Origin of the sequence: Chryseobacterium phosphatilyticum (assembly GCF_002899825.2) — a bacterium.
Taxonomy (GTDB): domain Bacteria; phylum Bacteroidota; class Bacteroidia; order Flavobacteriales; family Weeksellaceae; genus Chryseobacterium; species Chryseobacterium phosphatilyticum.
In genome coordinates this window covers 230,686-317,459 of record NZ_PPED02000005.1, presented here as the reverse complement: position 1 = coordinate 317,459, position 86,774 = coordinate 230,686, and the positions used below count along the sequence as shown (strand labels likewise).

The following is an 86,774-nucleotide window of genomic DNA, read 5'->3' as shown; positions in this document are numbered from 1 at the left end:
GAAGTATTTAATGTTTTTGCTTATCTAAAAGCTCTCCTGCGCTACTGATCTACTCTCGTTTTCAGTGGGGCAAAGATAGAAACTTCTCTATTACCCCGCAACTTTATTTAACATAAATTTCATCTTTGCTTTATATTTAATCTTAAAACACTGGTAAGCAGAGGAAAAAATTTTAAACAAATGTTTGGGGAAGGAGTTTCAAAGTGGGGAGCCCCCGGGAAGGCGAGAGAAAATGGACCTGGGAAAGGGAAAAATTGAAAATTGAAAGTGGAAAATGAATGCATGTTGAAAAGGTCTCCCGCGGATCAAACAAATTGTTATAAGGGGATCATCTATTCTATTAGTGTATGATATATTATAAATGGGGATTAATGGGTGGAGGGCATTCTGAAAGGGTTTTTGATTGGTTATTTTCATCAGTTTTTCTAATATCATTTAATATGGCATCCCCAAAGGGATCTCGACAGCGGAAAAGGTGTATGCATATATATTAGGATAAATATGGAATAACTGAGTAGAGATCTCTACGGGATGATAAGCTACGTGATAGGCGTGTGGAAGGATTTTTAAGTTTCGGCTAAAGCCGGATGAGGGGTAATTATTTATTGAGCGGGCTAAAGCCCGCTCCTATTGAAGTAGATTTTTCCCAATGATTGCATGGATTAACATAGAACAGTACATTATTTTCTGTTGAGCGCCAACCCATTTTCAACTTTCAATTTTCAACTTTCCATTTTCAACTTTCAATTCTCCTAGCCCCGATAGTAACGGATACCCCGCAGCAGGGATTGGAGAGCCGGAGGGTTTTGGCTGTGGAGCGCACTGGCGCGAGGAGTAGGAGTGGATAGCGGGAAATAGCTCCTGAATATGCTTGAGAGTTGGAGAATGAGAGCGAAAGAATTTAAATGTTAGACTAGATTCCCTTTATAACATTACCAAAGTGTATCAAAAATACCCGGTATCATTACAACCGGGTATTAATTATTTATATAAAATTATTTTTTACGTCTTACTTTTTATCTTCTTTATAGATTGCACTTAAAAACTCGGCATAAGACTTTTCCAGTCCTATAATATCACCTGATTTAAGGTTTAAACCACCTACACCTGAGTTATCAGGCTTCACTTTTAAGGATGAAACCTGGAAATATAAATTATCATCTCCGGTTTTAGGCTGAACTTTGATAGTGGAGCCTAAAAGCTTTTTGGTGGAAATTGTATAGATTTCTCCGGGAACTATTTTTAGTTTTAAAAATGATCTTGGAGCCAGGATATAGTCTTGTCTGTTAATATTTATTTTCTGATCTTTTTCTGAAGAGGCAAATATGTACATATCTCCTTTCCGGGCAGTCAATTTTTCTTTAGGAATATAATACAAAGCTATTTTATAGTTTGCCGGATTAAATACCTGAGGTGTCCCATCAACATTTTCAAAGGGCATTAACGTAAAAGTATTAGCCCCAATTTCTTTTGCTTTCTTATATACCTGTGAAAATATAGACGCATCATCTTTTGAGAATCCCTGAACTTCGATTACCCCCAAATAAATAGCATCATTTATTGATTCGTCTTTTTTATAGAAGAATTTATCCTGGTTATCATTTGTTTTTTCTACTTTACTGAGATAAACATTTTGTGCACTCAGCAACTGGGCACTCATCACAGAGAAGATAATTGCTAGATTTTTCATGTCGATTATTGTTGTGAAAGCAGATCTACACATTCTTCAAGGCTATTTTCCCAATGTTTGGGTTCTATTTTATAAGCCTCTTCTATTTTATCCAGAGACATGGTACTTCTCATAGGTCTCTTTGCCGGTGTCGGGTATTGTTCTGTAGTGAGTGCATTTAGTTTTATAGATGATTCTGAAAATTCAGCAATTTTTTTTGCAAATTCAAACCATGTAGTTTCGGGATAGTTTGAGAAATGAAAGATTCCGAAAGTTTTATGAGGGGCTTCAATGATATCCATAATTGCTTCGGCAAGATCATTGGCATTGGTTGGTTGCCCAAACTGATCAGCAACAATTCCTAATTCCTCTTTCTGAGTAAATAAATTCAACATTGTTTTTACAAAGTTCTTATTAAACTCTGAATACAGCCATGATGTTCTAAGAATAATAGTGTTAGGATTGATCTCCGATGCCAGTTCTTCTCCTTTTCTTTTTGAAGCTCCATACACTCCTACGGGATTTGTAAAATCGTCTTCTGAATATGAAAGGTTGGTTTCACCATCAAAAACATAGTCTGTTGACACGTGGATAAGAATACTTTTGGAGTCTGCACAGGCTTGCGCAAGATGTGCCACTCCATATGCATTTACGGAAAATGCTTTTTCTTCTTCCTTCTCAGCAAGATCTACAGCGGTATATGCGGAAGCGTTGATGCAATAATCCGGTTTATTATCATAAAAAAAATCGTTGACCTGTTCTTCGTTTGTAATATCTAAAGTTGTTGAGTCTGTAAATAAAAACTCGTACTGATTTTCGAAGTTAGAAGCTATCTTTCTGATGCAATTTCCTAACTGGCCGTTACTCCCTGTTACTAATATTTTTTTCATTTAATTTTATTAGTTTAAATGTATAAAATTTATTCTTATGAATTCTTTGCATTTTGAGATCTTAAAAACTTCACCCTTGACTGGAAGTCTTTTTGTATCAAGTCGACGTAAAATTTATAAAATGTATCTTTAATATCTTCCGGATGAATTTCAGATTTTCTTGTTTTCACATTGAAATAAATTACGGTAACCCAAAGTACAGCGTGAATAGTTTTTTCATCCAAACTTTTCATTAAGATTTCTACTTTTGCAGTTCTATCCTGTATATCGATGGTTTTACTACTGATCACCACCTGAGTGTTATATCTTACTTCTTTTAAATAAGCGATTTCGTTTTGAATCGCAATCCAGGTACAACCGGTTTGTTTAGTATATTCTTCATAAGTAAAACCATAAAATGTTTCAACATGGTCTTCTCTGGCATTGAACATATAATCAAGATATTTTACATTATTCAAATGTCCGATCGGATCGCAATCACTAAACCTAACTTTTACCGTAGTTGATACTTCTTTTTCCATTCCGCAAAAATAAAAAAACCACCTCTAAAAGAGGTGGTTAGTTTTATAAATCTTTGTTAATTTGCTGAAATTATTGAATTCCTAATTCTTTCTTTACAGCTGCAGTAGCATCAGCACCTGCTTTATAAAGGAATGCTGGTGAATTAGCATCCATTACGTACTCATATCCGTTAGCTTTAGACACTTTCTCAACGGCATCATTTAGCTTTTTCTCAATAGGTCCGAAAGCTACATCTTGCTTAGCCTGCATGTCTTTTTGCGCTTTGTCTTGCATTTGAGCAATTTCTTCCTGAATTTTTTGCAATTCTCCTTCTCTTGCTTTGTTTTCCTCAGCAGTTTTCTTAGGAGCTTCTTCGCTGTATTGCTTTAATTTAGCTTGTCCAGCGTCAGCTTTTTTCTTGATCTCAGCTTGTTTTGTATCTAAGAAAGCTTTAAGATCAGCATCTGCTTTTTTCTTTTCCGGCATTGCATTAAGAACTCCCATTACATCTAAAGTAGCAATTTTTTGAGCTTTTGCCATACCTACAGACACTACCATCATCACTGCTGCAAATAATACACTTAATTTTTTCATAATTGGTAAATAAATAATTTAATTTGTTTTTAGATTTTAAATTTTAGCAAAAGTTAATTTAAAATTATTTTTTGCTTTTATTATTAGTTTTTTCTTTCTTATCTGTTCCTTTGAGTAAAATAGTCAATACTTTCTCCGTATAATCATATTTTCCCTGAAGAAAAATAACACTAATGTTATTGCTTTTATCAAGAACTATGCCCAATCCATTTTTTTCAGACATTGTTTTGATGGCTTCCCAGATCTGATCCTGAAAGGGAAGTACAAGATTTGATCTCAATTTAGTAATCTCACCATTGGCTCCAAAACGTAAGCTGGTAGTGGTCTTAACATTCTTATCGAGATCCATTACTTCTTTTTCTCTGAGTTTTAGCTGATCACCTATCAATAACACTTTTTCACTTTCAAAAGCTGCTTTTTTTCTTTCGTATTCTGACTGTAGATTCTGAAGTTCAGACTGCCAGGTATCGATTTGAGAATTTAGTCTCGCTTCGGCTTCTTTATACTGAGGTAATTTATTTAAAATCTCATTAGTATCTACTACTCCGATTTTCTGAGCATTATTGAATCCGAAAACCAGGAGCAATATGAATGTGAAAGTTATTCTAAAGTTCTTCATATTTATAATTATAGTGATTGGTTCATCAAGAAGTGGTTTTGCCATCCGGATGGATTTCCTGAAAGTGTCTTATCAAATCCATATGCAAAGTCAAATCCGATCAATCCAAACGCACCCATATACACTCTAACTCCGACCCCTACAGATCTCTTTAACTGGAATGGGTTATAATTCCCCCAAGAGTTCCATACGTTACCTCCTTCAGCAAAAGTCAAAGCATAAATTTTAGCTGTCTGGTTCATTGATATCGGATATCTAAGTTCTAAAGTAAATCTGTTATAGATTGTTCCACCTCCTCTCTGAGTAATATCATTTCCTTCTCCACCATATGTACTGGCATTATCATACCCTCTTAAAGGGATCAATTCTCTACCGTCATATCTACCTCCGAATAAACCGGTACCTCCTACATAAAATCTTTCAAACGGTGGTGCTCCAAGGTTTTTGTTGTATCCATCCATGAAGCCCATTTCAGCAGAAGATCTCAACACCAATTTTCCAACGATTTCATTATATACATCAGCCTTAAACTTGATTTTATAAAATTCCATCCATTTGTATTTGTCAATTTGTGACATGGTAGAGTAGTCTTTGTTGCTAAACAAGGAGTATGGCGGAGTTAATTTTGCAGAAAGCTCAATATTTGAGCCTGTTGTTGGGAATATCGGGTCGATACCCGCAGAGTTTCTGCTTAAACCAACATTAACACTGAAGTTATTAGCTGTTCCGTTATATTCTGTTGTATCACCGAATTGGAATGGATAATTATTGAAATCATACTTCTGGAATTGCAGACCTGTATAGAGTGAAAAATAATCATCCGGCCAGTTTAATAGTCTGTTCAGACCTACTGATGCCGAGAAAATATTAAGTTTCTGAGCACTTCCATACTGATCTCTATATTTTACTCTTGAGTTGTTCAAACTTACAGAAAGCGCAGTTGGTCTAGTCCCGAACAACCAAGGCTCCGTGAATGAAACCCCATAATTCTGGAAGTACTGACCCGCCTGAACCTGAATTGAGAAGACTTGTCCATCTCCTTGTGGTACAGGTTTAAAGTCTTTAAATTTAAGAAAGTTTTTTAGTGAGAAGTTATTAAAAGTTAATCCCAAGGTTCCGATAAAGCTGTTACCTCCGTAACCTGCCTGTAGCTGAACCTGAGAAGATCCTTTCTCAACTAATTTCCAATTAATATCTACCGTATTATCTTGTTGATTTGGTTGGATATCCTGACCAACTTGTTGTGGATCAAAGAACTGCATCCCCGCTAAATCAAAATAGGTTCTTTTAATTTCTGTTTTCTTGAAAAGCTCTCCCGGTTTTGTTCTTAACGCTCTTAAGATAACGTGGTCATGGGTAGTGGTATTCCCTTGCCATGTTACTTTGTTCCAAGTAGCTTGTTCTCCTTCATTAATTCTCACTTCAAGGTTTACTGCATCCCCATTGACTGATTTTTCAACAGGTGTTACATTAGAGAAAAGGTAACCGTTGTTCATATAGACTGATTTGATATCAGAATCATCTTCTTTACCACCGTCTTCACCTACCTTTTTGTTGAACCCTACTGCATCGTAAATATCTCCTTTCTTATATCCTAATAATCTTTGTAAATATTCAGTAGGATATACCGTATTCCCAGTGAATGTTACATCACCGATATAATACTTTTTCCCTTCGTTCAATTTTACATTGATCTCATAGTTATTCTTTTTATTTCTCCATACAGAATCTGAAACAATCTTAGCATCTCTGTATCCTAAAGAGTTATAGTAGCTGATAAGACTTTGCTTGTCCTCCTGGTATTTTTCCTCAATGAATTTAGACGATTTTAGAATTCCACCGATTCCGAAACGTCTTTGTTTTGTTTCTTTAAAGGCTTTTTTTCTAAGTTTACTGTCCGAAACACTCTGATTACCTTCAAACTCAATATGGTCAATTTTAATTCTTTTACCCTTTTCCACATTAATTGTCCAGTCTACTAAAGCAGGATCTCCTGCATTTACTTTATCCTGGATGGTAATTTTAGCATCTGCAAAACCTTTTTTAATGTAATCTTTCGGTACATTTGTTTTAAGACTTGAAACTAAATTTTGAGTAATCTTTGTTCCCGGCTTAAGGTTATTGTCTTTAGCAAGCTTTTCGCTTTTAGACTTACCAATCCCTTTTCCAGAGAATTTAACTTCCCCAAGTTCTTTCAAATCCTGCAGATAAAATCTCAGGATGACAGTCTGGCCATCAATACTTTGAACATAAACTTCCACTTCAGAAAAGGATTGGGTATCCCAAAGCTTTTTAACAGCATTACTGATTTTCTGTCCCGGAATATCTACGCTTTCGCCTTTAGCCAGGCCTGTAAATCGTAAGATTTGAGCTGGTGTGTACTTTTTTACCCCATCTACAACGATGTCTTTAAGTGTATAAGTGCCTACCTCATTTTCTGTGTGTACAGCATTACTTACTTTTGTGCTGTCCTGTGGAGTTACTTGTCCATAAAAATGTGCAGAAGCAGCAAACATAATGATGGGTAATAGTCTAAACTTCATTTTATCGAGTCTTTCTTTTCTTAAAAATTATTGGTCTTGTACCTGCTCTCCGGTTAATCCGTATCTTCTTTCTTTATTTTGATAATCAACAATACATTGGAAGAAGATCTCTTTGGTGAAATCTGGCCACAAGACATTTAAAAACTGTAATTCGGCGTAAGCAATCTGCCAAAGGAGGAAATTGCTTATTCTTATTTCACCGCTCGTTCTGATTAATAAATCTACAGCAGGAAAATCTTTGGTATAGAGATAATTTTCGAATAATTTTTCGTCAATATTCTCAACATCTACTTTTCCTTCTTTGACATCAGAACTTATATTTTTTACAGCATTTAATATTTCGTTTTGTGAACCATAGCTAATTGCTAATACAAGGTTACCTTTTGTGTTTTCTTTTGTAAGGTCTACCACACGCTGTAACTGATCTTTTACTAAAGGAGGTAATTTTTCCAAATTTCCTATTACATGCATCCTCAATCCTTTGCTAAAAATCTCTTCTGCTTCCAGAAGTAATGTTTCTACAAGCAAATTCATCAGCGTGTTGACTTCTTCAGTTGGACGACTCCAATTTTCTGAAGAGAATGTATATAATGTTAAATAAGGGATATTGACCTCATTACAAGCATTAATGGCATTTCTTACTGCATTAATGGCATTTTTGTGACCGAAAGTTCTTTCTTCGCCACGAGATTTTGCCCATCTTCCATTGCCATCCATAATGATAGCTACGTGTTTTGGTAAATTCTCAGAATCTATTTTATCTTTAATCAACGACATATTCATTAATCACAATAACACGGAGGTCTTCCAAACGAGTAGGTTAACCCTAAGCTAAAGGTATTCATCCAATCTTTAGACTTAGTATCTCCGATATTTCTCTTGTTTACAAACTCATTTTCTCTTTCTTTAGCAACCGCATAATAATTACCTGATTGCAACAATGAGCCACCGGTAGCCGGATCTAAAATATCTGCATTAAACGAAGATTTTACATCGCTAGATAAGATTTGACTATGATCCAACTGATCAGTCAATGTATATCTAAAGGTAGCTTCTGCAAATATAGCCCAAGTATGGTTAAATTTGTATTTTAAACCTACACCAAAAGGAATATGCATTGTAACTTTCTTACCTAATGAATATTCTGTTGTAGTTTTAAAATCCATTTCATTGATTGGAGCTTGTGCTACCCCGTCAGCATCTCTTCGGAAGTCATTCACAAGATTGGCCTTAGGTGCGTCAAACATGAGGGCACCGATTCCACCAAAAATATATGGACTTACCATACTTATCTGCTCATTATTTATGGGGAAAAAGTTATATTCAAACATTAAACTTGCTTCATATACATTGTTTTTCCCGTATGAGTTTCTATTTCTTCTATATTCTTCTTTCGCAGCTTTATCGCTAAACTGAATCTGATTATATCCTAAATCCAATCTAACGGTTTGATGCGGGTTAAAATTAAATCTGTATAACAACCCTCCATAAAATGGGATGCCCCAATCTGACACTCTGTTTAAATCCAACGGCTTTTGTAAAATATAATTTGTCCTTCCTACATCTCCCACTAGGTTACTCATACCCAGACGAACTCCCAATTCGTTTCTTTGTGCTTTAACACTTACCACTCCGAGGAAGGCAAGGAAGCTAAACAATAATTTTTTATTCATAAAAGAATATGGATTTATGGTTATTTTAAAATTTAATTTTTGCAAATATAAAACATTTTTATATTAATGATAATCTTAATGTTTAGTTAAAAATAAACAAAAAAACATAATTTGTTATAAAGTAAACGGCAAAGTGGCAAAAATATTCTTTTTTCCATAGATTGAAAATACACAAAGTATGAAAAAACCCCCATCAGATGAGGGTTTAAAGCTCTATTTTTTATTAAATATTGTCTGTACCTTATTCCTGATCCTGATCAATAACGGCTCTTTGTAATTTTTATCTTCATCAAAATAGCCATAACCGTAGCCATACCCATAACCGTACCCATATCCATACCCTTGTTTTACATTATAGTCATTATAAATAAGGCCAAGGTGTTCAATTTCATTATTATGATACTTTTCAGTAATCATTTTAAGCATATACTTTTCAGTATATTCATGACGAACCACATAAATATTGGCATCAGAATATTTCATTAATTCATAAGAATCTGCAACCAGACCAACCGGCGGAGAATCAATAATGATAAAATCATATTTTTCCTTCAATTCTTCTATAAATTTAATATTTCTCTGACTCATCAAAAGTTCAGAAGGATTCGGAGGAATCGGGCCTGAAGTTGCTACGTCAAGATTAGGAATTTTTGTTTTATTAATAATCTCGTCAATTCCTACTTCTCCTGTCAGGTAGTTTGAGATGCCATATTTATTATCAATCTTAAAATCACCAAAAATCTTAGGTTTTCTAAGGTCCATTCCTAACAGGATGGTTTTCTTATCACTTAATCCTAAAACCGATGCTAAATTGATGGAAATATAGGTTTTTCCTTCCCCACCAATAGAAGATGTTATCAATATTACTTTACCTTTTTCATCGTCGTTATTCATTAAGAACCTTACGCTAGCCCTTATTCCTCTAAAGGCCTCCGAAACTGAAGACTTAGGCTGCTCCAAAACAGTAAGCATATTTTCATTATTGTTGTTTCCAATAACACCAAGAAGCGGAATTTTGGTAGCTCCCAGTAATTCTTTAATATTCCTGATCTTATTATCAAGGAGTTCACCAATCAGGATAAATAATAATGGAAGCAACAGCATTCCTGAAATAATCCCGATTTTTGCCAACTTCACATTAGGTCCTATTGGTCTTTGTCCTAAATTCTTAGCCGGGTCAATGACTGTAATATCAGATTGATTGGTTGCCATTCTCATTTGGGTATCGTTCTGTCTTCCTAAAAGGCTGTTATAAGTAGCCTCAATCATATTATACCCTCTTTCAGCATCCATATATCTTCTTTCTTTTTCAGGATAAGAAGTTAAGTCGGAATTGGCACCGGCAATTTCACGGTCTATTTTATTAATCTCTTCATAATACCTGTTATAATATCCTCTCAAACTATTGGATGAGCCCATTTTTGCTTCATCAATAAGCCTATTGATCTCTCTCATAGGTTCTGATGAAGGCTTATAGATGGTTGCCATTTCTGATCTTTTGGCATATAAAGCTTTAAGTTCAGAAACTGTTGCTGTAAAAGTGCCGTCTTCAAAACCAGCAGCATTTGTTCCAATCATTTTATCAAAATTCTGAGACTGAAGCGTATTTTTGATGTTGTTGAGAGAATTGATTTTGCTTATAAAATCAGCTTTTTTAGCTTCAAGTTCTTTTATTTTATCCAGAGATTTTTCATCTCTGTCTTTAATATTATAAAGTTTTTCTGAGGTTTTTAAGTAGTTCAGTACCGTTGCACTTGAATCAAGTTTTCTACGGATCTTATTCAGATTATCTTTTAAAAATACATCTGTATTCTTATTAACAACATTTTTATCCGCGAGTCTCTTTTTCTGCAGCTCTGCAACAGATTTATTAAGAAAATTCACGGTACTGTTAAGGTTATATCCTTTTTTACTAATGATCATAATAGACTTTATTTCTTTATCAAAGTCTACTCCTGTTGTAGAAACGATTTCATCCACACTCTGGTTGATCGAATTCAGGCTAATGATGATATTATCCAGTTTAATTTTAGAAGTAACCGGATTCTTAAGCAATCTGAACCTCAGGTTAGGAGAATTATACCATTCATTAATTCTAATAATTTTATTCGCTGGTCTATTGTATGGGTTGATGCTCTGAAATCCTTCTATTTCATAGTTGTATAAGTTTGTAGACTCTCCTTCTTCAGGTAAAACCACTTCATAAGCCCCCTCTCCTTTTGGGTTCAGCGTAATAGGATAATTAATCTGCTGCAGATGTTTTTTATCAATCTGAAGAAAGACAGGTGAATCATCTTTATCAAGATATGTTGATTTTATAAGTCCTTTGGTAGAATAGTTTACAAAAAGATCCAATTCTTTCACCAAAAATTCATTGTGTGATCTGGACAAAAGCATTTTCTTCAGATAAAGCCCGTCCTGATTTCCAGTATCTCCCCAAATGAAGTTAATAGACTGGTTAGACTGAGTTGGTAAAAATTCAGAAGCTTTACTGGATGTACTTAAAGATAAATCCGAAGCATATACATTTTGTGCATAGTATTTACTGTACATCCAAGAAATGGTATACCCAATAAATAACATCAAAACAAACCAATACCAGTTTTTAAGGATTCTTCTTAAAAAATGTTCAATATCAAACAATGCGAATACCCCATACTTTTCTTTCTGGGTTTCGTTTTTTCCTACTTGTGTATCTTTTCCTGGAATCATAGGGATTAAAGTCTTTGTAGGATTGTATATAAAGTTAACGCTGTTGTAATCGCTGTTACACTGGTAAGCAATGTCTGAATCGGATCTTTTCCGAATCCGTTCAAGCTTTTTTTCCTGGTATTAAGATAAATCTCATCTCCATTCTGTAAATAGTAATAAGGTGAGTTCATGAGATCTTCACGGGTAAGATCTATTTTAGCGATCTTGATTCCTTCCGGCAATTTTCTATGGATCACCACTTCCTTTCTGTCAATGGTTCTGTTTAAACCTCCATTAATAGCCAATGCTTCAGTAATCGTAAGAGTATTTTTATGTGCTACTTTTTCTCCTGATAAACCGGTAGTTTCGACGTCTCCCAGGATATAATAGGTAATTCCATCCGTATTTAATCTTACTTCAGTCTTCCCTTCCTGGAAATTTTCATTTACTTTATTCTGAATCTCTTTTGTAATGTCATCCAATGTTCTTCCTTCGGCCTTTACATAGCCTATTCCAAATACATTAATATCCCCATTGGAATCAACTTTTAATCCGTTAAAATAGAAATTAACATTTCCTCCAAAATTTGATCCTGTACCACCTCCTAATCTTCCTCCTGCCACTGCCGCACTCGTAGAGCCTCCACCTACCCCTCCGGAGGTGTTATAGGAAGAATAAAATTGTGCCGCATCACCCTTTGGGGTTGTTACAATATTAAGGTTAAGGATATCATTTTTGGTAATCCTGTAAATGGGAATGTTGTAGGGAACAAGACCTTCTTCATTAATTACAAGACTTTCATTTGGCTGCAAATATCTTACATCCTTTGTAGTAATGCATGAGATAACTAAAAAAGGTAATATTAAAAATAAATACTTAAAGTTCTTCATCATATTTGAATAGTATTGTTTACAAAAGTAATATTTAATTGTTAATTTTTGTCATTTCTTAATCGGTACAGTAAATCTGGTAAGTAAGCTCCGAAAAAGCCTAATAAAATAATAACCAGCAACAGAAGGTTAACATTGATATGTCTTAAATAATAAGCAACCCCAACAATCATTAAATAATAAAGAATAATATAAAATGAGGATCTTCTGTGGGTAAGATCAAGTTTTAAAAGTTTGTGATGGATATGATTCTTGTCTGCATCAAATGGCGATTTTTTGTTATAAAGTCTTACAAAAATGACATTCAGGGTATCTACAATTGGTAAAATCAAAATAGCTACTGCGATAACAGGTGCAGACTGCAGGTGATATCTTGGAATCCCCGCTATTTTTTTATCAATAAAAATATCAATAAAACAAATAGAGGTGAAAGCCAGTAAAAAACCCAACAACATAGAGCCTGTGTCCCCCATAAATATTTTATTGGTTCGGTAATGAGACAAATTATAGTATAAAAAAGCCAATACAGTTCCAATAATGACTACTGAAAGCACAACAAGCGGATAATTATATTCTCCTAGTCTGTAATAGCTGATTCCAAATAAGGTGCTGCAAATAATAGAATACCCACCAGCCAGGCCATCAATACCATCAATAAGGTTGAATGCATTGATCAAAATAATAAAGGTAATGATGCTAAACAGTATACTCACAAAATACCCCAGCTCATATACCCCGAATATCCCGAATAAACTTCTGATTCTGATATCTGAGCCAATAACGACCAGGGAAGACACAACAATCTGTGCAACAAGCTTCTTATAGGCTCTCATTACCACAATATCATCCATCACTCCTACATACAGGAGAATAATTAATGAAGCAAATAAAAACTTATAGAGATCAAACAGCTCATATGCAAAAATCGAAGCGCATATTCCTATAGAATAAAATATGGCGATCCCCCCAAGATTGGGAATTTTCCTGAGATGAGAACTTCTTATTCCCGGCTCATCCATAAGATTCTTTCTTCTTGAAATCTTTACGATGGTAGGAATGGAGAAAAAAGTGATTAAAAAGGAGAACAGGAAGCCAAACCCTATTTTCACATAGAAAATAGAAATTCCCGATTCGCTTAAGAACAATTCTAAATTTTTCATTCTTTTTCTTATCCAGTACACCTGTATGTTTCATAAAAACCTGCAATACAATCCTGTAGAACATGAGTATGCTTGTTGGTCGAAACAATAGTACTTACATTTGTGTTTACATCAATTTTCTTATCAGTTTTTTCTGCCCAGCAAAAAACAATAGATAAAAAATTTTTTTTTTCAGTGGCAAATATAAAAGATAATTTTTACCAAAACGACTATAAGTCAATATATCTTGAATTTTTATTTGTCTGTCCCTCATAAAAATGCTCAACTGATCAGCCATTTTAAAAAAAATTGTTTCATTTTTTACGAATGCCATATAGGCTAAAAATGAATAAATACCCTCAAAAATCTGAAAGTTCTTCAGCTCTTTTACCTTATGAGCATACCTGGATTCACCAAATACCTTTTCTACATCAGCAACTGCTTTCAGAATGTCAAGACCTTTTTCAGTATGTGTTTTTGAGATTGAGTCACTCCGTTCAAAATACTGATAGTGGAAATTCTGAGTCTGAGCAATTCTTTCACATTTTAATAAAAGCTGGGGAATAAGCTGAATGTCTTCAAAATGGACTCCTTTCTTAAATCTTTTCTGCTTAAAAAGCTCTCTTTTGAATAATTTATTACAAGCAAAATAGCTTAGGTCAGAAAAAACCGAAAAATGATCATTCAGTTCTATTATTTCAGGCATATCAGGAATCTGGGTAAGTTTTTGAGTGACCTTCCCATGTTCATCCACTTTCTGAATATTAGCGATAACCATTTTCGTCTGATATTTTTCTGCCAGAAGAAACATTTCTTCAAACATCTTTTCTGTAACATAATCATCACTATCAACGAAGCCAATATAATCACCTGTTGCCCGGTCAATACCAAAATTCCTTGCATCACTCAAGCCTCCGTTTTCTTTTGTGAAAGCTTTTATTTTTGCTGGATATTTCTGTTCATAATATTCAATAATATCTTGAGAGCGGTCTTTACTACCATCATTAATTACCAAAATTTCAATATCCTGGAGAGTTTGATTAACAAGGGAGTCAAGACATTTTGCCAAATAATTTTCGACATTATAAACGGGAACGATAATGGAAACTTTTGAGGGAGCTCTTGTCATACATTAAATTTTCGTCAACCTTGCACTTAACCACCCTTTTTTAGCATCATCAAAATCTCTTCTTGAACAAGGAATGCAGTTTTCTATATTTTCATCATCTCCAAAATACCACAAATTACTAAAAGTATCTCGTTTAAAGGCATATTGTCTGTCATCAATCAATACATAAAATAACTCAAAATGTCTTTCTTTCGGATGTGACCTTTGGATATTAATACCTTCAATCAGATACCATAGCATTTGTGCCAGTAGCTGATGATTCAGTTGATTTTCCGAGTAAATATTATAATTAAAAATACCCACTGTTTTAAGGTTTTCACTCAAACCTATTTCTTTCATATATGCACAAACCTCTCTTCTATTCAGGCCATTGACCTGCGGATTCATTGAAAAAGGCTCGCTAAAACTTTCAATAGCATCACAATTGACAGTAACCAAGTCTGCTTTTCTGAAGAAGGGTTCCGTTTTTTCAGTGGAATTCATCATTTCAGCGAGGCGGATAATATCAAATTCCACTTCTTTAATCAGCCTTACGGAATCCATTTCATTCAAATGTTTCTGATATCCCAAATGATGATAATTTTTAATGGAAAAATTCTTAGCACCAAAAATTTTGCTTAAAAAGGTATATTCATTAATTTGCTCACCTTGTTTAAGGGAAATAATGTTACTGATCTGGGTATAATTGATATTCTTTTGATGGAAATTCAGGGTCGAAAATAAAGAAAAAGCAAAATCATTGGATCCTCCGATGATAACCGGAAGAGCTCTTTTGTAATGACATGCTGATAAAACTTCCTGTAAAATATAATGAGTATCCTGTACGGTTTTCCCGGAAACCAGATCTCCAAGATCCACTACAGGAATTTCGAAATCAAGTTGTGAGAGCTTATAAAATTCTTTTCTGACAGCAGTAAAATCCTGCACTTCAGCCTCTCCGTTTGCCCCTCTGTAGTCCGATACAAACAAAAGAACGATGCTATCCTCTTTTATATCTTTCGTAATCCGACTTCCAATCTGCCAGCTTTCCGCTTTGAAATTTCTTGGTGAAATGATAAAGTCTTCAAAATCCATATTTTACTTAAATGTGCTAATTTATTATTTTCTTACTGTAACAAACATACAAAAAACCGTAGCAACTTTGCAGATGTAGTTGATTTTTATTCATAAAAAAAGCCGCCAACACTATTTGTTAACGGCTTTGTATTATTATTTTAATATTATTTTTTTTTGGCAGCAGGTTTCTTGGCTGTGGTGGTCTTTTTGGTGGTTGCTGTTTTTTTTGCTGCAGGTTTTTTCTTCTCTGCAAAAGCATTTTTATCCTGATCAATAATCCACTTTTTTACTTCATCCAAAGAAATTTCTTTCAACTCATCTGCATCGTACTTGGTATCATCCTGCTTCTTTGGAATTTTAAACATTGCTTTTCCAAATTTAACGAATGGCCCCCATCTCCCGTTTTCAATAGAGATTTTTTCTTTTTCCCATTGCTGGATATATCTGTTTGCCTCTTTTTCAAGCTTAGCATCAATCAGTTCATTGATATCGCTTTGAGAAAGGTTATCGAAATTATATTTTTTCGGGACATTCACGAAAATACTTTTGTATTTAATGAACGGGCCAAACCTCCCTGAGCCTTTAGTTACAGGTTCACCTTTATATGTAGCAATCGGAGCATCTGCTTTTTTCTTTTCATGAATAATCTCCTCAGCACGCTTCTGATCAACAGAAAGCGGATCTTCACCTTTCGGAATACTGATGAATGCATCCCCCCACTTCACATAAGGTCCGAATCGTCCAACTCCGACAGAAACTGTCTGTCCTTCAAATTCATTAAGATCAAAAGGCAATTTGAATAATTCCATAGCCTCTTCAAAAGTAATAGTCGCAATATTCTGGCCACTCATCAAAGAAGCAAAAATCGGTTTTTCCTCATCATCAGTCTCACCAATCTGGATCATTGCTCCAAATCTTCCGATTCTGGCGTGAACGTTTTTACCGGTTTTAGGATCAACCCCCAACAATCGGTCTCCTGTTGCACGGTCAGCATTTTCTTCAACATCTTCAATTCTTGGATGGAATTTGGAGTAGAAATCAGTCATCATTTCTTTCCATTTCTGATCACCATTGGCAATCTCATCGAAACTTTCTTCTACTCTTGCAGTAAAACCATAATCCAGAACCTCCCTAAAGTTATCAGTCAGGAAATCATTAACTACTTCACCAATATCTGTAGGAACGAATTTATTTTTATCTCCTCCAAATTTCTCATCAAGAACTACTTTTTTGATTTTATCTTTTACTAAAGACATTTTGATCACTTCACGGGTTTGTGGTTCGATCTCACGTTTATCCACATACTCTCTGTTTTGGATGGTCTGAATTGTCGGAGCGTAGGTAGAGGGTCTACCAATTCCTAACTCTTCCAGTTTTTTTACCAAACCAGCTTCGGTATATCTTGCACTGGGTCTTGTAAACTTTTCAGTTGCAGTGATGGTTTTATAATTTAATATTTCTCCTACAGCTACTTTTGGCAACAATTTCTCATTGTTTTCATCATCCTCTTCTTCTGTTTTAACAATACCATACGCTTTCAGGAAACCATCAAAAATAATGACTTCACCCTGAGCTTCAAAATGATGAGGCAATGAAACATTTCCAATTTCTATCACCGTTTTTTCAATTTTAGCGTTAGCCATCTGTGAAGCAAGAGTTCTCCTGTATATCAGTTGATATAACTTATTCAACTGAGCATCACCGATACTTTTCACTCCAAAGTCTGTAGGACGAATCGCCTCGTGGGCTTCCTGTGCAGAAGCAGATTTTGTTGTATAGTTTCTTGGAGAAGAATATTCTGCTCCGTATTCTGATATAATTTGTTTTTTAGCTCCTTCAATAGCTTCCTGAGAAAGGTTTACTGAGTCTGTTCTCATATAGGTAATAAACCCTTCCTCGTAAAGTCTTTGTGCCAGACGCATCGTATTGGTCACATTATATCCTAATCTTGATGAAGCTTCCTGTTGCAATGTAGAAGTGGTAAAAGGTGCAGATGCAGAACGAGTACCAGGTCTTGTTTCAACATTCAGAACCTTAAACTCTGTTGTTTTTGCCTGCTCAAGGAATTTTTCTGCGTCTTCTTCTTTTTCGAAGTCTTTTTTTAGTTTAGCAGCAATTTCCTGCTCAGTCTTATTTAAAAAGATTCCATCCAATTTAAAGCTCGCCTTTGGAGCAAACTCACGGATCTCTTTTTCTCTTTCAACGATTAATCGTACTGCTACAGACTGTACTCTTCCGGCAGATAGTCCCGGTTTTACTTTTTTCCATAGTACCGGAGACATTTCGAATCCTACAATTCTATCCAGAACTCTTCTTGCCTGCTGGGCATTTACTAAATTCTGATCAATATCTCTCGGATTATCAATAGCTTTTAGAATGGCATTTTTAGTAATTTCATGGAAAACAATTCTCTTCCTGTTTTCAGGCTTCAGCTTCAATTCATCAGCTAAGTGCCATGCAATAGCTTCCCCCTCCCGGTCCTCATCGGAAGCAAGCCAAACCATATCAGCTTTTTTAACTGCGGCCTTTAATTCTGTCACCAATTTCTTCTTGTCCGCTGAAACTTCGTAATCAGGACTAAAGGTGGCAAGATCTATTCCCATCCCTTTTTTAGGTAGATCCCGGATATGACCGAAACTGGATTTCACTTCAAAATCCTTACCTAAATATTTCTGAATAGTTTTTGCCTTTGCCGGGGACTCTACGATTACTAAATTTTTCGACATTCTAAAAAAAATTTTTTGCAAAAGTAAAGCTTTTTTATTATATACTTTTTGAAATCACATTTTATTTAACAATTCCAGAGGAGCAACAAATAGTCTGTAGAGTATTCCTTCGAAGGTAAAACCCTTGCCGGACATTTCCACTCTATACAGTAGGGATAGGAGTATAATAGCCATTATTATAAAGAATCTCCTGTCGATTACTATTGGTTCATAGACATATATTGAGTTGCCGTTTTTGAGCATCATTGCGAAAAGCACAATAATCAACATCATGTGGATGTACATCCACCTCCCCCAATCTATTGCCAGATAAAACAAGGGTAGAGAGAAGATAAAGGCTCCAATCAATAAAATACATAAAATCTTTCGGTCATTTAGATATTTTAAATAATAGCCGATATGAAAAACACTGATCCCTAAACTTATAAAATACAGTAAATACTCGTTAAGATGTTCTTTGATATACTGTCTCTCATCAATATTCCAATAGAAGATTCCATATGTAGGATGAACCCCTCGTCTGCTCAGGATTTCCAGCGACATCCCTTCGTTTACATTTTTACCAAATAAAATAACAGCAGCAGCGGGAATGGCTACCGCCAGAAAGAACTTGATATATCTTTTAATCTCAAGTTTTCCGTTTTTTACATATAGGGCAATCGCAAAATAAGGAACATAGAATAAGGTAACCTCATGCAGGAGTGTACTTACAAAAAGTAGGACACAAAGTACATATTCTTTATACTTTGAAAGCTTATCGTGATCTAAAAGGTACACAAAGTAAGTAAACAGCAGAAATACAATAAATTCTTTCTTTCCTACGTAGGTTACTGTATTCAGAAGACCTACAAAACCGATTGATGAGAGCAAAAGGGACAAATAAAGCAAATCCGTCACTTTATACCTGATCAGCTTTGTGTAATACCAAAAAAACAGGGAAATAATAAGGAACTGAAAAAAGTAAACAATATAGTTAAGACTGAATCCCGTGAAGTCCTGAAGAATAAAAAAGAAACTTCCTGACAGTCCTCTTCTTTTAAAACCCCCGTCTTCATAGTTAATGAGCCAGTCGGCAAGAATATACCCGTCATCTTTAAGGTTAAATGCCAGAGTAAATGCGAGAGTATAAATGGCTGTAACAGCTGTAAGAAAATAAATAAAGATCTTAATATTAAAATGTTGTACAAATTTTTCTAGCCTCATAGTGTATTTTTAAAATTTGCAAAAAAGGAATAAACAGAAAACTTATTCCACAATTTTTACAAGTGCTAAAATTATGAATTTACAGCTATTGGCAAATATATATTTCATTTTTTAACAAGATTATTCTATTCTCTGAAGGTAATATCCTGTTTTTGAATCAGGAATTGAAAAAAAACCGGTTCTGGCGTGAACCGGCTTGCTTATAAAATTTATTTTACTTTTTTTCCACAGCAGGTTCTTCAATTATTGTAATCAATTCTCTTGAAATTGTTTGTGTTGTTGAAGATAAAGTCGTGATCTGATCTTTGGGAATGGGACCAGATTCGTTTCCGCTTGCGTCAAGCTTCACTTTTACACACCTGCAATTCATTCCGAAATAAGGATCATTGTTATCATGAAAAGCAATCAGTCGATTAGCTGAAGAAGCAGCATCCCAAAGAATATTAACAGGTCTTCCTATATAATTGGAAAGCAAAGCCCCGGTCCAGATTCCCGGATACTGAAAATTAATTGTATTATAAGTTCCTGCAGCATTTTGATTTGTAATCACGCTTCTGAACCCTCTTGAGCCTGAGTTGGGATAATTTCCCACTTTGTATGATGGGTCGTTAAAAGTATACCCAATGGTAGAAGTTGTGCTGGGGTTTCTTGCTCTCGCTCCCAAATAATCGTTAGTCACACTAAATATTGTTGCTACATTTTTATCTTTTTTATACCATGGTGAGATACCGAAATCCTGATTCGCCGTAATGGAAGTTCCCGTAAGATCCGGAATTCGCCATCCTTCCGGACAAGGATCAAAAGGAGATTTTTTTGTTGCTCTTCCCCATCTGTCGGGTGCCAGATTAGGTTCATCCGCCAGCCAATCTGTTCCATTGGTGTAATTGGGCGATGCGCTGCTATACGTCGCAAAGGTACTCGGAATCATATAAATGAGTGGATTTCTTACTGAATAAGTTAAGACTTTTGATATTTTATCTGCTATTTTATCCGTCGCCAAAACATTGGCATTCCCAGCATTTGTATACGTATTGAATGGTACAATATAGCTTCCTGCCATGTTATTGTATGTGGCAGAGGTTAAAGTGGTATATGCTACAGTACCACCTGTCCCTGTTGTTCCTAAAAATATAGTAAAAGCCCCTCTGTTATCTGCATACTGAAAAGTAGGAATAGGGTCCTTCCTCCCCCATTGATAGTGAAGCCCCGTGGAAGCCCTGATCTTTGCCAACTCAGCTGCAGTAGGTGTTAATGGGTTTACAACTGTCGGAAAAGCATCTGTTGCCCCCAAATTCCTATCCATAAATTCTGTCTGCAATGGAGCCGAACCTTTGTCTATGTAATTTACATAATTGGTAACTGCTGTATTTGGTAATTCTGTTGTGTAAGAATTGGAAGTGACAGGGGTATCCGTAACCCATATATGCCAGCTCCAGTATACAGGATTAGCAATATTACCATTATGTAAAGTAACTACAGCGTTTCCACTTTGGTTAGGACTAACGGTAATTATAATTTTAGTATTTGAAATTTCCGTTAATGAGCCCGGTGACTCATTAGACATTCTCACTTTATTGATCAAGCCTGTATTGGTACTCCAGAGAACGTTAGCTTTTAAATTATTAAAATTGGATGAGGACAAGATATCTCTATTATTCAAAATCTCACTCTGAACAGAAAATGCTTTACTTACCGGTATTTCAAGGGTAACTCCTGAAGTGCTTTTTACAATCTGATAGGTATTGGGGTTATTAATTCCTTCTCTATATTCCATAATTGCCGGCAAATACTCTGTGGGGAAATCGTAGTTATTAACCATATACAAAGGATCTTTTATACACCTGCATGCATTGGCGCCTGAAGTCTCACCTGCCGCTAATGGCATATACCAATATCGCCCTTTTACACCGGGAAAAGCAGCATCAGGAATATCCGGCTGATCCTTATCGGGGACCATAAATAATGCGCGGGCTCCAACAACGGGTGTATTATCAAACTGTTTTGCCATAGTAGCCGTCCACAAACCGATATGATGCTGATCTGTATATTGTCCCTGGTGAACTACGAGTCCTATTTGTCCCGTTCCCGGAAAAATCCCCATATTAAAACCATTTACATTGGATAGATCAAATCCTGTATTGGCATATAGCTTAAAGCCTTTCATATAATCGGGGGTATTGGAATCCGTGGGTTTTATCACATGATATTTATTAGCCTCGAAGGTATTTTTACCCATAGTCGTTCTTACTCCAAATGGAGAAAAGTCTATCCTCACATCATCTATATAGGATTGAGATGCCAGATTTGCCACCAACATGGAAGGAATTCTCCACCCGTTAGGACATGGATCATAGGAAGATTTATCTCTGTAGGGTTTTGCATTGCTGTCCTCATTATAATTTGCATTTATTTTTCCTTGTGAATTATCAGACCACAGATTTAACTCGGAAAGTTGAGAATCGGGAATGGATGAGGATTTTCCAAACCAGTTGACCATTAAAGTGGCATTGTTATTATAGTAAGCAGGCCCCGAGTTATCATCTTTATTAACATAAATAAGGCTTAACGGATTCCTGACTGAAACCTTAATATTATTACTTACCTCAGCACTGGCCAGCGGAACAAATTTTCTAAGATCATCAATTTTCACCGATCCGACCAGGTTTTTAGCTCCTCTGTGTCTGACTCTTCCGATGGATCCTGAAACTTCATAAAAATCATCTCCTTTTAAAACCAAAGGAGGAATAGGATCTTTTCTCCCCCACTGATACAACAGCCCTCCATTTTTATTCCATTCTGTTCCTGTGATGGTATTTCCGACTGCTCCCAGGTTACGATCCATCCACCTCCAATCAGAATCGGGAATCAGCTCTACTGCTCCATTATTCCTTTGCCTCGACACTCTACTAAAACTTTTATAGGCTGACCCATTTTCAGGGGTATCGGTTACCCAAATATGCCATGACCAAAAAATTTCACCATTAATCCTTAGGGCAACGACAGCATTTCCTTCTTTTGATTTATTAATGGGAATCTTTATTTTAGCATTTTCTCCGGAATCTGTAATTTGTAATGCATATCCAACGCCTGATTTTATTAAGCCCGGGGTATCTTCCCAAAGAACATCTGCCGTGACCTGCCCCGCAGGAATTCCGGAAGAACCAAGAATTTTATCCCGCTGCCACATGGCATAAGCCTTTCTTACAGGAACATACAAACCTTCATTATTCTGGCTTGGATCAAAAAGATAACTGTTCGGTGCTTTTGTCCAGTCTTTCCCGTCATCATCATTCTGACTTTTGCTTATCTCCTGGGACCTTCCTTTTACTGCCTTCACTTTTTCCGAAGTTACAGCGATTGTATCCCCGTTATTCTTTGAAAATTTCCTGGTAAAAGTTGGTTTCTTTTTTAACTCCATACCATTGACAGAGCTGATCCATATCAATACCAGGCAAATGAGTGCCACTAACTTTTTCAATACTGTTTTTTCCATGTTGCTGATTTTTATATAAACTAAAATACACCCCTATATTTTTGATATAAAAAAGCTACATTTAAAACAAATTACAATCACATAAATTAAATTACAAACACAAAATTCATCATAATTACTTTACAAATAAGAATTACACAATAAACCAATTCAAAAAATACACCAAAAGGATCAAGAAATATGATTCTTATTATTCAGCTCATTGAGAATGAAACCGTCTAATGAATTTGCATTTATACCGTAGACTATAGTTCACAACAAAAAAACCGGAAGAAAATATCTCCCGGTTATAGTTTATGAAATGGTTTAATTATTCCTTAATGATCTTAACTATATTTTCAGAATTATTAATTCTTATCAGGTAAGCACCCGTAGTTAAAGCAGAAAGGTCTGTTTGTTCATTTTCAAATTTTCCTGATTTCACCAATTGTCCTGACATATTATAAATCTGATAATAATATTCTTTTACCTTATCATTTCCTTTGATATGCAATATACTCTTTATCGGATTCGGAAATACTTCAAATTTAGTCTGAACAATCTTTTCTTCTACGACTGCTTTCGCCAAAACATCAGTTGCTTTGGCAGTTGAAGCTGCTGTCACCTGTAATCTAGGTATCGGGCCCGCTTCGTCTGCTCCGTCAGTTTTTATTTTCACACAACGACAGCTTGCTCCAAAGTAAGGATCGTTATTATCATGAAATGCCTGAATAAAATTTTGAGGCACACCACTGTCATACTTTTTGAGGAGGAGGTTAATGGGTCTGCCATTAAAATTTGAACTAAGTCCAGCTGTCCAGAAACCAGTATACAAGCTACCATTAGCATCACCTTCAGAGGAAGCAAAATTAGGAACCGTATTCGTTGTAACACTTCTGTATCCTCTCATACCGGTAAAAATGGCATAATTACCAATGGTATACCCATTATTCGGGAACATGAATCCTGCAATTCTTCTTTTTCCAACTCTCACCTGGATTCCAAAATTATCTGTTATAATTCTATAGGCACTTGCAGCCCTGTATCCTTTTCTATACCAGGGACTAAGGCCAAAATCTTCCTGTGCAACAGGATTTGACGGAACGATAATTACTGAGACAGTAGTCAAATCGGGGATTCTCCAACCTTGAGGACAAGGATCAAAAGGAGATTTCTTATCCCCTCTTCCCCAGCGGTCTGCGGCTAGATTCGGCTCTGCCGCCAACCAGTCTGAACCTTTTCCTGTAGCATCCAGGGTGCTTGGCACCATAAAAGCCAACGGGTTTTTAACAGAATACGATAATACTTTTGATACTTTTTCCGAAGGTTTATCTGTTGCTAATACATTAGCGTTGGAAGCATTGCTATAGGTAGCATAGGGTTTAATATAATTGGTATTGTAACTCGATTCAATTAAAGGGGTGTAGGTAATGGTCCCGTTTGGAGCCGTAGTCCCTGTCCAGTATTTTACAGCATCAGTTTTATAACGATACTGTCCATAATCAATATCCGAAGCCGTTCTATATGTTGGGATAGGATCTTTTCTTCCCCATTGATAATGGAGCCCACCGGAAAGCATAATCTGTTCCGGAGAGCCAGGCAATGCTGTTTCAGGGTTTAAGTTATCTCCGTAAATAGTAGGAAAAACTTCTACCGCTCCTAAATTTCTATCCATGATTTCAGTGTCAAGAACTTCACTTCTTTTTGCAAAATTCACATAGTTTGTTGCATTAGCATCCGGCTGGTCTGTTATATGACGATTTGATCCGATAGCAGTATTGGTCACCCAAATGTGCCAGCTCCAATAGACCGGATTTGTAATGCTTCCGTTATGTAATGTAACGACAGCATTTCCACTTTTATTTGGGTTAATGACCACTTTTATCTTTGAATTACTGATTGCAGATAAAGCTCCCGGTTGATCTACCGAAACCTGCTTAATCAAACCTGTATCCGTTGTCCATAGAACATTGGTTTTTAAATTATCAAAATTTGAAGCATTTAAAATATCCGGATTGTTCAGCAATTGACTTTGAGCTGAAAAAGCTTTACTAATTGGAATTTCAATAGTAGATTCTGCAGTAGATTTTACGATGGTATACGTATTTGGATTGTCTAAACCTTCCGTATACTGTCCTTCTGTAAAGAAATCTGTAGGGAAGTTGTAATCATTCACCACATAGAGAGGATCTTTGATACATCTGCAACCATTAGCACCTGAAGTCTCTCCCATAGATAATGGCTGGTAGAAGTATCTTCCGTTAATATTCGGATAGTTTGGATCCGGAATGTCAGGTTGTTCTTTATCAGGAACCATAAATAGCGCTCTTGCTACTATTGATGGAGAGGCATCAAAATGTCTGGTCATAGTTGCTGTCCATAAGGCTGTATGATGTTGATCTGTATATTGTCCTTCATGTCTGTTGATGAGCAATTGTCCGGTACCCGGAAATTTTCCCATATTAAATCCTCCAACATTAGAAAGATCATATCCTACATTCGTGTAAAGTCTAAAACCTTTCATAAAATCAGGTGCCCCAGCATCTGTAGGTTTGATTATCTGATAGGTATTGGCTTCAAAAGCATTTTTACCCATATTGGTTTTTACCCCCAAAGGAGAGAAATCAATTCGAATATCATCAATATACGTCTTTGATCCTCCATTAGCCACTAATACAGAAGGAACTCTCCAGCCATTAGGACAAGGATCATATGAGGATTTATTTCTGTAAGGCTGCGCATCGTTATCATTCAGATAGTTATCTTTATATTTTCCTTCTGAATTATCAGACCATAAATTAAGCTCAGAAAGACGATTGCTTGTAAGATCAGGTGATTTCCCAAACCAGTTTAACATCAATGTCTTTGCGGTGTCATAATAAGCAATATCTGCACTGTTATTACCAACATAGATAAGGCTTAAAGGATTTTTAACAGCAAGAGAAAGGTTGTTTTTTACATTAGCACTGGCCAATGGAACAAATTTTCTAAGGGCATCAATTTTAACTGAGTTTGCAGTATACTGTGCATTTCTGTGTCGGACCCGCCCTATAGAGCCTGAGACTTCGTAAGAATCATTTCCTTTAGCCGTCAATGGAGGAATGGGATCTTTTCTTCCCCACTGATAAAGCAATCCCCCATTTTTATTCCAGTTACCTGAAGTTAAAGAGCTACTCATTGCTCCAAGATTTCTATCCATCCAACCCCAATCCGAATCCGGGATCAGTTCAACGGTTCCGTCTTTCGTTTGTCTTTTTAGCCCCGCAAAACTTTTATAAGCAGAACCTTTGGTGGGATCATCCGTAACCCAGACATGCCAGGACCAATAAATCTCACCATTTACTTTCAATGCAATCACCGCATTTCCTTTTTTGGATCTGTTAACGGGAACTTTAATCTTTGTATCTTCCCCGGAACCTATCAGTTCCAGACTATAATTAGTTCCGGATTTAATCAGACCATGCATATCTTCCCATAATACATCTGCAGTTATTGTTCCTGCCGGAATATTAGACCCACCAATATATTTATCCTTTTGCCACATCGCAAAAGCTTTTTTAATCGGTATATAAAGGCCATCTACCGTATTTTCGTTCTTGTCTTTCCCTGTAAAGATATAGCTGTTGGGAGCCTTGGTCCAATCTGCAACACTATAATCAGAAATCGCACCCTGATTTACTGTAAAACAGCCGTTTGAACACTCTGAAGTGTCATTATAAGCATTTGTGGAACCAAAGACTCCGGTGTATTTGATAAATTTGAAGATCTCCTTCTCAATATCCTGCATCGATCTTTTAGTCTGATAAGAGGTCGTGACATCATTTCTTAACGCACCCACACCATATAAAGTCATCTCTGAAGTATTGGAAATAATAAGATTTTCCGATCCAGGGCCTCTTCTCGCTTCATAATTACCATATCCAAATAAAGGAGCTCCATAATTACTAGTACTGTTTGGGGTAAGGTCTATGTACGTACCATCGCTTTTATAAATCCTTAATCCCGTTGATACACTTGAAACAATAACAACGGGCTGTTGATCCGGTATAAACTCTGATAAATTTTTCCATGTTTTGTTATACAGATTAAAATATCTGCTTTCTATAAACGCCGGGTTTTTCCAGTTAAAATATCCGGGGCCATTAGGTTCTTCCGGCCATTGGCTAAATTTTATAAAGAATCCATTTGCAGAAAATTTACCTGCAAACATGTATATGGGATCATCATAGCTGTACAGGTAAGGAATCGGATGCCCGGCTGCTGCATTATAAATAAATTCAGGAGTAGAACCTAATGTATCACTGATAATTCCTGTATTAACTAATTTGACAGATTGAACACCATTTGCCTCTGTTATCAGGTCTGATGGACGAGTTGGAGAGAATACAACATTGTCCTTTTTATTATCCATCAATACATTGCTTAATTTATTCCAGAAATGTGCAGATGTTACCCTGTCTTTTACTCCAATCACCTTCCCATTGCTGTTGGTCACCAGAGATCCTTCTTTTTTAGGAGTTAAAAGCATGGTATATTCATTTTCATCCAGATCACAGCTTGTCGCTATATAATCATTAAGCTTATAATGATGAATGCTTTTGTCCCAGACAACACTGTTGAAATTACTGAGATTTGTATCTGAGCTTAGCTCTACTTTTACGTTATAGGAGCTCTGAACGGAAGCAGGTAACTCAAAGCGGGCGGTAAGAATTTCATTATATTGGTTATACGAATATAAAACCTTACACCATACGCTTATCCAGTTACCCTGCACATCCTGATACTTGATCGAGAGTTTTACATGATCATTTGTAAATGGTTTTGTAAGCTTTCCGCTCATCACGACCAATCCTTTTTCATTGATATTCTGATTAATAACAATGAGAGGATCCAGATCATAAGTAAATGGAGCGAGAGAAGAATGGAGCACTGAAACTCCTGCTTTTTCATAAAGTTCCGGAGGAGAAAATCCCCGTGAAAAAGCATGACTTGACACCATACAGAATGTTGTTGCCAAAATCCTGGAAATAATTTTTGCTTTCATAGTTGTTTGAATAAATGTGTTTAAACTTGATTATTTTCTCCCGAAAAAAGAATATCGGGTATCATAAGAAAGATAGGGGTGAATGATTTCACTAATTTTTTTGGTCATCATGGTTTAGTTGTGTTTATATTTTAATCCCTGTTTAGTTAGGGAATGAGTTTTTGCAAATATATAAAAAAACAGATTCAAGTTACTATTTTCAATAAAATTCTAATAAACAACACATTATGATTTAAAACACAACAATTTTAAGGTTATAAATCCTACATATTGGGGAGATTTTAGAAAAAAAGACATACAAAGCCACCTATCTTTCAAACAACAGGGCAAAAAGATACAGGTAGTTTCAAACAAAAAAAAATACCTTTTAGAATCAGGCAAAAAAGAATAAAAAATGGAAATACTCCCCTTTTCTATTTTACATTTTTAAGAATTGATTTTAATTTTTTCTGAATCGGAGGCTCAAGATATTCAGCAACAATATATGCCACAGGAATTACAAGCGAAAAAGAAATAATGGGTAAAAGCCAGTAAGGAACCTGAATATGCTTATCAATTTTCACCATCCATGAAATCATCATATTTTCGTGCAATAGATATATAGGGTAACTTACAAAACCAACAAAAGTAAATAGTCTCATTGAAAAAAAACGTTCCATTCTTTTCCAGAATAAAGCTCCTACAAAAATAAGAATCAGGATGATAAGATATAGATTTCTAATCATATCCTGAAGTTTATACATGTAGAACATTGCACATATTGTTGCAATAACAAAAGCATACAGATACCTCCTGTCTCTCTCCTTATAGTAAATATAAATCAATGCACCGGAAACAAACCATCCGAAATAGACAAAGTTTCCGATGTAGGCCTTAAATTTTAATAATCCCATAGGAAGTAAATGATGGAACTCTAAAATCTGAAACGACACCGCCACCAAATAAATAATAAAAATACCTAACAGCGCAAGATTCCTTTTAAACAGATAATAAAGAGCGCCGAAAATCAGGTAAAATTTCACTTCAATATATAAAGACCAGAATGATGATTCCAGAACCGGAAAATCTGTTTTAAAAATACGTTCCAACAACCCCTCATCAACAAATAAAATGCCGGGGATCAGAGATTTCAAGCCAGGAATCCCTAAAGGTCTTTCATAAAAAAAAACTGCAGTACTGTAGATAATTAGGGAACAAATAAGCATACTTGGAAAAAGCCTTACCCATCTGTTTTTAATAAATTGAATAAAACCGGATGTTTTTTCCATCGACATCAAAATGACAAATCCTGATATCAGAAAAAAAAGTTGAACACCTAAATCTCCATATTTCACAAGGATATTATCTTTAAATGAATCTCCGAAAGGATAGTTTTTACTCCAGATATAATATCCATGAAAAAGGAAAACCAACAAAATAGCTAGTCCTCTTAAACCATCTAAAACTAAAATTCTATTTTTCTGATCAGACATAAATAATAAAATATGAAAATACCCTACGGAAGAATATGATTCTTATAAAGATCTATGGTAAATCTACCTGCTTTTATATTTCTGAAACTAGAGAATACTACAAAATTGAAAATCACCAGAGCCATAATAAACGCATGTATGGCTCTTCTCATCCCTTCTGAAACCACAAACATTGTATTTGGAATTAAAATATAGGCAAATGCAAGGAAGGTCCCTGTTAATCTGGACGAAAAAATCGGATTATTTCTAAAAATAAAATAGAAACAGATTCCTATCACGGTATAATTTCGGTGATATTCATAATAAGGGTATTTTTCCTTCATTTTGGTATCAAATGCAAAAAGGAAAAAGGTAGAAATTGCCAACATGGCTTCCGGAATCCCAAACCCTCCGTTTAATCTCTCCACGGTTTCATCAACATAACCGTTGAAACCTTCCACTAAAGTACTTCCTGACATCATACTTCCTAATAAGCTTCCGAAATACCTATACACCTCAAACGGAGATAAGAAAATTGAGACTAAAATCAAAAGAAGCATCCATATTTTATTCAATGGAACCCGGACTATCCAGTACATCGGAAGCATTAAATAACAAACATTATGGATTCCCGCCGCGAGATAAATCCACAAAAGATACATCCATAGCTTCCTTTCTTTTATATATCGTATTGCATAATAGGCTATGAAACATCCTAAATTCTGTCTGATTTGTCCACTCTCCCCAATAAAAAATCCGGGGATAAAAATAAAGAGTAAAAAGGTAAAAGGATAGTGCGTATTTTCTTCAACAAATTTTGTTTTGAAAAACGTTACAAGTGCTGCAACTACAAAGGTCAGGATATAAAAGGGAGCATCAAAAACATTGATTATAATCTTATTAATCAAAACATAAAGCCATTCCAGCTCCACAATTTGTGGACCTTTTATTGAAAGTGCTGCAAGAAAAATACTTATATAATCCTTCGTATCAGAATACACATAAATACCTACATAACTACCATAATCCGGCCCTACATTATCCCGAAAACCCGCAAGAATGACAAGATATACCGCCAAAATATAAAGCGCCCTTTTATTTGTCTTCCCGGAATAAACTTCCTGAAAACTAAAGATCATCATATAGATAATCGCAATTATAAAATAAGGATGCAATAAACTCATTGGATGGGTAGGGTATTTTTAAATTGATAGGAAGTAAATATAAATCCTGTAAGAATTAAAGGAATAAATAATCTGACCTCCCAGAAAAGCCCTACCATAGCAATCATTACCAGATAAGGGGTGGAAAAAAACAGGTATTTTCTTATCAACATTCTTCCCTCCTCATTACACAACAGATAACTGAAATATAAACTTATCGTCCCAAATAAAAGACCACTCAGGTTAAAAGGGCTGCTGAAATTATCACGAAAATAAACTCCTTCAACAAAAGACACCTCCTGATGGATCATCATCCTAAGTCCTGCATAGGGAACGATAAAGACGATTACAAGAAATATAAGTTCCTTAATGAAAGTAAAATCTCTGTTCTTCAATTTTTTAAAATCAATACAAACCGCTGCAAAAAAAGAAATGTTCAGGCATGAGGTTTCTCTTACCAGTGTAGAAATGAATACAATTATACACAAAAGGATAAAATGGGTAAATTTCCGATCCTGCAGGTATTTCAATGTGAGTAATGCTCCCGAAAGATAAAAGAAAATTGCAATAGAATCACAATTGGTAGGAACATACTGTACAATAACGATAAAAAATATGGCTAGAAGGTGGATCATCTTTCTAATATTTGCATTTAAAAGGATGTCTGCCGATTTTAATTTAAAAATAAAATGTAAAATAATTGAAGACAGTACAAAAAAGAAACTGTTGATCAGAAAAATACTGTGGTAAAATAATGTTCCTTGTTTTAGAAGAAAATTTTTAAGAAATGAAAGGTAATTATTTACAATGAAGGTTACGACTTCCGTAACATGTACACTCAGATAATTAGGAATCACCCTGTAAGCATATACTGAAGAGAACATAAAGTCAGGAGCCTTCTCCATGGTTTTCAATCTTACATAAGAAGATTCAAACCCATAGTAAGACATCGCAAACAGCAAAAACGGGAGTATTATTACAAATAGGAATCCGTTTATTTTTTCATCATTTTTTGTCAACATATCAAAAACAGATTCTTATTTTTTTAATAATAATTGTGGTTTAAAATACATTTCGTCAAAAGGGAACATTTGCAAAAATAGAATAATTTTTCATTCTGCCTAGAATATTTTATTGATTTTCAGCCAAAACTTATTGTTTAAGTATTTTGAACTTACTCTTAAAAAATTAAATTTGCAGACTTGATTTACATGCAATGCATCGCTTTTTTATATTTTTATATTATCTGATTTCCAAAAACAAAATAATCTCTGTGCTTACCGCAGTTGGGATTGCTGTTTTGTGTATTTTCTTCGCTTCAAAAATCAACTTTGAAGAAGATATTAATCAGATTATTCCTAAGAATGAAAAATCTGATCTTACGGCCAAAGTTCTTCGACAGCTTAACTTTTCAGACAAAATCATCGTTATCATAGAAAATAAATCCCGGGAAGACAGCTTTCAGCTTTCTGAGACAGCAGATACTTTTTTACAAAAGATTGAGCCCTTGCAAAAATATATAGGTTCAGTTCAGGGAAAGGTAAATGATAATGAAATTTCAGAAACGTTTGATTTTGTCAATCAAAATTTACCTCTTTTTCTCAATGAAAACGATTATAAAGAGATTGATCAGAAACTTCAAAAGGACAGTATTGCCCTACAGGTAGAGAACAATTACCGGTCATTGGTTTCTCCTACCAGTCTGGTCACAAAAGAATTTATCAAAAAAGATCCTTTAGGGCTTACGTTTTTAGGAATTAAAAAATTAAATGCACTCAATATCAGCAAAGACTTCAAACTCGAAGACAGCTATATTGTTACCAAAGATGGGAAAAATCTGTTGCTTTTCATTGATCCGAAAAATAAAAGCAATGATACCAAGGCAAACGAAGTATTTATTGATCAGCTGAATATGATAAAAGATCATATCAATACACAGTTTAAGGGTAAAACAGAAATCAGCTATTTTGGCTCTCCTGTAATTGCAGTTGCCAATGCAAAGCAAATTAAAAAGGATATTCAGAATACAGTAATGATTTCTATGACAGTATTACTGGTTCTTTTGATTTATTATTTCAGGAATTTCCTTACTCCGGTTATTGTTTTTCTCCCAACTGTTTTTTCAGTATTACTGGCTTTATTGGTTTTATATTTTATTAAAGATAAGATTTCAGCGATCTCCTTAAGTGTAGGAGCTATTCTCATTGGAATCACCATAGACTATGCCCTGCATATTCTTACTCATTATAAACACAACAATAATATTGAGGAGCTTTACAAAGAAATTACCCAACCTATCATTCTAAGCAGTGCAACAACCGCCGTTTCATTTCTTTGTCTGGTATTTGTTCGTTCTGAAGCGCTAAAAGATCTGGGACTTTTCGCAGCCATCACCGTTATCTTATCTTCCATCAGTGCATTGATCATTGTTCCTCAGCTTTATAGGCCTAAAAAAACAACGGAAAAGCACCATACAAATTTTATAGATAGAATTGGTTCATATCCCTATGAAAAAAATAAACCTTTAATTATTGGATGTTCTGTCATTATCATTGCCTGCCTGTTTGGATTCAGACATGTCGGTTTCAATGAAGATATTGGCGAATTGAATTATATCCCAAAAGAGCTGAAAATCAGTGAAGCCAAGCTTCAAAAACTTTCAGACATTACCTCAAAATCTATTTATACCATCTCTTATGGAAATTCTGAGGAGGAAGCCCTGGCCAGAAATTCACAACTGAGTAGCTTCCTTGAAAAAGAAAAGAAAGAAGGTAAAATACTAAGTTATAATTCCATAGGAAACGTTGTTCTTTCTGAAAAGGATCAACAAAATAAAATTAAAGAATGGAAAGCTTTTTGGAGTCAAAATAAAAAGAGTCAAACCCTATCAGAGTTGGTCAGTAATGGAACCCGATTTGGGTTTAATAGCTCTGCATTTGATAACTTCAATGAGACACTAAACAAAAACTATTCTACACTACAGCTCAAAGAGTATCAAAAAGTAAAAGCATTACAGATTTCTGAATTTCTGAATAATGAAAAGGGATTTTATACCGTTTCCAATGTTGTGAAGGTTAGTGAAAACAAAAGAGATTCTTTCATAAAGGATGTTGAAAAAAAACACGATGCCATTGCTATTGACCGTCAGCAAATGAATGAAAATTTCTTAGGCTTGTTAAAAAGAGATTTCAGCACCCTGATCAATTATTCGCTATTGGCCATTATCTTAACCATTATCATATTTTTCAGAAATTTTGAGTTAACGGTTCTCACCATGTTTCCCATTGTTTTGACCGGAGTGGTCACTGCCGGAATTCTTTATTTTCTGGGATTGGAATTAAATATTTTCAGCACTGTTGTATGTACTCTGGTTTTTGGTGTGGGAGATGACTTCAGTATTTTCCTCACTCAGGCTATGCAAAAGGAACATACCAAAGGGAAAAATGAATTGCCTACGTACAGAACCTCAATCATTCTTGCAGTCTTCACAACAATCCTTTCCATTGGCTCGTTGATTTTTGCCAAACATCCGGCTTTACATTCTTTGGCACTGGTTGCTTTGATCGGAATGTTTTCTGTAATTATCATTACCTCTACCTTATATCCTTTCTGGTTCAGGTTACTGATTACCAACAGAGCAAAAAAGGGGCTTTCCCCTATTACTTTCAGATTGTTTTTAAATTCTATCATTTCATTTTTTTACTACGGACTCGGAGGTTTTATATTTTCAGTACTCGGAAGTTTCTTTGTCAAAAATTCTAAGGGAAAAACATTAGACGTGATTAAACTGCTCATGGCTCATTTTTTAACCTCTGTATTATACTCCAATCCATTTGTAAAGAAGAGAGTTATTAATAACCCCTCTGAAGATTTCAGCAAACCCGCAGTGATTATTGCCAATCACACCTCTTTTCTGGATACATTAGCCATCGCAATGGCCACTCACAAAATCATCTACCTGGTCAACGATTGGGTATACCAGTCGCCTGTTTTTGGAAAACTGGTTCGTGCATTGGGCTTTTTCCCCGTTTCTCAAGGCATAGAAAATGGAATGGAAAAACTCAAAGAAAAAATTGAACAAGGATACTCCCTTGTCGTTTTTCCTGAAGCAGAGCGTTCCTACACTAATGATGTAAAACGCTTTCATAAAGGAGCATTTTATTTGGCCGAACAGTTTGGTCTGGATATCCTTCCCATTTATATCCATGGAAATTCCGAAGTACTCCCCAAAGGTGATTTTATTATCTATGACGGAAGTATTACTGTAAAAGTGGGTGACCGAATCAGTAAGGAAGACCTTAGTTTTGGAAAAAATTATTCGGAAAGAACCAAAAAGATCAATGCTTACTTCAGAGAAAAGTTTGCAGAACTGAGATCTGAAATTGAAGATGAAAATTATTTCAAAAAGAAACTGTTCCTGAGCTATTTATATAAAGACACCGAAGTCGTTCAGGAAGTTAAAAATGACTTTAAAATCAATAAGTCTGTTTATTTTGAACTCAACAAACACATTCCCAATGATGTCAATATTTTGCATATTGGAGATGACTTTGGCCAGAAAGATGCTTTATTAACTTTATATCAGGCAAGCCGGAAAATTTTCTCATGGATCAGAGATGATAATAAAAGAGAAATAGCAGCTCAAAGTTACCTGGTAAAAAAAAGAAAAATACATTATATAAAAGAGAGGTCCGAAGTGAATAAAAATATTGATGTACTCCTGATTTCAGATGATCATTTTAAGATGGATAGTCTTCAGACTTTTCCTCAAACTATTATTTTTGTCAACACAAGGAATCTCTCATTTGAAAATGAAGATTATATACTTGAATATAGCTCTGACTCACTAAAAGTATTTAAAGCTAAATAATAAATATGAAAAACATATTTTTGTAAACACTAAAGAAATCACATGAAAAAGAACATACTTGTAATATATTATTCTCAAACCGGCCAATTGGAGGATATTGTGAAGAATATAGCCAAGCCTTTTGAAGCAAAAAAAGAGGAATATGATATTACCTTTTATAATATCAAATTAAAAGAAGATTTTCCTTTTCCATGGCCAGGTGATGTTTTTTTCAATACTTTCCCAGAGTCTTATTTACAGATTCCTAAAGAAATATATCCTCCTTCGGAAGAAATTTTAAATAAAAAATATGACCTCATCCTGTTTGGGTATCAGGTATGGTATCTCACACCATCTATTCCCATTATTTCATTTCTGAAGAGTGGTTATGCTGAGCGTATTCTTAAGGATACTCCGGTAGTAACCATTTCCGGAACCCGAAATATGTGGATGTTATCCCAGGAAAAGCTCAAAGTATATTTAAGAGACTTACAAGCACAACTGGTCGGAAATATAGCACTGGTAGACAGGCACGATAACTACACCAGCGTACTGACCATTCTTCGCTGGCTGACAACTGGTCAGAAAGAAAAATCAGGAATACTTCCTGCAGCAGGAATCTCACATGCTGAAATTACAGGCTCTGTAAAATATGGTGAGATTATAGAAAGACACATCAAAAACAATGATCTGAACAGCTTGCAGCCGGAACTTGTTAAAAATGGAGCCATTGAAATCAGAGCATTTTTGGTACGTGTAGAAAAGGTAGGGAATAAAATTTTCACCGTTTGGTCTAATCTGATTATAAAGAAAAAAGAGAAACGCCCATTGCTGATAAAATTCTTTAAGGTATATTTGATGGCAGCGATATGGATCATCTCACCTGTCGTGCTAGTCTTACACCTTCTCACAACCCCTATATTTTGGTTTAAAAGACAAAAGCAGAAAAAATATTTACAAGGAATTAATTTAAAATAGAATGTACGACGTATTTATAACAAAAGCATCAAAATACTTACCCAATGAGCCGGTAGCGAATGATGAAATGGAGACTTATCTTGGGCTTATCAATGATGCGCCCTCTAAAGCAAGATCGCTTATTTTAAGAAACAACAAAATTACCACAAGATATTACGCTTTAGATAAGGAGGGAAATCCTACGCATACTAATGCGCAACTTACAGCAAAAGCAATAGAAGGACTTTTTGACGAAAATTTCAAAAAGGCGGACATGAAATTATTATCAGTAGGAACAACTTCCCCGGATCAGATTCAGCCTTCACATGCTTCTATGGTACATGGTGAACTGAATATCGGAAAATCTATTGAAATTAATACCTCAACAGGACTTTGCAATTCAGGAATGAATGCCTTAAACTATGGATTCCTTTCCGTAAAAGCCGGTGTACAGGAGAATGCAGTTTGTGCAGGCTCCGAAAGAATGTCTTCATGGATGACTGCAGATAAATTCAACCACGAAGCTGAAAATTTAAAATTATTAGAAGAAAGACCCATCATTGCCTTCAAAAGAGAATTCCTGAGATGGATGCTTTCTGACGGAGCGGGATCTTTTTTATTAGAAAATAAACCAAGAGAAAACGGAATCTCTTTAAAAATTGAATTTATTGATTTCTATTCTTATGCCCACGAGATTGAAGCATGTATGTATGCCGGGTGTGAAAAGCAGGAGGACGGAAGCCTAAAATCATGGGCAGACTACCCTTCTGACGAATGGTTGAGACAATCTATTTTTGCCATCAAGCAGGACACTAAAATTCTGGACAAATATATTTTGGTAAAAGGAGCAGAAAGTTTGAGATCTTCTTTCGATAAACACAATCTGGATCCTGAAAAAATAGATCACGTTTTGGCACATATCTCTTCCGGCTATTTCAAAGAAGGCTTAAAAGAAGAGTTTGCAAAAAAAGGAATGGACTTCCCTTGGGAAAAATGGTTCTACAATCTTTCTGATGTCGGAAATATCGGTGCCGGATCAATCTTCATCGCATTGGAAGAATTAATGAACTCAGGAACATTGAAAAAAGGAGAAAAAGTACTTCTTTGTGTCCCTGAAAGTGGAAGATTTGCGTATTCTTGTTCATTATTAACCGTTTGCTAATGGAAAACAGATTGCCAACATCCGATAAAAATTTTGTTGAAAGCCTTATTCCACAGCGATTTCCTTTTGTCATGGTACAAGAGTTATCCGAATATTCGGAGAATCATATTATTTCGGGATTTGAAATACAAGAAGATAACCTGTTTATTCAGGACGGACAGTTTCAGGCTTCCGGGCTGATCGAGCATCAGGCACAGAGCGTAGCTTTACATACAGGATACAAATACTACCTGCTAGGAAAAGATGCCCCAACCGGATACATTGGTGCTATCAAATCTTTTGAAGCTGAGATACTACCAGAAATAGGAGATCAACTGATATCAGAGGTAACCATCCTCAATGAAGTAATGGGAGTAACCCTGGTAGATATCGTTACAAAACTGAATGGAAATGTAATCGCAAAGTCTCAAATGAAAACCGCTGTAAAATAACAGAAAATGGAAATAAAGGAAGACAACATCATCAATATACACAACTTTTTACCACATCGCGATCCGATGTTAATGGCAGACTATATTCTGGAACTGACCAAAGAAAAAGTGATGACTTCCTTTGAAATTAAAGAAGATAATATATTTGTTCACAACAATGAGTTTGTGGAAGCCGGATTAATTGAAAATCTTGCACAAACGTGCTCCTCCATTCTCGGACAAAGCTTTTTCGAAAATCCGGAGGCAGATACCAAGGTGATAGGCTTTATCACCAATATCAAAAAAATTGAAATTTTTGCCCTTCCAAAAGTGAATGATACTATCATTTCCAAAGCCTCGCTCATTTCTCAGTTTGAAAACATCTGTCATATCTTCTGTGAAACATTTAATAATGGCCAATTATTGATCAGAGCAGAAATCAATCTGTTCATTCAGGAGATAGAATCATAAAAGTGAAAAGAAAATATAATGGAAGCCGCACTGTTGTGCGGCTTTTTGTTTTTCAATGGTTAATACTTCTTACTGAACAAAATATAAATATGTACAAGATCATTAGGTTTTGGCTAAAGCCGGATGATGAATTCTATTCTTTATTCAGGTGGGCTAAAGCCCACTCCTATTGATATACTCCCAGCCTTGGCAAACCAGCCATTAAAGAAAGTACAAATGATGGTGGATATTCGTGGAAATATTTGCGGTTTTCATCTTTAAACAACAACATATTTCACGTGAAACATTATACAAATCCGTGGAACATAAGCTATCAGCCAAATCCTTTGTTTAAACAAAAAAGTGGAGCGTTCTGCCCCACTTTTCTATAGTTAAAAATAAAATATTAGTATCCAAAGATCTCTTCAAGAGATACTTCCTGGAATTCTCCCATTTTATTAACAGACTCCATATTCAGGTTTTCCTTCTTACCGATGATGGCAGTATTGTATTGTACAGGTTTCACCTCTGTATTGTAGAATCCTGTTAGGGTTGGTAAATTCAGACTCTGGATTTCAGAATATACATCTTTTCTGATATCGTAATCAACACCCAGTTTCTTCAATGCTAACTGACTGAAGAAGATATTTGTTCTGTTGATTCTGTTGGATGCAATTTGTTTCAATGCAGATCCTTTTGAGTTTTCAAACTGTGCAGGAATCTGAGGTAACTCTACCATCAGTTCATTCATAGCATTAACAGCCAGAGGAAGTTTATTGGATTGTGTTCCAATGTAGTTGGTAATATAGTTGGCGTGTCCTTTTTCCGAAGCATTAGCATACGAAACATATGCAGTATAAGCCAGCGACTTACTTTCTCTGATTTCCTGGAAAACGATAGACGATAATCCTCTTCCAAAATATTCATTAAATACGTTAGCCTTTCCGAAGTTGTTAAGATTTACCGGATTTCCTTTGGCTACTTTCCCCATTTCCATCTGCACCATATCATAGTTGGTGAAATATACCTTTCCGGTAGTGGCAGGTTCTGCATATTCTTTAGCTTTTGCCGGCTGAAGACTTGTATTGATGATAAAAGGTTTAACGGCTTTTTCCAATCCTGACTGATCTTGTCCGTAAAGGAAAACCTGATAAGGATATTGGTTTAATGTCTTCACTTTTTTCATGAGTTCCGTAGCATCAATACTTTCAAGACGTTCTTTAGAAATCACATCAGCCATTCTGGAATCTTTACCATATTTTGCATAATTGGAAAGAGCACCCATGATTCTCACCTTATCTTTCTTAGCTGCAGCTCTTGCTTCCAGAATAGTCTTTACCGTTTGAGCATAAATCGCTTTATCCGCTTTTACATTCGTCATCCAGTGATTCATCAGCTCAACTCCTTTTTTCATATTGCTTTCAAGGCCACTTAGAGTAACAATCATCTGATCATTGGAAGTTCTGATACTGTAGCTGATTCCTAGTTTGTAGAATTCTTCTTTCAGTTGCTCCGGACTGTATTTATCAGTACCCAGATATTCAAAAAGAGTTCCCGCAATAGAAAGTTCTTTATCATTATCCGTTCCGAAAGGGAAAACATAGCTCACCTGAGCAATCTCGTTGTATTTATTCTTTACAAAACTTACTGTTTTGTCTTTTACCTGTGAAGTTTGAATAGCCGTTTTGTAGTCAATAAACTCAGGTTTGATTTCCGGCACCTTTGTATTTAAAATATCCTTCAAGAAAGGAGACTGTGCTTCTCTGTTCAGTTTAATCGGAGTAATTCCTGGGTTTTGTACACGGACCAGTTTGTCATTGACTCCTTTTTCTTTATAAACCACAACATAATTATCCTTAAAGAAATCGTTTGCAAACTTTACAATATCTGCTTTGGTAATCTTTTCGTACTGGTTTATCTCATCCAGTTCCTGCTCCCATGTTCTTCCCTTGATATAAGAATCGTAAAGCTCAGTAGCTAATCCGTCAGCCGTTTCCCATCCTTTCATACGCTGAACCTTTTTATCATTGACAATGGCTTTCAGCATCCAGTCCGGAAATTGTCCATTTTTCACAAGAGTCAGTTGGTCCAGCAATAATTTCTTAGCCTCATCAAAGCTTTGTCCATCTTTCGGAGTTACAGTAAGCCCGAAATAACCATACATTTTGAATGGTGATTCGTAAGCACCCGCTCCAAGCGTCTTCTGCTTTTGGTTAATATTAAGGTCAATCAGCCCTGCATCTCCCCTGTTGCTTAAGATTTCTGCTACAACATCTGCTAATCTTGCTTCCTGGCTTCCGTAAGAATCCGTTCTCCATGCCATAGTCATTCTAGGAGTAGACGGACTTTTTACTGTTTTGGAAACAATTTGCGTCATCGGTTCCTCAGTAACCATTTTTTTCATAGGAAGTTCTTTATATTTAAAAGAACCAAAATACTGGTCAACTAATTTTATAGTTTTATCAAAATCAATATCTCCTACCAATACTACTGCCATATTATTAGGAACATAGTATGTATCAAAATACTTATGAATAGCAACCATTGAAGGACTTTTCAGGTGCTCAGAAGTACCGATTGTCGTTTGCTGTCCATTCGGGTGTTTCGGGAAAAGAGCTTCCATCAGAGCGTAGTTTACCAAACGTCCATCATTGTCCTGTGCTCTGTTGTATTCCTCATACACTGCTTCCAATTCCGTATGGAAAAGACGTAATACCAATTCTGAAAAACGTTCCTTTTCAACTCTTAACCATTTTTCCAGTTCATTGGAAGGAATATTGTTTTTGTACACTGTTTCATCCAGCCATGTATGAGCATTCGTACCCGTAGCTCCCAAAGAAGAGATCGCTTTGTCATATTCATTGGCAATTGCATACTTGGATGCCTCCAAAGAAACTTCATCAATCTTTTTATAAAGTTCTTTTTTCTTTGCGGGATCCTTTTCCGCTTTATGCTGCTCGTAAAGATCAGAAATCTGCTGCAACAGGGCTTTTTCTTTAGCCCAATCCTGAGTTCCCAAATGTGAAGTTCCCTTGAAAACCATATGCTCAAGATAATGAGCTAATCCCGTATTATCACCTGGATCGTTATTTGATCCCGTTCTTACAGGAATATAAGTCTGAATTCTTGGGGCATCTTCATTTTTGGCCAGATACACTTTAAGCCCGTTCTTCAAAGTATACACTCTTACACCAGCCTGGTCGTTCTTCACCGTTTCATAAGTATATCCCTGAGCATCGGTTAATTTTTGAGTGTCAAATTTCTGAGCCATAGCACTTATCATACAGAAAAGCGAAACAGAAATAAAAAACTTCTTCATAGTTGTTATTTGTTAGTTATTATAATCCAAATTCTAAGACCATTAGTCTGCTATAATACGACACTTGTTACAGACTGTTTATTACAAGTCCATGTGATAAACTTTGGCAATATGCTTCTAAGATCCGTTTCTACCTGATTAGTTAAACTCATCATCCATAGTTATCATTAATTTTTCAAGCATAAAAATTAACTCACCGGATTTTTTTATACCTTTTTATTTTTTTAATGCAAAAAAGAAAGTTTGATTTTGTTGAAACAATAATTGTAATATCATTGATTTACCTCTTTTTCACGGCAATAGCTACCTCATACCTCATATGATTTGCATATAATGTATTTTCACTATTTTAGCCACCTGATTAAGAGAATCAGAACAGGTGAACCCCATTTCATCTGGAATCTAAAAAAATTAAACATTCTTTAGATGAAAAAACAAGATCTACCTCAGGACGAAAGTAATCTGAAATCCGCCAACATGACTGAAGTACTGTATGTAACGGATGAAAATGACAACTACACTACCGCAAACAGCACAGGCTGGGATGCAAAGAAGGCTGCTTTGGATGAATCTATGGAACTCATTTATGAAAGAATTGAGAAAGCCAGACAAGATGTTGCCAATAATATTGTAAGCCCGATCGTTTACTTTATGGAGCTGAATAAAATGGACCTGGGAGTACTTTCCTCTTATGTAGGAATGTGGCAATGGAGGGTAAAAAGACATTTTAAACCCAAAAATTTTAAAACACTAAGCGAAACTGCACTGAAAAAATATGCCGATGCATTCGGAATTTCAGTCAACGAATTAAAAAACTTCGACGGGAAATAAATGAGATGGCCTATTTATAATAGTCCATTTCATTACACCGATGAAAAAGATATAAGCTGCAAATGAAATTAAACTTTGAACACCATCAGACTGCGCATTGCGAAAACGGTGTTGCTTCTAATCTACTTCTCAACAAGGGACTTAAACTGAGCGAACCTATGATCTTCGGGATCGGCTCAGGGTTATTCTTTGTGTATCTGCCTTTTTTAAAGGTTAATTTTGCTCCGGGCTTCAGCTATCGTCCGATGCCGGGTGCTATATTCAGCAAAGCAGCCAAGAGATTAGGAATTAAAATCAAAAGAGAAAAATTTTCAAACCCCAAAGATGCTCAGGCAGCTCTGGAAAGAAATTTAGAACAAAATATACCCACAGGGCTACAGGTAGGTGTTTTTAATCTCACCTATTTTCCTGAAGAATATAAATTTCATTTCAATGCTCATAACCTTGTAGTATATGGTAAAGAGGAAGGAAAATTCCTGATCAGCGACCCTGTTATGGATTACGTGACCTCTCTTTCTGAAGCAGAACTGGAAAAAGTAAGATATGCCAAAGGGGCGCTTCCTCCAAAAGGACATATGTACTATCCTGTTTATGTTCCGGAAAACATCAATCTGGAGGAGGCCATTAAAAAAGGGATTAAGGACACCTGTAAAAATATGTTGGCTCCGGTACCTCTTATTGGAGTAAGAGCGATGAGATGGGTTGCAAAAAGCATCCCGAAATGGGCAGAAAAGAAAGGAACAAAAGTCACCAATCATTATCTGGGACAACTCATCAGAATGCAGGAAGAAATTGGAACCGGCGGCGGCGGGTTCAGATTTATCTATGGAGCATTTCTTCAGGAAGCTTCTGTCATCCTTAAAAATGATGAACTGAAAGAACTATCAAAAGAAATTACATCTATTGGTGATCTTTGGAGAGATTTTGCAGTAGATATTGCCCGTGTTTACAAAAACAGAAACTCAAAAAGCAATATTTATAACGAACTTTCAAAAACAATGCTGCACATTGCAGATCTGGAAGAAGCTTTTTATAAAAAATTAAGAAAAGCGATCTGATATGGCGGAGAATATGATTGAGATTAAAAATCTTTATAAAAAGTACAAAAATTCCGACGAGTTTTCTGTAAATGATATTTCCCTGAATATTAATAAGCAAGAAATCTATGGAATTCTGGGTCCCAACGGAGCTGGAAAAACCACATTGATTTCTATGCTTTCAGGATTGATAAAACCAACTTCAGGACAATTTTCCATTAATGGTTTATCTCCTCAGAAAGATGGGTTCAAAATACGACAAATCATCGGCATCGTTCCTCAGGAATATGCCCTTTATCCTACCCTTACCGCCAGAGAAAACCTGATGTTCTTTGGAAGTTTATATGGTTTAAAGCATAAACAGCTTAAAAAAACGATTGATGAATCTCTTGAAATCATGGGACTTTCAAAGTTTGCAGATAAGCAGGTAGGTCAGTTCTCAGGAGGGATGAAACGCCGTTGCAACCTTATCGCCGGGACTCTTCATAATCCAAAAATTTTGTTTCTTGACGAGCCAACCGTGGGCGTTGATGTTCAATCTAAAAAAGCAATTATTGATTACCTTCTGGATTTAAATAAGCAAGGAACCTGTATTATTTATACTTCTCACCATCTTTCAGAAGCAGAAGAATTTTGTACAAAAATTGCCATCATCGATCATGGAAAAATTCATGCCGTAGGGACCCCTGAAGAACTGGTTTCGCAGATTGCCAATGCAGAAAACCTTGAAGATGTTTTCATTTCATTAACCGGAAAAGAATTAAGAGATGTTGTTGTATAAACTGTGGAGAAGCTTTATCAAAGAAATTCTTCTGCTGAAAAGAGATATCGGAGGAATTGTCATTATATTCGTAATGCCGTTACTTCTGATTGTAACCATTACCCTGATTCAGGATTCTACCTTTAAAAACCTTGAAGGATCAAAAATTCCCATTATTTTTATTGATAACGACAAATCTGAGGTTTCAAAAAATATAAAAGGCGAACTGGAAAATAGTAAAACCTTTCAGCTTCTGACAAATTTCAATGAAAAATCTGCTCAGGAAGCTGTATTTTCAGGAGATTATCAGATGGCTATTGTTATTCCTGAAAATTTAACGAAAGATTTAAATTCCAATATTGAGTCAAAAGTTCAGACGATTGTAAGCTCTTTCGGGCTTGAAAATGATTCTGCAAAAGTCACAAAGGTAGCTCCTAAGGCAAAAGAGATTCATTTATACTTTGATCCTGCCACCAATGCAGGATTCAAAAACTCAGTGATGAATTCTGTCAACAAAATGGTATTTGAGATCGAAAACAAAAAGATCTACAAAGCATTTCAGGATCAATTGGGAACGACAGAAAACCTTGATGAAAATAAAAATCTCATCAGCTTCAAAGAAATCACTCCTAAAAAAGGAGAAATGGATGTTATGCCGAATTCTGTTCAGCACAACGTTCCCGCGTGGACTCTTTTTGCCATCTTTTTTATCGTAGTTCCTTTATCCATCAACTTGGTAAAAGAAAAAAGCCAAGGTACAAGTGTCAGGGCCAGAATAAGTCCTACCCCGTACTTTGTGCATATTTTAGGAAAAACATGTACTTACCTCATCATTTGTATCATTCAGTTTTTATTGATGGTAGCCGTGGGTATTTATCTTTTCCCATATATGGATCTTCCGGCATTTGATGTTTCCGGAAAGATGTTCCAGCTTATTGTTGTCACTTTATTTGCAGGATTAGCAGCCATAGGATTCGGCGTTTTATTAGGAACTATTGCCGATACTCAGGAGCAATCTGCTCCCTTTGGTGCGACATCTGTTGTTGTATTGGCAGCGATCGGTGGAATCTGGGTTCCGGTATTTTTAATGCCTGAATTCATGCAGACCATAGCAAAATTCTCTCCTATGAACTGGGGATTGAACGCCTATTATGATATTATTTTAAGAAACAGTGGAATTGGAGGTATCGCTAAAGAATTGATATTCCTGTTTTTGTTCTACCTTGCCACCGTATTCATTTCCATTTTTTACGAAAAGAAACAAAATGCAGTCTAACGAAAATATATTAAGCTGTACTGAAGAAGTAAGAGTACGCTTCAACGAGACAGATCCACTGGGAATTGTCTGGCACGGACATTATATTGTTTATTTTGAAGACGGAAGAGAAGCTTTTGGACGCCAGCACGGCCTTACCTATCTCGATATTCAGAACGCCGGATTTGTAACCCCTATTGTGAAAAGCACCTGTGAGCATTTTCTTCCTTTAAAGTATGGAGAGACATTCAATATTGTCACTACTTTTGTCAATACCATGTCTGCAAAGTTAATCTATACCTATGAACTCTTTAATCAGGAGGGGAAACTGGTTTGTAGTGGAGAAACTATTCAGGTATTTCTGGACGGTGACGGCAATTTATGCCTTTACAATCCGGAATTTTTTCAAAACTGGAAAGATAAAATGGGATTATCATGATGAAGGAAATTTATATCACAGATTACCAGTGCGTAACACCTTTGGGATTTGATGTGGATTCTAACTGGAAAGCTCTTTTAGGAGGAAAATCAGGGGTTGCATTACATCAGATTGCAGATAATCAGGAATCTTTTTATACCTCAATGATTGATTCTCAAATCTTAGAAAAAGAGTTTACCAAATTCTTTATCCCTGATCAGAATGACAAGCTACCATTTACAAGGCTGGAAAAAATGTTGCTTTTGAGTCTGAAACCTTTGATTGAAAAACATGATGTTACAGAAGATACAGCTTTTATCCTTTCCACAACTAAAGGGAACATCAGTCTCCTAAAAAATACAACCGAATTACCGGATGGGGTTTACCTCCCGGCATTGGCACAAAAAATTGCAGATTTTTTCGGATTTAAAACAAAACCGATCGTAGTCTCCAATGCCTGTGTTTCCGGGGTTATGGCTATTGCTGTTGCCAAAAATATGATTCAGGCAGGAAAATATAAAGATGCCTTTGTAATTGCAGGAGATGAGCTCTCTGAGTTTGTCATTTCAGGATTCAATTCATTTCAGGCGATTGCAGCAGGACCTTGCCAACCCTATGATAAAAACAGAAACGGAATCAATATCGGAGAAGCAGCAGCGGCTGTTTACATCACTTCAGAACCTTCTGAAAATGAAAAACTCAAATTTAAAGTATCGGGAGATTCCGCCATCAATGATGCCAATCATATTTCAGGTCCATCAAGAACAGGAGACGGGTTATATGCCAGCATCAAAAATGCTATGAGAGAAGCACAAATATCTTCCGGGCAAATTGATTTTATTTCTGCTCACGGAACGGCAACGCTATACAACGATGAAATGGAAGCCATCGCCTTCAACAGAATGGAATTGCAAAATGTTCCTTTAAACAGTATGAAAGGCTTCTACGGACACTGCCTTGGTGCTTCCGGACTGCTGGAAAGTATTATTTCAATGGAAAGCGCCCTTCAAGGCACGTTGCTTCCTTCTAAGAATTTTGAGGAAATGGGTGTTTCTCAGCCCATGAATATTATAATCGAAAACCAATCTGCAGAAATCACCTATATATTGAAAACAGCCTCAGGTTTTGGCGGATGTAATGCAGCTGTAGTACTGGAAAAATGTTAAAATAAAGAGAATGACGAGAACGAATATCTGTACTATAGAACACTCAAAAATAATGGTTGATGGAAATCTTATTTTTGAAACGGAAACTCTGACTTTTCAGGAGTTTGCAAAAGAAGCTTATAAAACGATGGAATTTAGTTATCCGAAGTTTCATAAAATGGATAATTTAAGTAAGCTGGCCTTCCTTGCTGCTGAAATGATATTGAAAGAAGATGATCATAGCAATACGGCTTTAGTATTTGCAAACAAATCGTCTAGTCTGGATACCGATTTTAAATATCAGGAAAGCATCAATTCAAAAGAAGCTTATTTTCCCAGTCCTGCGGTTTTTGTATATACCTTACCCAATATTTGTGTTGGGGAAATCAGCATTAAACATAAAATGCAAACAGAGAATGCTTTTTTTGTTTTAGATGAATTTGATGAAAATTTTTTAAATGATTATGCTGAGCAAATACTTCATTCCGGAAAAGCTGATAAGGTGGTATGTGGCTGGGTAGAATTGTATCAGGAAAATTATAAAGCTTTTGTATATTTGCTCACATTATAATTTAACAATGTACCAATCTAATAATGTACCAATGCTAAGAGCAGTAAAAATTATTGGTAAACTGGTACATTGATATATTGTTACATTAAAATAAAATTATGGAAAACTTAAAAACTGAATTAAAGCACAAAATTATTGAAGTATTGAACCTTGAAGATGTCGCTGTAGAAGAAATCAAAGATACAGATCCATTGTTCGGAGGAGGATTGGGGCTTGATTCTATTGACGCTCTTGAGCTGATCGTTCTTCTTGATAAAGATTACGGAATAAAATTAGCCGATCCTAAAAAAGGAAAGGAAATTTTCCAATCTATTGAGGTGATGGCTAAATTCATCGAAGAGAACAGAACAAAATAAAGTTAATGTATCAATCTAACAGTGTAACAATATAACAATCATTGATAATTATTACACTGTTAGATTGTTATATGATGTAATACCATGAGTCAAAAAATTGCTATAACAGGAATGGGCATTATTTCCTCTATCGGAAACAACGTGGAGGAAAATTTTATTTCCCTGCAATCCGGGAAACATGGGATTTCGGACATTCAAATGTTTGAAACCCGACATTCCGGAACGATTAAAACAGGGGAGATAAAATTATCCAACGAAGAACTTATACAAAAACTTCAACTCAATGAAGATAACAATGTCACAAGAACTTCTCTGTTGGGTATGATCGCTGCGAAAGAAGCTATAGAAAGTGCTCAGATTTCAGATATCAACGGTTATAAAACCGGATTGATTTCTTCTACCAGTGTCGGGGGAATGGATATCACTGAAAAGTACTTCTATTCTTATGAAGACTTTCCTGAAAAGCAAAAATATATTGACGCTCACGATGCCGGAAATTCTTCATTAGCCATTGCCGATTATTTAAGATTAAAAGGTATGGTTTCTACCATCAGCACAGCCTGCTCATCTGCAGCCAATGCGATTATGATGGGAGCAAAACTGATTAAAAACGGAGTTTTAGACCGTGTAATTGTTGGGGGAACAGACTCCCTTTCAAAATTTACTCTCAATGGTTTTAATACTTTGATGATTCTTACAGATTCTTACAATACTCCGTTTGATAATGACCGTAAAGGGTTGAATCTGGGAGAAGCTGCCGCTTTTCTGGTGCTGGAATCCGAAAAGGTTGTCAAAAAAGAAAATAAACCGGTTTTAGCTTATCTTTCGGGATACGGGAATGCAAACGATGCGCATCACCAGACCGCTTCTTCGGAAAATGGTCAGGGTGCATTTCTTGCGATGCAGCAGGCTTTGAAAATTTCAGGATTGGCAAAAGAAAACATTGATTATATTAACGTTCATGGTACTGCAACTCCCAATAATGATCTATCAGAAGGAATTGCAATGATCAGGATATTTGGAGAAGAACATGTTCCTGAGTTCAGCTCTACAAAAGCGTTTACAGGACATACTCTGGCGGCTGCGGCAGGAATTGAAGCCGTATTTTCAATTTTAGCCATGCAGCATGGAGTCATTTTTCCTAACCTGAACTTTAAAACAAAAATGCAGGAGTTTGATCTGACACCTGTAACTGAATTAAAAGAAAAAAATATCCACCATGTTCTTTCCAATTCATTTGGATTTGGGGGCAATTGTTCAACCTTAATTTTCTCAAAATCATGAGGGCAGTATACATCAACAGTGCATCCTGCATCTCTGTTCAGGACACGTTAAACGAAAATATTCTTCAGAATCTTAAGCCCGAATATTCGGTTCAGATTATAAAAGCTATAGAACCCAATTATAAAGAATTTATTCCTCCTGCTATGAGCAGAAGGATGTCTAAAACAGTAAAAATGAGCTCTGTAGCCTCTCACCATGCTTTGCAGGAAGCAGGAATATCATACCCTGATGCGATTATTGCAGGAACGGGAATGGGATGCTCTCAGGACTCTGAAAAATTTCTGAAAAATGTGATTGACGATCATGAAGAGTTTTTAACACCTACCTTTTTCATTCAATCTACACACAATACCGTAGCGGGACAGATTGCATTAGGATTGCAATGTCATGCCTACAACTTCACTTATGTCAATACATCTTCATCGCTGGAATTTTCATTATTAGACGCTCAGCTTCAGATTAATGACGGTGAGGCAGAAAATATTCTCGTGGGCTCCACGGATGAACAGACAGATAGAACCATGGAGCTTTATTGTCTTCATAACATTATTAAGAGAGAAACAGATCTTCCTTCAGATTATCTGAACTCTGCAACAAATGGTGTTATCTGGGGAGAAGGAGCTAGTTTTTTTGTAGTAGGAAAAGACAAAACAGATACTTCTTACGCAAAACTTCAAAATATTACAATCATCAATAAACTTGATTTGGACGAAGTTCTTACCTTTATTGGTGATTTCCTGATGAAAAACAATCTTTCAGCACAAGATATTGATGCCGTCATTCTCGGTTTCAGTGGAGATGCTAAATCTGATGTTTATTATACAAAAGCAATGGAAGCATTCCCGGATTCAGCTTTGTTATATTACAAACATCTGAGTGGAGAGTTTAATACAGCCAGTGGATTTTCTACTTTTATTGCATGTCACATCCTGAAAGAGCAACAGATTCCGGAAATCATGATGATCAACTCAGAGAGAAAAGAAAGTGTGAGGAATATCCTTCTTTACAATCATCTGGCAGGTGATGATCATAGTTTGGTATTATTGGAGAAAGCTTAAATAAAATAGTGCAGACTTCTGAGAAACGGCAAAAGTTAGATTAAAAGTATCGTTTAAATTCTTTTAATTACACGCTCAACATAAAAAGCATCGGCAATGAAACATTACCCATTCATTCTATTCTATCTCTTCTGTAACGTTTTTATTTATGCGTTTCAGGGAAGCTTTTGGGTATATCTGGTGTATTTTCTGGGCTTTTTTGCCGTTGTTGTGTGGGGATCTTTTGATATTGAATTAGGGTATTTTGTCAATAGCCTTACCCATAAGCGAACAAAAATTAAAGAGGTTGCTCTGACTTTTGATGATGGTCCTACTGAATTCACTCCGAAGTTTTTAGACCTGCTTAAAGAACATCAGGTAAAAGCCACCTTTTTCTGTATCGGAAAACAGATCGAAAAATATCCTGAGACTTTTCAGCGAATCATTGCTGAGGGACATACAATAGGGAACCATACGTTCTCACATTCCAACTCAACAGGCTTTTTATCTGCTTCAAAAATGATTGCAGAGATTGAGAACTGTGATAAAGTGATACACGAGGTCGGAAATATAAAAACGGATCTGTACAGACCTCCCTTTGGAGTTACCAACCCTAATATTGCCAAAGCTATTAAAAAAACATATAAAAACAGCATCGGATGGAATGTTCGTTCACTGGATACCATTACTGATGACGAGAAAAAAATTTACCAAAGAGTAACCAAGGGGTTACGAAAAGGCAGCATTATCCTCCTTCACGATACATCAGACAAAACCTGTCGTGTACTGGCAGATTTATTAGTATTTTTGGAAAATAAAAACTACTCAACATTCACCGTTGATTCAATTACAAATTCAAAGAAAAATGATTAAAAATATTGCTTTTGGAGCTTTTTTACTGATTTCCGGGTTCTTTTTTGCCCAAAATACAGCAATGTCAGGATCGGAAGCGAAAGCATTTGTATCAAAAGTTTCTTCGGAAACAAAAGAGATCAAGACGTTGCAAAGTGATTTCACCCAGACCAAGAAAATGGACTTTCTGGATAAAAGCATTGTTACCTACGGAAAGATGTCATTACAGACTCCGAATATGCTGAGCTGGAAATACACAAAACCTTATCAATACAGTATTGTTTTTAAAAGCAATAAAATATACATCAATGATCAGGGCAAAAAGTCTTCTGTAGACGCCAAAAGTAAAACTTTTGAAAAAATCAACAAATTAATTGTCGGAAGCTCAAACGGAACAATGTTTACTGATCCGGAGTTTAGTGTAACCTACTTCAAAAATGGAAATTACAATATGGCCAGATTCGTTCCTAAGACCTCTCAACTGTTAAAGTACATCAAACAGATTGAATTGTATTTTCCAAAAAACCAGTCAACGGTTTCCCAGGTGAATATGACGGAGGCTTCAGGAGATACTACAAATATTGTTTTCAAAAATACCAAGGTCAATGCTTCAATTCCTGCGTCAGAGTTTAGTTTATAGCCTGGTTTTAATCCTGGTTGTCTCATGCAAGAGCTATCAGCTTACGGATGTAAAGCCGGTAACAACCAGTGAAAAAGTAGTTGAAAATCTATACTTTTCTTCCATGGAAGACTATGTATATAAATGTCAGATGGATATTTACAGCAACCATGTAAGTGGTATTCTGATCATTAAAAAGTTGAATGAAACCACTCACAGAGTAGTTTTAACTTCCGATTTTGGTAATAAACTTATTGATTTTGAAATTTCGGATCATGATTTCAAGCTCAATTATGTGCTGCCTGATCTGGATAAAAAAATTGTCATTAACTTTTTAAAGAATGATTTCCGGCAACTTTTAAAAAGGCAATATCCTGTAAGTGAAAGTTTTGAGAATGAAAATATGAATATCTATCTCTCAAAAACAGAGCATAAAAGCTATTATCTGTTTTTTAACAAAGACAATAAGTTGCTAAAACAGATCATTTATACGAAAAACAATAAGGAAAAGATCGATTTCGGTTTTGATGCAAAAAAACATATCTTCGCAGACAGTTTAAACCTTCAACACAAGGATTTTAAGATCAATATCAAACTATTTCAAATAACTGAAACCGAATAATTTTAACCTGAAAAAACAGTTTATGCAAACGATTCTCAAAGACTTTTATACTTTACAATCATACGAAAAAGCAGAAAACGGAGGGTATACTGCTCATATCAGCTTAAATAAAGACCACGAAATTTTCAAAGGACATTTTCCCGGAAATCCCGTAACTCCAGGAGTTTGTATGATGCAAATTATTAAAGAACTTAGTGAAGAATTTGTTGGTTCAAAATTATTTTTAAAAACCGCTTCCAATGTGAAGTTTATGGCTATTATCAATCCTTTTGAGACCCCTGATTTGGTTCTTCAACTGGACATTAACGAAAATGAAGAAGATGTTAAAGTAAAAAACACCACTTCTTTTGGCGAGACTATTGCATTGAAATTGTCGGTAAGCTATAAAAAAATATCATCATGAAACTTATTTTATCCTTCGTAGCAGCTTTTATTTTTTTCTTTCAATCTGACCTCGAAACCTTGAGGAACAGTTATGCAAAAGCCAATGAATCCAATACCAATACTGAAAAATTTATTGAAACTGCAGACAAGCAATCCGGATCCGATCCTGTAACATTGGGATATAAAGCAGCAGCTAAGATTATGGAAGCTAAGATTGCTAAAGGAAACAGAAAAGCGCTGGTAAAAACCGGAGCAACAAGTCTGGAGGGTATCATTAAAAATAACCCCAATACGGCTGAACTGCGCCTGATCCGATTAAGTGTTCAGGAAAACATCCCAAAAATAGTAGGATATCGTGGCAGTCTTAAAGATGATAAAGCTTTTCTGCTGAACAATTATAGCAAACAGAATTCAGCATTAAAAAACTATATCAAAAGGTTTGCAATGCAGTCTAAAACTATTACAGAGGCTGAAAGAGCCACTTTAAAATAAAAACATGTCACTTGCTGAAGTACAAAATGCAATCTCTGAAAAAAAGATTTGTGTTTTAATACCTACCTATAATAACGAAAAAACTCTGAAAAGAGTGATCGACGGTGTTCTGGATTACACTGCGAGTATTCTTGTGGTTAATGATGGTTCCACCGATTCTACTCCGCAAATCCTTAGTCAATATCCACAGATTACGGTAATCAACCTACCAGAGAATAAAGGGAAAGGAAATGGGCTTAAAACAGGTTTCAGAAGGGCAAAGCAACTTGGCTTTGACTATGCCATCACAATTGATTCTGACGGACAACACTATCCGGATGATATCCCTGTGTTTGTAAACGCCCTGCTTCAGGAAAAAGAAGAAGTTCTCCTGATTGGAAACAGAAATATGTCCCAGGACGGCATTCCCAGGAAAAGTAGTTTTGGAAACCGTTTTTCTAATTTCTGGTTTTGGTTTGAAACCGGTATTAAACTGGAAGATACACAATCCGGCTACAGACTCTATCCTTTACATAAAATACCCAGGAAGTACTTTACTCCCAAATTTGAATTTGAAATTGAGATCATTGTAAGAACTGCCTGGAGGCATGTTCCCGTAAAAAATGTCCCGATAAAAGTACTCTATGATCCTATTGAAAGAGTCTCCCACTTCAGACCGTTCAAGGATTTTACAAGAATCAGTATTCTGAATACTATTCTGGTAACTATTACTCTTTTTTATATTATTCCGAGGAACTTTGTGAATAATTTCAAAAAAAAAAGCTTTAAAAGGTTCATCAAAGAAGATGTACTGGAAAGTGACGGAAGCAACCGTACAAAAGCTTTCTCCATTGCCCTTGGAGTATTCATCGGACTTTCTCCGTTCTGGGGATTTCAAACCTTGCTGGTGATCAGCTTATCTGTTCTTTTTAAGTTGAATAAAGTTCTCGCTTTTGTGGCATCCAATGTAAGTTTACCTCCTTTTATCCCTTTTATTATAGCAGCATCCTTGTTTCTGGGGGCTCCTTTTGTACATGGAGACAGCGATATCCTCAGCCAGGATTTAAATTTTGATCTTATTAAAAATAATCTTCTTCAGTATATCATTGGAAGTTTTATTTTGAGCACTTCACTATCTGCTATTGCCGGAGTCACAACTTTTCTTTTTCTGAATAAATTGAATCCTGAGAATAATTAAACCGGAAACTTATTTGGTCTAACTATTTAAAAATGACATCAGCAAATGATAAAGGTCCCATCATAACACTAATAAAAATGGCAAAAATCACCAGAGCCAGTTGCGTGGTATGATAAATTTTTTCCTGTTCTGACTCTTTAATTTCAAAAGTAAATTTGATTTTATCCGGCCTCCTGATAATCCTCCAGATCAACATAAGAGCAATAATATTGAGAATGATGGGAAGAAAAAGAAAGATTTTGTTCCCATAGCTGTCTTTGTTGTTTCCAAAACTATGAATTGGTATAACTTCAGGAACCGAACTATAAACAGTACATAAGTACACAAAATAGCAGATTGTAATAGCAAAGGGAACAACAAAAAGTACTTTTATATACCTGGGAGTCATTTTAATTTCTTTACCGTCTCATTCAAATATTTCCCGACATTTTTCTGATCCGGAACCGTTGTTATCTCTTTGGTAAGAGCAATTTCAAACTCCGTCTTTGCCTTCGAATATTCTTTTTGGTAAAAATAGTACTTTCCTGCCAGAAAATATCCTTTCCAAAAATCAGGGTTTAGAGCCAGATAATCAGCAAGAAAGTGATCTGTAAGTTTTTCATGCCTGTGAATAGCATCATTTATTTTGACTCCCAATTGCCTGTATTCTTCATAATTTTTGAATTCACGTGTATCTGCAAACGGATCTCTGCCTATATTTAAATTTGCTTTTGCAAAATCATTTTTCTGAAGTCCCTGATCTGAAAAGATTTCATTCAAATCATAGCAGACAAATTCTCCCAGCTGATAAGGATTGGACGAGACCCAAGCCAGTTTTTTTTCAGGAGAAAAAATAACGGCATGATGTGCCAGTAGCTGGTTGAGTGCTTTTTCATTGCCATATCCTATTTTTTCACCCTTTAAACCGGACCTGTTTCTTAGGATGGCAGCCAGCTTTTCAGGATTAAGTTTTTTTTCTTCCTGCAAAAGCTCCTGTAGTTTTTCATATCGGTAGGCCGAATGGCTTTCTTCAATATGCTTTTGGTTTTTTACGTCGTCTTTATAAGCATTAGACTGAAAGTGATTGGTACAAAGCACCTGACTTGTATTCTGTACTTTATATACTCCGAAATTTTTAGGAGAAACTTCAATGATTACTGCATTTCTATCCGTAGCACTGCCTACCAGAATCGACTCTGACACAAAAACTTTTCTCTTTTTGGCTATGGCAATGGCTTCCTCTATATTTCCGGCATATTGCAAAATCTCTCTTGTCACCAGGGAAATTGGCGTTTTTGCCGTCAGAGGAATTTTAGATTTTCCGGCATTAATGGTTACTGTAATCCCCTTTTTATTCATCCCAGACACCACACCAATCATTCCGGGCCAGCTTACAGACATATAAGGAATTCCTGTATCAGGCTGTACAAATTCTACCAGTTTATTTCTGGCAAAATCATCTCCGACATAAAAATCAAAGTTTCTTCCAATCAGAAGATCTCCATCTTCCGTATTTTCGTTCCACACTGCCAGTGATGTACAGCCCACCATAGCCAGATCCTGCAATGCATGACCTATATCATGAGCTCCATGGAGATAGAGATTTCTTAAGTATTTTGGAGCAATAAAATTATATTGGTCGGATGAGTATTGAGATAATCCATACAATTCTGCCTGGTAATCTTCTCTTACATTAAGATACATCTTTCTGTTGTACCATTTTAAGAAACCTCTCAATAATTTTTGTCTGAATTTCGATGGTACAAACCCTTCCACTTTTGAAAAGAAAATTCCTTCCTGCTTCTGCATCAGTTCCTGGGTAAGCGCTCCATTATTATACCCTAGCTGCAAAGGGTTTCCATGGATATAAAGCTCCCATACCTGTTGTTTATTTTTAACCAGGAAATTTTGATTATAACTAAACGTAGTGTCGTTGATTTGTATAACCTTCGGAATTTCCAATGAATATTGTGTAACATCGGGTATATGGTGAACAGATTTTGAGATCCCGCATGACATCAGGATAACAGCAAAAACAGGGTAATACAGCAGCTTTTGAAAGAATAAATGATGGATATGAGTTTTTTTCACTGTTAGTTTTTATTAGGTTCCCTGCACAAGCTTTTGATCAATCGTTTCCTTTCCCACAATTTCAGCGCAGGTATTAAAAGCTCCGATGGTTACCCCCAAAATACCATGCATATTGACAGACTGACCCGTAAGGAACAGATTATCAATCTTGGTCCGTGGAGAAACCATTGTTTTAAGAGGATTATCTGAGTTTTTCATATAACCGTACATATTTCCTTCAAAACCTCCGATATAATCACGATAAGACAAAGGGGTGGATGTATAAATACTTTGAATGGCACGTCGAAGATTGGGGATTCTCTTTTCCAGGGCATCAAGCATTTTTTCTGTCTTTTCCAGTTTAAATCTTTCATAGGCCTCACCTCTTTCATGTTCATCTGCCACCGTATTGAATGTACTTTCCCATTCTTTAACCTCATCAAAATTCATATAGGAAATAGCCGTAAGACTTTCCGCAAATTCTGAGTGATGCTTTGAGGGGGTTGAAGATAGCATATAAGTTTCCGGCCATGCTTCTTTACGATAACGGAATGCATTCCAGACAAGTTCTTCTGATGAATAGTGGTACACATTATAGTTAAAATTCGGAAGACTACGTGGTTTTAAAACAAGATATACACTAAAGCATGACGAAACGGGTTTCCAGCTTAAAACCCTGTTTAAAAAAGATTTCTTTAATCTGTTTTCACCAATCAGTTTAATGGTAGAGCGTATTTCAATATTTGAAATAAACCGCTTTGCCATATATTCTTTCCCTGCTATTGTTTTGGCTGAAGTAAGCGTATTGTTTGCATTAAAAACAAACTCGGAAACTTCAGCATGTTTATGAATTTCTGCTCCATATTGGCGCAGTTTTCTGATCAATAATTTAGAAATCTGGCTCCCCCCCTTTACACATTTATAAGCGCTTTGAATATAAGAATTGACGGTTAAAGCATGCACATGGAAAGGGATATTTTCAGAATCTCCGCCATACAGGAAATTGGATCCCAATAAAACCGATTGCAGTTTTTTGTTCTGGGTAACAGATTCTATAAACCTTTTGGTATTTAAATGCAGGATTTCCTCATTATAGCTGTCTTTTCCTACCACATGGTATCGGGGAAACTGACTGCAGACATACTGAATTTCTTCACAATAGTTTTCAAGGTTTTCTTTTTCTTCAGGGAAGTATTTCACCAGTTGCTCAACAAAATTCTGGTACCCCTGTGCATGAGGATATTCTATTGCATCACCATCAAATGAAATTCTATCATAACCGTCTTCCTCCATCTTTTGAAGCTTCAGGTCATCCATAATTTCAAGATAGGAAAAAAACCTGTGGAGATTCTGTCCTTTTGAAAGACCTCCCAAGTAGTGAACTCCCGTATCAAAAATGAGTTTATCGCGTGAAAAGGTTTGAAGATTACCTCCATACTGATTATTTTTCTCCAGCACACAAACACTCAGTCCTTCTTTCGCCAAAATAAGGGCCGAAACCAGACCTCCTAATCCGCTGCCGATTACAAGTATGTCGTATTCTTTCTTCAAAGAGGCAATGTGTTTTTACAATTAAGAAATAAAAAGATTTTTAGATTTTTTGTGGTCGATACAAACAAGACCTAGTTTTAATAATCTCAAAATCACAATAAATCTTATTGGTTTTTAGTTTTTCCGTTAGTTTTCAGGGGTAAAAATAGAAAAATTAATCAACATCATCCCAAAAATCGAAATAATTAAACCATTGAAGGGGATATTTTTTGATCATTGTTTCCAGATTTTGAACGTAAGAATGCAAAAGTCCCTGAGAATCGCGGTTTTTAATATTTTGTGCTACCCTTGCGTACAGATGATAATGCAATTTTTTTTCTTTCATCACATAGACATATACTACAGGTACCCCCAAACGGGAAGCAATCAGGAAAGGGCCGGCAGGAAATTTTGCACTTTTCCCCAACAAATCTGCTTCAAGATATTTTGATCCTTCGAAATAACGATCTCCTGTAAAACAAATCAGTTCATTATTGGATAAAGCCTGATTGATCTCAAAGATATGCGACATATCTTCTTTGACATAGATAAATTTAATATTGCTTTTTTTCACCGAAACGGTCTCCAGATATTCCTTGATTACCGTTACTTCCTGATCAGTTGTTACCAGATTGATCTGACAATCAAAATCAATATCCGCAAAGAAATGTTCTGCAATCTCAAAGTTTCCGATATGGGCACTGATCAGAACGCCGCCCTTTTTGGCGGCTAAAAGGCTTCTAAGATTTTCAATACCGTCAAATTCGTAGGTGTATTTCTCTCTTAACCCTGCAGAAATAGCAGTTTTATCGATAAGAACTTTTCCAAAGGTGAAATAACTTTTAAAAATAGAGCGTCTGGCCTTCGAATAGCTATAGTTCAATCTTTTTTGGAAATAATAAAGAATGTAACGGTTACTTTTTTTCTGAAACAGGAAATAATAAGCTGCTACAAAGTACAGTACAACATATGAACTTCTGATTCCGATATTTCTTATACACCAGACAAATATTCTGTATCCTGTTACTGTCCCTTTAGATTTACCTTTCCATTTGTTCATAAAGTACAATTTATATAAGATTATACCAATGTAACAATATGACTAAGTATGTCCCGCACACCTTTCTATCATTACATTGGTATATTTTTAATCAAAGATTGGCTTATTAACTAAGCGTTTTTTTCCGCAATCTTATTTTCAATCGTTGTATAAAAGTCATCGAATGTGATCATCTTCTTAAAATCTGCTTCTCCTAATTTCACTCCGAAATTAGATTCAATCACCACGACCATGTCAATATAATCTAAGCTGTCTAAGCCTAATGTATTTTTAAGATTTGCCTCGTTGCTGATTTCGTCTCCGTCTACCTCGAATTCGTTCACTAAAAAATCATTAACGATAGCAACAATTTTTCCCCTTTCCATGTTTTTAATCAAATTTTTTAACTATTAATGCAGAATTGGTTCCCCCAAACCCAAAAGAATTCGACAAAAATACATCAATTTTTTGATTTTTTGTTTTTGAGACCAAATTTATCTTTTGTGCTTCATTATCAGGGTTTTCCAGATTAATATTAGGGGCTACAAAATCGTTCTGCATCATCAGAATAGAGTAGATAACTTCACTTGCGCCTGCCATCCAGCATTCATGCCCTGTCATAGATTTGGTAGAGCTTACGGGAACCTTGTTTCCAAAGATTTCATAGATGGCTTTTGCTTCATTGGCATCTCCAATGGGAGTAGAGGTGGCATGAGCATTAATATAATCAATATCAGAAGCATTCAATCCGGACTCTTTTAAAGCTCTCTCCATTGCCAGAGCCGGACCATCAACATTAGGCGTTGAAATATGACCTCCGTTTGAAGAAAACCCGTATCCTATTATTTCAGCAATGATAGGAACGCCTCTTTTTTGAGCTGATTCCAAACTTTCCACAATCAAAGTCGCTGCTCCCCCACTTGGAATTAAACCATCTCTTCCGGAATCAAAAGGTCTGGATGCTTTGGCAGGTTCATCTTCTCTTGCTGAGAAAACTCCAAGTCCGTCAAAACTTGCCATGGAATACTTATTGGTTTCCTGAGCACCACCACAAATGATCATATCCTGAAAACCATTCCTGATCATCATATATGCCAATCCTAAAGAGTGAGAACCACTCGCACAAGCAGCACTGATCGTAAGATTGATTCCTTTCAGTTTAAAAATAGTAGAAAGGTTCATGGTTACGGTTGAGTTCATTGATTTAAAAATGGCTCCCGATCCCATCAATGTTGTATCTTTCTTTTCTCTTGCGATATCGATAGATTCCACAACAGCCTTAGAAACGCTGTCATTTCCATATAAAATACCTACTTCGTGGGAATCTAAAAAAGATTCATCAAGGTTTGCCTGTTGTAATGCATCTACGGTAGCAAGATAAGCATATTCGCTCTCTTCACCCATGCTTACACGCTGGCGTCTGTTCAGAAGGTTTTTAAGGTCAGGTTTTGGGACCACTCCTGTGAGCCCTGATCTGAAACCGAATTCTTTCCTGTCCCGATCTAAAACAATACCTGATTTTCCTTGATATAGGGATTCCCTGACCTCTTCTAAAGACGTCCCGATGCAGGAATAAATTCCCATTCCGGTAATTACAACCCTATTTTCCATTTTATGAATAAATTCCTCCGTTAATATTAATTACTTCCCCTGTAATGTATGAAGCTTTCCTGGATGCTAAAAATGCTACAAGATCAGCAACTTCTTCGGCTTCTCCAAACCTGTTGGCAGGAATCATTGCCTTCAGCTCATCTTCATTAAACTCCTGAGTCATATCTGTTTTAATGAATCCCGGAGCCACCGCATTTACTGTAATATTTCTTTTGGCAACTTCCTGTGCAAGAGCTTTCGTTGCTCCCACTAAAGCTCCTTTTGCTGCAGAATAATTTGTTTGCCCGGCTGTTCCTTTTACTCCTGAAACTGAAACCATATTGATGATCCTTCCGTATTTGTTACGAAGTAGTTTCTGGATAAAGAAGTTAGTCACATTGAAAAAACCATCTAAACTTGTGTTGATGACACTATTCCAGTCTTCTTTTTGCATCCACATAAACAAGCCGTCTCTTGTAATTCCGGCATTATTTACGATCACTTCCACCACTGAATCCGGGTTTTTCTCCTGCCAGTCCGTCAAAACCTGTTGTGTTTCTTCTGTATTTCCTACATCAAATTTAAGAATTTCTCCTGTAGCACCCAATTCCTGAACTTTAGTCAGTGTTTCTTTTGCTGCAGCTTCATTGGAAGTGTAGTTGATCAGTATATGATAGTTTTTCTCTTCAGCCAGTTTTATACAGATTGCTCTCCCAATACCCCGGGAGCCTCCTGTTACAATTGCACATTTCATGCGTTAGTGTTTATTTCGTTTTTAGTTTTTTTAAGTTAGCTTGTTTTCCTTATTCTTTAGAGACAATTCACTATAGCCAATAGTTACATTGTCTTTAAATATTTCTTCACTTCTTCCAGATACGGGTACATTACCATATCGTCAGAGAATGCCGGAATAATCTTTCTGATATCATCATACAATCCTTTGGTGGAAGATGATACTTTATCCTGGAAACCAAGATATTCAATGGCCTGAATAATGGTAATTGCTTCAATAGCCAGTACTTCAAAAGCATTTTCAATGACCTTTCTGCAAATAACAGCTGCATTGGTTCCCATACTCACAATATCCTGATTATCATTATTATTCGGAATACTGTGAACGTACATCGGGTTCGACAACATCTGGCTTTCTGCCGTAGTGGAAGTGGCCGTAAACTGTACGCCCTGCATTCCGAAATTGAAACCTAATTTACCTAAATTTACAAAAGGAGGCAAGATTTCATTGATTTTAGCATTCAACAGGTAGTTCAGCTGTCTTTCTGCCAGCATCGTCAGCTTAGTGACTACGATTTTAAGTTTATCCATTTCCAAAGAGATATAATCTCCGTGGAAGTTCCCTCCATGGTATACATGCTGATCTTCAACATTAATAATCGGATTATCATTGGCAGAATTAATTTCATTTTCCAATACCTTCTCTGTATACTCCAGAGTATCCAATACCGGGCCCAAAATCTGTGGAACACATCGTAATGAATAATATTCCTGTACTTTTTCTTTAAATATTTTTTCCTGTTCCTCGAAATGAGTATACAGGTGGTCAGCTCTTTTCCTGATCAGTTGGCTGTCTGCCAGATGAGCACGCATCCTTTCTGCCACTTTCTGCTGTCCATAATGCCTTTTGGTTCCGTTTAACGCTTCTGACAAATGGTCATCATAGGCCTGAACAATTTCATTGATTGCACAGGAAAGCTTAATGGAAATATCTGTTAGCTGATTGGCTTTATAAGCATTCACAATGCCGATTCCTGACATCACAGAAGTTCCGTTCATCAAAGCAAGTCCTTCACGGATTTCTACCCGTATCGGTTCTAATCTTTCAATTTCAAAAACTTCTTTAGTAAATTTTCTCTCTCCTTTGTAGAAAACTTCTCCTTCTCCGATGAGCACCAACGCCAGATGAGCCAGCTGTACAAGGTCACCACTCGCTCCTACTCCCCCGTGTTCAAAAATCAGCGGAGTGATGTCTCTGTTGATTAATTCCTGAAGAAGATAAATAACAGATTGATGTACTCCGGAGTTTCCTAGTGATAACGTGTTCATTCTTGCCAGCATACAGGCTTTAACTTCTTCTGCCGGTAAAGGGTTGCCGATTCCTGAAGAATGGCTTCTGATCAGGTTATATTGAAGCTGATGAGTATCTTCATCACTGATTTTAAATTGAGCCATCGGCCCGAATCCTGTATTTACACCATATATTACTTTATTTTTTGAAAATTCTTTCAAAAACTGATAGCTTCTATCTACTCTTGATAAAAGCGATTCATCCAGTTCAATTTTCTCATTTTCAATGATTATTTTTTGAAAATCTTTCAGTCCTAAAAAGTTATTTATTTTCATCAATTAAAAGTAATAGTTGATAATTTTGTAAAATATTAATTAATTGTCACTAATTTTGCGGCAAAGATAAAAGTTATTATTAAAATAAAAAATCAAAGATGAGCAAAGAATCTGTTGACGTTCTTGTAATCGGAGCTGGGCCTTCCGGATGCGTGTCTTCTTCGTACTTAAAGAAGAACGGTGTCAACGTAAAAGTTGTTGAAAAAACAAAATTCCCAAGACTGGTAGTCGGTGAAAGCTTAATCCCAAGAGTAATGGACCACTTTGATGAAGCAGGACTTTTCCCTGCATTAGACAAAATGGGCTTTGAAAAAAAGCTGGGTGCGAGATTTCTCCGTGGGGATGAAGTCTGCATTTTTGATTTCAGTAATAAATTCGGCGAAGGCTGGGACTGGACCTGGCAGGTTCCGAGAGCAGATTTTGATAATACCCTTGCCCAGGAAGTTATCAATAAAGGAATTGATCTTGAATTTGAAACAGAAGTTATTGATATTAAGTTTAACGGAACAGATTCTATAACTACTGTAAAGAACAAGGATGGAGAAACAAAGGAAATCCATGCTAAGTTTGTGATCGATTCGAGCGGATATGGAAGAGTTTTGCCAAGATTATTAGATCTGGAAAAACCGTCAAAACTTTCTCCTCACTCTGCTATCTTCTCTCATGTACAAGATACTCACAGAGAAGAGGGAGAAGAAGGAACCCTGATCTCTTTTGACATTATTGAAACGGAAGTATGGCTTTGGGTAATTCCTTTTTCCAACGGAAACACAAGTGTAGGAATAGTAGGTCCTACAGATTATATTGAAAAATTATCTGAAAACGGAGACCCAACCGAAGCTTTAAGAAAAGCCATTTCTCTTTCAGAATATTATGTAAAACGATTTGGTGAACTTGATTTCCTTTTTGAACCAAGACATTTAAAAGATTATTCATGTTCGGTAAAAAGTCTTTTCGGAGATGGATTTGCTTTAACGGGTAATGCTTCTGAGTTCCTTGACCCTGTTTTCTCTTCAGGAATGGCTTTCGCCACAGAATCAGGAATGCTGGCCGCAAAATTGGCTTTAAGGCAATTAAACGGGGAGACCATAAACTGGCAAACGGAATATTCAGACTATATTTTGTATGGGGTAGATGTTTTCACTACTTACGTAAAAGAATGGTACACGGGAAATCTTCAGGAGTTGTTCTTCCATCAGCCTGAAAATCCGGATGTCAAGAAAAAGATTTGTGCTGTATTGGCAGGCTATGTCTGGAATAAAGACAATCCTTTTGTGAAAAAACATGATACGGTTATCAAGAATCTGGCAAACCTCATCAAATTAGAAAAGCAGCATAATCATCAATCATAAAAAAACGGTCTGAAATACAGACCGTTTTTGCTTTTATTTTATGCTTTTATTTTATGCTTTTAGTAATATCTTTTGCCAATTCCTTGCCTGTTTTTTCATAAGCTGCCGATATTCTCCCATATTCCATTACATAATCTCCTTTAACTCCTATTCCTTCAATTTTATCGGTTTGAATTTTGGTGACTATCTGAGATGGATTTTCATTGTCAACAAAAGTTATCAGAGTAGATAATTTGGCAGGCTGCAAGAGCATACCACCGGCCCAACCCGCATAAATCCATTTTGTTTCAACGACTAATGTATATTTTGTTTTTAAATCTTTTCCAAATCTGATTTTCTTTGACTTAGCATTTAATCCATTAATAAATCTATTCATATAAACCGATTCTTTATGCTGATTCCACTCTCCAATCCATTTTTGCCAGGCTGCTTCGTCTCTTTTGACTAACGTTTCTGCTTTTCTCCTCTCGAGATACTGCGCTTCGGTATAATTTTCAACCTGAAAAGCAGGGTTTTCAAATTTGTATTGAACATTTACTTCAGTTTGATCTTTAAGAAAATCAAAATTTCCAAATTCATAATTCAATTTACTTTGGGCAAAGGAAAGATTTACAACTGTTATCAATAATAGTAACAAGAGTTTTTTCATGGTTTAATTTTATTCGTTTATTATCTTAAATCTATAAATGTAATTGGCTTTCTGCTATTCGGGTTGAATACGATTTTTGACAAAGTATCAAAATCCACTATTTCGATTTTAGGACTTACTCTTAACTTTGCCCGGAAATGATCTCTGATGTCACTAACGAAATGTTCATTTTCTACTTCAGTGCTGATTTTAATAATTATTTCATCAAGACCAATTTCATCAGCCTGGATCACAATCTGATGACACAGAATATTACTGAAATCATTCAAAATATCATTCAGAGCAGGTGGATATAATGTTGTCCCTTTATACTTGATCATTTGCTGCATCCTCCCAATTACCGGGCCTAATCTCATGGTATTTCTTCCACACTGACAAGGCTCATAATGCGCCTTTACAATGTCACCCGTTTTAAACCTCAACAACGGAATTGCCTCAACCCCCAAAGTGGTAATCGTAAGTTCTCCGCTTTCACCTTCTTTCACAGGAGCTCCCAGATCATCTAGAATTTCTGTAACAATCAGTTCCGGATGATGGTGCCCTCCGATCTGATACTCGCATTCGGTAAAAGCAGTACTCATTTCCGTAGAAGCATAGGTTGAAAAAAGCTTGATATTCCATTTTTCTTTAATTTTGCGGGACAGGATGTTATCGCTAAAATCCTGATTTTTGATACTTTCTCCAATACATACAGCCCCGTAAACGCTGGAGTTTTTATAATCCAGCCCATTTTTTTCAGCATAATCAATCATTTTCAGTAAAAATGATGGTACGGTAATCAAATATTTAGGTTGGTATCTGAAAATAGAATCCCATTGAAGCTCAGGAATCCCAGGCCCCATTCTCACCACACTGGCTCCCATTTTTCTTAATCCTAAAAAATAGGCAAGCCCGGCCATAAACCTTTTATCAATGGTGGTAATCATTTGTACTACATCCCCTTTCTGAATACCTGCGCACGCAAAAGATATGGCTTCATTGTAAGCCAGTCTTTCAAGATCATTATCTGATAAACCAAAAGTCACAGGATCCCCTAATGTTCCTGAAGTGGTACTATAGTCTACAATTTTATCAGGAGAAATACAGAAAAAATCATGATTATTCTGCTGCAGATCATTCTTTGTCGTAGTAGGAATTTTTTGCAGATCTTCCAAAGTACGGATGTTCTCAATAATAATATTATTTTCCCTGAACAACTTCTGGTAAAAGGGTGAGTGATTTTCAAGATAAGTCAAAAGTTCCCTGAGCTTCTCTTCCTGAAACTTTTTGATCTCCTGAATGCTAGATTTTTCTATTGACGGATGAAATTCCAATGATTCTAATTTTGAGCAAATGTATTTAATTAAATTAAAAGATCGAAGGATTAAAGCATTTAAACATGCCTTCTATCTTTGGAATGTAAAAGTTTGGGTATTGGTATTTCCTGCAGTATTGCTTGTTGTTATTTTTAAGGTATGGGCCCCTGAACCTTTAGGACATTTTTCATCAAAAACATACACAAAGTCGTTTTTCACCCGGGCAAATCTGAGCCATTTCCCATCCATCTCAGCGCGGAAAGAGACAATATCCCCCACTTTTGTACTTCCTTTCAATCGTAAAGAACTGCTATTGATAAGTCCTCCTTCTTTCCATCCCGGGGAGACCGATGGTAAACTCTTATCTAAGACAAGCTTTACTGTTCCCAATCTGTTAAACTGTCCTTCAACCTTATCGCCATTCCATTTTCCTTTCACTGCATCTTTATCACTTCCATAGTCAAACAAAAGAATCACCTGATCTTTTTCATTCTGATCAAATTTTCTGTTGGGTCTTATTTTTACGGTATAATTATCGTGAACCGGAACATAATGATTGTGTATACTAATGATATTGGAAATTACATCGGAGTCTGCATCCGGTTTTTCATTTACATTAAAATTAACAGCATCATACACTGCATTTTTACTAAAGCTGATGTCTGCATTCTGGGTACTGATGGTTTTTCCTTCATTCGGTTTTACAATATTTCCGGTTGGATTAACTGAGCTTTCAGTACCAATAAGCTGAACTTTCGTTACCAATCTACTGGTGTTTCCTCTGACATCTTTTAAAATAATTTCAATATTGTGAACTTCATTATCCTGCAGATTGATGATTCCTGACAGACCCGGAATACTGTAATTCTGCAACTTCATTCCCGGTAAAACAGAAAGATGCTGAACGCTCATCTTATCTCGTGCAAATTTAGTGTAATCTATACAACCATTCTCATAACGGGTATCATCATAACTTACTTTATCAATAGAGAAGCTATAAATTCGTTGACCATCCATTAGTAATACCGCCTGATAAATACCCAGATTAAATCCCCGATTGGCCTTATCTACAGCTTTAATACCAAAACTTATCATTGGTGAGCTTACTTTGACAACATCTGCGGTATATGAATTTCCCGTTTTTTTAACTATTACTCCGTTTGCACCGGGTTCATAAGTGCTAAAGCGCCTGTCATACCAATATAAGCCACTGATGATTGGAGATACAGAATCAGGAATGGCGAATCCGAAAAGAAGTGGATTCAGGCATTCTTCTGTTTTGGTGTCCCGTATCTCAAAATGCAGATGAGGTCCCGCAGAGCCACCGGTATTTCCGCTTAAGGCTATCAATTGTCCCTTTGTTACAGGAAATTGTCCGGGTTGGAAGGTGATATCCTGTTCCCATTTTTCGTCTTTGTATTGTCTTTCTTTTACATAAGCATCAAGGGCATCAAAATACGTATTCAGGTGAGCATATACCGTGGTGTAGCCATTCGGATGGGTAATATATACGGCATTTCCAAAACCATATCGTTCTACTTTTATTCTGCTTACATACCCGTCCGCTGAAGCGAGAACCGAGAGATTTTCCTGGCTGTTGGTTCTTAAGTCCAGCCCCATATGAAAATGATTGGAACGGATAGCCCCAAAATTAGCAGCCAATTGCATGGGAATATTCAACGGGTTCCGGAAATAGTTCTGAGGATAGTTTTGTGCCTGGGATATGATACCACTGATTAAACATACAATAAGCATCAGTTTATAAAATATTTTCATAACATCATTTGGAATTAGGTTCATTTGAATATACAAAATTTCAAGCAATGATCGTGCTATTTTACTCTTACCGAATTTTTTTATATCAATTTTTTAACAGCATTTTCGTAGAATATACGATTATAAAATCATGGAAAAAGTCCGTTCAAAATTTTGAAAAAATTCCGATTACCAATGATGTCAGATTCGCTCTTGTGCGCTTCCAATATTTATATTTCTGAAATTGAACTTTTTAATAGATGATATCAAAATAAAACATATATTATAAACCGACAAAAATCACTAAATTTGCAGACTTAATTAATCAACGAAATATTGAGATATTTACAATGAGCCAATTTAAAGAATATAAAAACCTCAACCTTATTGACATAGCCGAAAATGTAGCGGAATTTTGGAAACTGAATAAAACTTTCAGCAAGAGTGTTGAGATTCGCGAGGGTAATCCCGAGTTTGTATTTTACGAAGGTCCGCCTTCAGCAAACGGTATGCCTGGAATTCACCACGTAATGGCAAGAGCATTGAAAGATATTTTCTGCCGTTACCAAACGCAGAACGGGAAACAGGTTTTCCGTAAAGCGGGTTGGGATACGCATGGTCTTCCTGTGGAGCTGGGTGTAGAAAAAGAATTAGGAATTACTAAAGAAGATATTGGTAAAAAAATCTCGATTGAAGATTACAACAGAGCTTGTCGCGAGGCAGTAATGCGCTATACCGACGTATGGAATAACCTTACCGAAAAAATCGGATATTGGGTAGACCTTAACGATCCGTATATCACCTACAAGTCAAAATATATGGAAACTGTCTGGTGGTTGTTAAAACAATTGTATGATAAAAGCTTATTGTACAAAGGATACACAATCCAGCCTTATTCTCCAAAAGCAGGAACAGGACTTTCTTCACACGAATTGAACCAGCCGGGAACGTACCGTGATGTTTCGGATACGACTGTTGTGGCTCAATTCAAAGTAAAAAAAGATTCTTCTGCCTTATTCAGCGATGTTGACGGGGATGTCCATATCCTGGCCTGGACGACGACTCCATGGACGTTGCCATCCAATACGGCTCTTACCGTAGGAAGAGACATTGAATATGTTTTGGTTAAAACTTTCAATCAGTATACATTTGAACCCGTAACTGTCGTTTTATCAAGCGTTCTTTTACCTAAAGTCTTCGGTAAGAAATATACAGAAGGTACAGATGAAGATTTTGCCAATTATACACCGGAAACTAAAGTAATTCCTTTTAAAATTTTAAAAGAATTTACTGGAGAAAAACTTGTTGATACCAGATATGAGCAATTGGTTCCTTGGTTTACACCTAATGATAATGCTGAAAATGCTTTCAGAGTAATCCTTGGTGATTTCGTTACTACAGAAGATGGTACAGGTATCGTTCATACGGCTCCTACTTTCGGTGCTGATGATGCCAGAGTTGCTAAAATGGCCCAACCTGAGATTCCGCCAATGTTGGTAAAAGATGAAAATGATAATCTGGTTCCGTTGGTAGACTTGCAGGGGAAATTCATTCAGGGAAAAAATGTACCTGAGGTATTTTCCGGAAAATATATCAAGAATGAATATTACGACGAAGGTACAGCTCCTGAGAAATCATGGGATGTAGAGCTTGCGATCTTATTGAAAACAGAAAATAAGGCCTTCAAAGTAGAGAAATATGTTCACTCATATCCGCACTGCTGGAGAACAGATAAACCAGTATTATATTATCCGCTGGATTCATGGTTTGTAAAGATGACAGCTGTAAAGGAAAGACTGGTTAACTTAAACAAAGAGATCAACTGGAAACCAAAAGCTACAGGAGAGGGACGTTTCGCCAACTGGTTGGAAAATGTGAACGACTGGAATTTATCCCGTTCAAGATATTGGGGGATTCCCTTACCAATCTGGAGAACTGATGACCTGAAAGAAGAAAAGATCATTGGTTCTGTAGAAGAACTTTACAACGAGATTGAAAAATCTATTGCAGCAGGATTGATGACTCAAAACCCTTTCAAAGGTTTTGAGATCGGAAATATGTCTGAATCCAACTACGAATTGGTTGATCTTCACAAAAATGTAGTAGACAAAGTAGTATTGGTTTCTGATTCAGGAAGAGCAATGAAACGTGAAAGCGACCTGATCGACGTATGGTTCGATTCAGGATCAATGCCTTATGCTCAGCTGCACTATCCGTTTGAAAATAAAGAATTAATCGACAATCATAAAGCATTCCCGGCTGACTTCATCGCTGAAGGCGTTGACCAGACCCGTGGATGGTTCTATACACTGCATGCTATCGGAACAGCAGTTTTTGATTCGGTAGCTTATAAAAACGTTATGAGTAACGGTCTTGTTTTGGATAAAAACGGACAGAAGATGTCAAAACGTTTAGGAAATGCTGTAGATCCGTTTGAAACACTTTCTGTATACGGACCGGATGCTACACGTTGGTACATGATCTCCAATGCAAATCCTTGGGAAAACCTGAAGTTTGATATTGAAGGAATTGATGAGGTAAGAAGAAAATTCTTTGGAACTCTTTATAATACGTATTCATTCTTCGCATTGTATGCAAACGTTGATGGATTCAATTATTCTGAGAAAGAAGTGGAAAATCGCCCGGAAATCGACAGATGGATTCTTTCTGAGCTCAACCTTCTGATCAAAGAAGTAAAAGCATTTTATGAAGATTACGAACCAACAAGAGTAGCCAGGGCCATCAGCACATTTGTGAATGATAACCTGAGCAACTGGTATGTAAGATTATGCAGAAGACGTTTCTGGAAAGGAGAATATTCAGATGATAAAATCTCTGCTTACCAGACTTTATATACTTGTCTTGAAGTAGTAGCTAAATTATCTGCTCCCATTGCTCCGTTCTTTATGGATCAACTGTATCAGGACTTAAATAAAGTAACCGGAAAGGAAAACTGTGAATCTGTACACTTAACAGACTTCCCGGTAGCAGATGAAAGTTTAATCGATCAGGATCTGGTTGAAAAAACTCATTTGGCTCAAAACATTACCAGTATGGTTTTCTCTCTGAGAAAGAAAGAAAACGTAAAAGTACGTCAGCCGTTACAGAAAGTACTGATTCCTGTATTGGATTCTAAAACAGAAGAGCAAATCCTTGCTGTTGCAGATCTGATCAAACAGGAAGTTAACGTTAAAGAACTACAGTTAATCAATGCTGAAGAAGCATCTCATTTAATTGTAAAACAGATAAAGCCAAACTTCAAGGCTCTTGGTCCTAAATTAGGAAAAGACATGAAGGTAGTAGGTGTCGAAATCAGCAATCTTACCACGGAGCAAATTGCCGGTCTTGAAAAAGAAGGTAAACTTGATATCCAGGGTTACGAGATCACACTTGAAGATGTGGAAATCTCGACTAAAGATATCCCGGGATGGACCGTAACTTCAGACGGAAAAACAACTGTGGCATTAGATTTGACATTAACAGATGAATTAAAATCTGAAGGTATCGCAAGGGAATTTATCAACAGAATTCAGAACCTGCGAAAAGATAAAGACTTTGACCTGACAGACAGAATTAATATATCTATTGAGGAAGCTTCTCCATTCCTTACGGATATTAAGAAAAATGAAGAATATATTTCTTCAGAGGTCTTGTCAAGTAAAATAGAAATTGTATCTTCACTTTCAAATTTTAACGAAATCGAAATAGATGAGGTTAATTTTAAGATAAATATCGAAAAAAATTAACATGTAGTTATTGTATTTCAAATTCCATTTCATAATTTTATTAAAAAAGAGAAAAGAATATGTCAGACGAAAGAGTTAGATACAGCGATGCTGATTTACAGGAATTTAAAGCGATCATTAAAGAAAAAATAGAAAAAGCAGAAAAAGATCTTCAGCTGATCAGAGAAAGTTTTATCAATGACCAGAATAACGGAACTGATGATACTTCGCCTACCTTCAAAGCTTTTGAAGAAGGTGCTGAAACATTAAGCAAAGAGCAGAATTCTATTTTAGCAGGAAGACAGGAAAAATTCGTGCGTGATCTTAAGAATGCGTTAATCAGAATCGAAAATAAAACGTACGGTGTTTGCAGAGTAACTGGGAAATTAATTCCTAAGGAAAGGCTTTTAGCTGTTCCTCACGCGACGTTAAGCATCGAAGCGAAAAATATGCAGAAATAGCCGGAAGGTTTGTAAAATAATATTGGGTTTATATTGTATTCAAAGGATACTTTATAAACCTAATTTTTAATGTATACCCATGAGCGAAGCAGTAATTTTATTAATGATCATCGCCGGAATTTTATTGTTTTTCAACAGAGAATGGATTAAAAACCGATTTTTTCCGGATAAACAAAAAAATTATACGATTGATGACCAATTTAATTCCGATAAGCGTGAACGGGAAAAAGAAATTGACAGGCTTTTGAGTAAGATGGGCAAAAACGGAATCAATGATCTTTCAGAAAAAGACAGAAAAAGACTTGACGAATTGTCCAAAATGTAACAATTAAATATAAGAAATGGAATCGATCATAGTACATCCAAAAAATTCGATGGAGCTTAGTGCTCTTAAAAGCGTTTTGAAAGAAATGAACATTAAGTTTGAAAAAGCTCATGTTAAAAGTTCATTCAATGGACAAAAGGTGATTAAAAAAGCAAGTGATAATAAAAATGTAAAGCCGGCTTCAAAACCGTCAAAACCTAAAGGGCAGTAATGAAAAAGATTTTAGCTATCACATTTTTGGTATTGTTAATTGACCAGGCTTCAAAATTTTATATTAAAACTCATTTCAACCTGGATGACAGTGTTTCTGTTTTTCCTGGTTTTAAACTGACTTTTGTTGAGAATCCCGGGATGGCTTATGGGTTTCATTTTGGTGGAATTATCGGAAAATATTTCCTGGTCATTTTAAGGGTCTTCTTAATCGGAGGAATGATTTATATGTTCAAAAAATGGTTAAAAGAAGGAGCATCCAACTATCTTCTTATTCCAATGTCCATTATTTTTGCAGGAGCTATCGGAAACCTTATTGACGGGATGTTCTACGGAATGATCTTTGACAGCGGAACGGTTTATGACCCAAGTATTGACCGCTGGATTGGTTATGGAGGAATTTCTAAGATTACCTCTTTCGGGCATGGTTATTCTACTTTTATGAAGGGCTGTGTAGTTGATATGCTTCACTTCCCGTTGGTAGACTGGTATGTTCCTGAAAGCTGGCCGGTAATCGGCGGAAAACATATTGAGTTTTTCAAATATATTTTCAATGTAGCCGATTCTGCCATTACTGTAGGAGCTGCTTTCCTTCTAATCTTCAGAAAAAAAGCTTTCCCGAATGGTCTTGAATTTTAAATGACTTATTTTTCGAATGAGAAAAACAATCAAAAATATTCTTAAATTTTTCCTGCTTCTATTTGTGGCAGGAATTATTTTTATTGCCTTGGCAAATTACAGTATCAAAAAAGACAGCGAAGCATTTGTGTCTTATAATATAGCTGATGTTCCTGAAACTAAAACCGCCCTCTTGCTGGGAACCGGAAAAGTATTAAGCAATGGGATGCCAAATGCCTATTTTTATAATAGAATTAAAGCCGCCACCGATCTTTTTAAAAGCGGAAAAATCCAATACATCATTGTAAGCGGAGATAACAGTACAAAAGATTATAATGAGCCGGAAGATATGCAGCTTGCTTTGGTTCAACAAGGAGTTCCCCAGGATCATATTATTTTGGATCATGCGGGATTCAGGACATTGGATTCTGTGGTGAGAGCCAAAGATATTTTTGGACAAACCAAACTGGTGATTATTTCTCAGAAATTCCACAATGAAAGAGCCGTTTTTCTGGCCAGAAAAAATGGAATGGAAGCCTTCGGGTATAATGCAGCGGATGTAAATAAATACGCGGGATTAAAAACGAACTTGAGAGAATATTTTGCTAAAGCCAAAGTGTATTGGGATCTTCTTTTCGGAGTAGAACCGAAATTCGGAGGAGAGAAGATTGTGATTCCTTAATTTTTTTTACCACAGATTTTCGAGGATTTCCATGGATTATTAGGGATAAGCCTAGCGAATCTGCGAGATTATATGAAATTGTAAGGCGGGCTAAAGCCCACCTCTACTGATGTAGCTGAGTACATATTGAAATTTGGCAACAATATCTTTTAATCTTTTAATCTTTTAATCTTTTAATCTTTTAATCTTTTAATCTTTTAATCTTTTAATCTTTTAATCTTTTAATCTTTTTAATTCTTTATTCCACGCAAACCTTGTAAATTTGCAATTCATTAATTTTTAAATATAAATTTTAAACAAATGTCAAGAATTCTTACCGGCATTCAAGCCACCGGAACCCCCCATCTTGGAAATTTGCTTGGGGCAATCATTCCTGCAATCGAACTTTCTAAGCAGGAAGGAAATGAATCATTTTTATTTATTGCGAATCTTCATACACTTACCCAGATAAAAGATGCGCAGACTTTAAGACAAAACACCTACGAGATTGCTGCGGCTTGGCTTGCTTGTGGGTTAGATACTGAAAAAACATTCTTCTACAGACAAAGTGATATCGCTGAAACCTGTGAACTATCTTGGCATTTATCATGTTTTTTTCCTTATCAAAGATTAACATTGGCTCATTCATTTAAGGATAAAGCGGATCGCCTTCAGGATGTGAATGCGGGGCTGTTTACCTATCCTATTTTGATGGCTGCAGATATTTTATTATATGATGCGGAGATTGTTCCTGTAGGAAAAGACCAGCTTCAGCATTTGGAAATTGCAAGGGATGTAGCATCAAGATTTAATAACCAGATGGGCGAAGTTTTGGTATTACCACAAGCTGAACTTCAGCAGGACACTAAATATGTTCCGGGAACCGATGGCCGTAAGATGTCTAAATCTATGGGAAATATTATCAATATTTTCTTACCTGAAAAAGAATTGAAAAAACAGGTCATGAGCATTGAATCAGATTCTAAATCTTTAGAAGAACCTAAAGATCCTGAAACGGATAAAACCTTCCAGATCTATGAATTGATTGCAACTTCAGAGCAGACAGAAGAATTGAGAGCAAAATATCTTGCCGGGAACTTTGGATACGGACACGCTAAAAAGGAGCTTTTAGATTTGATTCTTGTTCGTTTTGCCAAAGAAAGAGAAACTTTCTCTTATTATATGAACAACCTTGATGAGCTGGAAGCAAAACTACAGCAAGGAGCAGAGAAAACAAGACCCATTGCAATGGAAACTCTTAAAAGAGTAAGAACAAGCTTAGGATTTTAATACTGAGTTTTTATAGATAAGAAAACGGCTGTCTCAAGTGAGATAGCCGTTATTTTTTTGTTACTCTTTATAATCAGAGTATAATATTCTATTCTTCGTAAGGATGAAATAGTGCATTGCACCTTCAAATTCGTAGCTGATGTCCCATCCCGGATATTGTTTGATAATCGTTTTAATGATAGACAATCCCAAACCGGTAGACCCATGGTCAGTACCCTGTTTATAGAAGCGATTAAAAATTTTAGATGAGTCTAAAGCTACATTTGATCCGCTATTTTGGAATGTTATTCTGTCATTTTCAATCATAATATTCAAAATTCCATCTTCATTATTATACTTAATTGCATTTTTAAGAAGATTGGAGAGGAGAATATCTGCCAGATCCTGATTAAAATCTGCTACAAAAATTCCTTTTTCCATAATACTGACTTCTACATTTTTGAATGCAATAAAATCTTCATAGTTCTCAACAAGCTTAGTAATCTTTCCATTAAAATCCACTCCTGAAGTTTTATTAAACTGGCTGTTTTCAATTTTGGAAAGCATAAGTAGTGATTTATTCAGCCCTACCATTCTTCTGAGGTCATTTTTCACTTCAGAAAGCAGGTTCATGTTCTTTTCATCAAGGTCTTCGTTTTGAATTTGCAGATCTATTTTATTGATAACGATGGCCAGAGGAGTCTGAAGCTCATGAGAAGCATTTTCAATGAATTGTTTCTGCTGATAAAATACAAGCTCGTTTCGTTCAATCATTTCATCAATTTCTACATTCAATTCTTCAAATTCTGTAATTGAATAACTTTGAGGTTCCCGGGAAGAATGGACCCCGAACTGATATTTTTTTAATTTATCCAAAATAAGATAAAACGGTTGCATTGCCTTATTAAGGAGATATCCGTTTACCACCACAATACTTATCACTAAAAGAAGATACAGCACAATCAATGCTGTAGTCAGGTCATAGATCAATTCATCTTCTTCAACTGTAGAAGTCCTGATAACAAGTCTCTGGTGGTTTTTATACTGATCGATGAAATCTGCTTCGAGTACCCGATAAGGCTGATCTTTATCGTCGTACTCCATATAATACATTTTATTATAGAGCCTGCTTTTATTTTTATAATCGCCTGCAGCAATGGGATTGATTTTAAATTCATTAAATCCAAACTCATTATTTTTCAGAAGCTGAGGATTAAGATACACTGCTTTAATGATCTGTATCTTTCGGTCTCTTAGGCCGTCATCGACATTATCATGTACTTCGTCCAGGATATAGGCATAAAACAATCCTGCCCATACTGCAATAATCAGCAGAAGGATCATGATAAGATATTTTATTGTGTAATATTTTAACGAAACTTTCATCAGACAAATTTATATCCTATTCCATATACGGCTTGAAAATCAGCTTCAGCATTGAATGTTTTTAATTTTTTACGAAGATTTTTAATCTGTGAGTAAATAAAATCAAGACTATCTGCCTGATCGATATAATCTCCCCATATTGCTTCAGCAAGAGTCGTTTTCTGTAATGTCTTTTCCGGATGAATGACAAAGTAATATAAAAGATCATACTCTTTACGATTCAGTATAAGTTCATCTTCTCCTACCATCACCTTTCTGCTTTCCGGATCGATACTAATATTTTTATATTTAATAATATTTTCGCCATCCTGATGATTTCGTCTGATCACAGATTTGATTCTTGCCATCAGTTCTGCAAGGTGAAAAGGTTTGGCGAGGTAGTCATCTGCTCCAACTTCTAGTCCTGTTACTTTATCATCTACTGAATCTTTGGCAGAAAGGATAATCACAGGATCTTTTTTGTGCATTTTTTTAATTTCTTTCAGCAGGTCAATACCGTTCCCGTCCGGAAGCATAATATCCAAAAGAATACAATCATATTCATAGGAAATAATTTTTTCCAGCCCGGAATGATAGGTATCGGCATATTCTACAATAAAGTGCTCTGCTTCCAGAAATTTCTGCACCGTATTCTTCAATTCTGGTTCGTCTTCTACTATTAAAATCTTCATATGCGTGATTTGAGCCACTGCGACAGGATTAAACTTATGCCAAATATATAAAATTATGGGGAAGGCCTGATCCCACTACGAAAGCATTATCAGAATAAGTGTAATATGATAAAGCACCCATAAAAAATCAAGGATCCGTAAATAATCACCGGATTCCACCTTCAAGCTTTCTTTCATGAATGATTAATGTGTTTTTATAAAACTTCCATTGGCATCGAAAACCAGACTTATACCACTCATCAATTCAATTTTATAGGCATTATATTTCTTTTCAATGGATTGAACCACGCTGCATGGATAATGCATTGTCATAAAAGACACAATATTCTTTCTGATCTTATGGGAAGATGTTTTTCTTCCGTTATTTCTTATTAAGCTCCAATTAACCATGATGTTTATATTTTTTGTATTAATTGTTATTTTGATTAGTCATCAATTTTTTTAAAATTCCCGTTTCTGTCAAATTCCAGCTCTAATCCGTTGGAAAGTTCTGTCTTGTACGACCATCTCTTTTTTTCAATCTTAATAATAAATGTATTGGGGAAGTTTTTAGTTGAATAATTTTTAATGGATGCAGGGATAAAACCGTAGGGTATTTTCTGATGCTTCCCGTCTACTTCTTTCCAACTTCCTTTACTATCAAATTCCATTTTCATTCCATTGTTCAGATACACCTTATATTCATCTACACCATAGATTTCTCTGTCTTCAATAGCAGAACTTACAGGAATTCCTTTAAAATGGGTATACAAAAAGGTTTTTGCTGTCTTAGGCAGCTGATTTGCTGATATTGCTCTATCCTGTGCCGATAAAACCCCTCCTATTAATAAAAATATGAGCATGAATGCTCCCGTGATTTTCTTTACATTTTTCATAATATTACGTTTTTCTGTTATTATTATGAAGCAAAGATCAGAATCAATTTGGGAAAGAATTGGGAAAAATAATCCCGTACATAATAAATGGCTTAAAACCTGATTTTACCTAAGGTATAGGTGAATAATCTCAGAATTTCCTTTTCTAAACGCATTAAAACAAAAAAACCACTAAGATGATCTTAATGGCTTATATATACTTTATTAATCAGACTTTGCAGTCTTATATTTTATAAGTACTCTTTAATCTGCTGAAGATGAGTAATGGCCTTTAGCCCTTCTTTCTGCTTGTCTTCTTTATAGACATCAAAAAAGATGGCATCCATTCCGAAATCTGTAGCTCCCATTGCATCGGCAATCCAGTCGTCCCCAATAAGAATACTCTCCTCCTTTCTGGCTTCCGAAAGCCCTAAAGAATATTCAAAAATCTTAGGATTAGGCTTCCTTACTCCTATGGCATCTGCACTGGTAATGGTTTTAAAATAATGGGCAATTCCTGATAATGTACATTTCCTTTCTGTTACCTCCTGAAAACCATTGGAAATGATATGTAAAGTATAATTCTTAGCCTTTAAATAGTCAAGAATATCTTCCGCTCCTTCCACTAATTCATTATAACTTACAATATTGTCCAGAAAATGTTCTTCAAAATAAAGAGAAAGCTCTTTATTTTCTACACCGAAATGTTTGAATGAATCATAAAAACGGTGTTCTCTCAAATACTCTTTGCCTATGATTCCATCTCTTATCTTTTCCCATAATTCTTCGTTGATATCATGGTAAACATTGTGAAATTCTTCAAAGTCAATATGATACTTCGAACTAATCTCCTGTTTCTCGAAAAGATCTTTGATGGTGAGATAGGCATTTCTGCGATGATCCCAGAGCGTGTTGTCCAGGTCAAAAAAAACATGCTGCATTTTCATACAGCACAAAGTTAATAATTTTAATTTTTTGAAATAGGATAATTCTTGCTCTTGCTTTTCACAATTTCAATACTTTTAGAAAAATTGAGCAAAAAATCGATGGTTTGCTTTTTAGGTTTCAAAGTTTTCACTTTTAAGGAGTCATTTTTTTTCATAAGCGAAGTATGTTTTCCTTAAAACGTGAAATTTTACGAAATATTATTTACCTGGTTAATATTATGTTATTTTCGTCCATGATTTTTCTCAGGTTGATCAGCGCATATCGTACTCTTCCTAATGTGGTATTAATACTCATATCCGTATGATCAGCAATTTCTTTGAAACTTAGTCCGTCAAAAAACCTTAATTTAATTACCTCCTGCTGATTCAACGGAAGAAATTGCAGCATTTTTAGCAAATCTTCCTGAATCTGATTGGTCACCAACTGGTCCTCAATGTTTTCCGAAGGCTCCCTGATCAGATCAAAAATAGAATATTCATCAGTTTCAAAAGTCGTTTCAGAAACTTTGATATTTTTGGCTTTTGACCGGAAATGATCAATGATTAAATTGTGAGAAATTCTTTTTGCCCAAAGAATAAATTTGCCTTCTTCGTTATAGCGTCCTTCTTTCAGCATTACAATAATCTTCATGAAAGTATCCTGAAAAATATCGTTGGCTAAATCTTCATCATTAATTTTGTAAAAAATGAATGTAAAAAGTTCTCTCTGATGGCGATGAATAAGGGTTGATAACGCTTCTTCATCACCTTTCTGGTAAAGCGAAATTAGTAAACTATCCGATTTTGATTTCATAACTCTTCTCAATATAACATTTGTAGACAGGTATCCTTCCAGATATGTCATCTGGTTCTATCTGTAAATACAAAACAGTTTTAGAGTAGAGTCTCTTCGATAGGCTGGTACAAATTATATTATGATGTAAATATAATAATTTTTTAATAACTGTTAACCTATTATTAAATTTTCACAATAAAAATTTAAAAAAAATCACTTAAACATGTCATGAATGAAGACTGTAGGGATATTTAATGTAAAATTAATATTCAGTCCCTTCATTTCTTTACCGTTTAAACGGGTATCTCCAATAGGAAAGGCATACCCTCCTGTAAGGTCCAGCATTCCAAACAAGGTTACTCCTATTTTGGGAGCGATATATTTATTGGTTCCTTCAGCCCCTACCAGAAAGTAGTAAGAGTGATAAAAATCTACATTTTTCTCAAAATTAAGAAGTACATCAGCCTGAAGTTTAGGCATAATAGCAAATCTGGAATCTGCAGCCCCCATCAGAGCAGAACCTCCCAATCTGTAAATTACATCATCGTTTTTCAGGAAAAGCAATTTACCTCCTAATTCTCCAAAACTCTGATTTTGGTAAGTATATCCCACGCTAATCATTTTATGCATGGTATATTGAGCCTTTACAAGTGTGCCCAGAAAAAAAAGGGAAAGTATTGCAACTGCTGTTCGAAAATTCATCATCTCTTAATTAATTAAAGTGTAAAATTAAAAAAAACTGCCTTATCAGAAGATAAAGCAGCTCATTTATTCTGTAAAGAAAAAATTAAATTCCGAATGCGGCTTTAATTTCTTCTACTTTGTCTAATTTTTCCCAAGTAAAGAATTCCAGATCTTTCAATGTAAGCTCATTTTTATGGCCTTTATTGAATGTCTTATCTGCAACATAATGTTCTTTACCCATGTGACCATAAGAAGCTGTTTCCTGGTAGATAGGGTTTCTTAGTTTCAGATTTTGCTCAATAGCATAAGGTCTTAAATCAAAAATAGCAGATACTTTTTTAGCAATATCACCATCATGAAGATCTACTTTTGCTGTTCCATAGGTATTAATATACAAACCACATGGCTCAGCAACTCCGATTGCATAAGAAACCTGTACTAAAACTTCGTCAGCAACTCCTGCCGCTACCAGATTCTTTGCAATATGTCTTGTTGCGTAAGCAGCACTTCTATCTACTTTTGAAGGATCTTTTCCTGAGAAAGCACCACCACCGTGAGCTCCTTTTCCTCCGTAAGTATCAACAATGATTTTTCTGCCTGTAAGACCAGTATCACCATGAGGTCCTCCGATTACGAATTTACCTGTTGGATTGATGTGATATTTGATCTGATCATTGAATAAGGCTTTGATTTCTTCAGTCTGTTGTGCAACAACTCTGGGAACCAGAATATTTTTAATATCCTCACGGATTTTGTTCAACATTTCTTCTTCAGCTCCAAAATCATCGTGCTGTGTAGAAACTACGATAGAGTCAATTCTGATGGGCTTGTGATCATCAGAATATTCAATAGTCACCTGACTCTTTGCATCAGGGCGAAGATAAGTAATCTCTTTATTTTCTCTTCTGATAGCAGAAAGTTCTTTAAGAATGGTATGTGCCAAATCTAAAGCAAGAGGCATATAGTTTGCCGTCTCATTTGTAGCGTAACCAAACATCATTCCCTGGTCACCTGCTCCCTGTGCATTTGCTCTCGCCTCGAAAGATTCATCAATAACAGCTCTGTCAACTCCCTGATTGATATCAGGAGACTGCTCATGGATTGCAGAGATCACACCGCATGAATCTCCGTTAAACATATATTCTCCTTTTGTATATCCGATTCCGTTAATTACTTCTCTGGCGATTGTTTGTACATCAAGGTAAGCATCAGATTTTACTTCTCCTGCCAACACTACCTGTCCGGTAGTCACAAGAGTTTCACATGCTACTTTTGAATTTTTATCATATGCTAGAAAGTTGTCAATTAATGCATCCGAAATCTGATCTGCAATTTTATCCGGGTGTCCTTCTGAAACTGACTCAGACGTAAATAAATAAGACATATTATTCTTTGTTTTTTAGATTAAAAAATATATTGTCGAAGAAAAACATGAATAATATGGCCCGAAAAAAGAATACTGTTTTAGCATATTTTTATAGAGGTTGCAATCAGGTCAAATTTTTCCTCGTTAATAAACGTCAGCAAATTTAAGCACTATTTTCTTAATACTCAAAAATTTTGTTTATTAATTATAATTTTCTTTAAATTAATGATTTATCTCACTTTAAAGCCTTTCTTTTATTGTGGCTTTATGCTTACAAATTCTTTCGGACTTTCGTGATAATTCAATTTAAGTTGTAAAGAATTTTTGATTGAATGGGATAATTCATCAATGATTTTCTGCTTAAAAGTCGGCTTATAATAAATAATACTGATCTCTCTGTATGGGAAAGGTTTTTTGAATCTGAAGACATTCTTTTTCTGTTCTTCTGAAAGTTGGCTTAACGCCAGCTCAGGCAGAATACTTATTCCTCCTACTTTGTCTACCATGTGCACCAAAGTCTGGATATTAGAAGCCAGGAAGTCAAGATTTTTAGGTTTTAAAGTATTCTCTTTAAGGTGGCAAATATTTTCGAACTGATTTCTCAAACAGTTTCCTTCTTCAAGCAACCACACTTTTTCTACATTAAGCTCTTCCGGAATAATATAAGAATTCTTTTTATTGGCCTCAGTGTTAGAGCTGTAAATCATTAATTCTTCATTGAATAAGAAGTCCTGATAAAATTCATTGGCAGTATCATAAGGTGTTGAGATAATCCCGGCATCCAGTTCTCCGGCTTTTAAAGCCTTAATGATATTATCCGTTGTCATTTCTTTTACATTCATCTGAATCTTCGGATTCTCTTCAAGGAACTTAAAGATCTCTGTAGGCAGGATAAAAGAAGAAACTGTAGGGATGATTCCCAGGTTCAGCGTACCCCCTAAAATATTATTCAAAAGATTGGCTTTGTTTTTCAACTCATTGACAGATTCTATGATCACCTTTGCCTGATCAATGATCTGAAGTCCCACATCTGTAGTACGAATCGGGTGTGTTGTTCTATCAAAAACTTTCACATCCAGTTCGTCCTCAAATTTCTGTATCATAGCACTTAACGTAGGCTGAGTAATGAAGCATGCCTGAGCTGCTTTGCCAAAATGTTTATACTTATCGACAGCGATAAGATATTCCAGTTGCTGAATGTTCATTTGATTAATATTATCTATTACAAAGATATGATGTTTTTGTTATAAGCAATTAAAAATTCAGGTAAATTTGATAATCCTTACCTTTACAGTGGTATTTAGAAATAGAAAACAATTATTCAAATCATCAATATGGATTCTAAAAAATTAACGTTAAGTAACGGCGCGCCTTATTTTGAGCATCAGGATTCCCAGACGGTAGGACCAAGAGGCCCGGTATTGCTGCAGGATTTTGTTCTACAGGAAAACCTAGCCCATTTCGTTAGGGAAAGAATTCCTGAAAGAATTGTACACGCCAAAGGAAGTGGAGCTTACGGAACATTCACCGTAACGCATGATATCAGCCAGTATACTAAAGCAAAATTATTTTCAAAAGTAGGAAACTCATGCAGAATGTTTGCGAGATTCTCTACGGTTGGAGGAGAAAAAGGAAGTGCAGATACCGCAAGAGACCCAAGAGGTTTTGCATTAAAATTTTATACAGAAGATGGAAACTGGGATCTTGTAGGAAATAATACTCCGGTATTCTTTATTAAAGATGCCAAAAAATTCCCGGACTTTATCCATACCCAAAAAAGAGTTCCAAAAACCAATTTAAAAAGTGCCACCATGATGTGGGATTTCTGGAGCTTAAATCCAGAATCTCTTCACCAGGTACTTATTTTAATGTCAGACAGAGGAACTCCTTACGGTTACAGACATATGCATGGCTTCGGATCTCATACTTTCTCTATGATTAATGATAAGAATGAAAGAATATGGGTCAAGTTTCATTTCAAAACGAAACAGGGAGTAAAAAATTTCACTGATGAAGAGGCTGTAAAGATGTCAGGAGAAAATCCTGACTTTGCCCAGGAAGATCTTTGCAATGCTATTGAAAATGGAGATTTTCCAAAATGGACATTGTACATCCAGGTAATGACGGAAGAGGAGGCAAAAGACTTCAGATGGAACCCTTTTGATGTCACTAAAGTATGGTTCCATGATGATTTTCCTTTGATTGAGGTAGGAGAAATGGAGCTGAATGAGATTCCTGTGAATTACTTTGCTCATGTTGAGCAATCTACCTTTTCACCAAGCAACCTCATCAACGGAATCAGTTTTTCACCTGACAAAATGCTTCAGGGAAGATTATTTTCATATCCGGATGCCCACCGATACAGAGTGGGAGTCAATGCCCACCACCTGGAAGTAAACAGATGTCCTTTCGCTGTCAATAATTACCAGAGAGATGGCTATATGGCAGATTCAAGCCAATATCAGGATAAGCCCAATTATTTCCCGAATAGCTTTGATGACACCCAGGCAGATGCATCGTACAAAAATTTTGAATATGAGCTAGACAGTGCTCATGTCGCCAACTACAACAGAAATGAGAATGACAGTGATCATTATACTCAACCAGGATTATTGTATTCAAAAGCAATGAATGCTGAAGAGCGGGATCATCTGATCAAAAATATTGTCGGAAGCATGAAAGGCATCAGCGGTCCTAAGAAAGATGAGATTATCAACAGACAATTATGTCACTTTTTCCGCGCCAATATAGAACTTGGCATGAAAGTAGCTTCTCAACTAAATGTCAATATTGATGCAAATATGATGAATCACTCTAAATAATCAGATTGAACAATAAAATAAAAAAAAGGAAAAAAAAATAATATTTTTTCCTTTTTTTTGTAAAAAATTCATAATTTGCAAGGGATGATATTTTAAAGTGGAAAAATGAGTTACGAAAATATATTATTAAAAAAGGAAGATAAATTATCTATCATTACTATAAATAGACCTGAGAGTTTAAATGCATTAAATGCAAAAACAATTCAGGAGATCAGTACTGCCCTGGATGAGCTTTCTTCAGACAATTCCTGCAGAGTAATCATTCTTACAGGAAGCGGAGAAAAGTCTTTTGTAGCTGGTGCTGACATCAAAGAATTCAGTGATTTCGGACAGGAAAGAGCTGAGGAATTAGCGAGAAACGGACAAAATAGTTTGTTCAACAAAATAGAAAATATGCCTAAACCCGTTATTGCAGCCGTAAACGGTTTTGCTCTGGGTGGAGGATTAGAACTTGCCATGGCATGCCATATCAGATATGCATCGGAGAACGCCAGATTAGGGCTTCCGGAAGTAACTTTGGGACTTATCCCGGGGTACGGAGGAACTCAAAGGCTTCCGAAGCTTGTAGGAAAAGGTATTGCCAACGAAATGATCTTCTCAGCCAAAATGATCGTTGCTCAAAAAGCAAAAGAGATCGGATTGGTGAATGAAGTATACCCTATTCAAGAATTATTAACCAAAACGAAAGAATTAGCGAACACGATTGCCCACAATTCACCAATGGCAATATCCAAGGCGATAAACGCCGTGAATCTATCGGACACGGATAAAGGTTTTGAAACTGAAATCAAGTATTTCGGAGAACTTTTTGAAATGGACGATAAGAAAGAAGGAGTAACAGCTTTCCTTGAGAAAAGAAAGCCTAACTTCTAAACTTTCAAAACTTTTAATCCAAATTATTTCGACAAAAACTGATGCTGCGGTATGAATAAGTTTGACAAGGCTTATCTAAAAATGGCCCAGGAATGGGCAAAACTCTCCTACTGTAAGAGAAAACAGGTAGGAGCTCTTATCGTAAAAGATAGGATGATTATTTCAGATGGCTACAACGGGACTCCTTCGGGATTCGAAAACTGCTGTGAAGATGAAGAGGGAAAAACGCACTGGTACGTATTGCATGCGGAAGCTAATGCTATTTTAAAGCTGGCTGCTTCTACTCAATCTGCAAAAGGAGCAACGTTATATCTAACGCTGTCACCATGCAAAGAGTGTAGTAAGCTCATTTTGCAGGCGGGAATTACAAGACTGGTGTATATCAATGAGTATTCGGACGATGATGGGATATCGTTCCTGAGAAACCATAATATTGAAATAGAACAAATATCGGACTGTGAACTAAAAAAATAAGCACAAATGACTTGGGATGAAAAGATCAAAGATTTTGAAATATTTCTTCGTTTCGAAAGAAATTTTTCAGACAATACTCTCGACGCTTATGTTCGGGATATTAAAAAACTAAAAGATTACGCAGAAGAAGATCTGGCAAACGTCGGCCCAGACTCTATCGGTTATGAAAACCTGCAGGAATACATTTTCAATCTTTCAAAACAGAAATTCAGTGAAAGGTCTCAGGCAAGGTGGATATCTTCCATAAAAGCCTTTTTCAAATTTCTTCTTGAGGATGAATTTCGTGAGGATAATCCCGCAGCGTTACTTGAAGGCCCTAAACTAGGGTTGTATCTACCTGATACCTTAAGTTTACCTGATATCAACAGAATTATTGCCGCCATTGAAATCAATACTGATCTTGGTAAAAGAAACCATTGCATCATTGAAGTATTGTATGGTTGCGGACTCCGCGTTTCTGAGCTGATTGATTTGAAAATATCAAACATCAACTTCAAAGAACAGTATATTAAAATCCACGGAAAAGGAAACAAAACCCGTTTCGTTCCTTTGGCTGATTATACGGCAGAAATGTTGGAGAGTTATATCAAAGAGGT

The 86,774-nt window shown here is 35.9% G+C and carries 74 protein-coding genes (1 of these 74 running past the window's edge); 33 read left to right on the top strand and 41 right to left on the bottom strand.

Annotated features, from left to right (window positions below; translation table 11 throughout):
* Positions 1-1,009: 1,009 nt before the first annotated feature.
* From C1631_RS20110 to C1631_RS20015, 20 genes are all read right to left on the bottom strand, one after another.
* A complete protein-coding gene (locus C1631_RS20110) occupies positions 1,010-1,690 on the bottom strand; it encodes a hypothetical protein (RefSeq protein ID WP_228441387.1) in 681 nt (226 codons plus the stop codon).
* Positions 1,691-1,695: 5 nt separating this feature from the next.
* The gene (gene rfbD / locus C1631_RS20105) at positions 1,696-2,559 is read right to left on the bottom strand and encodes a dTDP-4-dehydrorhamnose reductase (protein WP_109713849.1); all 864 of its coding nucleotides are present in this window, start codon (positions 2,557-2,559) and stop codon (positions 1,696-1,698) included.
* A gap of 35 nt (positions 2,560-2,594) precedes the next feature.
* The gene (locus C1631_RS20100; RefSeq protein ID WP_103247763.1) at positions 2,595-3,080 is read right to left on the bottom strand and encodes an acyl-CoA thioesterase; all 486 of its coding nucleotides are present in this window, start codon (positions 3,078-3,080) and stop codon (positions 2,595-2,597) included.
* A gap of 70 nt (positions 3,081-3,150) precedes the next feature.
* Positions 3,151-3,654, bottom strand: a complete 504-nt coding sequence (locus C1631_RS20095) for an OmpH/Skp family outer membrane protein (protein WP_109713847.1) — start codon at positions 3,652-3,654, stop codon at positions 3,151-3,153.
* 64 nt (positions 3,655-3,718) lie between these two features.
* On the bottom strand, positions 3,719-4,273 hold the full coding sequence (locus C1631_RS20090; protein WP_103247771.1) for an OmpH/Skp family outer membrane protein: 555 nt from the start codon (positions 4,271-4,273) through the stop codon (positions 3,719-3,721).
* An 8-nt stretch (positions 4,274-4,281) separates the two neighbouring features.
* Positions 4,282-6,816: an outer membrane protein assembly factor BamA gene (gene bamA / locus C1631_RS20085; RefSeq protein ID WP_103247765.1), complete on the bottom strand. Its 2,535-nt coding sequence runs from the start codon at positions 6,814-6,816 to the stop codon at positions 4,282-4,284.
* 27 nt (positions 6,817-6,843) lie between these two features.
* On the bottom strand, positions 6,844-7,593 hold the full coding sequence (gene uppS, locus C1631_RS20080; protein WP_103247772.1) for an undecaprenyl pyrophosphate synthase: 750 nt from the start codon (positions 7,591-7,593) through the stop codon (positions 6,844-6,846).
* 5 nt (positions 7,594-7,598) lie between these two features.
* Entirely contained in the window at positions 7,599-8,489 is an 891-nt protein-coding gene (gene porG / locus C1631_RS20075; RefSeq protein ID WP_109713845.1) for a type IX secretion system protein PorG, read from the bottom strand.
* 213 nt (positions 8,490-8,702) lie between these two features.
* Entirely contained in the window at positions 8,703-11,201 is a 2,499-nt protein-coding gene (locus tag C1631_RS20070; protein ID WP_103247767.1) for an exopolysaccharide transport family protein, read from the bottom strand.
* A gap of 5 nt (positions 11,202-11,206) precedes the next feature.
* Positions 11,207-12,073 carry a polysaccharide biosynthesis/export family protein gene (locus C1631_RS20065; protein WP_103247768.1) on the bottom strand — a complete coding sequence of 289 codons (867 nt, stop codon included), beginning with the start codon at positions 12,071-12,073 and terminating at the stop codon, positions 11,207-11,209.
* Between the two features lie 38 nt (positions 12,074-12,111).
* A complete protein-coding gene (locus C1631_RS20060; RefSeq protein ID WP_109713844.1) occupies positions 12,112-13,230 on the bottom strand; it encodes a glycosyltransferase family 4 protein in 1,119 nt (372 codons plus the stop codon).
* A 106-nt stretch (positions 13,231-13,336) separates the two neighbouring features.
* Positions 13,337-14,338 (bottom strand): glycosyltransferase, encoded by a 1,002-nt coding sequence (locus C1631_RS20055; RefSeq protein WP_103247770.1) that lies wholly within the window; start codon positions 14,336-14,338, stop codon positions 13,337-13,339.
* 3 nt (positions 14,339-14,341) lie between these two features.
* The gene (locus tag C1631_RS20050; RefSeq protein WP_109713842.1) at positions 14,342-15,412 is read right to left on the bottom strand and encodes a formimidoylglutamase; all 1,071 of its coding nucleotides are present in this window, start codon (positions 15,410-15,412) and stop codon (positions 14,342-14,344) included.
* 146 nt (positions 15,413-15,558) lie between these two features.
* A complete protein-coding gene (gene topA / locus C1631_RS20045) occupies positions 15,559-18,120 on the bottom strand; it encodes a type I DNA topoisomerase (RefSeq protein ID WP_109713840.1) in 2,562 nt (853 codons plus the stop codon).
* Positions 18,121-18,174: 54 nt separating this feature from the next.
* The gene (locus C1631_RS20040; RefSeq protein WP_103247792.1) at positions 18,175-19,323 is read right to left on the bottom strand and encodes a hypothetical protein; all 1,149 of its coding nucleotides are present in this window, start codon (positions 19,321-19,323) and stop codon (positions 18,175-18,177) included.
* Positions 19,324-19,537: 214 nt separating this feature from the next.
* Positions 19,538-22,816 (bottom strand): hypothetical protein, encoded by a 3,279-nt coding sequence (locus C1631_RS20035; protein ID WP_109713838.1) that lies wholly within the window; start codon positions 22,814-22,816, stop codon positions 19,538-19,540.
* Between the two features lie 310 nt (positions 22,817-23,126).
* Positions 23,127-27,839, bottom strand: a complete 4,713-nt coding sequence (locus C1631_RS20030) for a T9SS type A sorting domain-containing protein (protein WP_109713836.1) — start codon at positions 27,837-27,839, stop codon at positions 23,127-23,129.
* Between the two features lie 413 nt (positions 27,840-28,252).
* Positions 28,253-29,311, bottom strand: coding sequence for an acyltransferase family protein (locus C1631_RS20025; RefSeq protein WP_109713834.1), 1,059 nt, complete (start codon positions 29,309-29,311; stop codon positions 28,253-28,255).
* 23 nt (positions 29,312-29,334) lie between these two features.
* Positions 29,335-30,474 (bottom strand): EpsG family protein, encoded by a 1,140-nt coding sequence (locus tag C1631_RS20020; RefSeq protein WP_109713833.1) that lies wholly within the window; start codon positions 30,472-30,474, stop codon positions 29,335-29,337.
* Positions 30,471-31,475, bottom strand: coding sequence for a hypothetical protein (locus C1631_RS20015; protein WP_103247442.1), 1,005 nt, complete (start codon positions 31,473-31,475; stop codon positions 30,471-30,473). The genes C1631_RS20020 and C1631_RS20015 overlap by 4 nt, the downstream gene beginning before the upstream one ends.
* A 251-nt stretch (positions 31,476-31,726) precedes the next feature.
* On the opposite strand from C1631_RS20015, the gene C1631_RS20010 reads away from it, so the two are divergent.
* From C1631_RS20010 to C1631_RS19990, 5 genes are read left to right on the top strand one after another with little or no spacing between them, the layout of a single operon-like run.
* A complete protein-coding gene (locus C1631_RS20010; RefSeq protein ID WP_228441384.1) occupies positions 31,727-35,323 on the top strand; it encodes an MMPL family transporter in 3,597 nt (1,198 codons plus the stop codon).
* A 42-nt stretch (positions 35,324-35,365) separates the two neighbouring features.
* Positions 35,366-36,280, top strand: coding sequence for a hypothetical protein (locus tag C1631_RS20005; protein WP_109713830.1), 915 nt, complete (start codon positions 35,366-35,368; stop codon positions 36,278-36,280).
* A 1-nt stretch (position 36,281) separates the two neighbouring features.
* On the top strand, positions 36,282-37,421 hold the full coding sequence (gene darB / locus C1631_RS20000) for a dialkylresorcinol biosynthesis protein DarB (RefSeq protein ID WP_103247439.1): 1,140 nt from the start codon (positions 36,282-36,284) through the stop codon (positions 37,419-37,421).
* Entirely contained in the window at positions 37,421-37,852 is a 432-nt protein-coding gene (locus C1631_RS19995; protein ID WP_103247438.1) for a hotdog family protein, read from the top strand. The genes darB and C1631_RS19995 overlap by 1 nt, the downstream gene beginning before the upstream one ends.
* Positions 37,853-37,858: 6 nt before the next feature.
* Entirely contained in the window at positions 37,859-38,302 is a 444-nt protein-coding gene (locus C1631_RS19990) for a hotdog family protein (protein ID WP_103247437.1), read from the top strand.
* Positions 38,303-38,687: 385 nt separating this feature from the next.
* On the opposite strand, the gene C1631_RS19985 is transcribed toward C1631_RS19990, so the two are convergent.
* Positions 38,688-41,600: a M16 family metallopeptidase gene (locus C1631_RS19985; RefSeq protein ID WP_103247436.1), complete on the bottom strand. Its 2,913-nt coding sequence runs from the start codon at positions 41,598-41,600 to the stop codon at positions 38,688-38,690.
* A 426-nt stretch (positions 41,601-42,026) separates the two neighbouring features.
* On the opposite strand from C1631_RS19985, the gene DarG reads away from it, so the two are divergent.
* From DarG to C1631_RS19905, 16 genes are all read left to right on the top strand, one after another.
* Positions 42,027-42,431, top strand: a complete 405-nt coding sequence (gene DarG / locus C1631_RS19980) for a flexirubin biosynthesis protein DarG (RefSeq protein WP_103247435.1) — start codon at positions 42,027-42,029, stop codon at positions 42,429-42,431.
* A 62-nt stretch (positions 42,432-42,493) separates the two neighbouring features.
* Positions 42,494-43,489 (top strand): BtrH-related acyltransferase DarH, encoded by a 996-nt coding sequence (gene darH / locus C1631_RS19975; protein ID WP_109713828.1) that lies wholly within the window; start codon positions 42,494-42,496, stop codon positions 43,487-43,489.
* 1 nt (position 43,490) lies between these two features.
* Complete coding sequence (locus tag C1631_RS19970) at positions 43,491-44,249, top strand: ABC transporter ATP-binding protein (protein WP_103247434.1); 759 nt, start codon at positions 43,491-43,493, stop codon at positions 44,247-44,249.
* A complete protein-coding gene (locus tag C1631_RS19965; protein ID WP_103247433.1) occupies positions 44,236-45,504 on the top strand; it encodes an ABC transporter permease in 1,269 nt (422 codons plus the stop codon). The genes C1631_RS19970 and C1631_RS19965 overlap by 14 nt, the downstream gene beginning before the upstream one ends.
* Positions 45,494-45,922 (top strand): acyl-CoA thioesterase, encoded by a 429-nt coding sequence (locus C1631_RS19960; RefSeq protein WP_109713826.1) that lies wholly within the window; start codon positions 45,494-45,496, stop codon positions 45,920-45,922. The genes C1631_RS19965 and C1631_RS19960 overlap by 11 nt, the downstream gene beginning before the upstream one ends.
* Complete coding sequence (locus C1631_RS19955; protein ID WP_103247432.1) at positions 45,919-47,067, top strand: beta-ketoacyl synthase N-terminal-like domain-containing protein; 1,149 nt, start codon at positions 45,919-45,921, stop codon at positions 47,065-47,067. Before C1631_RS19960 ends, C1631_RS19955 begins: the two co-directional genes overlap by 4 nt.
* Positions 47,068-47,077: 10 nt before the next feature.
* The gene (locus C1631_RS19950; protein ID WP_103247431.1) at positions 47,078-47,617 is read left to right on the top strand and encodes a beta-ketoacyl-[acyl-carrier-protein] synthase family protein; all 540 of its coding nucleotides are present in this window, start codon (positions 47,078-47,080) and stop codon (positions 47,615-47,617) included.
* A gap of 98 nt (positions 47,618-47,715) precedes the next feature.
* Positions 47,716-47,973, top strand: coding sequence for a phosphopantetheine-binding protein (locus C1631_RS19945; protein WP_103247430.1), 258 nt, complete (start codon positions 47,716-47,718; stop codon positions 47,971-47,973).
* Between the two features lie 84 nt (positions 47,974-48,057).
* Positions 48,058-49,257: a beta-ketoacyl-[acyl-carrier-protein] synthase family protein gene (locus tag C1631_RS19940; RefSeq protein ID WP_103247429.1), complete on the top strand. Its 1,200-nt coding sequence runs from the start codon at positions 48,058-48,060 to the stop codon at positions 49,255-49,257.
* Positions 49,254-50,315, top strand: a complete 1,062-nt coding sequence (locus C1631_RS19935; protein WP_109713824.1) for a beta-ketoacyl synthase N-terminal-like domain-containing protein — start codon at positions 49,254-49,256, stop codon at positions 50,313-50,315. The genes C1631_RS19940 and C1631_RS19935 overlap by 4 nt, the downstream gene beginning before the upstream one ends.
* A 96-nt stretch (positions 50,316-50,411) precedes the next feature.
* Positions 50,412-51,167: a polysaccharide deacetylase family protein gene (locus tag C1631_RS19930; protein WP_109713822.1), complete on the top strand. Its 756-nt coding sequence runs from the start codon at positions 50,412-50,414 to the stop codon at positions 51,165-51,167.
* Positions 51,160-51,786, top strand: a complete 627-nt coding sequence (lolA2, locus tag C1631_RS19925; RefSeq protein ID WP_109713857.1) for a flexirubin biosynthesis/transport protein LolA2 — start codon at positions 51,160-51,162, stop codon at positions 51,784-51,786. Before C1631_RS19930 ends, lolA2 begins: the two co-directional genes overlap by 8 nt.
* A complete protein-coding gene (gene lolB2 / locus C1631_RS19920; protein ID WP_103246566.1) occupies positions 51,752-52,387 on the top strand; it encodes a flexirubin biosynthesis protein LolB2 in 636 nt (211 codons plus the stop codon). Before lolA2 ends, lolB2 begins: the two co-directional genes overlap by 35 nt.
* A gap of 22 nt (positions 52,388-52,409) precedes the next feature.
* On the top strand, positions 52,410-52,790 hold the full coding sequence (locus C1631_RS19915) for an ApeI family dehydratase (RefSeq protein ID WP_103246567.1): 381 nt from the start codon (positions 52,410-52,412) through the stop codon (positions 52,788-52,790).
* Positions 52,787-53,263, top strand: coding sequence for a hypothetical protein (locus tag C1631_RS19910; protein ID WP_103246568.1), 477 nt, complete (start codon positions 52,787-52,789; stop codon positions 53,261-53,263). The genes C1631_RS19915 and C1631_RS19910 overlap by 4 nt, the downstream gene beginning before the upstream one ends.
* A gap of 4 nt (positions 53,264-53,267) precedes the next feature.
* Entirely contained in the window at positions 53,268-54,440 is a 1,173-nt protein-coding gene (locus C1631_RS19905; protein WP_109713820.1) for a DUF2062 domain-containing protein, read from the top strand.
* Positions 54,441-54,462: 22 nt separating this feature from the next.
* On the opposite strand, the gene C1631_RS19900 is transcribed toward C1631_RS19905, so the two are convergent.
* From C1631_RS19900 to flxA, 8 genes are all read right to left on the bottom strand, one after another.
* Complete coding sequence (locus C1631_RS19900) at positions 54,463-54,828, bottom strand: DUF1648 domain-containing protein (RefSeq protein ID WP_103246570.1); 366 nt, start codon at positions 54,826-54,828, stop codon at positions 54,463-54,465.
* On the bottom strand, positions 54,825-56,438 hold the full coding sequence (locus C1631_RS19895) for a C45 family peptidase (RefSeq protein WP_103246571.1): 1,614 nt from the start codon (positions 56,436-56,438) through the stop codon (positions 54,825-54,827). The genes C1631_RS19900 and C1631_RS19895 overlap by 4 nt, the downstream gene beginning before the upstream one ends.
* A gap of 84 nt (positions 56,439-56,522) precedes the next feature.
* The gene (locus tag C1631_RS19890) at positions 56,523-58,040 is read right to left on the bottom strand and encodes a phytoene desaturase family protein (protein ID WP_103246572.1); all 1,518 of its coding nucleotides are present in this window, start codon (positions 58,038-58,040) and stop codon (positions 56,523-56,525) included.
* 154 nt (positions 58,041-58,194) lie between these two features.
* Complete coding sequence (locus C1631_RS19885; RefSeq protein ID WP_103246573.1) at positions 58,195-59,079, bottom strand: lysophospholipid acyltransferase family protein; 885 nt, start codon at positions 59,077-59,079, stop codon at positions 58,195-58,197.
* Between the two features lie 110 nt (positions 59,080-59,189).
* Positions 59,190-59,444: an acyl carrier protein gene (locus C1631_RS19880; protein WP_103246617.1), complete on the bottom strand. Its 255-nt coding sequence runs from the start codon at positions 59,442-59,444 to the stop codon at positions 59,190-59,192.
* A gap of 4 nt (positions 59,445-59,448) precedes the next feature.
* Entirely contained in the window at positions 59,449-60,669 is a 1,221-nt protein-coding gene (locus tag C1631_RS19875; RefSeq protein WP_103246574.1) for a beta-ketoacyl-[acyl-carrier-protein] synthase family protein, read from the bottom strand.
* 1 nt (position 60,670) lies between these two features.
* Positions 60,671-61,402: a flexirubin biosynthesis SDR family reductase FlxB gene (flxB, locus tag C1631_RS19870; RefSeq protein WP_103246575.1), complete on the bottom strand. Its 732-nt coding sequence runs from the start codon at positions 61,400-61,402 to the stop codon at positions 60,671-60,673.
* Between the two features lie 83 nt (positions 61,403-61,485).
* A complete protein-coding gene (flxA, locus tag C1631_RS19865; protein WP_185144684.1) occupies positions 61,486-63,006 on the bottom strand; it encodes a flexirubin biosynthesis tyrosine ammonia-lyase FlxA in 1,521 nt (506 codons plus the stop codon).
* 98 nt (positions 63,007-63,104) lie between these two features.
* Between flxA and C1631_RS19860 the strand changes: the two genes are divergently transcribed.
* Positions 63,105-64,358: an NAD(P)/FAD-dependent oxidoreductase gene (locus tag C1631_RS19860; RefSeq protein WP_109713818.1), complete on the top strand. Its 1,254-nt coding sequence runs from the start codon at positions 63,105-63,107 to the stop codon at positions 64,356-64,358.
* A 46-nt stretch (positions 64,359-64,404) separates the two neighbouring features.
* On the opposite strand, the gene C1631_RS19855 is transcribed toward C1631_RS19860, so the two are convergent.
* The 3 genes from C1631_RS19855 to C1631_RS19845 form a co-directional block, all read right to left on the bottom strand.
* A complete protein-coding gene (locus tag C1631_RS19855; protein ID WP_103246578.1) occupies positions 64,405-65,007 on the bottom strand; it encodes a hypothetical protein in 603 nt (200 codons plus the stop codon).
* 20 nt (positions 65,008-65,027) lie between these two features.
* On the bottom strand, positions 65,028-66,320 hold the full coding sequence (flxY, locus tag C1631_RS19850; protein ID WP_103246579.1) for a flexirubin biosynthesis putative acyl-CoA ligase FlxY: 1,293 nt from the start codon (positions 66,318-66,320) through the stop codon (positions 65,028-65,030).
* A gap of 72 nt (positions 66,321-66,392) precedes the next feature.
* Positions 66,393-68,078 (bottom strand): M23 family metallopeptidase, encoded by a 1,686-nt coding sequence (locus tag C1631_RS19845; RefSeq protein WP_109713855.1) that lies wholly within the window; start codon positions 68,076-68,078, stop codon positions 66,393-66,395.
* Between the two features lie 329 nt (positions 68,079-68,407).
* Between C1631_RS19845 and ileS the strand changes: the two genes are divergently transcribed.
* From ileS to trpS, 7 genes are all read left to right on the top strand, one after another.
* A complete protein-coding gene (gene ileS, locus C1631_RS19835) occupies positions 68,408-71,803 on the top strand; it encodes an isoleucine--tRNA ligase (protein WP_103246580.1) in 3,396 nt (1,131 codons plus the stop codon).
* Positions 71,804-71,862: 59 nt separating this feature from the next.
* Positions 71,863-72,243: a TraR/DksA family transcriptional regulator gene (locus tag C1631_RS19830; RefSeq protein ID WP_002983772.1), complete on the top strand. Its 381-nt coding sequence runs from the start codon at positions 71,863-71,865 to the stop codon at positions 72,241-72,243.
* Positions 72,244-72,322: 79 nt separating this feature from the next.
* Positions 72,323-72,568, top strand: coding sequence for a DUF6576 domain-containing protein (locus C1631_RS19825; protein ID WP_103246581.1), 246 nt, complete (start codon positions 72,323-72,325; stop codon positions 72,566-72,568).
* Positions 72,569-72,584: 16 nt separating this feature from the next.
* The gene (locus C1631_RS19820) at positions 72,585-72,779 is read left to right on the top strand and encodes a DUF2683 family protein (protein WP_103246582.1); all 195 of its coding nucleotides are present in this window, start codon (positions 72,585-72,587) and stop codon (positions 72,777-72,779) included.
* Positions 72,779-73,417 (top strand): lipoprotein signal peptidase, encoded by a 639-nt coding sequence (locus C1631_RS19815; protein WP_103246583.1) that lies wholly within the window; start codon positions 72,779-72,781, stop codon positions 73,415-73,417. Before C1631_RS19820 ends, C1631_RS19815 begins: the two co-directional genes overlap by 1 nt.
* Before the next feature lie 16 nt (positions 73,418-73,433).
* Positions 73,434-74,078 (top strand): SanA/YdcF family protein, encoded by a 645-nt coding sequence (locus tag C1631_RS19810; protein WP_103246584.1) that lies wholly within the window; start codon positions 73,434-73,436, stop codon positions 74,076-74,078.
* 300 nt (positions 74,079-74,378) lie between these two features.
* The gene (gene trpS / locus C1631_RS19805) at positions 74,379-75,347 is read left to right on the top strand and encodes a tryptophan--tRNA ligase (protein ID WP_109713814.1); all 969 of its coding nucleotides are present in this window, start codon (positions 74,379-74,381) and stop codon (positions 75,345-75,347) included.
* Between the two features lie 60 nt (positions 75,348-75,407).
* Here the strand turns inward: trpS and C1631_RS19800 are convergent, their stop codons facing one another.
* The 9 genes from C1631_RS19800 to C1631_RS19760 all read right to left on the bottom strand — a co-directional run bounded on the left by C1631_RS19800 (position 75,408) and on the right by C1631_RS19760 (position 83,214).
* On the bottom strand, positions 75,408-76,712 hold the full coding sequence (locus C1631_RS19800) for a sensor histidine kinase (RefSeq protein WP_109713812.1): 1,305 nt from the start codon (positions 76,710-76,712) through the stop codon (positions 75,408-75,410).
* Positions 76,712-77,383 (bottom strand): response regulator transcription factor, encoded by a 672-nt coding sequence (locus C1631_RS19795; RefSeq protein WP_103246619.1) that lies wholly within the window; start codon positions 77,381-77,383, stop codon positions 76,712-76,714. Before C1631_RS19795 ends, C1631_RS19800 begins: the two co-directional genes overlap by 1 nt.
* Before the next feature lie 183 nt (positions 77,384-77,566).
* Positions 77,567-77,773, bottom strand: coding sequence for a PepSY-like domain-containing protein (locus C1631_RS19790; protein ID WP_103246587.1), 207 nt, complete (start codon positions 77,771-77,773; stop codon positions 77,567-77,569).
* 35 nt (positions 77,774-77,808) lie between these two features.
* Positions 77,809-78,258 (bottom strand): PepSY-like domain-containing protein, encoded by a 450-nt coding sequence (locus C1631_RS19785; RefSeq protein ID WP_103246588.1) that lies wholly within the window; start codon positions 78,256-78,258, stop codon positions 77,809-77,811.
* Positions 78,259-78,488: 230 nt separating this feature from the next.
* Positions 78,489-79,184 (bottom strand): YjjG family noncanonical pyrimidine nucleotidase, encoded by a 696-nt coding sequence (locus tag C1631_RS19780; protein ID WP_103246589.1) that lies wholly within the window; start codon positions 79,182-79,184, stop codon positions 78,489-78,491.
* 202 nt (positions 79,185-79,386) lie between these two features.
* A complete protein-coding gene (locus tag C1631_RS19775) occupies positions 79,387-79,977 on the bottom strand; it encodes an RNA polymerase sigma factor (protein ID WP_103246620.1) in 591 nt (196 codons plus the stop codon).
* A 195-nt stretch (positions 79,978-80,172) separates the two neighbouring features.
* On the bottom strand, positions 80,173-80,664 hold the full coding sequence (locus C1631_RS19770; protein WP_103246590.1) for a hypothetical protein: 492 nt from the start codon (positions 80,662-80,664) through the stop codon (positions 80,173-80,175).
* An 82-nt stretch (positions 80,665-80,746) separates the two neighbouring features.
* Complete coding sequence (gene metK, locus C1631_RS19765; RefSeq protein ID WP_103246591.1) at positions 80,747-82,027, bottom strand: methionine adenosyltransferase; 1,281 nt, start codon at positions 82,025-82,027, stop codon at positions 80,747-80,749.
* Between the two features lie 236 nt (positions 82,028-82,263).
* Positions 82,264-83,214 carry a LysR substrate-binding domain-containing protein gene (locus tag C1631_RS19760; RefSeq protein ID WP_103246592.1) on the bottom strand — a complete coding sequence of 317 codons (951 nt, stop codon included), beginning with the start codon at positions 83,212-83,214 and terminating at the stop codon, positions 82,264-82,266.
* Positions 83,215-83,343: 129 nt separating this feature from the next.
* Here C1631_RS19760 and C1631_RS19755 point away from each other — a divergent pair, with 129 nt between their 5' ends.
* The 4 genes from C1631_RS19755 to xerD all read left to right on the top strand — a co-directional run.
* Positions 83,344-84,831, top strand: coding sequence for a catalase (locus C1631_RS19755; protein WP_103246593.1), 1,488 nt, complete (start codon positions 83,344-83,346; stop codon positions 84,829-84,831).
* 105 nt (positions 84,832-84,936) lie between these two features.
* A complete protein-coding gene (locus C1631_RS19750; protein ID WP_103246594.1) occupies positions 84,937-85,704 on the top strand; it encodes an enoyl-CoA hydratase-related protein in 768 nt (255 codons plus the stop codon).
* Positions 85,705-85,755: 51 nt separating this feature from the next.
* Complete coding sequence (locus C1631_RS19745) at positions 85,756-86,178, top strand: deoxycytidylate deaminase (protein WP_002983800.1); 423 nt, start codon at positions 85,756-85,758, stop codon at positions 86,176-86,178.
* A gap of 6 nt (positions 86,179-86,184) precedes the next feature.
* On the top strand, positions 86,185-86,774 hold the 5' portion of the coding sequence (gene xerD / locus C1631_RS19740) for a site-specific tyrosine recombinase XerD (protein ID WP_103246595.1). It continues 325 nt past the right edge of the window; only the first 590 of its 915 coding nucleotides appear in the window; it begins with the start codon at positions 86,185-86,187; its stop codon lies off the right edge, out of view.

What these genes read in the sequence shown, in the direction of transcription:
- C1631_RS19960 (WP_109713826.1), top strand. Translation starts at nt 45,494, where the DNA reads ATGCAGTCTAACGAAAATATATTAAGCTGTACTGAAGAAGTAAGAGTA.
- C1631_RS20005 (WP_109713830.1), top strand. Translation starts at nt 35,366, where the DNA reads ATGAAAAAGAACATACTTGTAATATATTATTCTCAAACCGGCCAATTG.
- C1631_RS19970 (WP_103247434.1), top strand. Translation starts at nt 43,491, where the DNA reads ATGGCGGAGAATATGATTGAGATTAAAAATCTTTATAAAAAGTACAAA.
- C1631_RS19745 (WP_002983800.1), top strand. Translation starts at nt 85,756, where the DNA reads ATGAATAAGTTTGACAAGGCTTATCTAAAAATGGCCCAGGAATGGGCA.
- C1631_RS20055 (WP_103247770.1), bottom strand. Translation starts at nt 14,338, where the DNA reads ATGACAAGAGCTCCCTCAAAAGTTTCCATTATCGTTCCCGTTTATAAT.
- C1631_RS20030 (WP_109713836.1), bottom strand. Translation starts at nt 27,839, where the DNA reads ATGAAAGCAAAAATTATTTCCAGGATTTTGGCAACAACATTCTGTATG.
- C1631_RS20015 (WP_103247442.1), bottom strand. Translation starts at nt 31,475, where the DNA reads ATGTTGACAAAAAATGATGAAAAAATAAACGGATTCCTATTTGTAATA.
- C1631_RS19880 (WP_103246617.1), bottom strand. Translation starts at nt 59,444, where the DNA reads ATGGAAAGGGGAAAAATTGTTGCTATCGTTAATGATTTTTTAGTGAAC.
- C1631_RS19750 (WP_103246594.1), top strand. Translation starts at nt 84,937, where the DNA reads ATGAGTTACGAAAATATATTATTAAAAAAGGAAGATAAATTATCTATC.
- lolB2 (WP_103246566.1), top strand. Translation starts at nt 51,752, where the DNA reads ATGCTTCAATTCCTGCGTCAGAGTTTAGTTTATAGCCTGGTTTTAATC.
- C1631_RS19935 (WP_109713824.1), top strand. Translation starts at nt 49,254, where the DNA reads ATGAGGGCAGTATACATCAACAGTGCATCCTGCATCTCTGTTCAGGAC.
- C1631_RS19820 (WP_103246582.1), top strand. Translation starts at nt 72,585, where the DNA reads ATGGAATCGATCATAGTACATCCAAAAAATTCGATGGAGCTTAGTGCT.
- C1631_RS19860 (WP_109713818.1), top strand. Translation starts at nt 63,105, where the DNA reads ATGAGCAAAGAATCTGTTGACGTTCTTGTAATCGGAGCTGGGCCTTCC.
- C1631_RS20065 (WP_103247768.1), bottom strand. Translation starts at nt 12,073, where the DNA reads ATGATGAAGAACTTTAAGTATTTATTTTTAATATTACCTTTTTTAGTT.
- bamA (WP_103247765.1), bottom strand. Translation starts at nt 6,816, where the DNA reads ATGAAGTTTAGACTATTACCCATCATTATGTTTGCTGCTTCTGCACAT.
- C1631_RS19945 (WP_103247430.1), top strand. Translation starts at nt 47,716, where the DNA reads ATGGAAAACTTAAAAACTGAATTAAAGCACAAAATTATTGAAGTATTG.
- C1631_RS19895 (WP_103246571.1), bottom strand. Translation starts at nt 56,438, where the DNA reads ATGTCATGCGGGATCTCAAAATCTGTTCACCATATACCCGATGTTACA.
- C1631_RS19910 (WP_103246568.1), top strand. Translation starts at nt 52,787, where the DNA reads ATGAAACTTATTTTATCCTTCGTAGCAGCTTTTATTTTTTTCTTTCAA.
- C1631_RS19800 (WP_109713812.1), bottom strand. Translation starts at nt 76,712, where the DNA reads ATGAAAGTTTCGTTAAAATATTACACAATAAAATATCTTATCATGATC.
- darB (WP_103247439.1), top strand. Translation starts at nt 36,282, where the DNA reads ATGTACGACGTATTTATAACAAAAGCATCAAAATACTTACCCAATGAG.
- C1631_RS19950 (WP_103247431.1), top strand. Translation starts at nt 47,078, where the DNA reads ATGACGAGAACGAATATCTGTACTATAGAACACTCAAAAATAATGGTT.
- C1631_RS20050 (WP_109713842.1), bottom strand. Translation starts at nt 15,412, where the DNA reads ATGGATTTTGAAGACTTTATCATTTCACCAAGAAATTTCAAAGCGGAA.
- C1631_RS19995 (WP_103247438.1), top strand. Translation starts at nt 37,421, where the DNA reads ATGGAAAACAGATTGCCAACATCCGATAAAAATTTTGTTGAAAGCCTT.
- trpS (WP_109713814.1), top strand. Translation starts at nt 74,379, where the DNA reads ATGTCAAGAATTCTTACCGGCATTCAAGCCACCGGAACCCCCCATCTT.
- C1631_RS20090 (WP_103247771.1), bottom strand. Translation starts at nt 4,273, where the DNA reads ATGAAGAACTTTAGAATAACTTTCACATTCATATTGCTCCTGGTTTTC.
- C1631_RS19810 (WP_103246584.1), top strand. Translation starts at nt 73,434, where the DNA reads ATGAGAAAAACAATCAAAAATATTCTTAAATTTTTCCTGCTTCTATTT.
- C1631_RS19815 (WP_103246583.1), top strand. Translation starts at nt 72,779, where the DNA reads ATGAAAAAGATTTTAGCTATCACATTTTTGGTATTGTTAATTGACCAG.
- uppS (WP_103247772.1), bottom strand. Translation starts at nt 7,593, where the DNA reads ATGTCGTTGATTAAAGATAAAATAGATTCTGAGAATTTACCAAAACAC.
- C1631_RS19900 (WP_103246570.1), bottom strand. Translation starts at nt 54,828, where the DNA reads ATGACTCCCAGGTATATAAAAGTACTTTTTGTTGTTCCCTTTGCTATT.
- C1631_RS19940 (WP_103247429.1), top strand. Translation starts at nt 48,058, where the DNA reads ATGAGTCAAAAAATTGCTATAACAGGAATGGGCATTATTTCCTCTATC.
- C1631_RS19795 (WP_103246619.1), bottom strand. Translation starts at nt 77,383, where the DNA reads ATGAAGATTTTAATAGTAGAAGACGAACCAGAATTGAAGAATACGGTG.
- C1631_RS19830 (WP_002983772.1), top strand. Translation starts at nt 71,863, where the DNA reads ATGTCAGACGAAAGAGTTAGATACAGCGATGCTGATTTACAGGAATTT.
- C1631_RS19755 (WP_103246593.1), top strand. Translation starts at nt 83,344, where the DNA reads ATGGATTCTAAAAAATTAACGTTAAGTAACGGCGCGCCTTATTTTGAG.
- metK (WP_103246591.1), bottom strand. Translation starts at nt 82,027, where the DNA reads ATGTCTTATTTATTTACGTCTGAGTCAGTTTCAGAAGGACACCCGGAT.
- flxB (WP_103246575.1), bottom strand. Translation starts at nt 61,402, where the DNA reads ATGAAATGTGCAATTGTAACAGGAGGCTCCCGGGGTATTGGGAGAGCA.
- C1631_RS19885 (WP_103246573.1), bottom strand. Translation starts at nt 59,079, where the DNA reads ATGAACAAATGGAAAGGTAAATCTAAAGGGACAGTAACAGGATACAGA.
- C1631_RS19775 (WP_103246620.1), bottom strand. Translation starts at nt 79,977, where the DNA reads ATGAAATCAAAATCGGATAGTTTACTAATTTCGCTTTACCAGAAAGGT.
- C1631_RS19965 (WP_103247433.1), top strand. Translation starts at nt 44,236, where the DNA reads ATGTTGTTGTATAAACTGTGGAGAAGCTTTATCAAAGAAATTCTTCTG.
- C1631_RS19845 (WP_109713855.1), bottom strand. Translation starts at nt 68,078, where the DNA reads ATGAAAATATTTTATAAACTGATGCTTATTGTATGTTTAATCAGTGGT.
- C1631_RS19905 (WP_109713820.1), top strand. Translation starts at nt 53,268, where the DNA reads ATGTCACTTGCTGAAGTACAAAATGCAATCTCTGAAAAAAAGATTTGT.
- C1631_RS19785 (WP_103246588.1), bottom strand. Translation starts at nt 78,258, where the DNA reads ATGAAAAATGTAAAGAAAATCACGGGAGCATTCATGCTCATATTTTTA.
- C1631_RS19930 (WP_109713822.1), top strand. Translation starts at nt 50,412, where the DNA reads ATGAAACATTACCCATTCATTCTATTCTATCTCTTCTGTAACGTTTTT.
- C1631_RS20035 (WP_109713838.1), bottom strand. Translation starts at nt 22,816, where the DNA reads ATGGAAAAAACAGTATTGAAAAAGTTAGTGGCACTCATTTGCCTGGTA.
- C1631_RS19855 (WP_103246578.1), bottom strand. Translation starts at nt 65,007, where the DNA reads ATGAAAAAACTCTTGTTACTATTATTGATAACAGTTGTAAATCTTTCC.
- rfbD (WP_109713849.1), bottom strand. Translation starts at nt 2,559, where the DNA reads ATGAAAAAAATATTAGTAACAGGGAGTAACGGCCAGTTAGGAAATTGC.
- C1631_RS20040 (WP_103247792.1), bottom strand. Translation starts at nt 19,323, where the DNA reads ATGAGGCTAGAAAAATTTGTACAACATTTTAATATTAAGATCTTTATT.
- C1631_RS20060 (WP_109713844.1), bottom strand. Translation starts at nt 13,230, where the DNA reads ATGAAAAATTTAGAATTGTTCTTAAGCGAATCGGGAATTTCTATTTTC.
- ileS (WP_103246580.1), top strand. Translation starts at nt 68,408, where the DNA reads ATGAGCCAATTTAAAGAATATAAAAACCTCAACCTTATTGACATAGCC.
- C1631_RS19875 (WP_103246574.1), bottom strand. Translation starts at nt 60,669, where the DNA reads ATGGAAAATAGGGTTGTAATTACCGGAATGGGAATTTATTCCTGCATC.
- porG (WP_109713845.1), bottom strand. Translation starts at nt 8,489, where the DNA reads ATGAATAAAAAATTATTGTTTAGCTTCCTTGCCTTCCTCGGAGTGGTA.
- C1631_RS19955 (WP_103247432.1), top strand. Translation starts at nt 45,919, where the DNA reads ATGATGAAGGAAATTTATATCACAGATTACCAGTGCGTAACACCTTTG.
- topA (WP_109713840.1), bottom strand. Translation starts at nt 18,120, where the DNA reads ATGTCGAAAAATTTAGTAATCGTAGAGTCCCCGGCAAAGGCAAAAACT.
- C1631_RS19770 (WP_103246590.1), bottom strand. Translation starts at nt 80,664, where the DNA reads ATGATGAATTTTCGAACAGCAGTTGCAATACTTTCCCTTTTTTTTCTG.
- lolA2 (WP_109713857.1), top strand. Translation starts at nt 51,160, where the DNA reads ATGATTAAAAATATTGCTTTTGGAGCTTTTTTACTGATTTCCGGGTTC.
- darH (WP_109713828.1), top strand. Translation starts at nt 42,494, where the DNA reads ATGAAATTAAACTTTGAACACCATCAGACTGCGCATTGCGAAAACGGT.
- flxA (WP_185144684.1), bottom strand. Translation starts at nt 63,006, where the DNA reads ATGAAAATAAATAACTTTTTAGGACTGAAAGATTTTCAAAAAATAATC.
- C1631_RS20110 (WP_228441387.1), bottom strand. Translation starts at nt 1,690, where the DNA reads ATGAAAAATCTAGCAATTATCTTCTCTGTGATGAGTGCCCAGTTGCTG.
- DarG (WP_103247435.1), top strand. Translation starts at nt 42,027, where the DNA reads ATGAAAAAACAAGATCTACCTCAGGACGAAAGTAATCTGAAATCCGCC.
- C1631_RS20020 (WP_109713833.1), bottom strand. Translation starts at nt 30,474, where the DNA reads ATGAGTTTATTGCATCCTTATTTTATAATTGCGATTATCTATATGATG.
- C1631_RS20025 (WP_109713834.1), bottom strand. Translation starts at nt 29,311, where the DNA reads ATGTCTGATCAGAAAAATAGAATTTTAGTTTTAGATGGTTTAAGAGGA.
- C1631_RS19780 (WP_103246589.1), bottom strand. Translation starts at nt 79,184, where the DNA reads ATGAAAATGCAGCATGTTTTTTTTGACCTGGACAACACGCTCTGGGAT.
- C1631_RS19985 (WP_103247436.1), bottom strand. Translation starts at nt 41,600, where the DNA reads ATGAAGAAGTTTTTTATTTCTGTTTCGCTTTTCTGTATGATAAGTGCT.
- C1631_RS19790 (WP_103246587.1), bottom strand. Translation starts at nt 77,773, where the DNA reads ATGGTTAATTGGAGCTTAATAAGAAATAACGGAAGAAAAACATCTTCC.
- C1631_RS19915 (WP_103246567.1), top strand. Translation starts at nt 52,410, where the DNA reads ATGCAAACGATTCTCAAAGACTTTTATACTTTACAATCATACGAAAAA.
- C1631_RS20070 (WP_103247767.1), bottom strand. Translation starts at nt 11,201, where the DNA reads ATGATTCCAGGAAAAGATACACAAGTAGGAAAAAACGAAACCCAGAAA.
- C1631_RS20095 (WP_109713847.1), bottom strand. Translation starts at nt 3,654, where the DNA reads ATGAAAAAATTAAGTGTATTATTTGCAGCAGTGATGATGGTAGTGTCT.
- C1631_RS19825 (WP_103246581.1), top strand. Translation starts at nt 72,323, where the DNA reads ATGAGCGAAGCAGTAATTTTATTAATGATCATCGCCGGAATTTTATTG.
- C1631_RS19990 (WP_103247437.1), top strand. Translation starts at nt 37,859, where the DNA reads ATGGAAATAAAGGAAGACAACATCATCAATATACACAACTTTTTACCA.
- C1631_RS19760 (WP_103246592.1), bottom strand. Translation starts at nt 83,214, where the DNA reads ATGAACATTCAGCAACTGGAATATCTTATCGCTGTCGATAAGTATAAA.
- C1631_RS20100 (WP_103247763.1), bottom strand. Translation starts at nt 3,080, where the DNA reads ATGGAAAAAGAAGTATCAACTACGGTAAAAGTTAGGTTTAGTGATTGC.